A 115,343-nucleotide genomic window follows, 5' to 3' on the forward strand; every position below is an offset into this window, starting at 1 on the left:
AGCGACAATATTATATGTTTTAGAATATGTTTTTTTGCGTATCATCTTTTCTATTATCAGAACAATGTCTTCATAATGAACGTGATTGACGATTTGATCAGGGGTTGAGGTTTGGTAGTTGCTGAACATCCTGTCTCCTCCCATTAATCCTCCTAGTCGCAGAATATTCACTTGTGAGAATTTGCTTTTTATTAATTGCTCTACCGCTAAAATACTTGGATTAAGGAGCTGTTCATGCAGTGTCTCTTCACCAATTTCCATTTGCAGTTGTGGATAAATCCCGATGGAGCTCATCAAAAAAAGTTGTTTATCGAAACCATCAATAAATAAGCTGATATTTTCAAATCGATTCTGGAGTAGTTTTATATTCGCTCGTTTTGAAAAGGGTACACTAATTATAATGATATCCAAATGCTCTAAAGCTTTCCAAGATTTATACTGTTGTAATATTTCGTCATCTGAAAATTGGATAGCAATGGAATCGTATCCCATTGCGATTAGTTCTGCTTTTTTTTGTTGTGAAGTTGTGGTTGTATAGATTTTATGTTTTGGAAACAAATGTTTAGCAATATGTAATCCTAACCAACCACAACCGATTATGCCTATTTTCTTCATGCAGTTATTAAATACAAGATGGATTCGTTTTCCATATGGAAGTTAACTTGATCTTTACAAATGTTGCGCCAGATACTAATCTGTTGGATATGTCTTTGAGGAGGTTTATTTTATTGCCGTTGTCTTCCAGAAAGTGCAGAACTAAGAAAAGAGTTGCTGCACTATATTTTTTTCTTATATCAAGGTCGGTTACTAGACCTTCAATCAAGTCTACGTTATGATAACGCTGAAGTTTTTCCTCCGCCTGTTTAATCATTTCTGGCGAAGGGTCTACACCTGTAATCTCCCTATGTTCATCTGCTTGGACAAGTTTTTCTATTTCGTTGCCTGTGCCACAACCTACAACCAATAAGTCTCTTTTTGTTTCACGTAATAGTTTAGGTAAACAGTCTAAAAAATAGTGATAACCGGGTATCCACATGTCGACAAATTGATTATATCCTGTGGCTCTTTCATTTTCAAATATTTCTACTTTGTTCATTCGTGCTGTATTCAGTAAATACTTTCTTTGCTCAAAGTCCTTGTCCTTATTTGCCTTCTACTCAATAGGACTCCGTTTGGATCTGATCTGTTTGTTGATTTCGTTATCTATCTGTCATAGATCACATGTTATCAAATCGTAAATATACATTATTACGAATAAATAGGTTTTATAAATATATCAGAACAAAGAGACAATCTCGTTGTTGTAATAAATAATATACAAATGTTACGATATGAGTACAGAAAACCTTTATAATCAAGAAGCAATAGAAAAGCTAAAGAAAATTATCGATCAGACGGATATTGGTATACTCACCACTTATCCAAGAGACAGCGATTATATACATGCTGTTCCAATGAGCCGCCAGGAGGTTGATGAAGAAGGGAATATTTATCTATAGTAGTCGGTGCGATAGAGCTACTCGAAATGATGAAGAAAATTGTTGTCTTGACAGGAGCGGGAATGAGCGCGGAAAGTGGCATTTCCACATTCCGGGATGCTAACGGCCTATGGGAAAACCACGACATCATGGATGTGGCTACACCTGAGGGATGGAGAAAGAATCCCAAATTGGTGCTGGATTTTTATAATCATCGCAGGCGTCAATTGAAAACCGTAGAACCCAATGCGGCGCATTTCTATCTAAAGAGATTGGAAGAGGAATATGAAGTAAGTATCATCACCCAAAATGTCGATAATTTGCATGAAAGAGCAGGATCATCCCGTGTCATTCACCTGCACGGCGAACTAAATAAGGTGCGTAGTGAAAAGAATGAACAGCTAATCTATGATTGGTCTGAAGATTTGGTTTTAGGAGACATCGGAGCGGACGGTGCACAGCTCCGGCCCCACATTGTGTGGTTTGGAGAAATGGTGCCGATGATGGAAAAAGCTGTCGTGGAAGCATTGACGGCTGATATCATGCTGGTCATTGGTACGTCATTACAGGTTTATCCGGCTGCTTCCTTGATTGACTATGTGCCCACGGCGACTCCCGTTTATGTGATTGACCCTCATGAAGTTTCTATCTCTCATAATCCGTATATACACCTGATTCCCAAGAGCGCTACGGAGGGAGTGATGGATCTTGATAGCTATCTGAAAAAAGATAATCCTCTTAGCGAACCTAGGTATACGCAAGAAGGTAAAAAGAAGTAGTCGTTTTGTAGTCGTTATTACGTTGTTTGTATACACGTTGTATCTCTCTTTCTTAACGTTATTTAGCATAATAGCCTTAATTTTGTATTAGTTACGCCTCTTATTAGGGGAAGATAAATTATACCTGGATGAAAAATGAAGCACTTTATAGAAAATTATGTACAATTGTATCTGTGATTTTAATGTGTTCGTGTAGCCAGATTCAGCAAAGTTTCATTGATACATTCGAGCGTGAATCAAGCGGCAGGTCAAATGACAGTTTAACTAATCAGGATGCCACATCAAATAAGAATTTGAAGAAAATACCAGAGCAAGAAGACATCACTCCCGTAGAAGAACCCGAAGAAATAAACTTTCTGTCCGATAGTGCAGGACTGAGAAATGCACAACTTCAACTGACGGAACTGCCCAAGTTCAAGGGTAAGGAAATCATGTTTCATTCAGATATTCATTTTTATGACGACGGTAGAATAAACCTGCAGGTGCAGGATCCGGATACACCTGAATATTTAGACAGTTATAGCTTTCGCGATGGGAAATGGGGAAAACCTAAACCTGTGCGTACGCACGGAAGAGCAGCGTTCGAAAGTGAACTTTTTCCTTTGTCTGATTTAGATTTCATGGCTGTGAGCCGTATTTTTAACGAGATGACCGCCTATGCACAGCGTATCGAAGGAGCTGAGACCGTAACGCATATCTATTTCTTACGTATGAGGAATAGGGGAGGATGGCGTGCCTCAGTGTCGGGAAGCCGTGAAGGTTATAGTGTGACAGCAGACATAACGGGGAAGCAAGTTAAGTTTGAAAGAAATTAAAATATACTGATGAATAGATTTTGGACAGGATACATCTTGTTTTTCATTTTCATCTTCCCGATGATATTTGAATATTTACCCTGGGTCTTTTCAGGAAATTATGGTTTCGGCACCAGAACGTCACCTTGGATGGCGATCGCTTATCTGGCTGTGGGTACGATTGCATGGATCTGTTTTATATTTTGGAGCTACAGAAGCTTTATTAGGCCTGCAAGCAAGCAATACAATGATGCAAAGTCTATTGTAAAGGAGGGAATACCGGTTGTGGCACATGTGGAAAAGAAAAGTATAAAGAAGGAGACGGATGACTATCAGGTTTTGGATCTTGAAATCAGCCTACAGAACTTATCGGGAACATTGGTTCGTATTCCATATGAAATTAGTGACACTCGATCCGAAAAGAAACGATTTGAGGTAGGGGAGTTCATTAAGATGCGTATGGATCCGAAATTACGACCACCTATTATTGTGCCCGAAGATGTGCAAGTAAAGAAAAACAATAATATTATACGTCGCCGTTACGGAGCTTTCGTAGGCCTAATTGCGTTTGCTGTAGGCTACTTGATCTTTTCATATTGGCTGCAAAACGGGGGAAACGGCTGGCGCTTTCTACATTTTTGGCATCCTTGGGTAACCATTCCATTTTGGGGATTGTTTTTTGGTGTGCTCATTGTTAATGTAGTGATGGGAGGGTTATTAGGCAGTTTTTTTGGCGGGACAAACAATGAAATGGAATTGGTTTTTAAAGGTAAACCGGCCCATGCTAGCGTAATCGATGCGAGTCAAACCGGCACATATATCAATGAACAACCACAGATAAAGTTTAAAGTGGAGTTTTTGGACGACAGTGGACAGCTCCGGACGGCAAGTTTTAAGAAAATTGTCAGCTTAATGGATTTGCACAAAATTGACAGAGAAGAAAGGATAATCTTATATCTACCTGAAAATCCGAGTGAGGTAATATTTGCTGAAGAATACGTCTAAGTTTGATATTTTTCAATTAGACGTTCATACAGCTTTGCCAGTTCAGATTAATAACAGTCGTGGAGAAATAACCGCTATCTATTCAGTAGTTGACCCTGATAAGATAAGCTTGAAAAACTAAACGATTAAAACGGTTAATCAAAACGTTCGTTTCAGTGTAAGTACGGTTATTTCAGGCCATACGCCGATTCTACCCTTCAGACCATGGTATCCAAAACCTCTATTCACATAAAGATATTTTCCCTCCCGGTTGTAGAGTCCTGCCCATTGCTTGTACATATACTGAATTGGACTCCATTTAAAACCAAAAAGCTCTATACCAAACTGCATACCGTGTGTATGTCCCGCCAACGTTAAATGGATATGATGGCCACGATCCAACGTCACTTCGTCCCAATGCGATGGGTCGTGCGACATGAGTATCTTAAATGATTCGGAGGCGACATTTGCGGCTGCTTTCTTTAGATCACCGTATTTGTGAAAACCACCTTTCCCCCAATTTTCTACTCCTATTAAAGCGATACTCTGCCCATTTTTATTTATGGTGATAGCGTCGTTTAATAGGAGTTTAAAGCCCATTTCAGCATGTATCTCCTTTAATCGTTGCATGTTTTTTTCTTTTGCTACTCTATTTTCCCATCGGACATAATCCCCGTAATCATGGTTGCCGAGCACGGAATACTTACCATACGGAGCGCTTAGCTTTGTGAATCCATCCACCCAGGGTTCCATCTCCGTCGCGACATTATTAACAAGATCCCCAGTGAACAGAAGTAAGTCGCTTTGTTGGGCATTAGCGAGATCAATACCTTTCTGCACACCTTTAATATTTGTGAGGCTTCCGGAATGGATATCAGAAAGCTGTGTAATTGTGAAGCCATCGAATGCTTCTGGTAAGTCGGGAAAGTGAAGCGTTTCCTTCCGTAATCTATAAAAATGCTTCCCCCGTGTCAGTCCAAACATGACGATTATAAAAATTAGAGATGCTACGACAATGGTGATTTCACTTACATAAAAATTACGCGGCGGGAAACCTCGCCACAAACGGGTAATATCTTCCGCAAGAAGAATAGGAAAGGAAAATAATTTTGGAATGAATACGAGCAGTACAGCCGTGATTAAGATTTGTATAAAACGTTGCGTATCGCTACGTACTCTGCGGACAAAAATCAGCGATATCAACCCTATAAACAATAAGAAATCTACCAGCCAGTAACCGACTCGAAATAGTGTATTCGAAGTTAAAGTTGCGACAGCTTGATAAAAGTAAACATCGCTTACCAAGAATAATATTAAAATTAGAATCAGCCTTTTTACCATATTTTATAAAAGAACACATATCACACCGAATAGGTTTTTATTAAAATTACACCAGATTATCTATCACTCCTTATTTCTGTTTAGTCAGGAGAATTATTCATGATCCTTACAGGTGTAGATTATATTGTTGATGGAGGTAGTTTACCAGTTGTAAATTAATATATAATCAAAATAAACAACGAGAACCGTCAGCAGCCAAAAAGGGGATGCGTACAATGTGCCATCTCCTATACCCGTTGGGTAGATCGTGGCATCTTGGTGCCGCGGATTATGGGAAGGCGTCATTTCTATACCGAAGATAATCTGGGCCGGGCTTTCAAAGAAAGCAAGCGCAAAGTAAAACGTTAATATAATACGGACTTTGCGCGCCGTACTGACGCAAGGGGAGGTATGGGTAAGATCGTACTTCCCCTTTATTTTGCCGTCCGCCGACGTCTTGGCGGCGCACGACTTGAACGATGCGCCGGACAAGGATACGGTTCTTTTGTACGGGAAACGGACTTCGGCATACGCCGGCACGATGAAGATGGGCTTCTTGTTCATCTCTCCATGCGGGGAAGCCAATATGCCGTGCGCCAAGATGATACTGTTGCTCTCCGGAACTAATTTTCCGCCTTTCTACATAATCTCTTTGCCCGGCGAAAATAAGCTCCTGCGCATCAAAATAACTTTGGCATACGACAATACGTTTGTCTTGGGCAAGGGAATGATCGTCCCGTACGCCGACGCAAAGAAGATGGCCGGAAGTTTCATCAGGTAGGGTAACAAAATGATTTCGGCGGACGTCGACGTTACCCTCCTGCCCAACGACATGACATTTCCGTCCGCCGAAACGACACTTCCGTCCGGGTTGCTGACGCCATTGTCGTCGTTATTAGTGCCTTTTTGTGCCATTTGTGCCCTTCTGTAGTCGTTTTCCGTTAAAATTTCCTGCGCAGACCACTTTTGTTTCACAGCGAGGGAATGGGCCCTGTTGCTAAAACAATATGTGATGAACATAAAACAACAAGCATTGGGTGGTTTCACCAAGGACAACGATGAAACTGTACTGGTAAAAGGCGAAGGCGATAACAAAAACACCCGGAGCGTGGGCTTCGGGTGTTTATCATGATAAGCAATTATGGAAGCATCAATCGAATTATTCCAACGAAAATTGGCGTACATCAACGTTGATTTTACCCGTAGCTTAATGGAAAATATTAAAATCCTCGGCTTGTAAAGCTTCGATTTGCCATTTAATTTGATCTATAGATATGGGATACGCTACTTGGTTACGTAGGTTCTCATAGATAGCATCAAATAGAAGATTATAATTTCCTTTTCGTGCAGGAAGTAACGATGTCTGTTTTTCTCCTGTTTTATCAATGACTACTAGCTTTCCTTCACTTCCTTTTGGTTCAATTCCATATCCTGACGCGTTTGGCAGCATCCCATCAATTAATTGCCGTTCTTGGACATCGACCATTTTTTTAGTAAAAGTTCCTTGGGATCCGTGAACTACAAAGGCTGGCTGTGGGTCGGCCACCAGGAGATTTCCAGTCAAAAATACTTGCAGATTATCTGGGTAGAGCAAATGAAAATTAAAGAAATCAGGTACTTGTGACCCTGGTCTGTTGATAGCAGTTGTTTTAATAATTTTAGTAGGTTTTCCGAAAATGGAAAAGGCTTGATCAAGAACATGGGGGCCTAAATCATACGCGACGCCACTTGAAGCATATTGACTGTTTTCTTTAAATTCCTTGGGGCCTAATTCCATATTGTAACGATCAAACCGTATGTGTGTCTCGATGATTTTTCCAAGCTGACCACTTTCAATAATCTCTTTTACTTGCATAAAATGACTGTCATAGCGTCTATTTTGATAAAAAAAGATTCTTTTACCTGTCTTTTCGCTCATTTCGGATAACTTCTTGAGTTGATCAAGATTGTCTACAGCAGGCTTTTCTAACAGAACATGTTTTCCGGCTTCTAGGGCTTCTTTTGCAAATTCGAAATGGGTATAATTTGGTGTATTAACTATAACAAGTTCTATATGCTCATCCGCCAACAGATCGGTAACACTGTCGTAACTTTTCACATCGGGATAGATGTCCTTTGCTGCTTTTTTTGTTCTTTCAACGACTGCTGTGAAATTAAAATGATCATTGGTATAGATAAAAGGAGCGTGGAAAACGCGTCCTGACATTCCAAAGCTTAGTATACCTGTATTGATTCTCTGTTTTTCCATGGTATTTTCTAATTGTCAGTGTATTCGTAAAACTATTTTTTCTTATTCTTCATTGTAATTTTGGCTTTTACCCCACCGCCATAGTTGTAGGTTTTGCTATTACTTTCTTTCTTTTTATGAAAAGCTCCACCTTGTGATTCGTCCATTTCATTCTTTTCTTTGGGATTATTGGACGGACGGTAGATAATAAGATCCTCTGGAAGAGGCATGACAGGGATTTTCTCTCCCAAAAATTGTTCTATTTTTTTGAGTTCCGGAAGTTCAATGTCGGTCGCAAATGTAATAGCAATAACGTCATTATTTGAAGTTTTTACGACATGTTGCACAAAAACATCTCTATTTTCTGGTATTTCAAAATGAAATATAAAAGGAATCCCACTTAAATCAATATCATTTGTACCTTCATTTGCAATAATGAGTATTCGACATTCAGGAATTTGCTTAAAATCGTGGATATCATCAATACCTACATCATCATGAAACAAAGGGTGTAATACAGCAACTTCTCCTTTTTTAGCATGTAGGTTTTGACTTAGTTTTTGTGCAGTAAGTCGACTATTCACAAATACGACAACTTTATCAAATACATCATCGTCTCTCATCAAAAGATTCAGTAAATTGATTTTCGTAGTAAAATTAGGAACTTGATATAACATGAGTTCATGTGTTTCAGCTTTTTTCTCACCGAGCTCTTCCACCTCGACCAGTGTAGCAAAGGGCATAAAATCATCAATCATCAAATGCAATTTTTCATGTTCGACTGTACTAAATGCTAGATACTGGACTTTTCCGCAGCTCTGCGCTAGTTCCCTTACAGTAGTCTGCATTCCTTGCTTAACTATTTCTTCTGCATCATCGATTATGAATGTCTGAATACGATTTAAATTAAGTCCCAATTTTAAATACACAGCACGAGCACGATTAGGAGTTGCTACAACAATATCCACACCACGAACCAGATCTTCGATCTCTTCTTCCATACTTCCGCTCGTTTTAAGTCCCATGATATGGAGGTTCTTATTGTTACTAATAGTTAGAAAGCGATCTATGATCTCGGCAATTCTTTCTTCATTAGGTGCTAAAATTAAGACTTTGGGAGCCTCGTCTTGCGTATATTTTAAGCGCATCAGTACCCCAAGGACATACGTAGTTGTTTTTCCAGCTCCTTCAGGTGCAACGCCAATAATATTATGCCCACCGATGATTCGGGAAAGTGATTTCAACTGGAATTCTTTTGCTGTAAAATAACCCAAATCATTCATGGATGCATGAAGACGTTTACTAAGCTTTAATTTATCTAAAGACACTGCTGAATAATTAAATGAAAATGAAAGGACAAAGTTAGCTAAAATATAATTGGTGTTGTGACTAACAACGTTGTGTATTGACCAAAATCGGAAAGATTTTTGTAAATTGTGCGCATTATTATCCATGAAGTATGCGTACAAAAACACAATTGATTGCCACCATGATGTTATTTTCTACGACGGTTGCCGTTAGTCAGATGAAAGTTCGGGAAGAACTACCGGAAAAATATAAATGGAACCTGTCCGATCTCTATGCTACAGATGAGACTTGGAAAGAAGAAAAGAAAAGGGTGCAACAAGAAATGCAGCAAGTAGTTTCGTACAAAGGTAAGCTTACACAATCTGCTACCGTACTTTTGGAAGCACTGGAGTTGAATAGTACGCTGCGGAAAGAGATGGTAAGGCTTTCATCTTATGCATCGATGAAATCTGATCAAGATACCAGAGTGACGAAATACGCTGGCATGAAGCAGGAGCTGCAACAGCTGTTTTCAGCATATGGTGCATTGACATCCTTCATGGAGCCAGAATTGTTAACCCTACAGGAAGGTCAGCTCGACGCTTTTTTTGCAAAGGAGAAAGAACTGACAACATACAAATTTTACCTTATGGATTTACTTCGGAAGCGAGCACATAGAGGTTCCGAAGAAGTCGAGAAAGTAATGGCCTATTCTTCTTTAATGTCTGGCAATGCCGCAAATATCTTCAGTACATTTTTTAATGCGGAGTTTCCGCATCCAGAGATTGAATTGAACGGCGAGCGTGTAAAGCTTAATACCGCCAATTTTGCACTGTACAGAGCGAGTGATAACAGAGAAATTAGGAGCAAGGTGTTTGAAACTTATTTTGGTAAGTTGAATGAATTTCAACGAACTTTTGGGGCTCAGCTTTACGGAAATATTAATGCTGCTTTGTTTGCAACAAAAGCCAGAAATTACGAGAGCACATTAAACCGGGCGCTGGATGGTGATAATATCCCCACAGATGTTTTTCATAATCTTATCGAAAATGTGAATGGAAACTTGGAAACCTTTCACCGCTATTTAAATCTCCGGAAGCGCATGATGGGGGTGGACACGCTACATTATTATGATTTGTATGCTCCGTTGGTTGACAAAGTAGATTTAGCATATACCGTAGAAGAAGCGGTTGAAAATATTTTACAATCCTTGCAACCGTTGGGCACTGATTATATAGAGGTGTCAAAAAGAGCATTCAATGAAAGATGGGTTGATATGTATCCAAACGAAGGAAAAAGATCTGGTGCATATTCTAACGGATCAGCTTACGATGTACATCCGTATATACTCATGAACTATAATGGGAAGTATAATGATATGTCGACGTTGACCCACGAATTAGGGCATACTATGCACAGCTATTTGACCAATAAGAAGCAACATTTCGCAAACGCAAACTATTCTATTTTCGTCGCTGAGGTCGCGTCCACGTTAAATGAAGAATTGCTGAACGATTATATGCTGCAGCAGATCAAAGACGATAAGATACGGCTCGCTATCCTTGGAAACTATCTCGAAGGCGCCAAAGGAACATTATTCCGACAGACGCAGTTTGCCGAATTCGAATCGATGATCCATGAAAAGGTCGCAAAGGGCGAAGCACTCACTGGTGAAGATTTTGATGAAATGTATCTTGATCTGACGAAGCGGTACTACGGTCATGATAAAAATGTTTGTATAGTCGATGACTATGTTAAATCCGAATGGTCTTACATTCCACATTTTTATTATAATTTTTATGTCTATCAATATGCGACGTCGTTCACTGCTTCGACGGCACTCTCGGAAAAAGTGTTAAAGGGGACAGATGCAGATCGTAAAAAATACCTTGATTTTTTATCTTCAGGAAGTACAAAGTATCCTGTAGAGTTACTTGTAGATGCTGGTGTGGATATGAATACCTCGGAACCTTTTGATCTAACTATTGCTAAGATTAATAACGTCATGGCAGAAATGGAAACCATTCTGACGAGAATGGGAAAATAGTAATCGATGCGATAATGTTTGTTTTTCGTATGCAAAGATTTTGGTTATATATGCAAATTTGATACAGAAAGTCGGAGATTTACGTTACTACATTTGTAGTCTGTTATAAATCGTTATCAAAAAAATATCGTATGAGCTCAAATAAGTTGACCAATCTGTGGTGGTTCCGCATGATGGCTATCGCATTATTTCTTTTTAATAGCTTGTTAAATGCGCAGACCCGACCGGAAAAGATGGTGAAGCATCAAGCGGGTATCATTTTAGAAGAATTTCTGTTTATGGAAGCTGATTTTCCATCGTGCCACTCCGCGACAATCGTAGAACTGCCTAACAAGGAATTACTTTGTACTTATTTTGGCGGGACATATGAGCGGCACCCGGATGTAGAAATTCGTCTACAACGTAAGAAATTGGATGGTACTTGGACGTCTCCTATATCTGTTGCAGATGGTGTGCAGCCAGATGGGGAGAGATTTCCAACATGGAATCCTGTGTTGTTTCAACCGCGGGGTGAGGATCTCGTACTGTATTTTAAGGTTGGGCCTAGTCCGAAGGAATGGTGGGGTGAATTTATAACATCTAACGATAATGGACATACCTGGAGCAAGCCGCAGCGGTTGGAAGGTGAGCTTCTGGGACCAATCAAAAACAAACCGATTCAGTTGTTGGACGGTACCATTCTATCGGGATCTAGCAATGAGAATGGTGGATGGAAAGCGCATTTGGAACGTAGTACCGATGGTGGGAGAAGTTGGTCTTTTATTGGGCCGCTGAATGATGGGAAGAAAATGGCTGCAATACAACCCACCTTGCTTACGCACACTGATGGGAGCATTCAGATGCTTAGTCGGACGAACACAAATGGTGCAGAACGGATTACGGAAACCTGGTCTAAGGATGGAGGCTTAACTTGGTCGGAGATGACTTGGACAACCTTGCCAAATAACAATTCTGGATTGGATGGGGTTACGTTGAAAGATGGAAGACATCTGTTGGTGTATAATCATTCGACGCGCGAACAGGAAGGAATGGGGCATAAAGGAAGAGGAGTACTCAACCTCGCTATCAGTAAGGATGGTAAGAAATGGGATGCTGCGTTGATGTTGGACTATATTGATGAGCCTGAGAAACAATATTCGTATCCTTCAATCATACAGACATCGGATGGGTTAGTACATATCGTATATACTTGGCATCGAGAGCGGATTAAACATGTGGTGGTAGATCCCGATCAACTGATAACCTTTCCCATTGTTGATGGGCAATGGCCATTCAAAGACATCCCCTTGGTAACCAGTACGGAACAATAGTTAGTTAAGGTTCGTCAACATGTTACTATGTAACGTTTTAATCGAGATGAATCAATCCTGTTAATCTTTTGGAAGCTAAGTGATTACTCCCGAATGGTGAGCTGATGATCAAGTATGTGGCGTTGGAGTTAGGCAATCGTCGATGAACAAATCGGACTTCACGATTCAGCTTGCGTTAGACCATAATAAAGGGGTCGAAACCCCTCTTTGAAGAATAAGACGTATGTGAGCTGTGCTGTTGCCCTCGCAAGGTTGGATAAATCCTGACACAGGAAGCGCTGATAGAGAAACTATCCTATCCGCCCCACCAAGCGTCCAACATCGATCTATTTTGCTGTATCCATTTTTTTGCTGTTTCTTTTTGGTTTTTGCTGGCCTCCATTTTCGTTAGGAGATCAGCCATTATTTCCTCATCAAAAAAAGCATGTTGGAAGAAACGGTAAACCTCCGGAAAATCTTGATCGAAATCTTGACGTACGAACGTTTCGATATGCTCCACCTCTCCATATATTTTCTTTGGATCTTCCAAAAACTTCAAGTTGAATCTTCCAAACAACCAATGCGGTTGCCAAGCCGTCACAACAATCCACCTGTTTTCATTTATGGCCTTGTTCAGTTCGGCAGCCATCGCCACCATAGACGAGTTGAGTTGGCGGAAATTTAAGTCATAGGCGAGGATAACGCTATCGGTATAGATCGCCATGCCGGTACCTCTTTCAATGCCCATAATCTTTCCATCGAATCTATCGATATTAGCGTTTAGTTCTTCAATGGAATTTATTTCCACGTAGTCTGGCACCACGAGTCCCAATAGTGCCCCTTCGTAATTCGTTGCTACACTTTGAATGTTATGAAAGGGAGCAATCTTGTCTCCATGGGTTTTTGGTAACCATACGTTCATAAATATATCGGTATCCCCGTTATCCATGGATGCCAATAACAGATTCGGTGCCGCTTTGTGAATAACAATATGGTATCCTTTTTCTTTCAAATACTCCTGTGCGACTGTTGTCATGGCATTTCCTTCGGCCCAGCCCTCCACCATGCCCATGCTGATACGCTTAGTAAGATGATCTCCGCAGCCGAACAGGCAAAAACATGTAACGATCATCAATGTCCACTTCATTCCTTTCATACCTGATTACTTATTTAGATAATCTTTTATTGCCAAAAGCCTGCGTGATACGATCGAGTATAATAGCTAAAATCACAACGGACAATCCGCTTTCAAACCCTAGGCCAATGTCCAGATTATTGATCCCTTCGAGTACCTTTTCGCCCAATCCACCGGCCGCAATCATTCCTGCAATAACAACCATAGACAAGGAAAGCAGAATCGTTTGGTTAATCCCCGTCAAGATTGTTTTCATGGCCAGGGGTAATTCGACTTTAAAAAGGATTTGTTTTGAAGTGGCACCTAAGGAGTGGGCCGCTTCCAGAACGTCTTTCGGCACCTGTTCAATACCCAAGGTTGTCAGTCGCACGGCCGGTGGCATCGCAAAAATGATAGTCGCAAATGCTCCGGGGAGTTTTCCAATACTAAAAAACAGTACAGCAGGGATTAAGTATACAAAAGCTGGCATCGTCTGCATAAGATCCAGCAGTGGACGGATAATACCGTTGGCGGTCTGGTTCTTCGCCGCCCATATACCAAGCGGTACGGCAAAGACTAGGGCAATCAATGTAGAAGCAAGAATAAGCGCTAAAGTTTGCATGGTCTCCTCCCAGAAGCCCATCAGATAAATGAGTGTAAGCCCCAGTACGGTAAATAGTGCGATGCTCTTTCCAGCTTGTTTCCAGGCAATGAACGTAAACAATGCAATTATGATATAAAATGGAGTTTGTACAAAAACCCACTCTAGGCTTTCTATCCCGGTATTTCCTGTAACCTTAATAAAATCAAAAAAAGGCCTTAAATTATCGGTAAGCCATTTGACAGCAACAGCTACATATTGTCCTATATCTATCGTTTTTTCCATCTTTTTAACTATTGTTTGCTTGTTCCTTTAAATCTTGGATATCCTGTGCGTCAAATCGCGTCGCTTCGATGATCAGGGAATTCTGGGTTACAATTCCGAGTAACCTTTTCTCATCTCCATTTACAACTGCAATCGGCGAGCGTGTTGCAGAAATCAAGGGCAACATTTCCTCTACAGTTACCTCTGTCGTTACAGCAGGAACATCCGAAAGTAAAATTTTGTGTATCGTTTTTTCTTTCTCCTTAGCACACTGTACAGCGTCTTTCACCCATACAAAACCCATAAATGCCTGCTGATCGTTCACGACGGGCAATACATCCAGCCCCGTTGCACGCATTTTCCGCAAGGTTCCTTCTGGGCCATCCTTTCCCAGCCGTACAACGGTCGGTTTGGCATGCATCAAGGTGCCAGCCGTAATGATCGTCTTGCGGTCCACTTTTTTTACAAATGCTTCCACGTACTCAGTTGCCGGATTAGTCAAAATCTCTTCAGCCGATCCGATCTGTTCAATAACGCCATCTTTCATAATAGCAATCCGATCACCTAACTTAATGGCCTCGTCCAGATCATGCGTAATAAATACAATTGTTTTTTTTAGCTTTTCCTGCAGAGCAAGTAATTCATCCTGCATCTCCGTCTTAATCAGCGGATCGAGCGCAGAGAAAGCTTCGTCCATTAGTAATACCTCCGGAGAGTTGGTCAATGCTCGAGCTAACCCTACACGCTGTTGCATACCACCGGAAAGCTGTGAGGGATACTGATTTTCTAACCCACGTAAACCGACAGTGTCCAGCGCGTTTTGTGCCTTTTCTTTCCGCGTTTCTGCATCTTCTCCACGAATTTCTAGACCGAAGGCAACGTTTTCTATAATTGTGCGGTGCGGTAGCAATCCGAATTTCTGAAAGACCATACTCATTTCTGTACGCCGCACGTCCAAAAGTTCCTTATGCGTTTTTCGGGTAATGTCATCGTCATTAATATAGATGCTTCCCGCGGTGGGTTCTATCAACCGGTTTAAACAACGGAGCAACGTGGATTTACCACTTCCCGATAAACCCATAATTACAAAAAATTCATTTTCGAAAATTTCAAAACTGGCGCCGTTCACCCCTACGGAGCACTGTGTAGCTTCTAGAATTTCTTTCTTATTTTTACCTTGCTTCAGTATCTGAAGAGCCTTTTCTTTCTTTTTGCCAAAAATCAATACTAGATCTTTGATTTTTATTTTTACGGGTCTATTTTCGTCCATGTATATTCTATTTTTTTACTTTCTCCTATATACGTTTTACAACAAATAAAAAAAGATGGGTTTATTCTAAAACTGGGGTATATCAAAGGGAATAAGCCCTATGAGCTAAACGAAAAGTACGGTGACTTTCAATGCGTTTTATATTGACTGGATTATACGCTTGGAGGGGGAGACAGCTTCACTGTTCCGAGCGTTCTCAGATGAAGTAAAAAAAAGAGAAATCTTGTTGTAAGTTGCTTTCTGTTTTCCTTCATTCTAGCAAATATACAAAAAAATAACTTATTGGAATTTCTCAAAACTTATATAAAGTGGAGATACATCTTTACTTTTCTAGTGTTACAACCTCAATTTTTCTTTGATTTTTGCCTTTCTTTTTCTTGATTTTAGTTTTTGTTAAAATCAATTGTTTTCCATCGAGTGAAATATGGTAAGGCTCTTTATTTCTTTCGGCTTTTCCTATAAACAATCGATCATCAATTATTTTTACGGGTAATCTCTTTTTGTGTTTTCCGAACCCTTCCGTTATAGTTAAAGTATTGCCGGCGAAATGATAGGTTTTCTCACCTTTTTCGTACATATCTTCATCAAGATCAATTACTGTGTCGTCTTCTGCTTCTGTCTCTGTTTTTGAAATTACATGCCATGTACCGTCAAGTTTGTGATCAACATTCTGTGCACAGGCTGTACCCATAAAAAGAAATAAAACGGCTGCTATAATATTGAATTTCATATTCTATAATCCCCCATTTTATTAGTTTGAACTCATACTATCTTCATACGTAGGCCCGTATAGCCCCGGTACCTTATTACCCGTCGCGCGTAGATACACGATCATTTCTCCGCGATGATGATAGATGTGGTTGAAAAGAAAACTTCTAGCGACTATTTCCCGCGGCAGGGGTCCGAGAACAACTTTGCTTCCTACTTTCATCGTCCATTCGTCTGAAAGCTCCTCTTCCGTCAGGGATGCTAATGCCGCCCGTGCTTTTTTTACGTTATTTTCGAATAGTGTTAAGGTCTCTTTTATATCGTTTGGACTCCCTCTTTCCAGGTGGTCAGCCGCGATATCATAAACGTCTTGTGTGAGTGTCCCAACATACCAATAGTATATGGTAGCTATGTGTTGTGCCAGTTCGCCCATCGTCCATGAGATATCTGATGGACGATAACTGAGATCCTTTTGTGGTACCGACTGGAGCAGTTTACGTGTGTTATTCGACTCCTGTTCAAACTCTTGAAGCCAATGTTTTAGTATCATACGCTGAATTGATAAATTTACTATCATGAAAACAAAATTGATTTTAGAAAGTTTTGATTGTCTTGAAATCTGGAGAAATTACTTTTTGAAAAACACTTTGTGGAAGGTTATAGTGACACGTAGCGATAAAAAATGAAAATTTGTACTTTTAACAACAGGTGCCTATCGACCGACATTTTAACTGTAATCAGGTTGATATAGATCAAATTGATTTCCGTAAAGGTCCTCAAAACCTACACCTCTGCCTCCGGGCACCGTTGTTGGTGCTCCGTGAAAGACAATCCCTTTTTCTTTCATCGTTATATAATCGCCGTCGATATTGTTAGATTGAAACATGACAAGAATTTGCCCTCCTGATTGATTGCCAACTAGTTTTTGTTGTTCTGGAGTTTCAGCTTTAACAAGTTCAAATACCGTGGCATTATCTTTTTGAGGAGCAACCGCCAGGTATCGCCAATCTAGAGAAAACATTTGGTCGACACATACAGTAAAGCCCAATTTTTCGGTGTAAAATTTTTTCGATTCTTCTAAATCCTTGACTAGAATCGTTATTTGAATTGCTTTCGTTATCATACGCTGTTTATTTTGCGTTACAAGTTTATGTATATTCATTTTTAATCGGCTTCGCATAAGACAGGAAATTGAAGTTACTAAAGTCAATATGCCATCTAACTAACGGGGTTATGCATCTACGGAACTGCTTAAACAACTTCCCACTAATCCTTAACACACAATGTGCTCTATGAAAACCCATTTCTTGACATAGGGCAAGCTGATAAAACTTGAAAGATAATAACTTGCCAAAAACTTATGTGGTTTGCTATTTGGCAGTTTAAAAAGGAAATAAAATTAAAATAAAGAGAAATATGAATCCCAAATTTGAAGCAGGCATCAACATTGCCATCAAAATACCTAAAATCAAATACGAAAAAACGGTTGCCTTTTACAGGAATATTCTGAAACTGGACGTGGAGGAAAAACCAATAGACAATCCAACCGTTTCCAGAACGCACGAAGTGAAATTTGGTAATAATATTATTTGGCTGGATTGCGTGGACAACTACACCCATTCAGAAACTTGGTTGCAACTTACAATTCCTGACGTAGAAGAAGCAACAAACTATTTACATTTGAATGGTGTAGAAACTTGTGATGAATTGGAAGAACTCCCTGAAAATATGCATTGGATTACTGATCCCGCAGGTACGGTATTTAATCTACAACAAAGAGAAACAAAGTAATACTAAATTTTAAGAAGCTACAACATGAGAACAAAACCGTTATTAATATTCATAATTAAACATTAAAATAAAATGGCAAAACAAGTTTTTATCAATTTAGCAATAAAAGATTTACAAAATTCAATGGACTTTTATACTGCATTGGGATTTACAAACAACCCTCAATTTTCGGACGCAAGTGGAAAGTGTATGGTGTGGAGTGACCATATTTTTGTTATGCTTTTGACACACGAAAAGTTTGCAACATTTACTACTAAACCTATTGCAGACACAAAGAATAACGTTGCGGGGCTTTTTTCATTATCGGTAGACAGTATTGACGAGGTGAATAATATCGTGACAAATGGATTGAATGCTGGGGGAACTGAGCCTAGCGAGATGAAAGATTATGGTTTTATGCAACAGCGTACCATTGAAGACTTTGACGGACACACCTGGGAGATTTTTTATATGGATATGTCAAAGATTCCGACCGAATAATCAGACGGGCAATAACAATGAAACACATGCAAGAACCCAACGACAGAAGTGTAGTCAGGGCCGAAATAAATTCTCGTGGGAGCAAAAATGGGACGAGTCTAAGAAGAAGGCTTGTCCCATTTTTGCTTTGTACTTTACTGATATCTTATAATATATATTAGTGGCTAATTCGACCAACCTCCACCGAGCGACCGATATAAATCCACAACAGCGACAAGTTCCGCCTTACGGATTTGTATCAATTCCAGTTCACTCTGTAGTGCGTTGCTTTGGGCAGTGATGACTTCCAAATACGTGGCGCTACCCGTTTCGAAAAGTAAATCAGCATGCTTAACTGCCGTTTTTAATCGATTTGTTTTGTCTTGTACGATCTCCTGCCTCTCTTTTAGTTTTTGGATGGAGATCAAAGCGTCCGACACTTCACCTACTGCATTGACGACAGACTGCCGGAACTGAATGACACTTTTTTCATATTCAACGCGTGCGATTTCGTATCGGGTCTTTAACTCTTTTCGTTGAAAAACGGGCTGGGTCACACTCCCCGCTACAGCCCCAAAAAGAGACGCCGGAATATTAAACCAGTTACTGACTTTAAACGCATTGACACCAGCTTGCGCGGTGATGGATAAAGAAGGATACATCTGTGCTTTAGCGACTTGGTGATAAGCTTGCGACGTCGTTACCGATAATTCAGCTTGTTTAACATCAGGACGCTTGCTCAATAAATCCGCGGGTACACCTACAGCAAGGTCCGTGGGAAGATTGACAGCATCCAGTGTAGTTGCGGTATGTATTTCTTTTGGAAATTCGCCGCTGAGTGAGCGTAAAGCGTTTTCCTGAAGTAGGACTTGTTGTTGAAAGTCGGGAATTAACGCAGCCGCTGTCTGCCGTTGTGCAGCAACCTGTTCTAAGGCCAATAGGTTGATCTCGCCGACGTCATACTGGTGCTGTAGTACTTGAAGTGTACTGTCGCTCAATCGTAAATTCTGTTGGGCGATTTCCTGGAGCCGATAAAGCATGAGCAGTTGGTAATATCCTTTCGCCACTTGATTAACCAGTTGTGTCTGAATCGCTTTTCTAGCCTCTTCCGTTTGTAAATACGACGCAAGTGCAGCCGCCTTTTTGCTCTTAATCTTTCCCCATATATCAGCCTCCCATGATAGACCTAAGCCGACCGTATAATCTTCAATATGGTTCTGTCCCAAAAACTCACCTAAGCTCAATCCGTTTAGACTATTGTTGGAAGGATTGGTACTATTTGTCTGCACATGCAGTTGTAAACTAGGTAGATGTTCTGCTTTAGCCTGAGCAAACATCAACTGTGCAGATTCGATATTCTTGAGTGCGAGTTGCATATCCATATTCTGTTGTAGCGCGGTATCGATCAGTTGTTGTAATACCGGATCTTGAAAGAATTCCCACCAGGGAACATTGCCTATACTGCTATCTGCATCCACTAACTGCTCGCTACGGAAAGATGCGGGAGGAGAGAGCGTGATGTCATTGCTGAGCTTCTTGGTTTGGCACGCCCACAACGAGGCGGAAATAGCCAAGGAGAAGAGAAAACCGTTTTTTATTTTCATTTCTATTATATTGTTATGTATGTACAGAGGTCGTATCTACTAATACTTGTTCTTCGGTATGGGAGGGCAATAGATGATTATTCGCTTTGACGCTGCTGACACGCTCCTGAAGGTATTGGAATACGACAAATAATATTGGAATAATGAAAAGCCCTAGTACCACGCCAGACAGCATGCCTCCCGCTGCGGCTATGCTTATCGCATGATTTCCCTGCGCCGAAGGTCCTACGGCACTCATCATGGGAATCATACCCACGATAAAAGCAAGCGAAGTCATGATAATGGGACGAAGGCGCAATTTAGCGGCTTTTAAGGCAGCTTTGACGATAGGTAATCCCCGTTTTCTCCCCTGAAGAGCAAATTCGACAATGAGAATGGCATTTTTTGCCAATAATCCGATAAGCATCACGAGGGCTACCTGTACGTATATATTATTGGATATGCCAGTTAATCCAATAGCTGCGAACACACCGAATATACCTGTAGGGATAGATAAAATGACGGCTAACGGGATAATATAGCTTTCATATTGTGCGGCGAGCAAAAAGTAAACAAATACAAGACATAGGATAAAAATGATTGTAGATTGCCCTCCTGAAACCAATTCCTCTTTGGTCATTCCTGAAAATTCATAAGAATAGCCTGTAGGTAATTGCTCGCGAGCGACTTCCTCCACGGCTCGTATGGCGTCGCCAGAACTGTAGCCGGGATTCGGAATCGCGTTAATGCCAATAGAATTAAAAAGGTTGTATCGAGATGCCGTTTCTGGGCCGTATACCCGTTGCAATTGAACCAGTGTATTAATGGGTACCATATCGCCATTTTGGTTTTTAACGAATATACCGTCCATTGCAGAAGGTTCTATACGGTTCGTGAAATCAGCCTGTACCATGACACGATAGTATTTGCCAAAACGATTGAAATCGGAGGCTTGCGTACTACCGAAATAGGCCTGCATCGTATGAAGGATATCCCTTGTCCGAACACCCAATTGTTCTGCCTTTATGTCATCAACCAATAATTCGTATTGTGGATAATCCGCTCTAAAAGTCGTAAAAGCCATTGCAATTTCCGGACGTTGCATCAGTTGTCCGATGAACCCTTGTCCTATGTCACTGAACTTCTGTAGCTCGCCTCCGGTACGGTCTTGCAACACCATATCCAAACCATCAACATTACTGAACCCGGGTACAGTAGGGAAGGTGAATACAAAGAAATTTGCGCCTTTAATGCTGGACAATTTTTGATTAACGTCATCCATAATAGCATTGATGTTTTTGATTTCACCGCGCTCCTCGTGTGGCTTAAGCAGGATAAAGGCTACACCAGCTGAAGGACTTGTGGATTGTGTTAAGATATTAAATCCTGCCAGCACATTGAGTGTTTTGGTAAAGGAAGCTTGCTGAAGCTGTTGCTCCGCTTCTTTTAAAGCCTGGGATGTTCTGTCCAATGATGCTCCTGCAGGCATTGATAAGGAGATCGCAATAAAACCCTGATCTTCCGAAGGAATAAAACTTGTCGGTGTTCTCTGTGCCATAAAAACAATCAATAGGATTAATAAACCTAATCCCGAAAGACCCACCCATTTGCGACGAAGCAAAAAGCGCAGACTCCCTAAGTAATTCCGTGTTAACTTCTCAAAACCTACGTTGAACCCAGCGAAGAACTTATCCTTAAAACCGAGCCGTTTACCGTTTGCATTGCCATGATGTACAGGTTTTAGAAACAGCGCACAAAGTGCAGGACTTAGTGTCAATGCATTGACAGCGGAAATGACAATAGCGATGGCTAATGTAAAGGCAAATTGTCGATAAAATACACCCGTAGATCCTTCCATAAAACCGATAGGAAGGAATACAGCCGACATCACCAGTGTAATGGATATAATGGCACCTGTTATTTCTCCCATCGCGGATGTGGTGGCTAATTTAGGAGGCAAATGTGTATGCTCCATTTTACTATGCACGGCTTCGACAACAACAATGGCATCATCGACGACAATACCGATAGCTAATACAAGTGCAAACAGCGTGAGCAAATTGATGGAAAAACCGAAAAGCTGCATGAAAAAGAACGTTCCGATAATAGCTACTGGAACGGCTATTGCCGGAATTAGGGTGGATCGAAAATCTTGTAAGAACAAGAACACAACTAGAAAAACCAAAATAAATGCTTCTATTAATGTGTGTTTTACCTGATCAATAGATTGATCAAGGGCATCTTTCGTATTATAAAGTACAAGGTGCTTTACGCCATTGGGAAAGTGGAGTGATGCTTTGTCCATAAACTCCTGTATGGCAATTTGGATTTCATTGGCGTTCGAACCTGCCAACTGCATAATGCCGATATTCAAACCGGCCTTGCCATCAATGCGTGTGTGGCTGGCGTAAGTATACGATCCCAATTCAACGCGTGCAATATCCTTTAGTCGTAATACAGATCCGTCCGTATTAGAACGGATAATAATATTTTCGTATTCAGCGGGTTGATCGAGTTTTCCCTTGTATTTAATGACAAACTCAAATGCCTCTTTACTATTTTCACCAAACTTACCCGGAGCAGCTTCCATATTTTTATCTTGTATGGCTGCCATTACTTCTCCCGGTGTTAACTTGTATGTTGCCATTCGATTGGGATCTAACCAAACGCGCATCGAATAATCTTTACTACCGCCAAAGGCAATCGCTTGCCCAACTCCCGGAATTCGTTTGAGTTCTGGAATGATATTAATCTGGGCATAATTTGTAATAAATGTTTGATCATATTTTGTTTCGTCTTCGGTATAGAGATCCAACACCATGATTAAGCTATTTTGCTGCTTTGCAGTCGTGATACCTGCCTGGACGACTTCCGTAGGTAACTGGCTGGTTGCTTGGGAAACACGGTTTTGTACATTAACGGCGGCTTGATCGGGATCGGTGCCTAATTCGAAATATACCGTGATCATCAGAGAACCATCATTGCTAGCGGTTGAACTCATGTAACTCATGTTTTCTACACCGTTGATGGATTCCTCTAATGATGGAGCTACCGCACGCAACACAGTTTCAGCGTTCGCTCCTGGGTATAATGCTGTAACTTGTACCGCGGGCGGAGCAATATCGGGGAACTGCTGTAATGGAAGTTTCAGGATACCTATAATTCCTAAAATGACAAGTATGATGGATATAACCGTAGCGAGGACGGGGCGTTCTATAAATTTTTTGAACATGTTGTGTTAGCGTTAACGAGATTAATAAATACTTTCTTTAGTTGTGTTTTGAGGTGTGATAACTTGTCCGTCCTGTAGTAGATCGATGCCTTTATAGACAATGCGATCTCCTGCCTTTATCCCTTTTTCGACTAGGTAATTTTCGCCGTTCTTCCCAACGATCGTAATGGATTGTTGGCTTACCTTATTATCGTCGTTCACCTTGTATACGAAGATTTTATCCTGAATTTCTATCGTTGCTAATTGCGGAATAAGTACTGCCTCTAGATAATGTTTCTCCAAACGAATTTTCCCGGTATTGCCATTCCGTAGAATGCCCTCAGGATTAGGGAATGTAGCGCGAAGCGTAATCGCTCCAGTGTTCTTATCAAATTGCCCATCTATCATGTCTATTTTCCCGGTATGCTCATATATACTTTGATTAGACAGCAATAGGGTTACGGGAGGCACCTGTTGTAATTTTTGTTCTAAAGTTTCTCCCTTTGTATCACTTTTAAAGGCGATAAAGTCGTTCTCTCCGAGGGAAAAATAAACATGCAATGTCCGTACATCAGATAGTTGTGTAAGAGGTTCGCTGTCTACCGGACTGACTAAGCTGCCCTGCTTCTTTAATAACCGACCTATGTAACCATCCGTAGTAGCTCTAATCTCTGTGTAACCTACGTTGATTATTGCTGCTTCGACAACTGATTTTGCCTGTTGTACGCTTGCCTTCGCAACTTGATGGGCGCTAACTGCGGCCTTCAATTGAAAATCAGTAAGTACTTTGTTGGCAACAAGACGTTTCTTTTTTTCAACTTCTAGTGCCGTATTTTCTAACGCCGCTTCAGCTGCCTGTAAATTTGCTTTGGCTTGATTGAGTTGTTCCTGATAAAGACGGTCATTTATCTTGAACAAAAGTTGATTTTTCTGTACTTGAGCACCCTCATCTACATAAATGCGATCGAGTGTCCCCTCTACTTGTGGTCGAACTTCGATCATAGAAGCTCCTTCGATAGACGCCGGATATTCTTGATAAATGATCTGGTCTTCACTGTCTAAAGTAACTACTGGCAGTGCAGGCGGAGCTGATATAACAGGTTGGCTAGTACCCGTAGTACAGCTGTACAAAAAAAATACGCTTAAAATATATAGGCTTTTTACGATATTAAATTGTCTAACATTGTTAAGTAATAGAGCCTTCAAGTACTGAGGATAGGTCGATAGTTGCTTTTTCATTTATAAATATTATTTTTTAAATTGTATGAGCTAGATGGGTAGTAACGATCCCAGATTTACATTTCTTATAACGGACCATTAGATTATCTTTTTAAGATTTTATTATGTTTACTTGTGTTTAACAGTGTTAAACTGTCTAACGTTGTATGTTTTTGTGCAAAAAAAATTAATCGTTCAGGGAACGAGTAATGCCATAGACAGCATCTTTGAGTACCTGTTGATTGGTTGTATCTCCATTTCCTTTATTAACCAAATTAATAGAAATCAAACCATGGATCACAGACCAGTAGGTGAAATACTTTCGACAAATCAAGTCTTCCGACGGTTGCTGCTCGATCATAATTTCACGAATCACATCGGCGATAAGGTCGCCAAAAGATGGGCGCCCTTTTTCGCTTTTGTCCGCACCACAGCATGCTGTTCCTACGCCAAACATCAATTGGTAGAGTTCCCGTTCTTCAAAGGCAAAGTCCCAATAACTAAACCACATAGCTTCCAGTTGTTTTTCCAACGTACTCTCGTTAGCATGGGCTTGTTTGACTCTTTTTGCCAACAAAAGATGTCCTTGCTTTGCCAATTCATTTAAAATGGCTTCTTTATTTGCAAAGTATTCATAAATCATGGGAGCGGTATACTCAATAATTTCCGCAATTTTGCGCATACTAAGAGCTTGCCATCCTTCTTCTTTAACAATCTGAAGGGATGCTTCCAGGATGGAGTTCCGGTTTTCATCTTTAAGACGTTGAATGCGCTCTTTGCTACCCATTTTTTAATTGTATAAAACCATTTAACACTGTTAGGCAAAGTTGCATATTTTTATTTTCCACAGTGACATACGAATGTCATTAAATAAAAGATAATTGAACTCCCGATTGACGCAGTTCAACAACGATCCTGTATCATATTTTAGAAAACTCTCCAAAATGCAAGAGTATACCAGAGGGATCATGTAAAAAGCACTCTCGACCCCAAGATTCTATACGGATTGGTACTAATTTTACACCACTATATTTTTCAGGGAGATGAAGAGATACCAATTCTTCCCAAATAAGGTTTATATCTTCTACTTGAAAGAAGATCATGGTATTGTCTACCCAATCTTTGACATAGGCTTTCTGCAAATAGAAGCCCAATTCTTGCAACGTAAATAAAGATAACACAGGGCTTAGCACTGTTTCCTGAAAACCTATTTCACTATAAAACTTTCTCGACATATCGAAATCTTTTGCGCCAATGAATGGTCGAATGGAGGTTACCTTGTGTTTCATCTAGATTTACTTAATGTCTAATTATATGTGGTATAAAACGGCTTTTATCTGTTGTAATCGGCATATCCGACTCTCTGAAAGATATACCGCAAGCTTCCTGTCCAATAATCCAGCTACCGATAATCGAAAAACCAGTTTCTTCACGATGTAAGTTTGCTAGCTCTTGGTAGATGTAACCTTCTTCTCCATATTCACCTTCGGTATGATAAATCAATTGCCTATCGTAGTACATTTCTATATTTGCACCTTCTCGCGATAGGATAGGCTTTTTAACAAAATGTTTCAGGTGAGTCGGTTTCTTAAAATAGGCGGCTAAGAGGTAGGGATGATTAGGGAACAATTCCCACAGAATAGGAAGTATCGCTTTGTTGGATAGCAACATTTTCCACGACGGTTCTATCCATTGCCCTTGATTTGGATCATTGATGATATGCACTGCAAACTCTTCACTTGCCATCCATTCCCAAGGATATAATTTGAAAATAGATAGAATAGGCTCGCCTTCCAGATCTACAAAGCCATTGCCGGTCCAACCGATATCGTCGATGTAGATCAGCTTGGTTTCGATACCCGCCTGTACTGCTGTGTCCCGTAGGTATTCAACATTCGTCAGATCCTCTAAGGTTTCTTTAGAACAGGAAAAATGTAAAATACTTCCCTTTAGATAAGGTTTTAATCTGACCCAGCTTTGGATCAGCTGTTCATGGATACTATTGAATTGGTCGGTAAGCTCAGGAAAGTAATGATTTTTCCAATACCACTGTACGATACCGGTCTCAAAAAGTGAAGTCGGGGTATCCGCATTGAATTCCAGCAATTTTAATTCGCCTCCTGTTGAGTCGTATGCAAAATCAAAACGTCCATATATCGCTGGGTCATCATTCTCCCACGTTCGCTCAATATGAGGAATTAAAAAAGGCGGTATATGAAAATGCTGATACTGTTTGTTCTTGATGATGTACTCAACAGCGTCCAGACACATCTGCCACAATTCTTTGGTCGCGTTATAGATCAAATCGGCATCCCGACTGCGGATTTCATAATAATAATCGTCGATCCAGTATGGGATACCGTCGAGTGTATGGTAGCCATATCCAATAGATTCCAAACGAGATTGCCATTGCGGATCGATACGTAATTTTTTGATTTGCATCAGGAACCGTAAGAAGATCGGGTAGTAGAAGCTGCATTACGTCCAAAACCTCCACGCTGGGCTTGATACGCCGCAGCCTTTGCAGCATTGGTGCCAGCTACCGACTGTGGATGTAAACTGTTATTAGCGTAACCGAAGCCACCTCCTAGGTGTCTAAAAGCCATAAACCAAAGTAAAGCGGAGCCCATACCGCCTCCAGAATGGCCTTGTGTATAGTTGTCTGTTACTTCTGTATAGGCTGCTGTACTGTCCGCGCGCATGAACACACGTTGCCTGTTCTCTGTGTCTGATTTTTCGTTAGGCTGTGCGCAGGACGCTAATACTGAAGTGATCAAAACCAATTTGATACTTTTTGTTGCTGTTTTTCTCATTATTGTACAGTTACATATATAGGTACTTTGCTCAATGTAGCAGATGAATCCGTGGTATTCCAAGTGCCAGGTGCCACAGCTGTTAAGATGGTATCACTTCGGGAAGTGATCTGTTCGCCATTGAACCAAATATGCTGCGTGGTGATATGGAGTACCGAGTCTCCCTTAGTAACCGTTTTTAAAGTGACTTCTCGTGCTGATTTTTTATCCAATTGCTCCAATGCTTGTTCACTCTGCCTATTTTGGCAAGACGTTATACTGATGAAGCAAAGTACCGATAGTAAGTATTTCATATGCTGATTTATCCGCAAATTTAACTAAAATAGATGTAAAGAACGGTACGCAGATAAATCAATGTTATTAATCTTTTCGGTTTCCCAAAATGAAGAATGTTTGTTCGTGTTGTGCATAGTACAATAATCATTTTCTTTCAGAACAACGCCATCTAGCCAACAAGCCAATTCAGAAATAAAACGCCAAATAAACCAATAACAGAAACCAATGTTTCCATAATGGACCACGATAGGAAAGTATCCCGCATACTCAACCCAAAGTATTCTTTGAACATCCAGAAACCGGTATCATTTACATGCGAAAACATAAGGCTTCCTGCTCCGGTTGCCAGCACCGCGAGTTCGGGGCTGCTGTTTGACGACTCTAGGATCGGTAGCATAATTCCGGCGGTCGTAAGCCCAGCCACAGTGGCTGATCCAACAGCTAAACGTATAATAGCGGCAATTGCCCAGGCCAAAACTAATGGTGACAGTGTAAGGTCAGCAGTAATTTCGGTGATATATAGGGCCAGGCCACTGTCTACAAGCACCTGCTTAAACACACCGGATGCCCCAATGATAAATAGTATCGTAGTTACACCCCGTAAGGCATCTTCAATGCTCTCAGCCTGCTGCCTCAGACTCTTGCCTCGTCTTATACCCATCGTATACATGGCCAATAGAGCCGCTAAAAGTAAAGCAAATACTGGATCACCCAGGAACTGTACCACGCCTAAAATACGAGAATTTTCGGGGAGAAACAGCGATCCAAATGATCCCAACGCGATGAGAAAAACAGGAAATAGTCCAGTGAAAATACTTACAGAAAATCCCGGTGAAGCTGTCTGGACTTTGGATTGAGGTGCAAATAATTCTTCAGGTGGATTGGTAGGTATAGATTTTAAGAAGCGTCCAAAAAGGGGACCACTTATAATGATAGCCGGTACCGCGACAATCATTCCATAGATCATCGTTAACCCAATATCTGCCTGAAATATGATTGCAATAGCTGTGGCTCCAGGATGCGGTGGCAGGTAGCCATGCGTGACAGAAAGCGCTGCAAGCAGAGGTATAGCAACGTAAAGCAAGGGAAGTTTGTTCGATCGACATACCATGAAAACAAACGGGACCAACACGATAAATCCTACGTTATAAAAAAGGGGGATTCCAACGAGGAATCCTGTTAATACCATTGCCCACGGGAGATTTCGGACGCCGAACACCCTCGTCAGAACATCAGTTATTTTCTGTGCTGCTCCGCCATCAGCGAGCAGCCTTCCTAAAATTGCCCCAAAGGCAAGTATCAGAGCCAGTTGGCCCATTGTGCTACTCACGCCGTCTTCGACAGATTTCATAATGGATGTCCCGTCCATTCCCATAGCGAAACCAACCGCCATCGACGTAATCAGCAAAGAAATTATGGAATTGAGCTTTACTACCGTTACTAATAGTAATAGTAAAATTATTCCACCAAAAACAATTACTAAAGGCATAATACAATTATTAGCTGTTTAAAATTCTTCCTTCAACTTCAGGTAGAGACGTTCAAATTTCCGAAAGTTCTCCATGTAAACCCAATGGTTATTCTCGTTCGGAAGATATTGTGTATTGTGTGTATCAACTGTATGAGTCGATTGGTATGTCCCAGTTATGCCAAGTGCTTCCATTCCTATGATAGCCGCTCCCCATGCCGAACTCTCTACATTCTCTTTTACAAACACGGGTTTGTTGAATACGTCGGCTAGCATTTGAACCCAGAGCACGGAACGTGCCAGGCCGCCACTTGCATAAATTGTTTCTATAGGTTGTGTCGTTTCTTCCAGTGCAATCCCTACGCTATACAATGCAAATAGCATCCCTTCAATCATCGCGCGCGCAAAGTGTGCCCTACGATGCTGAAGCTGTATTCCAAAATAAACACCTTTTGCGTTTGCGTCCCAATAAGGAGCGCGTTCCCCTGTAAGATAAGGTAGAAAGATTAATCCGTCCGAACCGGGAGCCACAGATATGACTTCATCATCAAATAAAGCAGCGGAATTCATACATAGAGATGGTTCGGAAAGTTCCGACATAAACTGATCTTTAAACCAGTTTCGGACGACTCCGGCATTGTTGATGGCACCTCCCACCACAAATTCACCGGGACGAAGGACATAACTGAAAACACGTTCTTTAGTGTCCGTATTGGATCGATCCGTTACTACCCGTATAGCGCCACTGGTTCCTACTGTCAGGGAGGCTATGCCGGGCTTGGTTGCGCCTACACCCAAATTAGCGAGACATCCGTCGCTGGCACCAATCACGAAGTGTGTGCCTACGGGAATTTTCCACTGTTGCGCTATCGCCTCATCCTCCACTTTTATTACATGATCAATAGAAACTAAAGAAGATAGATGTTTATCTGTTATTCCGGCCTTCGATAGCGCTAGTCCACTCCAGTGCAGCTTATGGATATCCAATAACCCCGTAGCGGATGCGATAGAATAGTCTACGACATATGTACGGAACAGTCGGAAAAATAGGTATTCTTTTATGCCTATGAACTTATGTGTCTTTTTAAAGATAGTGGGCATATGCTTATTCATCCAAATTAGTTTGCACAGTGGAGACATTGGATGTATGGGCGTACCTGTTTGTCGGAATAGGTTCTGGCCTGCGGGTGTTCCTTTTAACTTATCCGCAACATCTTGACTACGCGTATCCGCCCAAATAATACAATTGGTAAGATGATTGCCTTTCTCACCCATGGCAATAAGCCCATGCATGGCACTACTCACGGCTATACCTTCTAAACGATGCTCCTGTTTACAATTTTTCAAAGCATCCATCACTTCCGAAACGGAGCGTACGCAAGCCTCGTAAATATGTAAGGGATCTTGTTCATAATAACCAGTTTGCGGGGATAACATAGGATATGTTACGCTACATTGCGTTATGATTGTACCCGCATGGTCAAATGCTATTGCTTTTGTTGATGATGTACCAATATCTAAACCAATTATCATATTTTATTTATACTTAAAAAAGACCTTTATAATGTACGAACGTGTATGCCATTTATAACCTGCACTTCAAATATAACGAAGAATTCGCCATCCCTATTAAATATTTGGTCTACGAACCAAATATTCGCCTTAAAGAGGATACTGTGGATAATATTGAAGAATACGATTTGGATGGATAGGATTGGATCTCTGACATCAAGAAGATGTTAATCGTGTGCCGACAAGCTGAAATCCCGTTGTAATTCGTAAATTCGCATTTCTATTAGATAATAATCGACCTATTTTTTTAGAATAAATGCAACACCTAAAGATAAGAGAAGCGAAAAAAGAAGATTGCCCACGCATATTGGAATTGATTAAAGAGCTTGCGTTGTACGAAAAGGCACCAGAAAAAGTGACCATCACGTTAGCAGAGATGGTAGCGTGTGGATTTGGAGCGAAACCGATTTGGGGTGGGCTGGTAGCAGAGACAAATGGAATAATCGTCGGTATCGCTTTGTATTATGACCGCTATTCAACCTGGAAGGGCCGCCGTCTATATCTAGAAGATCTAATAGTAACCGAAGCTATGCGCGGAGCAGGAATTGGGAAAAAGCTATTGGATGAATTAATTGCGTATGGCAAAGCCAAAAAATACAACGGGATCGTATGGCAAGTATTGGATTGGAATGAATCTGCAATCGACTTCTACAAAAAATATAATGCGGACTTTGACCCAGAATGGATCAATGTATCTATTGATTTTGAGATTGAAAGATAGGAAAGGGTAGCGCGTGCTGACCACCCAGATGTCCAATTGGTATTTGGACGGATAAGAGATACCAAATATGATAGTTGATTTTTTTTTGATGTTCTTCACCAAACCAACTTAAAATAAGAAATGGAGTACAACGAAACGAGACCTTCCAAAGAATTAGCCGCTTTTATTCACTTCTATTGGGAACTGAAAGGAAGTGAATTCGACAGAAAATGGGAACGGGTTTTTCCCGATGGCTGTGCCGGCATACTAATAAATTTGGGAAATACTTGTATGACAGACAATGGCTCTGTTTTAATGGAGTATGGGAAAACGTATGTAGTTGGTGCAATGACTTCGTTTAAAGATAGCTTTATTGATACTGATACACATTTAATAGGAGTGTGTTTAAAGCCTGCAACTTTTGCAAATTTCTACAACTATGCCTCACAAAATGAGTTAACCAACGAGACTGTAGAATTTGAAAAATCCAATTCATTCAATATTGATAAAACAGTTACCAATCCCACCGATTATTTTAACCAATTTTACTCCGAGAGAATGAGGAGTAAACACATTTATCTACGGTCAGTTATTAATGATATACATGCTTCAAATGGTCAAATAAGCATTTACGAGCTATCAAAACGAAACTTCACAACGGTTAGGCAATTGGAGCGAAATTTCAAGAAACTCATTGGGCTATCACCCAAAGAATATTCAAATATTATTCGTTTTCAGAATGCTTTACGTCTAATTAAAAATTCAAATCATAACCGGGGCTTGTTAGATATTGCATTCGAATGTGGCTATTATGACCACTCACATCTTAGCAATGAAATCAGACGAAATACCGGATTTGCACCCTCACTGCTCTAATTTGTCGCATTTTTACAAAGTGTAAACCGTCATCGAAGAGTAACTTTGCCAAAACATTAAAATGAGTACAGATGCGAAAAATATCACTTTTCATTGCAACAAGTTTAGATGGCTACATTGCAAAACCTAATGACGACCTCAGTTTTTTGAAACACGTTGAAAAGGAAGGCGAAGATTATGGTTATGCAGAATTTGTAGCCACAATTGACACATTAATTATTGGCAGAAAAACCTATGATTATGTGCTTGAAGAAATTGGCTCATCTCATTATGATAACGGAGATCGGGATGTTTATGTCATAACAAGAACTGAAAGACCGCAAGTAGGTAGAACGATTTTCTATACAGGGGACATAACCGCATTGGTAAAACGGCTGAAATCTGAAGAAGGTAAAAACATTTACTGTGACGGTGGCGCGGAAGTAATCAATGAGCTATTGAGCCACGACTTAATAGATGACATAATAATTTCGGTTGTCCCTGTTTTATTAGGTAATGGTACAAGATTATTTAAAGACGGACGACCCGAACACATTCTTGAATTTGTCGAAGTCAGGACATTTGAAACGGGATTGACACAACTGCATTACAAGCGAAAAAAATAGAAAATGAATATTATCTAACTATAACTTGTTGCTACACTAATTTATAAATCTAACTAACCATATTCTGAACACTTCTAGGTAAGCAGTTTTCTCAACGGTCTCTTTGAAGGGGAGAAGATCATCAAAGATCAGGAATACCGTCCGGTTGAGCACCACGACGCACATTAAGGAAGGTGTCTTGTCCTAAATAGTTTTTAAGTAAAAGTTCTAACATAGTTACTTTCCGATAGGGGATGGCTTGTTTGCTTTTGGGGATCTGAGACGGAAGCCGGGTGGCCTAGAGCGATTGATGGGACGGCGCTGCCTTTTGAAATGGAGGTTGATTATGTTAAAATGTATCAACACAACGCGCAAATAAACATTAATTTAGTCTCTATATTTGTTTTTTAGAAATGGACGCATTTGATTAATTAACTGAAACAATATGATTAGAAAAAAAAGAATATTTTTTTTGACGTGTTCCCTATGGTGTTTAGGAATCCTATGGGGTTTTGCCCAAAAAAAACCAAATATCGTGATTATTATTTCGGACGATCATTCCTATCAAACCATTGGTGCTTATGGAGGGATAGGACATACGCCCAATATTGATAAAATTGCAAGAAACGGAGCCACTTTTCATAAAGCGTATGTCAACAATTCTATCTGTGGACCTGCTAGGGCCGCCTTGTTAACAGGTAAATACAGTCACAAAAATGGCTTTAAGGATAATGGGACATCGGACTTCGATTTTGGACAGAATCTTTTCGTAAAAGAATTGCAAAAAACAGGCTATAAAACAGCTTGGGTTGGGAAGATACATTTAGGACATCAATTGCAGGGATTTGATTATTTTGATATTCTAGATGACCAAGGACACTATTTTAATCCGGATTTTATCTCCGCAAAAGGTAAAACGCGTGTGGAGGGGTATGTTTCGGATATCGTAACGGACAAGGCGGTTACTTGGCTAGATGATATATCCAGAGAAGAACCATTCTGTCTGGTAATTGGACACAAAGCCACACACCGCACCTGGATGCCCCATCCCCAGGATTTTGGGAAATATGATCAGGATCATTTCCCACTTCCGTCAACATTCTGGGATCGTTATGAGGGGCGCGAAGCCGCGCAATTGCAAGAAATGTCTATCGAGAAAGATATGCGGATGGGCTATGATCTAAAAATGTTCGAATCTACCGAAGAAATGTTTAAAGATGGTAATTTCAAACGAATGAATGCCACACAGAAAAAGCAATACCTGGATTATTACAGACCTATTTATGAGGAACTAAAAAAGCGTAATTTGTCGGTGAAGGAGCTTGCGGAATGGAAATACCGGAGATATATGATCGATTATTTAAATACGGCAGCATCGATGGACCGCAATATCGGGAGAGTATTGGATTATCTCCATGACAATAAGCTGGAAGACAATACGATGGTGATTTATCTTTCCGATCAAGGGTTTTACATGGGTGAGCACGGTTGGTTCGATAAGCGATTTATGTACGAGGAATCGTTCCGGACGCCATTAATCATTAGTATGCCTGGTGTTACGCCGGTAAATGCGCAAGTAAATGCACAGGTTATAAACGTAGATATCGCACCGACATTACTGGAGCTTGCTGGAATAGATGTTCCGGAAGATATGCAAGGAGAGTCCTTTCTGGATGTACTTCGCCATCCGAATCATTCCCATCGAAAAACGTTGTATTATCATTATTATGAGAATGGTGAACACGCTGTTTCTCCGCACTTTGGTGTGAGTGACGGCCGATATAAGCTGATTCGTTTTTATAAGCGTGTTGATGCTTGGGAACTGTATGATCTAAAAAAAGACCCACAAGAAATGGAAAATCTATATTCAAAAAAACGGTATCGGAAAATAGTAGACAAGATGAAGAAAAAACTCGAACGGGAAATAGAAAAGTTTGACGATCAAGAAGCAAAAGAAATATTTCAACACGCGGAAACGTGAATTTCTGGACAATGCGGACCATTTCTATCCTCATAAGAATTGAAGCTTCCTGCATGCGTGAAATCCGTAATTATGACGGCCTTTTTCTTTGGCTTAAAACTGTATTTTAAGAATGCATATTTCAGCGGGTACGATTCTTATAATTCCGTGCCGTCTAAATAGGTAATGTCTACTTTTATCCAATCGCCTAACAAAGTCGCATCTTGCTGCGCTCTTAAATCCGAGGACTATAAAGCAAACTAAAAATAATAAACATTAAGTGGATCGGCTGATCTTTAGTTTTAAAAAACGTTTAATGATCTGGTCAAACTTTCCTTTTTTGACGTAAATCTGGAGGAGGATGAATTACCCCTAAAATTCGGGAATGGCGGAAGCGTGCGTATAATTACCTTTTAAGGTCCATTTTTTGCTGACGATTCACATAATTGAATGGAATTCTTTAGTTTTGACTACAGCTAATTAGGAGAAGATTACAATATTATCTCCTCGGCGAAGGAACGTTTGGAAAAATTCAGAAATACGGACGAACAATGATATTGAAAGAAAGCATCGGCTATAACTACCTGAAATACCTGCTTACCGGGGTGTTTTCAACCTTGCTGATTATGGGATATGCACAGGAAAAGCAAACGACAGTTATGGATTCCATTGATGTCGTGCGTGATTACCGGCCAATGCTGGCTGACGCCGTAAAGGCCCGTCGTAGCCCGGATATGCGTATCAACCGGGAAGCGATTGAGAATGAGTTGCAGCAGATTGCCGCTGCGACATATTTTTCAAGAAATGGTTTTAAACAAGCTTATAACGATGAGTTGTTGAAACGGAACCCCAACGCTTCCCGTAATAATATTGACAATTACCGCATTAGTTATTTGGCGTACCGTGCAGGGGAGTACCCAAGAGCGACCTCTATTTTAGAGACTTTGGAAACTTCGGATGCCTACTATCAGGGCGCTATAATTACTTTAGGCAATATTGCTATAGAGACCGGCGATAAAGAACGCGCACGGAGTACTTTTCTTAAAGCGTCAAGAATGGATCTCGATCCGGAATTGAAAATGATTGCGTTGTATAACTATGCCAAAGTATTACACGAAATGGACTCTGCTCAAGTCGCCCTAGAAGTACTTCAAGGCTATATCGCGAAGAAACATGCGGATAGCGATCGTGATGGCGAGAAAGCGGAGAGTGTGGAAACATTATCCGTAGATGTTTTGTTGGGTACGAGTAATTTTCATGCGGGAGTAAGTATGCTGGAATCGTTAAACAAAACGAGCCGCGAAGCCGATGTAACCTATCAAAAAGCAACGTATTACCGAGCGTTGGAGTTCTATAATGAGCGTGCCTTCGAAAATAGTATATCTATGTTTATGAGATCGGAAAAATTCCCGATCGATACAGAAATGGCGGCGTTGGCGACGTATTGGAAAGCGGAGGCAATGTATGAAGTGCGTAAGTACAAGGAGGCGGTGGAAAACTTTTCCCGATTTCTACGATTGCCCACTGCACGAAAAACTGCCGTTTACAATTATGCGAACTATGGCTTGGCATATGCGGCGTTTCGCAATAACAGCTTTGCGATAGCAGCTGATTACTTTGAGCGTTTTTTGGCTACCGATGGAAGTTTGATAGAGGAAAATGTACGTCATGACGTGATTGCGCGTCTGGGTGATTCATATTTGTCCGTTCGCGATTACGGCCGCGCCAACAAATACTATGACCAGCTGATTAATAGCAAAGCTCCCAATCAAGACTACGCGTTGTTCCAGCGCGGCATTATCTATGGATTGCAGGGCAACAATGAAACCAAGATCAGCACGTTGTGGTCCGTTGTGGAGCAATTCCCTAGTTCAAACTATGCGGATGACGTAGCCTTTGAGGTCCCGTACACATATTTCACTACGGGAGATTACGATACGGCCATCGAAGGGCTGCAAAAGATGGTCGAAAAATACCCCCGAAGCAGCTATGTTCCCCGGGCGTTGATTACCATCGGGCTTGTCCAGTACGATAAAGGTGAGACCGAAGCGGCGAAGGCCTCCTTCCAGAAGGTGGTGGAGCAACATGCTACAACAGATGAAGCAGGACAAGCATTGCGTTCCATTGAAAACATCTACCTAGATCAGGGAGATGCTTCCGGTTATATTCATTACGCAACCAACACCAATATCAGTAATCTGACTTCCGCAGAACAGGATAATTTCACTTTCGGAGTAGCCCACTCTTTGTTTAACAAAGGGGCGTATGAAGGAGCTGTGGAAGCGATCAATGCATACTTTGATAAATTTCCGAAGCCCATACAGGGAAAACATGCCCGTTATATCCGCGGGGTAAGTTTGTACCGAACCGGACACCCCAAAGAAGCGTTACACGACTTGAACATCATCCTGAACGACTGGACGAGCAAGTATACGGAGAGCACCTTGCTGACGGTGGCTGCGTTATACCTAGAGTTGGAGAAATACAACGAGGCCATCGTGCATCTCAAAAAACTGGAGCTTAATTCAGAATTTAAAGAAAACTATAACTACGCTGTAACTAACCTAATGATTTGTTATTTCCAAATAGGTGACTTGGAGCAGGTGGATAAGTATGCAAAGTTGATAAAGAATTACGACCGGTCATCTGAGGAAGACATTGCCAAAGCACACCTGTACAGTGCGCGGGCGATGTTGCAGGAAGGAAATGTATCTTCTGCTACGAAGGAGCTGAATCTGGCGGCGCTCAAGAGCCAGACGGCAGTCGGCGCAGAGGCACGGTACCGCACCGGGCAATTGCAGTATGAAAATAAGGAATACGACAAAGCCCAGGAAACAGCCTTTGATGTGATCAACAATATGGGGGCGTATGATTACTGGGTAGCCAAGAGCTTCCTTCTACTTGCAGATACCTATTCTGTTAAAGGCAATAATCTCCAGGCGAAGAGTACATTGCAAAGTGTGATTGAAAATTATGAAGAAGATGATGATGTCATTCCTTCAGCAAAAGAACGTTTACAGAAATTGAAAAAATAAGTAATCGTGATTTTTTTGCTACGATGTATGAATATTTAAGCCCGTTTACAATACATGGCCACATAGAATTTGAAGGGACATGCCCGAAGCTATCAATATGCGAGAGCAGGGATTGATACAGATGGCATTCAGTTTGGACTGGCAGCAAACTTTGATCAGTACGCACGTTTTGCTGAAAATTATAGTAACTTCGGACTTTTTTTGAGAAAGGAATTTTGATGAAATGCATCATAAAATGTTCGACGACAATAGCAAAATTAAATGGCTACAATAAGGAAAATGAAAACTTTATGGAAATAAACATTGGAATATGGACAAAATAAAAATTAATAGAGAAGATGTTGTTGAAGCAGAAAACAAACTTTTTTCGGCTCAACTTGTAAGCAATGTGGACGTTCTCAACCAACTATTGCACGATGACTTAATTGCAATTGCACCGACAGGACAAATTTTAACTAAAGAAATGGACTTGAATTCTCATAAAGCGAAAACAATAATTATTGAAGATGCTTCAACAGAAATTGACGACATTAAAATAACAGGTGATACAGCACTTTCAATCGTAACCATGACAGTGAAAGGAAAAATAAAGGAGACACCGTTAGAAGGAAAATTTCGTTATTTTAGAGTTTGGAAACGCTTTGACGATACATTGAAAATCATTGGTGCTAGCTTTATGCAACTACCATAGAATTTTCTATTTTTCTTGGTTTCACTTGTAGGAATTTTGTATATATAATTAAAAATGATGTAGATGGTTTGTGAAGCTGAATAGGATACGCATTTGCCCATTTCTTCTTTGTTTTGTTCTAAACAAAATTATAAGATTATGACACCGAAAGTTCAATCAACTATAAGCTATCTGGGCATTTTATGGCTAGTAGCATTTTTTAGTTGCTTTTTTTTACCCACGTTGTTGGCGCAGGGAATTCCTGCACAGCAAAAATTTGTGGTAAAGAAAACTCGGATTATTGATAATGAAAATATTTTCACCTCAAAGGAAATACAGCAATTAGACAGTATTGTTACTCATTGCTGGGACGAAGGAATTGCAGAGATCGTTATTGTAACACTCGACGACCGCCATACCAATAAAGAAAATTTTGACAGTTACGTATTCAATAATCTCACTTCTTATGCATTAGGCGAATATGGGAAAAACAATGGTATAGTGATTGCCATCTCTAAAAAACTGCGTCAAATGCGTATAGAAAACGGATATGGGGTAGAACAGGTTTTGAGTAATACAGCAACCAAAAAAATCATCGATGAACAGTTTATCCCAAAATTTAAAGATGGTCAATATTTCGAAGGTACGCTAAATGGACTGCACACGATCATCAGTGATATGGCAAAAGCAATGAAAGAAGAAGATTTTACCCTTGTGTCTTCTATCTTTACGCCTTCCATTTTTAAAAAGATAAGAGCTTTTGTATTGGAAAACGGCTCGCCGCAAACATTCCGTAACCTGGATAGTGATAATCCTTCGTACAACTTCACATCGCTGGATGTATTCCTCGGGCCTTCAAGAAAGAATTCCTTTGTGTTGAAAAATTTTCAGGAAGATGATTATTATGAAATGACCATTCGGGATAATGATGGCAATCTATATCAGTTTGTATATTTTGAAAAATCTACACCCGAACAAACATTCATTCACCGAAAAATGAAGTCTGAAAAAGTGTACTGGTGGTATCCCGGCGACAAATATCTTTCGTCAGACGTATGGCCTTTACTTGCACAGATAGAAGACGAAATAGTTCAGAAATCAGCGGTAAAATGAAGTGCGATGTTGTTAAATGCTTTTCCAATTGATTGTACCCTTGATACTTCCGTTCGGATTTGCTATTTTCAACGGCGAAATCCTTAACAATATATACATTGACTACGTTTCCGCAAGACATTCTATTCAAATATCCTTGGCGAAAATATCAACAACGTGTGCTTGATGAGCTGCGTTCACATCTTACCGACAGGCATCTTCACATTGTAGCTCCACCGGGATCAGGAAAAACAGTGTTAGGCTTGGAGGTCGCTATTCGGATCAACCAACCCACTTTAATTCTCGCTCCGACCTTAGCCATTCACAATCAATGGATCCAGCGGTTTTGCGAATTATTCCTCCAAACATCCGAAGTTCCCGAGTGGATTTCCAGAGATATACGACAACCTAAGTTCTTAACTATCGTAACATATCAGGGCCTTCATAGCGCCTGCAATCATGTAGAGACTTCAGGAAATGAAGTAGACGCCGAAGATAACGAAGTCGAAGAAGAAACCCCCACCGTACTTCGGCGCAGCCGTAACCATAACCGAAACATCAATCAAATTATTAAAGGCTTGAAACAGGTTGGTGTAAAGACCATCGTGGTGGACGAAGCACACCATCTAAAGAATGAGTGGTGGCAAACCTTAATTCGTTTAAAAGATAAGTTAAATCCCGTGATCGTCGGATTAACCGCCACACCTCCCTATGATGTCACTCCTTTGGAATGGCATCGTTATATCACCTTAAACGGGCCCGTTGATACAGAGATTTCGGTTCCTGAACTCGTGGTCGAAGGGGACTTATGCCCCCATCAGGATTATATCTATCTCACGACGCCTTCCAGTGCGGAAAATATCATCATCCATGACTTCAGAGAAAATGCCCAACGCTTTTTTAATGAACTCAGAGAAGATGAAACGCTGCTTACAGCCATCGAATCCCATCCTGTCTGGTTGAATCCAACACAGCATTTAGAAGTTATTTATGAAGATATCTCTTTGTATTCGGCTAGTCTCATCTTTCTGCATAGCAATAGCCGTTCTATTCCCGAAGATCATCTAAAAATTATTGGTGCCAGCGAATTCGATATTCCTCATTTGGACTACGAATGGATGGCATGTCTGCTGGAATTCTATCTGTTTAAGGAGAAAGTACATTTCAATCCTTATACGGAACATCGTACCACTTTAGAGAACCGGCTCCGTCGCAATGGTTTGATTGCTGGTAGAAGGGTCAGTTTTAGTAAGAGTAAACGGGTAACCACGCATTTAACATCCAGCATTAGTAAACTGGAAGGAATAAAAGAAATCGTATCGTTCGAATATGAAAAACTAAACAAGGACCTTCGAATGGTCATCTTGTCGGATTATATCCGAAAGGAGTATTTTCCCAATTCGTTCACTAACACGATTGAAATCAAGAAAATGGGTGTTATTCCTATTTTTGAAATGCTTCGAAGAGAGCAGATTAGCGATCTGAAATTAGGGGTTATGACCGGCTCACTTATTATCATCCCACAACAAGCTTTAGCTATTTTTGAGGAGAAAGCCAAGAGGTATGGACATCAGCAACCTGCCTGTTCCCCAGTCCCCTTTGATGACAGGTACGTGGTCATTCAACAAAATGAGCAGTTGAAACACGATATTACTCATATTATCACCCAAATTTTTCAACGTGGGGATATTGAAGTACTGATCGGTACAAAATTTCTGCTCGGGGAAGGTTGGGACGCCCCAGCGATCAATTCACTCATTCTGGCAAGTTTTGTCGGTTCGTTTGTGTCCTCCAATCAGATGCGGGGTCGTGCTATTCGAACACAAAAAGGGAATCCAGCCAAAACCGGAAATATCTGGCATTTAGCCTGCATAGACCAAACGATCGCTAATGGTGGTGACGATTTTCAACTATTACAGAGACGTTTTCGAAGTTTTGTCGGTGTTTCGAACGACGAACCAGCCGCGCGGAAGAATGCTATCTGTTAGGGGAAACCACACGATTCGGTTCATTGAGAAGGTGAACGGACGTTCTGTCATCCGCACCTATGTTGACGACAAAGAGTCAGAAGAATATAATCGGACAGAACGGCCGAGATGGATCCTAGCTGAAAAGTTTATTTATTGAAATTAACAACTTTATAAATATAGATTAATTATGATAGGCTAATGGAAAACTTTTTCAAACCATATTAACACATCCCGTTTTCGATATCCTCAATGCATCTTGCTAGGAGCTTTTTGACTTCCGTTAGTTGGTGGATCTTGGCATCGACCTCGTTGATTTTGCTATTTACGACCGCTATTTTCTTTTCTACCGATAATTGCTCACTATGCCAGTTTTCCAACAGATCTTTTATTTCAGCCAATGTAAATCCAACCTCCTTGGCACCTTTGATGATTTCTATTTTCTCCACTACAAGTTCGTCATAATGTTTATAGTTGTTTGTTCTTACGTTTTCATCAGATACACCTTTGAACATTCCGTAATTCTCGTAATATCGCAACGTAGCTATCGATACGCCTGTTCTTTTTGATAATTCATTGATTAACATATTCTTATGTTTTTGTGGGTAAAAAATATAAAGTATAAACTATACTATATGGTTGTTAGTTGTAAATCTACAAAGTATATTTGCACAATCAAAGTGCAATGAGGCAAAAGTATGAGAAGGGAGAAGCTTTTTAAAATATTGAAAAATGTAATGATAGGGATACTCATTTTTATAGGTATATCGACTTTAGCTGTCCTTGCCTATATGCAACATCCTAAATTCGGGAAAGCACCAAGTGGAAAAAGATTGGAACGGATAAAACAATCGCCCCAGTACAGAGACGGGAAATTTCAAAACACACACTATACGCCTATGGTTAGCGAGGGATATTCGATGACCAAAGTGACCTTTGATTTTATTTTCCGAAAATTTCCTCGGACCAAACCGATAGACGAAATCCCATCTTTAAAGACCGATTTGAAAAGCTTGCCGCTCAGCGACAATGTATTGATCTGGTTCGGTCATTCGTCCTACTTCATCCAGCTCAACGGTACGCGATTCCTGGTAGACCCTGTTTTCAGCGGCAATGCTTCGCCTATTCCAGGTTCAAATAAATCATTCATCGGAACAGATATTTATTCGGCTGAAGACATGCCTGATATTGACTATCTCCTCATCACGCACGATCATTACGACCACCTCGATTACGAAACCATTATAAAATTAAAACCCAAAATAAAGCAGGTTATATGTGGTCTGGGAGTGGGCGAGCATTTTGAATATTGGAAGTTTGATCCTGCGCAAATAATCGAAAAAGATTGGAACGAACGTATTTCGATCAGAGATGATCTTACAGTACACACTGCGCCAGCACGGCATTTTTCCGGCAGAGGCATGAAGAGCAATAGTACGCTTTGGCTTTCTTACATTTTGCAGACACCAGATTTGAAATTGTATCTAGGTGGTGATAGCGGCTACGATACGCATTTTGCCGAGATTGGGAAACAGTTTGGTGGATTCGATCTAGCCCTTTTAGACAACGGTCAGTACAACCCAGCCTGGAGGGAGATCCATTTATTGCCAGATGAAGTATTGAAAGCCGCAAAGGACTTACAGACAAAGCGATTGTTGCCGATACATTCATCCAAATTCAAATTGGGCTACCACCCTTGGGACGAACCTTTGACAAGTGTTACTGCGTTAAATGAAGAAGCGCATAAAACAACATTGATCACGCCCAGAATAGGCGACATCGTATACTTGAACGACACGGAACAAACGTTTACCAAATGGTGGGAAAGCCTCGATTGATGTTTTGTTTTACTTTTTAAAATGAACAGCTACGGTGTAGCAGCTAAAACAGCTTTTGAGTTACGTTTTCCCAAATGACAAAAAACAATTACATAATCAATACAAGGAGTTAGCAAAACCAAAACTATTCCAAGCGTTATTATTGGTGTTGTCGGAAAAACGCTTATCATGTGGCTGTTATTCCAGTTCAGCCCGACAAAAACGCAGAAAATTTCTGTGTAAGCATACTTTAGATGAAATCCAAAGGTAGAAAAATATTTTTTACGTAAATTTGGTTTATTGATTTACGTTATTTCACATGACCCTAACATTTGCATTAAGTTATAGACAATTACTTTTTCTCATTGCTATAACCTTTTTATTTCTTGGTAGCTGTTCGAAGAAATCTTTAGATCCAGAAGTTGACGAAGACGAAACCGTTCTTCCTCACGAATATGAAATAGAAAGTTTAACGTATCGCTTGGCGGACGATGACAAAATTGATACTGTAAAAATCAAATGGGGCACAGAGGAGTTTACTAATCCCGGGAATACCCTCATGGAAGTACAGCACGTCGAAACGTTTAATGATCTTGTCAAAACTTCCTTGTTTGAGATAAATCTGGAAGAGGATGAATTACCCTTAGATTTAAACATTACCGAATTTAAGATTAATGTGCCTGCTGTATATTACGAAGACGGGACATTTTCCTATTATCCCGAACCCTTTACAATAAGCGACAGTGAGCAACGGGAGCAGTACAAAAATAACAGTACATTTACCTTAGACCTGAAAGTGCCTGCACGATCAACACTAATCTTAGGAAAATCTATTGATCGGCATGATATAATCTGTTCATTTAAGCTGGTCATACGTAATAAAACCACCGGTGACAAATATACCGTGGACGGAAAATGGCACGGCGTACTTCGTTATTTTAACGAAAGCTTTTCGGTCGATGAAGAAATTCTAAATTGAAAGCACTATTATGGCCACGATAAAAACATCTACTTTTCAGAATATATGCAGGATCTTTGTGGGCGGATTTATGTTATATGCGGGCATAAGTCATTTAACCTTTCTTCGGGAAGAATTTTTGGCTCAGGTACCTAGGTGGTTGCCAGACAATCCAGCTTTCATGGATTTTGTGGTTGTATCCTCCGGAATTGTTGAAATAGCACTTGGATTGGCCATGATATTCTTAAGCAGATATAAAGTTACGGTAGGTGTTATATTAGCCATATTTTACGTGCTCGTTTTTCCCGGTAACATCTCGCAGTACACCAATCAGATTGATGCCTTTGGTCTCGATACAGATCAAAAAAGACTTATGCGGTTGTTCTTTCAACCGGTTTTAATTCTATTGGCACTCTGGTCAACGGGCGCAATTAAGGCATACGTACAAAAAATGTTCAACAAGTCTTAGTCGGAATTCGTCAAGCTTAAGTCCATCCAGTTCCGGACGGTTAATATTAGTCCAATTTACGCGAGAATCTCTTTGATTTTCCCAAGCATCCCAATCGGCATCCAAGTATTCTATCGTTTCAAGTTTTGTTATCTTATCAGCGTTAAGTGATATCCTAAATTTGCATGTAAGCGGGATACCCGCATGATCTGTATGTTGACCTGAATCGCCAGTTTACTGTTCAATGCGGATGACAGCAGGAGTACAACTTTGATAGATGCTCTTTACATATTTTACTTGTAACAAATATTGACTAAATTTGTTACAGATTACACGAATTCATAAATGCCGGAAACAGCTAAAAATAAGATAGAAGCAGCTTATATTTAGAAATCCAGAGACCCGGTACGGACGCATATAGATGAAAAAATTAATAAACCTTTTTGTCGCTGTAGTTTTCTCGACTGCGCTTTTCGGTCAAAAGAAGAACCACGCTGATGAGATAAAAGAAAAAGAAGCATTGGAATGGATTCATGCTGAATTGGCGAAAGCACAAAACCCTAAGGTTTTGGCATCATATGGTGGCGACGACTTTTTTAGGAAGGATTCTGTACGTATTGTAGGTTATATTAAGGGCTACGACATCGGATTGGGCTTTTCAAGCGGTATGGTCTATTATTCTGACATTTTCACACAAGAGGACATTCCAGCCACCGCCAGGGTATATGAAAACGGCACTTTTGAAGTTTCGTTTGAGGTATTATACCCACAGATCTCATATCTTTATTTGGACGATTATACCATTGAGTTTTACGCCGAACCGGGGCATACCATAGGATTGCTACTGGATTGGGAAGATTTTTTGGAAGGTGATCGGTATCGAAACAGAAGTTATACTTGGCAACATACGCAGTATTTGGGCGATTTGGGAAAGTTTAATGAAAATTTATTCGCAATAGATACCCGTAGGCCGGATTACAAAAAATTACTTGATAGTCAGAAAAAGACAGCACCGGATGAATTTAAGAATACTTGGCTAGAACAGTGGCAATCCGAATCTCTACATTTCGATTCGGTCTTGTCGGCATCCAATGTAAACGCCAAGCTTTCATCACTGATCAAGGCACAGATAGATATGGTTTATGCCACTTATTTTTTTGAATACGCTCGCGATAGAGATTATTACAGCAAGCAGGATACAGCAAATCAGGTACTAAAGATGCCGCTCCCTGCCGATTACTATGATTTTATCACCGCGATAGACTTTAATAATCAAGCCTATTTGGCCTCTTACGATTTTTCAGTTTTTATCAATCACTACGAGCGTACAGAGCCATTTCGTATCCGCCCTTCCTTTACGGATTCCACATTGACGCAGCCTGAGACAGCCAAGAGCGGTCTGATAAACGACATTGCTTTGGGCCGACATATCGCCGTCAATTTAAATCAACACCCCATTTTCGGGGAAAAGCTTGTACAAAATAAACTTATCGAACACCCCGTTGTCGCTAAAAACATAAAGGAATACGCCAATTATTTGGAAACCAAGAGAGGAGGTTATGAATTGCCCGATACTGGTGGTGCGAAAGTCTTTAAAAATATGGTTGATAAATATAAAGGAAAGGTGTTGATCGTGGACTTTTGGGCAGAATGGTGTGCACCCTGTCGGGCCGGTATAGAGGCCCATTTGGCCGATCGTGAAAAATATGCAGATCACCCGGATTTTGCTTTTCTTTTTGTAACGGACGAGAGCTCCAGTGAAAAATTTTACCAGGAGTATACAGAAAAGCAAAAGATGATCAATTCCTACCAAGTCCGTAACGGCGAATATCTGGCATTGCGCGAATTGTTCCGTTTCAACGGTATTCCTCACTATATTCTAGTCGGCGCAGATGGTAAAATATTGGATGACCGCTATTCGATGTCCAATTGGAAACACGATTTTGTCAAACGTTTCCCAGATAAATTTAAAAGGGAGGACTTTTTCGACAGTATATCTGCGCAAGAATTGCGTCAGAATTGAGTAGTCCGTTTCTTTCTTAAACCCGAGGATAGGAAAGGACCCTCTTAGCGTTGAAGACATTCCGGATGTAGTAATCTACAGACGTGACGAGCAGCACCAAAAACAAAGCGAAATGGAATGCATTAAGAATGACCTCGTTTTACAGCTTTGAACCATTAAATGAAATTAAAGATAAAACTATTGAATTTGAACAGTCTGTGTCGCCCGACTTTGATAAGATAGAACAGCACGCTTTCTCTTATCTTGATGAATTTTTCTTAAAAAGGTTGACAAAAGAGGAAAATAATCTATTCAAAGTAGTTAGAGACATTGAAATAACCAATGGTCTAATTAGTATGGACATATTGGCAAAGCAGAATAATACAACAAGAAGGCAGCTACATTTATACATCTTCCTTATGAAACAAAAACATTCAGATAACTTTGACTTACTCAGATATTTAACATCTCAAAAAAATGATGGCCGTATGGCGCCTTATTATTTGGCATCAAAAGCGTGTCTGGAAGACTTGAAAATCACCCATCCCTTTAAAAATTACTTTTATACTATCGGTCTGTATTATGGTGAAGGAACTTGCATCAGAATAGGCACTGCCGATTATAATTTAACACGTGGGAGTCTATTGACGATTGGCCCCGGAATGACTTGTCAATGGCTCAATACCACATTCCCTTCAAATGACACGCTCTTTTTTTATGATGACATTTTTGTAAATAATTTCAGCCGGTCATTTTTTTATTCCCTCGAATTTTTTTGCCCCGATGAAAAGAGTGTAATCCAACTCTCCGACAGGCAATTTGAAGAAATGCAACAGCTTTTCAGCACACTTCGGGCAATCGCTGATAAGCCCGAAGCAGTATCGGGAATACTATATTCAATCCTGATTATTTCACAGAAATATTTCTGGAAACTGCACCGAGGCAATAAAAAGGAACTCAACGGTAAAGAACATACCGTTGTAAAGTTTAGAGAGTTAGTTTCAAAGAATTTCTCTGCGTATAAAGAAGTTGCTTTTTATGCAGAACAGTTGCATATATCGCCAAAATATCTGAGCGAAATATTAGTTGAATACACTGGGCTTTCAGCAAAAAAATGGATTGAGTTTCATATCATGCAGGAGGCAAAGTACCTGTTGAGCTTTTGGAATATGTCTGTTAAGGAGGTGTCGTTCCAGCTTGGCTACACAGATACGTCTCATTTTTCCCGTGCATTCAGAAGCTACGACGGTCAGCTCCCCACCGAGTTTAAAAATACGATTGAAAACCCTACGTAATCGCGGGTTCTAAATCAAAAACAGAAAAAACTACATTTTTTACCGCCATACTTACGGTATTGACGGACAGGCTTCTTCATATCTTCGTATGGTGTTATAAAAAACGTACAACGAACTTTAGCTACAATGTTCTATCGGAATGGTAAATGCTATCACAAATGCCCGTTTCGCAACATATCAGTGTGTCTTTGGTTACGAAAAGACAGGACGAATCACCTACGGGAGAAATATACCCTAAATAGATTGTCACGTTTTTAGCACCTACTGTGTCCATATATTGAACAGTGGTTGGCTGTAGCTATGTTCCGGTACAGCTTAAAAGAAAAAATGAAATCTGAAGGGAACGATGAAAGAAACAAAGATAATAAAACACTTGTTGGCCTGTTTGTTTTTCAGCATGTGGCACTTGCATGGCCGGGCGCAGATACCTGTTGAGATCAGTGCAGGACATGCCGGGTACTATTATCAGCATTCGTTTGCCACAAGATTCCATCCGGAAAAATCCCTCGGTTTCTTTCACACCTCGTCAGTTCTTATACCTTATGATAAAAAACGTGGAAATGAAATTATGAGCCAGTCTTACCTTTCCTACACGATGAGCCAACGATGGACATCAGGAGTTGGTACTATCTTCACTCCCTTCAACCGGGTAAGACCATCTGTATTTTTCCAGTATTTCCATAAAGGGAAAACAACATCTGTGCTGGTTTACCCGAGAATGGATATATGGTCTGACCCCAACCTCGAACTTATGGGCTTTATTGAATATCAGGGAGCCGAAAACAGACCTGTAAACCTATACGCCCGATTTCAATATATGACCACATGGAACCTAGACGGACATAGCCGGAGCTATCAATATGCAAGAGCAGGAATAGATACCGGAGGCATACAGTTTGGACTGGCCGCAAATTTTGACCAGTACGGACGTTTTGCCACAAACTACAGCAACTTTGGACTTTTCGTGAGAAAAGTATTTTGAATAATTGTATCATCAAATAATGAACGAAATCATGAAACAGAAAATTTTTAGTACACACAATGATTATACAGGTTTAATTATTCGCCTCACAATAGGTATCGTTATGTTTCCACACGGAGCGCAGGCTATGCTGGGCTGGTTTGGCGGCTTTGGGTTTGCCCAAACTTTGGAGGGTTTGCAACAGATGGGCCACCCAGGGCTTGTGGGGTTATTAGCTATCTTAATAGAGTTCTTTGCACCCATTTTTATAATAACAGGCTTTGCCTCCCGTTTTTGGGCAATTGCAATGGGAAGTCTTTTTATTGGGATAATTTTATTTGCAGGACATCTTGAGCATGGCTTTTTTATGAACTGGTTTGGCGATAAAGAGGGCGAGGGATTCGAATATCACTTGCTGATGATTGGCTTATGCCTGGCACTATTCATTCAGGGCAGCGGAAAATATTCACTGGACAATTTGATATCAAAAAATGGTTGATTTTTTGGTAGTAAAAATGGTGCTTTCAAAATCTAAGTAACGAAAAAGAAATAAATATGGAAAAGAGAATTGACATACGGGAGGTGATGCAAAAAGCGGCACTTAATATGCCCGCCTTTCTAGAGCAGCATGGTATTACGATTGAAAGAGATATCTATCAGCCAGTCGAGGAGTAAGCCGTATAGATTTTAAACCGGAATCAATAAATTACCTGGAACAAGAAGTTCGTGAACACAAATAATGACTACGAAATGATAACAAAGGATGAAATTTTAAATCTCGAAAACACACTTTACGAAGCCATCAAAAATAGTGATACGGAAGTACTCGACAACCTATTGCATGCTGATTTGCTTTTTGTAGTTCCCAGCGGTCAGACAATAACTAAGGAAATGGATTTGCAAACCTATCGTGAGGGAAATTTAAAAGTAAAAGAACTTACTCCCAAAGTAGAAGAACTAAACATCATAGCGGATTTGGCTGTCGTTACATTGCAGATGAAGTTAAAAGGAGATTATAATAATGAGCCTTTTGAAGCTAAATATAGATATATCCGTTTTTGGAAAGAGTTTCCCGAAGGTATAAAAGTAGTTGGTGGAAGCGGCATAGCTATTTAACCAAAGAATTCAAAACTAATGCAGAAGCACTATAATAAACTCCTGACCTATGCCTATAACATCGTTGGTTCTTACGAAGATGCTAGAGATTTGGTACAGGATGTACTTGAAAAATACATTACATTAGATAAATCAAGTATCCGCCACGAATCAAACTTTTTGATTAAAAGCACGATTAATCATGCCATAAATTTTAAAACCCGCCAAAGTAAACAAGAAGTTTTCGGCGAATGGCTTCCTGAACCTGTTTCGTTTGAAAGTGCTGATACAAAACTTCTTAGAGACGAAACTGCAAGCTATACCATGCTTGTTCTGTTCGAGCATCTGAACGCAAAAGAAAGAGCGGCTTTCATATTGAAAGAGGGCTTCAATTATTCACATGCAGAGATAGCCGAACTGCTTGAAATAAGCACAGAAAATTCGCGTCAGCTATTAAGCAGGGCCAACAAGCAATTAAAAGACAGTAAATACACAAACTATAATCCCCACTCGGGTACTTCATTTGAGATTGTAAGCAAGTACCAGAAAGCATTGGCTCATGCTGACATCGGGGAATTGGAAGACTTATTGGTAAGCGATATAAAACTAAGTGCTGACGGGGGCACAAAAGTACGGGTAGTAAGCAGTTCGGACATAGGAAAAACAGCTACAGCCACTTTATTGGTTTATGTACAGCAACATTTTCTGATGGGAAAAACATTTACCTTTCAATTTTTCAATCATCAACCTGCTGTTTGTTTTTGGGAGAATGAAAAGCTCCATAACTGTCATATTCTCCAATTAAGCACAGATGGATTAATACAGGAAATATATTCCATTGTAGACCCGGATAAGTTAAAAAATCTTACCAAGCTGTCACATATTTAATACGCAAACTGTCTTCCTCATAAAGAATAAAAAAGATGAAGACATTATTGAGAATTGATAGCAGCTTACGTTTAAAAAACTCCTATTCGCGCAATGCAGGAGACAATTTTGTACGGGCATGGAAAGAACTGAATCCTGGTGGGGGCATCAGCATACGGGAAGTCGGCACCTCCCACATTCCCCATCTTGAGCAGGACGTACTTGATAAATTCTATACCGCCGGGGATACTTCAGACCGCTTAAAATTGTCTGACCAGTTGATAGCAGAACTATTCGGGTGTGATGAAATCCTTATCACCGTGCCTATGTATAATTTTGGCATTCCCTCTTCGCTGAAAGCGTATTTTGACCTGGTGTTGCGCACAGGTAAAACCTTCAGATACGACGACGACAAAGCGATCGGGCTGCTGCAAAATAAAAAAACATACATTCTCTCCGCTATGGGAGAATTTAAATCAGATATGCCTAATCTGGTGGAAATGCATCTGCAGCAGATTTTAAACTTTATTGGCATTAGGGAGATTTACTATTATTCATTGGACGGAACGGATGATAAAGAATCCGTCAAACAACAACTAAACCATCAAAACGAATTATTTATGAACATCTTAAACAAATAAAAATGGAACAAGCAGAAAAAACAATCGAAGCATTTGTAAAAGCTGGCGACAATCGTGATGTAGCCGCATTGGGAAGTATTTTACATTCCGGCTTTCAGAATATACAGGATGGGTTTTTCGATAGATAGTTACAAAATAACATCATCTACACCTTTAAGACAACACCTCGCTCCGTTGCACTCTGGTGTGGGCTTTCTGCCTCTATCGCTCAGGCAAAGCGAAACGGCAGGAAATATTTTGTATATTTGTTCAACAGATAGATGAATTATAAGGCATTTTAACCCAATAACGTGCTAACGATAAATAGTGAACTTTACGACAGAAATAAGAAGTCTATACAAACCTGTTCAACCGACTGTCAGACAATCGGCTGATAATGTAATATACACTGAATTTCTGCCCGACATCAAACTTCAACCATTCCTTTATTGCTATTGGCAACTCAAAACCACACAAGAATTATCCGAACAATTTAATTATCGTGTTGTAGCCGATGGTTGCATTGATATTTATTTTGAACTGAACAACCCGCAGGAAAATTATGTAATGGGTTTCTGCAAAAAGTTTACAGAATTTCCGATTGGTCATACGTTCAACTATGTTGGTCTTCGTTTTTTGCCAACAATGTTTCCGCAACTTTTCAGAATTAACGCAATGGAATTAAGCAACCGATATGAATATTTGCAATTGGTTGTTCCGTATCTGTCCAATTTTATTTCAAATAATTTTCATGAAAAACAAAAGCAGGAAGAAATCAAAGTCTTGCTTGACAATTATTTTCTCGAACTGATTAAAAAAATAGAATTTGATAACGATAACCGATTATACAATGCAATAGACATCATTTTACAAAACTTCGGCGTGCTTGATGTAGAGAAAGACTTAAACACAGGTATCAGTCAAAGACAACTTCGCAGAATTTTTGAGTTTTATGTCGGAGATACTGCCAAGACATTTAGCAAAGTTATCCGTTTTCAAAATATTTTAAGAGCAAAGCCCTCAAAGCAAAGTTTGGGACAGAATAAATTATTCTTTGACGCAGGCTACTATGACCAATCACATTTTATAAAGGAGTTCAAAAATTTTTACGGTGTTACGCCAAGCAAGGCGTTTGGCAGATAAGGTTGTCCGATTTTTACTATTCTATCAACCTCACTTGTTTGAACTTTGTATCGTTAATCAAATTCAAAAACAATGAAATGGATAGTTTTAATCATTGCCACATTTTGCTTAACTGCAAATGTATTTTCTCAATCAAGTTCAACAACTAAAAAACAAATTAAGATGAAATTAAACGCAGGTATCGTAACACCGAAATTAGCAGAAACAAAAGAGTTTTACACCAAAATATTGGGTTTTGGTGTAACATTTGAAAATGAATTTTACCTTTTGTTGCACACACCCAATCACGAAGCGGAAATAAGCTTTTTACTTCCAAACCACCCAAGTCAGCAATCGCTTTTTCAATCGCCTTTTCAAAATAAGGGAGTTTATCTAACCATTGAAGTAGACGACGTTGATAAGATCTACAACGAACTGAAACAAAAAGGAATTGAAATCAAAATAGACATTCGCAACGAACCGTGGGGAGATAGGCATTTTGCTATACAAGACCCCAACGGAGTTGGTATTGACATTGTAAAATATTCACCACCGCAGGAATAGCGGTCATTGGCGAAGACCAACCGAATAGATAAAACTGAAATAAAAATGAATACGAAATGAAAATAATTGAAATCACTTTTGACGACTTTACAATTACGACAGATAAATCAAAAATGGATATTGTTGCAATCCACGACTTTCTATCAAAACATTCAGGTTGGAGTGACAATATTCCCTTTGAAAGAGTAAAGACTTCAATTGACAATTCTTTAAACTTCGGACTATTTCATAACGGCAAACAAATTGGGTTTGCAAGAATCATATCGGATTTTTCAACTATTGCTTACTTGGGAGACATTTATGTTTTGGATATTTATCGAGGACAAGGACTTTCAAAAAAACTAATGGACGCTGTAATTAAACATCCAAATTTACAAGGATTAAGACGGTGGATTTTATTGACATCCACAGCAGATTGGCTTTATGAAAAGTATGGCTTTAGTAAATTGCCCAAACCAGAATTATATATGGAGCTATTCGACCCAAATGTTTATAAAACAGACACAGAAAAAATTGACAAATAAATTAGTAAGAAAAGTGAACGACAAAACTGCGACATTACGTTCTAACGAAGAATAAGGTTAAGAGAAGAACTATTAGAAGAATTAAGAGAAGCTTAAAGAAGGTTATATCGGTCGGGTGATGGCAGGATTCTGCTGACCTTGGACCAAACAGGCCGATAGTTAGGTATCGGACGACATGCTGAACCCCGCGTCTACCGGACGTGGGGTTTATTATACCCAAACAGAGCCGATCAAATCCTCTTCCCTGATGTTCTGTAAGGCATCATCGATCACTAGAAAGTGCTGCTTATGTGCTGGTCTGCTTATCCTTTCCAGCATTTCGTTATCCAAATCAAATAGCTCTCCAAGGTCAACTTTGACCGGTACCCACGTTGGATTGTCGTTTACCAACAGGGATGGCGAGTGAAGCGCGGTATATCCCTGTGCTTTCAGTTCGCTCAAAACCTCATGTGTAAGCTGAACAAATCTCATTTTTTTACAATCTTATTCCTCGTTTGCTGTGTTAAGAGCCATAATATTTTCATTTTGATACACTTACACAACACACAGATTTGTCAAATTGTTTAAGTTGTACTTATTTATTAATAAGCGCTAAATAAAAAAGATATGCATACTGAAATTCCCCGCCTTCGGCAATATCCAAACCGTTGCTAAGCAATCCGCTGCGCGGACAGCTTACAACAAACGGCTTTGCAAAATAGCTGCGCTTTCGTATCTTCGATACGAGCTTCGCCACTTCGCAAAGCCGCCCGGACGTAAAGCAACTATTATGGAACTACCGCAAAAAATAAGAAACTTCATTGAAGAAAAGACAGCAATGACCAATATGGCTTTGTCTTGGAATTATCCAAGCATTGACAAATTTAACGATTTTCAAGCTGGATATAGATTTAACGCAAATACACTTAAAAGTTTAACTGGACAAAAAGGAGAATTTGACAAAAACTGGTTTGTTATATGTACCAACTATTTTGACGACCCATTTTTTATAGATATTTCAGAAACTAAAAGTGATTTCCCTGTATATTATGCTCAACACGGAGCTGGAAGTTGGACACAAGTAAAAATTGCTGAAAATATAACTGAATTTACAAACCAATTAAAAGAATTAAAAAAAATAGAAAATAACAAGGACTTACTTTTGAGTAAATTGAAAAATGAATTTAACTTAGAAAATGAATTGTGGAATGAAGTTTATGAAAGTATCCTTGAAGAGGAAGACGACGAAGAATAGCTGCTGCTAAAAGAGTTTTGCTCCAGGTGGGGTGAAATGCAAAACTCAACAGCAGTTTTTCAATTGAACCGACTGAATCCCGAGCCAAGTTATCTTGTGGAGGGATCGGATTTTTCCGCAATATTAAATTATTCACTATCTTTGCAGTCATTCTTGATTTATTCATCTTTTAAATATCAAGGAATCATGACTGAGCAAATTTACATATCATCCCTTTCGCTCATTGCCTAACAAGGCAGTCAGACCCCCGTTTTTTTATAATTAAGCGATTGTGTAATTAACTTATGCAATGTTTGCCTGCCCGAAATTTTATTAGATTTTCCTGAGCGCTCCTAAAAGGGTATATCCTTCTACAAGGACGAACTGGAATCAGAAATCAAATTCAACAAAAATTACAAACATTTCCAGATACAGCCCCAATCAGGCTTTTCTGGGGTTAAATACATGTACCCACATGGGCAATTTAAGAACAAAGGATTTAAGTAAAATAGGTTATCATAATGATCAGCTACGAAGCTTGGTTATTAGTATAGTCTCCAAAAATTTCAAACACCACAGTAAGCAACAAATACTTGACCTATTGGTGGATATTAAGAACGATCCAGAAGCATTTTTGGATAATGAATTGACAAGTAAAATAGCCGAGAAAATAATTGGTAAGGTAGAAGGAGCATCGTTTAAAGCTTACATGTTACGCGATGAACCGGTATTTTTTAAAACATATGGCGGTAAGGGCATTGAACCATCAGCCAAAAAACAAATGGAATTTGCTAGTCTGTTGCCAGTAAGCATACAAGGCGCTTTAATGGCGGATGCACATATGGGATTTGGCTTACCTATCGGTGGTGTGTTGGCTACAGATAACGCTGTGATCCCATACGCGGTGGGTATGGATATCGGTTGCCGAATGGCACTTTCTATTATCGATGAAAGCGATAGTTTTATAAAAAGGTTTGCATACCAAATCAAGCAGGCATTAAAAAACCATACTCATTTTGGAATGGAAGGCGGGTTGGACATCAGGCAGGAGCATGAAGTTTTAGATAGTCCGGTGTTTAACGCGATACCTTTTTTGAAACCTCTAAGAGGTAAAGCCGTAAGGCAATTGGGTACATCAGGAAAAGGCAATCACTTTGTGGAGTTTGGTGAAATAGAGATGCTGGCCAATAATGCCCTAGGATTACCGGCCAGAAGGTATCTGGCATTATTAACACATTCGGGAAGTCGCGGTTTAGGTGCTGCCATTGCTAAGCACTACACAAAACTCGCTATGGACAGTTGCAAGTTGCCCCGGCATGCACAGCAACTGGCTTGGCTGGATATGAATAGCGAAGCGGGGCAGGAGTACTGGCTTGCTATGACATTGGCTGGCGATTATGCTAAAGCCTGTCATGACCGTATCCATTCGAACCTACTAAAAGCTTTAGGGCTAAAAGCAATCTGTGTAGTGGAAAACCATCACAACTTTGCCTGGGAAGGAAAATTGTCCGATGGCAAAGAAGTGATCATACACCGTAAAGGCGCAACACCAGCGCATAAAGGTGAGCTGGGTATTATCCCCGGCAGCATGACAACACCAGCTTACCTCGTGTCCGGCAAAGGAAACCACGATGCGCTGTATTCCGCATCGCACGGTGCAGGCCGCGCTATGAGCAGGCAAAAAGCTAAGGATAGTATGACGGTATCCGCCATGAAAAAGATGCTTATCAATGCCGATGTTACTTTAATCGGCGGGACGGTTGAAGAAAACCCGTTGGCATATAAAGACATTGGCGCTGTCATGACCGCACAACGCGGTCTAGTTGATATCCAAGGTAAATTCTATCCACGTATTGTTAGAATGAATAAAGAGTAATGATGAAAAAAATGATGATACAAATTACATCAGGTAAGGGCCCCGCAGAATGCTGCCGGGTTGTAGCCTGTGTGCAAAGTTTAATGATTAAACAGGCCAAACAACAAGGTTGCCAAATGCAGGTACTTGAAAATAAGGCTGGCGAATTAAAAGGAACACTATTGTCTTCCACGATGATGCTTATAGGCAATAATCTGGATGACTTTTTAAAAGAATGGGTAGGAACGATACAATGGATCGCGCAAAGCCCGTATCGTAGATATCACAAGCGTAAAAATTGGTTTGTGGGTGTTGCCGCCTTCGATGTGAAGACACGAATGCAATGGAATCCCAAAGATGTTAAGCTGGAAACCTGCCGTTCATCAGGTCCCGGTGGGCAAAACGTAAATAAAGTGGAAACAGCCGTTCGCGGAACACACCTGCCATCGGGTCTGCAAGTACTGGTTATGGACACACGTTCCCAGTTGGAAAACAAAAAGCTTTGTTTATCCAGATTGCAGGAAAAAGTATTGGTCTAGCAGGCAGAGCAACTAATGGAGCAACAGCAAAACCAATGGCAGAATCATTATGAGTTGGCGCGAGGCAATGCCGTCAAAGTAATTAGACGCGATTTGTTTTGATGGGAGCATTAAATGACATTTCTCTTTTATCGTTAAGTCCGCATATGATGATAGCCTACCATTTCAATTAACTTGTCAGGTCGTCCTTTCTTCGAACATTACTTAAACAGTATTCGCACCTTGTTCGCCCATTCAACGGGGATTTACCGAGTGTTTACAACGGTCGGGGACACCAAGTATTGCGACATGTTTTGTCGCAATACTTGGTATCGCGACAAAATCCGAACTGTTATACTGAATATTGTTTTGCAGATGATGAATAAAGACCAGGTATCGGTATTCTTCATCGACGATTATCAAGCCGTGCGGAGAGGCGAGATCGACTCATCGAGTTTAATCCGTTGCAGGCCGAGTCCGTTTCTTTCTTAAAATCGAGGATAGGAAAGGACCCTCTTAGCGTTGAAGATATTCCTTAGGTATCGGATGTTTTTTCAAGAAGTCAACTGCCTCCTCGTTTTTCTTTTTAAAGAAGTAGGAGTTGTTATAGATACTTTGACGTTCTTGAGCTGTCAACTCATCATTTTTCTTGTTCTTTTTATCTCTGTTGGTACTCATAATCTTAAACCTCCTGATACAAAGTTCGTTATTATTTTTTAAATATAAAAAAAGCATCGTAGTTTTTACCTTTTCGAAAAGATTCCCAGCTATCCTTGTAGAAGCCTTTGACTTCAAACATTTCTTTGATCTCATCCCAGAATTCGGATATACCCATTTGATAGAGACGTGTTCTAGCTTGGGTACTACCTTTTGCCATCACGATAGCATTAGGGTGCAAGGTCATGAAGTCTATCACTGCCCTCGCTACAGTTGATAACACCTTTTTGGTATCGAGATTGTTTGTGGTAATCAGATCACTTATTTCCTGTGTCTCTGGACAGAAGTCTCCAAATCCAAGATTGTAGATGTTCTCTTCCAAGTTTATCTGTTGAAATTGAATGACCTTTCTTATACTACCCTTAGGGCCGATACTCGAAAACTCATAATAGTGAATATCTGGTGTCTTTTCGAAATCATAATATTCTTCATTATTCATGATATTTAGATTTTATAAAAAGATAGTCGTTAAGTATCATTAATACTTTCTTCCCCCAAATATATCAAAAAAAAATAGTAAAACTAAAAATATTAGTATTTTTGTTGTTCAGATTCTGAACAAAGTGTTATTAACGTCTGAACATGATACGCAGCAGATTTAACGAATGACAGCAGCATTGCAAGCTATGATCGAAAGACTGCCCGGCCTGCCGGGTGTCTATTTCTTCTACACCCAACACGACGATCTCGTCTACATCGGCAAGAGCATACACATCCGTAAGCGTGTGCAGCAACATTTTCAGGGCAAAGACAATAAATCGCGCAAAATACAACGCACAGTGACGCGTATCGCCTACGAGCCGATGGGAAGCGAACTCATCGCCCTGCTTTATGAGTCCGACCTGATCAAGCGCCACCAGCCGCTTTATAACTGTACACAGCGGCGTACTATGAACCCGTTGGGATTATATATACAATACGAAAACGGCTATAAGGCACTGCGCATTGCGAATAACCAGGAGCGGGGAGACGAGATCATCACCTTTGCCGGGATGACGGAGGCGAAAAACACCCTTTATCGGCTCACGGAAAAATATAAGCTCTGTCCGAAAATAAACGGGCTGTACAAAACACGATCCGCCTGTTTTCATTACCAGATCAAGAGCTGCTATGGTGCCTGCATTGATCAGGAATCTCTCGAAAGCTATAACCAGCGTGTCGATACCTTCTTGCACGCCCATCGTTTCGAAGGGTTTACCAAACTATTTGAGGTAGAAGGCAGAAGTTCGGCAGAAATGGGACTGGCCTATATCGAGCGCGGTATCTACAGAGGGTTTGGCTTCTGTGCCCGGGAAACCCCCGAGGACCAGCTGCTAAAGCACATCGCCTATAGAGCCGATAATAAGGATGTGCGCCGTATTTTGATGCGGTATTTGATAAGTGGGTAAGTTTGATACTTTATTATTTGTGGATTATTCTCGTTATAGTCCTTTTTTATTACTTTAGTTCTGTATGACACCAAGACAGAACTCGATATTGAAGTGGACTGGAATAGCATTCGTTTCCGTCCCAACTTTGGTTCTTTTTGATAATTAATTGATTAACATGGTCTTATTTTTTTGTGAAGACAAGACAGTTATGAAGTGAAAACTAAATGCCGCTAATAAGTTTGAGCTCACGTTCAAATTTTAAATCATCATATCGAGCCAAAGCTAATCCCCGATTCTTTTTCGTAGCATCACCATATCCTTTAGCTGCACACCGTGCTCGTATATTGGTTGGGCATAGTTAACGATAAAAAAATCTTTCCTGATTGCGAAGCGCTCAAAGCCCGCTTTTTGATAAAATTTGATCTGCTTTGCTGCGATATCAGGTGTACCTACTATGATTTCCTGGAATCCCATGTCTTTTGCCCGATTTTCTGCATCAGCCAGCATAAATTTTCCGATGCCTTGGCTTTGGTGTGTGTCTTCCACAGCGATGTTTTTCAACTCAATCGTGTCGTGACTGAGGGAATAGAGCACATATATCCCAATAATGCTATTTTCCGTCTCCACGACATAACTATCGCCGTCGTGGATGTATTTATCGATTGCAGCGATCGTCTCATCCGCGAGTAACAATAGGTCATATGGGATATCCTCAGATCGGAGGAGCTCCCTTGTCTTTATATCCTTTCTCTCGGTCATTTGTTGAAAATTGCAGGTATAGCCCCAAATGTAGCTAATTTACTTAATATCCCTTGTAGCGGTTTATCCACCATGACCTTTATCATTTAGGGCAGTTGGGTAATACCATTAAGTTATTGCAATTAGCAAAGTAAAGTAATGGTAAATTAAATTATATTTGTGCCATGAAGCTCTCAGACTAGCACATAACAAATACTCTTTAACGAACAGTAACCCCTGTTCTGAATTTTTATTTGTTAATTTTTAAACACGCTAAAATGAGTAATTTTTTCGAAAGTCCTTTCAAGGGCAAAATAATCAAAGACCATATCACAAATCCCAATATTATCGCGGGTAAATATTCTTACTATTCAGGATATTATCATGGGCACTCGTTTGACGATTGTGCACGCTATTTATTTCCGGATAGGGATAATGTTGACAAACTTATTATCGGATCGTACTGTTCTATCGGAAGTGGTACCAGTTTTATCATGGCGGGTAATCAAGGGCATCGGCACGATTGGATTTCAAGTTTTCCTTTTTTCTATATGATGACAGAAGTTGAAACATTTAAAGGAGCCCTCGATGGATATTCAGGAGCCAGAAATACAATTATAGGCAACGATGTGTGGATAGGAAGCGAGGCTATGATTATGCCAGGAGTAATAATTGGTGATGGAGCTGTCATCGGCAGTCGGTCTTTAGTAACCAAAGATGTTGAGCCGTACACCATCATTGGTGGAAACCCTTCGAAACCCATAAAAAAGAGGTTTGAAGAAGATGAGATCAAAAAGCTCTTGGAAATGAAGTGGTGGGAATGGGATGAAAGATATCTGTTTGATGCGATTCCCATTCTTTGCTCTAACAATATTGACTTGCTATATGCGTATTTTAAGAAAATGAAATAAGAAGAATTAAACCCAATTAGTTCAGTTGTCGCAAAATTTGCGACAACTGACTCAACCATTGTTCTTTTAACGCTGCTATCTCCCTTATTATTTCTAGTGGGGTTTATCATTTAACAATTAAGGAACAGCGCTCCATTAATTTACCGCAATAGTATCAACCGACAGTATTTTTTCACCTCTTGTTTGAAAGAAAATAGAACAATTTGGCAACCATTTTCTCAAATTTTCTTTATCATGTTCAGTTAAAAAATCGTCGTCCAATCGCAAACTCCTTAAGTGGGTCAACGTCGCTATTTTAGGTGAGATATATGTAATAGGATTATTCCATATCTCCAACTTTTCAAGATTTTTTAAATCAGCTATATTATCAGGAATACTGTCAATCTCGTTGTCAAAGATCAGTAACTCCCTGACGTTTCCCAGAAACTTTGTTTCCCGAGTCAAACTTTTGATAACATTGCTATATAAATATAATGTTTCCAGCTTTTGCAAGCGCTCGTCAATGAAGGTGATGTCTGCTAGTTTATTATTCTACAACGAAAGCCATTTTAGACTAGGAATTGTTTTGATCTTCTCTGGAAACGTAATCAAATCGTTTCTAGATAGATCAAAATGTGCCAAACTATCCATCTGCGATAGGTCGCACGGGATCTTCGTTATACCCGTTTCTGCGAAAGTCTACCGATTCGTGTTACAAACCTATAGTTCTGCGCGAAGAAGAACTTCTAGATTTCAAGGTGATGGGTGTTTCAAAAGCCAGCTGTCGCAACCGTGATTGTACTGCGGATTCGGAATAAGGGACAACTTAGTCATCTTATGGATCGTCAAAGTAGGGAAGTGGTAATCCACCTCCAAAGTGCCGAGCAGTAAGTAAGTCATGCCTCCGGATTAGGAAACGACGTACCTTGTAATATGTTGATATTCTTGACCCGGAAGTAGGATAGGAGAAGGAAAGCACGTATGGTTAGGTGCATTAGGAAAGTGTTGTGTTTCCAGGCATATTCCGCCATTGTTGACGTAAAGCTGTAACCCAGGCATAGTTGTGTAGACCTTCAATGTTCTTCCACTGGAATGATGAGAGAGAGTTGCTGCTAAAGCTAACTTTTCTGACAAATTTTTCTGTATTACGTAGTTAACATTATAAACTTCGACCTTATCAATAGGAGCTTTTATAGGTCGGTGTTCTCTAAAATCGTAAGGAGTATTGTGGACATCAGATAGCTCGCCAGTTGGGATTTTCCTATCTGTTGGCGTGTATGTATTTGCTAAAACCGTCAAGGAATGCTCAAGCATTGCGTCTTTATTAGCAACTAAATTAAAATAAGTGTGGTTCGTTAAACTCAATACGGTAGGCTTATCCGTTTGTGCCCTATATTTAATTGATAATGAGTTGTCATCTCCCAAACTATATGTTACCCAAACTTTCACATTACCAGGATATCCCTCGTCTCCGTCGAGGCTTATATGATAAAGAGTGATAGAAGCTCTAGAACGATCTAGCAGCTGTAGTTGCCATATCTTTTTATCAAAGCCACAGTTGCCACCATGCAAATGGTGATTCTCATAATTTTTACTTAAACTATATTTTTGGCCATCTAACAAAAACTCCGCATTGGCTATAAAGTTGGAATATCGACCGATTATTGCACCTGGATAAAATGTGCAGTTCAAATAATCTTTTATATTATCGAATCCAACGACAATAGACGACCACTTTCCATATCGATCCGGCACATGCCAGTTCGTAATGGTTGCTCCATAATTAGTAATAGATACTGTGTGCCCATTCTTATTAAAAAGTGTATATAGATTTATTTTTTGACCACGAATACGGCCAAATGCTGATATTTTCACGTCTGTCATCATATTATTTTTTCCGTAAAGAAGAATCCCGAATTAAAAGTTTGCCTATCACGGTTTTCGTTTTTGTTGCGGCTCTGTCTCCCGAAATGACTTGATCAAAGAACAACTCCACTGCCGATTGACCTATTTTGAACGCATAGGGGTCATAAGAAGTGAGTGCTGGTTCAATTATTTCTCCAGTATAATCGTTTCCAAAACCAGCCACACAAATCTCTTGCGGAACCTTAATATTTTTCTTTTTTAGATACATCATTGTAATAATCGCACTGTTGTCTGAGATGCAAAAAATAGCGTCAGGAGGATTTTCTGACGAAAGCCAGAGATCTACCGTTTGCAAAATGGATACTTTACTGAAGTCAGTGTAAGCAATGAGTGAGGGAGTAGCCGGAATATTATTTTTTTGAAGTGATTTAAAATAGCCCTCCAGACGTTTTTTTGTGATATACAAGTGTTTCGGTCCTGCAAGCACCGCAATATTAAGGCATCCTTGATCGATGAGATGGTCTGTAATTTGTTCTGCTCCATTTTCATTGTCGAGTAGTACTCTCGACGTGTCGATTTCCTCACATATCCGATCAAAATGGATGATAGGGATTCCCTTGTTAAGTTGTAATTTGATGTGTTCAAAAGATTCTGTCTCCTTGGTATGGCACACCAGTATTCCATCGAGCCAATTTTGCATCATTGTTTGCAAATTAGCCACCTCTGTTTTGTGTGATTCATTGGATTGGCAAATCATTACTTTATAACCGGCTGTCGAAGCCGCATGTTGGATACCACTGAGTACTTTTGCGAAAAAAGGGTTCTCCAGATCCGGTATTATAATTCCAATGGTTTGCGTCTCTCGGCTGTACAGGCTGCGTGCGAGTGGATTAGGTTGATAATCCATTTCGATAGAAACTTGCTTAATTAAACTCTTTGTAGCCTCACTGATATCACCGTGATTCTTCAATGCTCGAGACACCGTTGAAGCAGACACACCGACTGCTTTTGCGATATCTAGAATAGTTGTTTGGTGTTTTCGAAAGGCAGAGACGTTGTTTTTTTGCCTTTTCTTGACCAGTGTAAAGTGAAAATTACAAAACTTGCATACATAGCGTTGTAAACCTCGGACAAAACCAGATCTCAATACGGTCTCATCTCTATTGCATTTTGGACATTTTACTCTAGGCATATTATTCTTCCAATTATTGTTTATACATGGTGTGGGTTTTACATGCACAAAAATAGTAAAATAATATTTTTATAGATATATATCGCAAACGTTTCCGCAAACGATTTCGATAGAAAAAATGATTTTATAAGCTTTTTTATGTTGTATAATAGCTTAATTATTAGATATATTAGTCGAAGATTATATTCCTGTTTATTAATTGAATCTATTTCTAAAAGCGATATTATATATATAATATGACACTGCACGATTACCTTATATTGATGATATATTCCGTTGGGATGTTGGCTATTGGTTTAATCTTAAGTCGATGGAATAAAAGCGCTGCTGACATGTTTGCAGTAAGTAAGCAATCCCCTTGGTGGTTATCTGGTATTTCTTCATTTATGAGTGCTTTTTCTGCAGGAACCTTTGTTGTTTGGGGAGGTATCGCATTCAAACATGGAGCGGTTGCGATTAGTATTTTGATGTGCTTAGGTATTAGCTCTTTCATCGTCGGAAAAACATTAGCAGGACGTTGGGCGAAATTAGGGGTAACCACCATAGGAGAATATATTAATATTCGTTTCGGCAGATCAGTGGTGCAATTCTACACATGGATAGGGATGTGCCTTAAGCTCGTATCTATGAGTGTAGCTTTATATGCATTTGCGATATTATTTTGCAGCCTCGTACCTTTAGAAGAGGGGAACTTTCTTCGAGATGAAAGTACGGGTAATCTCTCTATAACCTATGCCTGTATCATATCAGGGCTATTGATGTTGGTCTATACCGTGAGTGGTGGTCTTTGGGCCGTATTAATCATCGATGCGGTACAATTTGTTATCCTTACCGTAACGGTATTATTCGTTGTCCCCCTCAGCTTTGCTTCTATTGGCGGGGTCGGAAACTTTCTTGACCAGGTGCCAGATGGCTTTTTACAAATAGCCAGTGGTAAGTTCACGTATTGGTTTCTCTTGGGCTGGATAGTCGTCCATACGTTTAAATTAGGAGGTGAATGGGTGTTTATACAGCGGTTCCTTGCCGTAAAAAGCCCCAAGGATGCAAGAAAGTCTGCATATCTTCTAGGAATCCTATACTTGGTGAGTCCCGTAATATGGATGTTGCCCGCTATGATATATCGTATTGTTGATCCCAATGCCAATCCAGAACAAGCCTATTTTTTAGCCTGTGCGGCGGTATTGCCTGCTGGGATGATGGGGCTCCTTTTGGCCTCGATGTTTTCAGCTGCAGCTAGTTATATCGATGGGGAGATAAACGTGTACGCAGGTGCGATAACGAATGATTGGTACAAGGCTTTGATAAGGCCTAGTGCAAGCGACGTAGAACTGGTAACGGTGGGGCGAATTAGTACTTTTCTCATAGGAGCGATAATTATTTGCGGAGCGGTAGCCATACCCTATGTCGGTGGTGCTGAAAATGTAATCCTCACCATTACCTCTTTGCTCGTGGTACCGATGGTTTTACCAACTTTATGGGGACTCCTTTTTAAGAAAACGACGCAGCAAGCCGTATGGATTACTACTGGATTAAGTTTTTTAGCGGCTGCTTTAGTGAAAATTTTCATTAAAGAAAACTCGGGAAATTCGTTTATAGATTGGTTGCTAGAGAACTCCTTGGTTTTAGAGGCCAGCGTAGGCATACTTGTGCCATTATTAACACTGTCGTTGTTTGAACTATCCGCGAAAAATACTGCTCTGGGATTTATTGAGGTGCAATCAAAATCAATCGATTATACAGTTACAGACACTCCGATAGCAATTGCAGAATACCCTGCAAGATTATTGGCGTATAGTATCGGTTGCCTCGCATTTATCATGTTTATCTTATCTATTGTAGTGGACGATAAACAGATTATGATTGCGGCATTTGCGGTAGTTCTCATGACAATATGTATGATCATATTATGGGGTCTGAGGAAGTTTAAGAAAATTAATAAAGAATGTTGAAATATGGTTAAAAATGTGTCTTACGATGTTGTGGTGGTTGGTGGAGGCCTCGCTGGCCTGTGCGCTGCGGTTGCATCAGCAAGAAATGGTAAAAGCACTTGTCTCGTTCACAATCGACCGGTATTAGGAGGAAACAGTTCCTCTGAAATAAGGGTAACGCCTCACGGTGCAGCTGCTTTCCACGCTTACGCCCGTGAAACAGGTATAATTTCTGAATTATTGATTCAAGAGCGGGCCCAAAATCACGAAGAGATTTTTGAGAACGGGTGGACGAATTCAATTTGGGATGTGGTGCAATATGATCTTGTTCAGCAAACTGAAAATCTTACACTTTATTTAAATACGGATTTTCAAAAAGTGATCATGCGTAATGAACGAAATATCAAGGCAATTGAAGCCACTGTACAGAGTGCCGAAATCGAATTACAAATAGCGGGAGAAATTTTTGTGGATTGTACGGGGGATGGCATAGTAGCGCATAGTGCCGGTTGTGAGTCGCGAATGGGTAGCGAGGGTAGAGACGAGTTTAATGAGCCGCATGCCCCGGAGGTTCCCAGTGGAGACGTTATGGGGAGCTCTATTCATTTTAAGACGAAACGTTTAGATTACTCAGTTCCCTTTGAAGCCCCCGAATGGGCCATTCATTATGAAGATGCTAGTTTTTTCTACGAGAACGGACGGCCTCCCAAAGAAGAGCGCGGCGGATATTGGTGGTTAGAAATTGGAGTGCCTTTTCATACTATTCATGAAAACGAAGAGATTAGACATGAACTGACTCGTCATGCTCTGGGCGTATGGGATTGGATGAAGAATAGAGATCCAAAAATGAAAGAATTGACTAAAAACTATGCATTAGATTGGATAGGTCAAGTTCCTGGTAAAAGAGAAAGTCGCCGAATCATGGGACACTATTTAATGACAGAACACGATCCGCAACAGTGTACTGTATTCGAGGACGAAGTTGGATTTGGAGGATGGTTTATCGATTTGCACACACCAGGGGGCCTACTCGCACAACATAGTGAACCGGCTAGCGGAGAAGACTATAATACGTTTACAGAATATGCAGTTAAGAGTTATGCAGGCCCATATGGTGTTCCCTTACGCTGTTTGATTGCAAAAGACGTCGATAACCTGATGATGGCTGGACGTAATGTAAGTGTCACTCACGCCGCATTAGGCACAGTAAGAGTAATGGGAACAACCGCTTTACTTGGGCAAGCCGTAGGAACAGCTGCCGCAATCGCCTTGCGTCAAAATATCCTCATTTCTAATTTACCGCAAAATGTTGTCCACACGATTCAGCAACAACTGCTCCGAGATGGATGCTTTTTGCTAAACAGCAAAAATGAAGATCCAGAAGACTTGGCATTACAAGCTCGTGTTACCTCTAGTAGTGATGCGTTAGAATACGGAGCAGGTCCAAATGATCTAGGGTTTCATCAAGGGCTGTCTATTTGGAAAGATCAACCCCAATATACAGCTATTGAACTGAAAACTCGTAGAGGACAGCTTATAGCCGTCGGTGCAGATCAGATCGATACAATTACCCTGTGTTTGAGTAACCATACAGCATCTATTCAACAGCTTGATATCGAATTGCTGGGCGTAAGAGATATTTGGGATTATCGAATAGAAGAATTGCCTGTAATATTGAAGACAAGAGTAGATGTTCCGATAGGCGAGCAGCAATGGGTGGATATCCCCGTCAATCTTCATGGTTTAAATGTTGGAACGTTCATGCGTTTAGATGTATTGCCTAATCCCCAGGTTAGCTGGCCCATTGCTGGGAAAATCATCACCGGTCATATGGCATCCTATCAGATCGGAGAAAACAAAATGAGAAGATTTGGGAGTGGACATACGCTAAGCTATAAAATTATGCCTGGGCAACCTTGTTATCCCGCCCAAAATATCACAAATGGAGTTACACGTCCTGCAGGCTTTACGAATCTTTGGAAATCAGAATCCACACAGGGGCTACCGCAATGGATAACTTTATCCTGGGATCAAGAGGTCGAGATCGAGACCATTGAACTAACATTTCCCGGCCATCTTATTCGTGAACTTCATGCGTATAGTCCGTTTTATCGTGATCCGCAATGTCCAAAGGATTACAATTTGGAAGCTTGGATCGACGGAACATGGGAAGTGCTTCTAGAAATATCGGGCAATTACCAACGTCGTAGAAGCCATCGTCTACCCACCGCTGTACTGACAGATCGCTTACGTGTTATGGTTACAGCAACAAACGGGGATCCATCCGCCCAAATCTATGAGATAAGATGCTATGGCAATGAATAGTTGAGAAATCGTTTATCATTATAAATCTTTAAATTATGTTACAAGAAAAATATGAGCCCAAAAAGCACCAACTAAGTAGAGTACGGAATATGATTGAAGGACGTTTCCATATCGTTCGTAACATGGTGTTCATCTGTTTATTCGCAGTTATCGCGAATGTATCATTTTCCCAAACACCTTTCCAGTCCGGCAGCTTGGTCGTATTACGCGTTGGTGACGGTTCTGTCTCTCGGAGTCATGCTGCTATGCCCGTATTCATCGATGAGTATTCGACCACTGGAAAGCTGATTCGAAGTATTTCCGTGCCAACAACAGATACGGGTGATAACCATCCTTTGACGTTGTCCGGAAACAACGCCTATGAAGGTCTTCTTTCTCTTTCCGAAGATGCCCAAATGTTAAGTTTTGCCGGGTACAATGCAGCTGTAGGTATGCCTAAGGTAAGCACAGCGACAAACGAATGGGTTATCGGGCTTATCGATGCGAGCGGCCGTGTTAACACATCTACAGGATTATCTATGAACAATAAAGGTTCAGTAACTGCAGCCGTTGCTGATGGCACTAATGTCTGGGTAGCAGGTGTTGCACCAAATCTTTACCATGTAACGATTGGTGCGACTAAAGCAAAACCTGTACTAGCGGGAACGATAAGAGGCATAAGAGGATTAGCTATTTACGATCAACACTTGTATGCTTCTCAGTCGTCATTAAAAGGACGGAGTCCTGTTGTTCAGGTTGGAGAGGGCCTGCCTTTAGTCGGAAAGCAGAAACTGGTAACCTTGCCTGGTATGCCAATCAACGGAGCTTTAGCATCCGGTCGTCAGTTCGTCTTCGCAGATCTGGATGCAGGAATTCTTGGCAATGATGTGCTATACGTTGCAAACGATGGGCAATCCGACGGTATTACAAAATATACATTGATCAACGGAAACTGGATGTCGAATGGTACTATATCCGGTCAATTCATTGGTCTGACAGGCGTTGTATCTGGAGACCAGGTTATGTTATATACTGTAAAATACGGTGGAGGAGGCGCTGTATCGAAGATATATAGTATTCAGGACGATACAGGCTATAATGGAGATTTTTCTGGATCTAGGTTGAAACCTTTGGCCGTTGCTCCGAGCAAAACGATGTTTCGGGGACTTGCTTTATCTCCTCAGACCTCTGAGACGAAATAACTTGTAAAATCAATTGAAACTAGGGTATAATGAACCCCATGTACACCAAAATTTAGACCAAAACAAGATGAGAAATAAAATATCAATAATAGCGCTATTCAGTTTGTGGCTATTTTGCATCGGTGAGGTGAATGCGCAGAACCAATCAGCTGCTTCAGTCGTTCGCGGAAAGATAAGTGATAGAGAAGGAAACTCTTTGAGCGGTGTTCGTGTCGTCGTAAAGGGGAGCAAGATTGTATCTGTTTCCGATAAGGATGGCAACTACAACATTACGCTGGTACAGTCACCTAGTACATTGCTGTTTTCAATGATGGGTTTTGTAGAACAAGAAAAAACGGCAGAAGCTGGAACGGTAGTCGATATCGTACTGCGAGAATCGATCAACAATCTGGAGGAGGTTGTCGTTATCGGTTATGGAGAACAGACGCGAGCGGACGTTACCGGAGCCTTGACAGGAATCAAAGCAGAAGATATCGAACGGTCCGCCAATCCAGATCTTCTAGGTGCTTTACAAGGTAAGACACCGGGAGCTCGTATTAATTCGGAATCAGGAGAACCTGGCGCCGCAATGAACATACAAATACGGGGTGCCAATTCGTTGTACGGAGCTTCGACGCCACTTTTTGTCATTGATGGTGTGCCTTTTGACGTGAGTTCGGACGAAGTAGCCACAGCTTCGGAGTCAAATATGTCGAGCTCAGCTAATCCACTATCGTCACTCAATCCAGCTGATATCGAATCAATCGAAATCTTGAAAGACGCGTCCGCAACGGCGATATATGGATCACGTGGCGCTAATGGGGTGGTTATCGTTACGACCAAATCGGGTAAACAAGGAAAAGCAGATATTTCTTACCATGGATATGCGAGTTTCGCGCAAGCTTCACGCAAACTTGATCTCTTAAATGGTGACGAATGGATAGATTTTCAACGCGAAACCAGACCGAACTCCCCACTGTTTTACGAGATCAAGGATGGGCTGGTGGACACTAACTCACCCGTTGACCCATACCGTTACCAGCAGCATGATTGGCAAGATGAAGCCTTTCGATGGGCACCTACGCAGAATCATTACCTGTCCTTTACAGGTGGGAGCGATAAAACAATTGTAGCAGGCGGAGTCGGATACTTAAAACAAGAGGGTATTATACGCAGTAACGGGATGGATCGCTATAATGTCCGACTGCGTATGGATCATAATCAGAATGAAAAATTAAAAATCGGACTCAATATCATCGGATCTTATCAGGAACTTTATGGTGCAACGAACTCAGGCTTGGTTAATTCGGCTAATGGGATTGTCCAGCGCATCATTATGACACGTCCAATATCGTACTATGATCCATCAACAGATGACGATGTAACGCAATATATTACACCGCTATCCATGTTGGATGACGCCTATAAAAACACAGGTACCATGCGCGCACAAGCAAGTACTTATCTGGAGTATAAATTTTCTAAAGACTGGAAGTTGCATTCTATGGTGAGCGGCACGCTTTCCAGTTCAAAAGGAAAAGAATTTTATAGCAAGTATACCACAATGGGAAATCTGAGTAATGGTATCGCTGTACTTCAGGAGAGAAGAACACATTCCTGGAACAGCACCACCAGGCTTCATTACCTCAAAACGTTTAATCGTATTCACCGACTTGATTTGATGGGTGCTTTCGAAGCCAGCCGGTATAATTATGAATCCCAGCGTATGCGTAGTCTGGATTTTATTGATGAATCAACCGGGGTAAACGACATCAGCAAGGGTGCACAGGTATCGGGAATATACTCTAGCCGTTGGGCAAATAACCGCGTGTCGTGGTTGAGTCGAGCAAACTATTCTGTCGCCTGGAAGTATCTCTTTACAGCCAGTTTTCGTGTAGATGGCTCTGATAAATTCGGCGCCGGAAATCGTTATGGGTACTTTCCGTCGGCAGCATTTGCCTGGCAGGCGCATAAGGAGAATTTTATTAAATCGCTCAATACCTTTGATCAGCTGAAATTTCGGTTGAGCTATGGCGAAACAGGTAATGAACGTATTCCGGCTTACCGCTATTATTCGGAAATGAGTAATGCCTATTATGCATCTGCCGGAAGCAATATCTTCGGCATGGCCCCAAGTTCACCGGCGAATCCGAACCTTCAATGGGAAACCACCGCGCAGTATAACGCTGGCTTGGACGTTGGCCTGTTTAAGAATAGGCTGACATTTACAGCCGATTACTACATCAAGCAAACGAAGGATATGCTCTTGCCCGCTTATGTACCATCAGAGTTGGGGTATACAACGCAGTGGAAGAACATGGGGAGGATCGATAATAAAGGGGTGGAGTTTCAAATAACCTCCGTTAACATAGATAAGGCTTTCCGATGGGTGACGAGCTTCAATATTAGTGCGAATCGAAATACGATAAAAAGCTTGGGAGATATTGATTTTATACCGGTTATTATGGCGAACGGAACAATCTCAAATCTCGGTAGAGTAGAAGTTGGGAACTCTTTGGGAACTGCCTACGGATTCCGAACGGATGGCGTCTATCAGATAGATGATTTCACTTGGCAAAATAACAGTGATCCGGGGATCAGTCACGGTTCGCGTCAATATGTGTTAAAAGAAGGTGTTGTTTCAGTAGGCGGCGCAACCGTAAATCCGGGATCGCTTAAATTTAGAGATCTGAACGGCGACAATATTGTGGATGAGGAAAACGACCGAACCTTTATTTCACGCAGTCTGCCGAAACATTATGGCGGGTTGGATAATACATTTTCGTACAAAAATCTGGAATGTAATATTTTTTTAGAGTGGTCGTCTGGAGGTGAGGTCGTGAATTTGGGTACGCGACTGATTCAGGGCCCCAGCGGGGTATGGAATTTGTCAAGAGAATTTTGGAACAACCACTGGACCCCGGAGAACCCGACAAACGAATATCCAGATGTGATTTCTGAAAATGCAACGGCATCGATGATGTCTGATTACTATGTGGAAGATGCTTCTTATCTCCGGTTGCGGAATGTATCCTTGTCGTACAAGCTTCCGCAGAAGACTGTTAACAGCCTTGGATTTAAGGCGCTTAGCATCTACGCGACTGCAACGAATCTGCATGTTTGGACCAACTACTCCAGTTTTGACCCCGATGTGAGTTATAGCAACCCGTTATTGCCGGGTCTGGAACGACTGGCGTACCCTAGATCTCGATCGTTTTTGCTGGGTATCAAAGCCTCTTTATAACCCTTAGAATAATTTAGGATAAACCACTTCCACTTAATCTGGAATGAAAAATGAGAAGAATATGAATAAGTATAAAAATAAAATAGGAATTGGCCTGTTGATGGCAGCCGTTGGTTTTGGCGCAGTGGGCTGTGATAAGTTTCTGGGGTCGGAGCCCTATTCCTTTACCTCCACCGAGAATTTTTACAAAACGGCGGATGAAGCTGAGATTGCCTTAGCAGGATGTTACGAAGCCTTACATGGCGGGAATAACCTCTTTGGTAGAAACCTGCTTTTTATCTTAAATGGTGGAACCGACGAATGTATTACGCGCGCAGGTATCTCGAACAATGTGACCCCTTTTGGATTAGCGGCAGTGTCCAGCTCGGCGGCACCACTAAAGGCCGTGTGGGAAGGATTTTATGCGGGTATTAATCGAACAAACCATTTGATTGCAAAAATAGATGCCATTGAAATGGGAGAATCACGTAAAGAACAAATTAAGGCAGAAGCACGGTTTTTGAGAGGTCTTTACCATTATTATTTAACGATGATGTTTGGGGCTATTCCAATTAAAACCGAGCCAGATCCGGAAGCCGGACCTCGTCAATCAGTCCAAGAAGTTTACGAGCAGATTATTTCTGACTTTCAACACGCGTATGAAATCTTACCCGATCGTGCTCGGATACAGGGTGCAGCTAATAAATGGTCGGCAGCAGGATATCTGGCAAAAGTGGGTGCATACTTGGGAAGTGCAAAGGTTTCGGGTATGGGAAATGAACTAAATTTCGAGCTGAATAGTTTCGGATGGGTGGATGCCGAGGAGGCGTATCAACTCGTGGTCGACATGACGACGGCCATCATCCAAGAAGGGGGGTATGATTTGACAGAGCGTTATGATTTCCTATTTCGGGAAACGACCCGCGATGCCCAATACGAGGAGTGTCTGTTTACCATCGAGGCAAGCAGCGCAACGGCAAACGGAACCTATAACCGATATAGCGACTGGGTGCCGTTCGGACCGGCAAGCATAGGCGGTGGGACAACCAGATGGATGTGTCCATTGGCCGAAACCTTTGATCGATATCATGCCAATGACGTCAGACGTGCGCATAACATGGCGAGAAACATCACAGTGAATTCAGCCGTGGAAGAAATAGGCGGCTATCGGTATTATCAACCGACGGTAGCTACCACCCCTGACCAAGGTTATTTATCAGCGACGAAGTACCGTCAACGTGATGCTGCACAGAAACCAATTCCACAGTGGGCAAGCGACGGTTTGATGCCGCTGCTACGCTACGCGGATATTTTATTGTTACGTGCGGAGGCGCTTTACTATTTCGACGACGAGCCCGAGGCACGAAATTTATTGGCCGAGGTTAGAGTGCGTGCCGTAAGAGAGGGAAGCATGGTAGAGACCTTGAATACCTCCTACCATCGGGTAGATTTCATGGAAGAATTATTAGACGAGCGCTCCCGGGAACTGTGTTTTGAATCCCACCGTCGGTTCGATCTGGCCCGTTTTAATAAATACACGGAAGCAATTACTTCCTTACAAAGTACCCGAGGATTGCACAACGTGGCAGTACCCGATTTACAAGCAAACTGGCACCCCTATCGTATCTGGTTTCCTATTCCGTTGGCAGAAATGGATCTTAACGCTGAACTAAAGCCGCAGAACCCGGGATACGGGGCAGAATAAATAACATAAAACTGCAGAACAATGAAATCATTCTTATTAACATGTTTCGGTTTGTTCATCGCTATCACCAGTCAGGCCTGGCCTGTTTATGTTCATCTTGATCTTGGAGAAACACAGGAGATCATGATAGGCGGCGAAACCCATCAAATCAAACTACATAAAATTTTGTACGTTAGTGAACCCAATAATCGAAAGCCTGCTTCCATTGGAAGTGAGACATTGATAGAGGCGCGTGTCCTTATATCTGTCGATGGGGAGGAGACTACGCTAGTACAACGGCCATATCAAATGCCCGTGACTTTTAAAGGATTAAGACTATACGTGGAGAATACTCAAGATTGGGCGAAAAAGGCCACGTATTCCGCTATCGAGCATTTTCCAAAGGCAGCAAAATTAGCCGTTGTTCGCAAAGGCGAATCCTGGGGGCCGCACGATATGCACTTTCCGTTGCTGAACTACCGATGGAGATCCTCCATGTATAACAATACCTGGAACTCCTTAGTGCCTGGACCGGGTATATACTATCATCATGGGGAAGATTATGGATTGATGTATGATAAATTTGATATACAGGCTCCCTTAGCAGGTATCGTCATCGAAAGTCCTTTGCCGCATGGAGATGGAAAAAGCAACGGTGTAACCATTGCGTATGATGAACATTTTAGCTATCGGATTTCGCACATGAATATCGGGACCATACGCCCGGGAGTGAAGAAAGGAGCAGCTGTAAAAAATGGACAGGTACTCGCAAAATCAGGACATACTTACCTCGGCAAAGAAAAGATGGGCGATCCACATTTACATATTAATTTTATCCATGATGGTGAGCTTGTAAGCACCTATCCGTTTCTTGTCGAAGCCTATTTACGCGATTACGCGGACAACATACTTGCCGTAGCCGGTGGATATGCTCGAATAATGGCAGGCGAAGAAATCGAACTGGATGCTACCCGAACTGTGGTTCGTGAGGGATACAAGGTAGCGGAATATACTTGGACGTTACCGGACGGACAAAAAATCAATAAAGCGAAAACGAAGGTTCGTTTCGATAAACCCGGCAATTACACGGCCGAACTGCATGTAAAATCGGACAAAGACGACGAAGATAAAGATTTCTTGAAGATCTACGTATACAATCAGCAGAAAGAAAATAACGATTATCTCGGTATGTTCTATCATTTTCCGGTTAGGGATATTCAGGCAGGAGAGGAGGTGACTATTTGGAAGACATCAGGTTTCAAAAAGCCCGTTACTATTGATTTTGGAGATGGTTCAAGGCCCGTTCACGCCAAAGTAAAGACGTCACATGTTTACAAAAAGCCGGGTATATATACCGTTACTTTTAGTGGAATCAATCCCTCCCAGCGCCCTACGATGGAGAAAATAAAAATAGTAGTTGACAAAAATTGAAAAGATTATGTTTATTAAAGAAATTATCAAATATAAGAGCCTGTTGTTTTTCGCCTTTGTATTAATAATGGTCACAACGATTTCATGTAGTAGAGAAGAACTCGGTTTCATGGCTGAAAGTAATACTAATGAAGATGAACTGGAGGAGTATACCGGTTTGTTAGGTGTGTTTCGTTTTACCTCGGGAGGAGGTAGAGCGAGGCCGTCAGAAGTCAAATCCGGGATCACCATTTCCAGTATCGCGATAGGAAATTTACAATCTGCGTACGCGAACGACGCATTAGCACTCAGCGATTGGGTGGCGCTAAATGTCGGTGCAGGCAAGTGGGTCGGTTTTGAAATCAATAGCACCAACGGCTATGAATACGAAGTAGACAGCGTCGTGGTGGTCATGCGGCGCTTGGACGACAGTCCTGACAAAATTCGACTTAGCTATGGCAATGACAAGCAGAATAGTACCCAACATTTAGGTGTTGTTGCTCAAGTAGGGTCTTCCGTTTATGAAAAGTATCACCTTGGGCTTAACCTTGATCAAAAACCGGATCAAACCACACCCTATTACGCCATAGGTGTACAAGCGAACAGTAGAGAAACAGTCGTAGAGTTCGACGAAATAGCAATTTATGGTAAAGTTCAGGAGATATTATTACCTAATTCCGGTGATTATACGATCCATTTCAATCAGCCAAAACAAATTATCGAAGGATTAGGTGTGGAATTACAAAGCGATCGAATGGGGCCTAATTATGTGAATAGCGATCCGATAAATGGTATTCCTTACGAATTGACAAGTGCTGAAAAGGAGCGTTTGGCAGAAAAGATGACCGGATTCCGATATATACGTCTTGCCATGGGGCTGTGGTTTCGTGGAACGACGGCTGATGAGAAAAATATTGTGGAGCGATACCCAGGCCAGCTGCAATCCATCAAAGACCTAATTACTGATGCCGATATAGAGGGAATTTCTATGGAATATTGGTCGCCAGCTCCCTATTGGAAATCTACCGACAGTTACCTGCTAGGTTCCTTAAAGAGCTTTGATACCACATTTCTCTCGGATTTTGGAGATGCAGTAGTAGGAGATATTAATTATCTGACGAGCAACGGACTGACTATTTCTACCTGGGGGCTACAGAATGAGCCTTTTAATGATGGTCTTGGGTACCCTCAGTGTAATTATATCGATGGTGAAAGTTATTACAAAGCGTTCAAAGCCGTGGCGCCGAAAGTGCGGGCAGCCTTACCCGATGCAGAGATTATTGTCGATAGTCACAATGGAAATATTAGTCGATCCTCCTCCTATATAAGGGCTGATGGACAAACATTGAATTTAGTAGACTCGTGGGTGTATCATCGAGGTGGGGCTTCTTCTGACCTTCAGATAGAAGGACAATCACGGTTTTTACAGAATAGTATGGGAAAACCGATCTATCAAAATGAGTATTCCTATCACGCAGAACATGTTGAACAGCGGTCAAAAGAATGGAGGATGGTCAATATCGCCCAGTCGATAATGAATTGGATGACTTTCTTAGACTCTCCAAAATGGTACTGGCTCCATATTCTAAAACCTACCAATGACCCGAACCGGGAAGGCTTTGGGCTTGGTGTATATCGGCCATTGAACGATAATAATTTTAATAATCATCCCAACGTAGCTCACGGTACCTTTGAACTCAGCCAACACTATAACGGAATTGCTGGATTTTTGGCGTATATGCCCTGGGATTCTCAACGTTTTGAAGTAGAAGAGGATGAGGTGTTATACAACCAACGAATAATGGCATGGAAAAGACCCGATGGTAAATTTGTCTTTGCGCTCACTAACCGTAGTAATCGACCATTCGAGTTCAATATTACCATGGACAAAGTACGGAGTTTCACGGGACACCGATACGACGAAGACGAATTGGACATAACACTTCCCTCGCAATCCGGAAGTAATCACAGCATTACACTGGAACCGTGGAGTATTGAATTTTGGGTAGAAGATTGATAACAATCGACAGATTAAAAATAAATAAATATGAAAAGGATTATAGCATGCGGTAGGTATATCTACATCGGTCTCTTGGCTGCACTTATCGTGATCGGCTTTTCTTCCTGTGAGAAGGAAGAACGAACCAGTGAACGGCTGGAACAATCTATGGGACTTTACACGACGTCAGCGTCGCTACTTATAGGAGAGGAAATTACCATAGAGCCAAAGTTTGCTCCCGGTGTTACGCCCAAACGTACTTACGAATGGACGGCAGATAACCCGGAGATCATTACGATGGAAATGAATGAAAACTATGCACTTACTATTACTGCGCTGTCCGAAGGGACGACAAATCTCACCATCGCATCGACAGACGGGGTGCTGAGTGTACGTTGTCCTGTTCAGGTCATCGACGGAACAGTCGATGTGAATATTAATTTTGGATCCGGAACGAATGCGTCCTTCACAGACGGGTGGAATTTGCTTTCGGTGTTTTTGGATGGTGGAGAGATCCCGGATCTTCTGACTAAAAAGGGTTATAGTACAAATATTTCTATGACTGTAACACAGCGGTTTAACACTTCGGGCAACAGCGGCGAAGCGGAAACCGATACGGAGCTTGACATGCCGTCGAGTGTGTCTGCAAGTTTTTTCTACGGGAACTCCGGGACGACAATGAATGGTTTGACCACAGGACAGAGTGTCCTCACATTAGCAGGATTTGACACGAGTAAGGCCTATGATTTTTATTTTTTTGGATCATCTACTTTTGCCGGGACTAGATCGGCGCGGTATACGGTAGCGGGAGTAAACGAGGAATCTACCGAACTTAATGCATCGCTGAATACATCCAATGTAGCGTATATCCCAGGCATACAGCCGGATGAAAATGGAGAGATCATAATTACAGTTGCGGCAGCCGAGGGAAACGCTACTGCGCAGAAACTTTATTATATCAATGCGATGCGTTTTACAGCCGTGGAGTAGAAAATTAAATGCGTTAACAATAGAAAAGAAATGATGAAGAAAAGACACTATTTATTGATTTTGCTGACAGGCGTCGGATTTTCGCTGCAAGCGCAGCATACCAAATATCCGATGGAACGTCCGGAACGTACTATTCCTACAGCGGCTGAAGGCGTATACGATATCTATCCCCAGCAGTTAAAACAGGTGGTTAAAGGGGTAGGCGTAGAAATATATTCTGATCAATTAAATAATAACAGCGATGGCATGAACATGAAGGAGAAAGGCATGTTGCATGATATCACCCCGGACGAACGGGAACGTTTGTATAAAGAGATGTTGACCGGATTCCGGTACGCCCGTCTGGCGGGCGGACTGTATCTGCGGGGAATGGATGCAGAAAAAAAGCAATTGCGGGGTAGGTGGCCTTCACAAATGACGGAGCTCAAGGAAATGGTAAGGGGTTCTGGTATGGAAGGCGTATCCTTCGAATATTTTTCGCCCTTGCCCTATTGGAAAGCTAATCAGAAACTAACGGGAAAAGATGGCAGTGATAATGTACTGCGTTGTTTTGGAAAGGATTTTAAGAACGACCCCGTATACAAGGGAGACACTACTCGATTTCTAAATGACTTTGCGGAAGCTGTTGTCAACGATATCCAGTTTTTAAAAAATAATGGCCTGCCGATTTCCTTTTTTGGCTTGCAAAATGAGCCAATGTCCGATACGCGGTATTCTTCGTGTGTGTATAAGAATCTGCCTATTGATAAATACGGGATGGCCTATGTGGCTGTAGCGAAAAAAATACGGGAGATGGACCCCGATATACGTATCATCGGTGATTCGCAAGGGCTTCGTTTAATCAGGCCTGTGGTGGCAAATTCGGAAACGAGCGATTTGGTAGATTATATGGTGATGCATCATGGTGGTGTCGATTCCAAACAAGTACAACCGATAGAACCCTATCATGGCAAAGCTTTATTTCAAAACGAATATTCGTATTCGGGAGGTGGTGTGGCTTCTCCGGCTCGGTGTATCAATACCGTTCAGCACATTATGAACTGGTTTCAGCGAAGGGAAGCACCTTCTTGGTTTTGGCTGCACGCCATGATGCCCTACGATATGAAGATGTCCAGTGGACGAGCGTTGGGCCTGTACCGACCAAAATATGACACCGATGATTCCAAATATCCGGAGGACTTAAAACCGGGGCATTGGGTATGGAATCCGCATAACTGGCATGCACTAGCCAGTTTTATTAAACACATGCCCTGGGACTCGCAGGTAGTAGGCGTAAAAGAACGCGATGTCGACGAAGATTTACGGATTCTTGCCTTTAAGAAACCAAATGGAAAATTGGTTATTATGTTGTCAAATCGTAGTTTTGGTACACACCGCTTTGTATTACAAACGCGAACCGATGCGGTATACAAAGGCTATCGATACACCGCTGACGAGGCCGGAACTGATTTCATGGGTGTGGAACTCGGTGCGTTGAGCGGAAAAACTATCCGTCCGGAAGTGCCGGATATGGCCTGGGAATTTTGGGAAGAACAATAGCCAACAGAATAAATACTCATTTTAAAATTTTATAAACGACATTATATATGAAATTCGTAGAAATAGCTGCTTTATCTCTGTTGATATGTGCCGTGGGCAACAGCTGTAAATCGCCGGAAGTTGAAAAGCCGGTGTTCAGTGGAATCTATCCCCATCTGGCATATTACAACGAGGAGGGGGAATGCGGTACGGGGGCAGTCGTACCATGGGCAGATCGTCTCTGGGTCATTACCTACGCTCCGCATAAACCTGGTCCATCCTCGGACAAACTGTATGAAATTACACCGGAACTTGAGCAAATTGTAAGGGAAGAAAGTGTGGGAGGCACACCCGCCAATAGACTCATCCACGCCGAAAGCAACCAGCTGTTTATAGGGCCCTATGCCATTGACGGTGATCGGAATGTGCAAGTCATATCATACGATGCTGCACCTGGTCGGTATACGGGGGCAGCACGTCACCTTACTGATCCCGCAAACAAAATCTATGTTGGGACTATGGAAGAAGGGTTCTACGATGTCGATGTGCACTCCTTGCAAACAACCATGCTTTTTGAGGACGGAAACTCGCTACAAAAACGGGATGCTACGGATGCGTATAGCAAGTTGTTGCCCGGAGATCATGGTAAAGGGTTGTATTCAGGACAAGGTGTACTTGTATATTCGAACAATGGCGAAAAAACAGATGCGGCCAAAGAGCAATTCGACGTCGAATCTGGTGTGTTGGCAGAATGGAATGAGAAAGATTGGACAGTGATACGCAGAAACCAATTTACGGAAATCACCGGTCCAGGAGGAATCCGTGGAAACAGCAATCCAAAAACAGATCCGATCTGGGCAACAGGTTGGGATAATAAATCGGTTTTGTTAGGCATTCGTTCTCCAGAACAAGGTTGGACATTTTATCGTCTACCTAAAGCAAGTCATACTTATGACGGCGCGCATGGTTGGAATACGGAATGGCCTAGGATACGCGACGTCGGCACGGCTAGCAATCCAGATTATTTAATGACCATGCATGGTTTGTTTTGGAAGGTACCGGCGACACTTTCTGTTGGACGAACTGCCGGAATACGCCCGCGTTCCGCTTATCTCAAAGTAATAGGAGACTACACAAGATGGCAAGATCGACTGGTATTTGGATGTGACGACTCAGCACAGAAAGAATTTTTGAATACCCGAGGCATCAAAGGCGGCATAGAAGGACCGGGGCAATCCAACTCGAATTTGTGGTTTACCTCGCTTGATCAGCCAGACAATTTGGGACCGAATACGGCCGAAGGGGCAGTCTGGTTGTCGGAGGAGATCATGGCGAATGAGATTTCAGAACCTTTTTTGTTTGCAGGTTGGAAAAACAGAGCTGTCTGGATTAAAAATGAAGGAAAGCAGGCTGTTTCTTTTCTGCTGGAAGTAGATGTCAAAGGAAACGGACAGTGGACAAGCTTGAAAACGATTGACGTACAACCGGGAGAAACAGTTAACTGTATGTTTGAAGAGCAGGATAAAGGTGAATGGATTAGAGTGAAAAGCAAGGCACAGACAAGGGCTACCGTACATTTTACATATACTGATCATTCTCGCTACCCGCAAGAGCATACAAACCTATTTCGTGGTATGGCAACAGCCATCGACGACGAAACGTACACAGGAGGTCTACTATACGGTTTGGGGGATAATAGGAGAGCATTGGGTATGTTGGCAGGAAAGATAGAAGGCAATAGATTCATAGAGAAGGGATATTATGAACTGGATGGCAATATGAAGTTGGTCAAGAAAGACGACCCGGAAACGGCAAACTTTATAAGAAAAAAATATGCTATTCCAAAAAATGTGGTGACCATTGATCAAGCCTCTGCGCTCGTTGTTGATGATAAAGGACGTAGGTGGCGCTTACCCTTAGGTTCAGAAGCGTTGTCCGATTATACACGAAACAACCTGTTGCGGATATGTCGAGAGGTTGCTACCGAACGGGACCTGCTGAGTCTATTAGGCACCTTTTATGAGTTGCCGGCTGAAAATGCGGATGGTTTTGCCAAAATACGCCCAATTTCTTCACATCAACTTACAGTCCACGATTATGCTTCTTATCGTGGTCTGCTGGTCATGTCAGGAATTGGGAAAGAGGTGGATAATAAGCATATTATTCGATCGGAAGATGGGCAGGCACGGGTATGGGTTGGGGCGATAGACGATCTGTGGAAACTCGGGAAACCTGTTGGACGAGGAGGCCCATGGAAAAATACGGATGTACAAAAACACATACCTTCAGACCCCTATCTCATTGGCTTTTACGACAAAAAGAAACTGGAGCTTTCACACGAAAGCGACGCGTCAATCACTTTTAAAATTCAGGTAGAACCAGTGGGACACGGACCTTGGATGACATATAAAGAGGTGGAGGTAAAGCCAGGAGAAACGTATAGCCACATTTTTCCCGAATCCTTTCAATCTCGCTGGATAAGATTTGAATCCGATCAGGATTGTCAGGCAACGGCATGGTTGACTTATAACTAAACAATAGGAGAAGAAGGTGAAAGAAAATCGTTATGATGCCATTGTTATAGGTTCCGGGATAAGCGGCGGTTGGGCAGCCAAAGAGCTGACCGAAAAGGGACTCAAAACAATCATGCTGGAGCGTGGTCGCAATGTAGAACACGTCAAGGATTATTTGAGTGCAACGAAGCATCCCTGGGAGTTTCCACATAGGGGTGGGCGTACTAAACAAATGATCGAAGATTACCCCGTTTTGAAACGTGATTATCCTTTAAATGAAAAGAATCTCGATTTCTGGGTGAACGAAAAGGAAAATCCCTATACGGAGGTTCAGCGTTTTGACTGGTACCGCGGTTATCAAGTTGGAGGACGGTCGCTGATGTGGGGTCGACATAGCTATCGATTGAGTGATATAGATTTTGAGGCAAATATACGCGATGGGCATGGCATTGATTGGCCTATCCGTTATAAAGATATGGATCCTTGGTACAGCTACGTAGAACGTTGGGCAGGTATAAGTGGAAATCGTGACGGGATTGCCGTATTGCCTGACGGGGATTATCTACCACCTATGGAGATGAATGTCGTCGAAAAAGACGTAGCTGACAGAATTAAAGAACACTACAACGGGAAACGTCAATTTATTATTGGTCGCACAGCCAACATTACCGCACCACACCATGGTCGGGTGAATTGTCAGTATCAAAAGCAATGTGCATTGGGGTGTAATTTTGGAGCATATTTCAGTACACAGTCGTCCACGTTGCCTGCTGCAGTAGCTACAGGAAATCTCACCCTACGTCCATTCTCTATCGTGACACGTATACTGTATGATAAGGATACGAAATTGGCCACAGGCGTTGAGGTTCTTGATGCGGAAACCCATCAAACGTATGAATACTTTGCTGATGTTGTATTTGTTTGTGCTTCGGCGCTGAATTCAGCATGGATACTGATGAATTCAGCAACAGATATTTGGGAAGATGGACTAGGAAGTAGTTCCGGCGAATTAGGACACAATGTAATGGATCATCATTTCAAATGTGGAGCACGAGGAACTATTGAGGGATATGAGGATCGCTATTATTTTGGCCGTCGTCCCACAGGTGTTTATATTCCCCGTTTTCGAAATTTAAATGGTGAGCAACGAGACTATGTACGTGGATTTGGTTATCAGGGAGGTGCTAACCGACACCGGTGGGATGGTGAGGTTGCCGAGATGAGTGTTGGTGGAGATTGGAAAGACGCAATTTGTGAACCGGGACCGTGGCAGATTGGATTTACTGCTTTTGGAGAAACCTTACCCTATCATGATAATCGTATTTTTCTCGATCCTGACCGAAAAGATAAATGGGGCTTGCCAACCTTGGCAATGGACTGTTCTATTCTCGATAATGAGGAGAAAATGCGGATAGATATGATGAATGATTGTAGAGAAATGCTGGAAGTAGCAGGTGTTAAAAATGTGAAGACATTTGATCAAGGATACGGATTTGGTCAGTCGATTCATGAAATGGGAACTGCGCGTATGGGGAATGATCCAAAGACATCGGTCTTAAATAAGCATAATCAAATTTGGGATGCTAAGAATGTATTTGTCACCGATGGCGCATCCATGACGTCCGCTTCCTGTGTTAACCCTTCTCTTACCTATATGGCAATGACAGCCAGAGCGGTGGATTTCGCAGTGCGTGAATTAAAAAGAAGGAACCTTTAGGTAAAGAATAAAAAGGAGAAAGAATGAAGAAACAAGATTATTTCATTTTATTGGCGTTTTTTGCTGCCATCTTCCTCGTACACGAGGGGTTTGCCCAAGAGAAAAATACGTATGTATATAAAACCGTTGACGAGAAAGAATTGAAGCTGGATGTATATCTGCCAGATGTCCCTGATCTACAGGTTAGACCGGTTATTGTTTTCTTCCACGGAGGCGGATTCATTATCGGTTCCCGAAGCCTGCATAAATACCAGTGTACCTACTTTGCCCAACGAGGCATGGTGGCCGTTTCTGCGGACTATCGGTTATTGTCTCGTGGAGCAGATCCAAAAACGGAGGTGCCTAAATGTATAATGGATGCGAAAAGCGCGGTTCGTTGGGTAAAGCAGCACGCGGAAAAATTTAATATTGATACGAATAAGCTGTTTCTGGCAGGTGCCTCCGCGGGCGGATTCTTAGCTACTGCGGCGACGCTTGTTCAGGACGTAAATGAAAATACCGATGATTTGCGCATCTCAATAGATGCGACTGCACTTGTACTCTTCAACCCTGCCTATACACCCGAAACGAGATATACACCCTCCATGCCTTCCATGGTCTCGAAAGAGAGTCCACCAGCTATTCTGTTCTATGGCGACCAAGATAGGTTCAAACTTGGTGGAGACAAATTTTTTAATTCGCTGCGACAGGAAAAGATCTCAGCGAGTCTATGGGTGGCACCAGGTGAAGATCATTCATTTTATAAATTAGAAGGTTGGAACGAAGCCACCTGTAATATGGCTTATAATTTTTTACTGGAGAACGAATTTGTAACCGGGCACCTGGAAAATGATGTGCCTAGATTTGAATTGAAACGACAAGAAGAATGAATAAAAGATATATTTCGGTTGTACGATGGAGATTTTATATGAATCAATATTTAGCGATTTTGATCTGTATGTGTGCTGCTCATCTGGGGCAAGCACAACCGGAACAACGACCCCATATTTTGTGGATTACTATCGAAGACACTTCGCCCCATTTTATTGGCTGCTACGGTAACGAGCAGGCGCGTACGCCGAATATGGATCGTTTGATGAAAGAAGGAGTGCGTTTTACAAATGCGTTTTCTACAAATACCGTTTGCTCGCCCAGCCGTACAACGCTGATTACAGGCGTTCGTACTTCTGAGGCAGGTACGGGGCATCATCGAAGTAAATACCCCGTGCCGGACTTTATGCATGGATTTCCATACTATTTGCAGGGAGCTGGTTATTACACAAGCAATAACTTTAAAACAGATTATAACGTAGCCGGAGATAAATCGTATGTTGAAGATGCATGGAATGAAAGCAGTCAAGAAGCCGGGTGGTGGAATAGGAAACCGGGGCAGCCTTTCTTTGCTGTATTCAACTATATGGACAGTCATCAGTCTCGAACAATGACGAGCAGCTATGAAAAATATACTAAGGACGTATTGAATGAACTACCTGCCGATCAGCAAATCAACGATACCGATTTTCCGATGCCTCCGTTTATGCGGGATAGCCCGGAAATGCGTAAGCAGTTTGCTAGGGTATATAACTCCCTGAAGCTAACGGATAATAAAATTGGTGATCTGTTAAGACACTTGGAAGACGACGGTTTGATGGATAGCACCATTATCTTCCTATTTAGCGATCATGGGGAAGGAATCCCAAAAGGAAAGACCAACGGCATGAACTTGGGATACCGTGTGCCCTTTTCGATATGGTTTCCCCCCATGTACGAACATCTTTCCCCGTGGGGAACCGGAGTGGTAACAGATGAGCTGATCAGTTTCGAAGATCTAGCACCCACTGTTATTGCCCTGGCATCGGGAATTGTTCCTGCCTATATGAAGGGACGTAAGCTCGTCGGCGAGCAGCGTACGGAACCCGTGTCTTTTCTTGAACTATCATCTGATAGGTCTGATAACGGTATAGATCTGGTTCGCAGCATTACTGACGGAAAATACGTATATTCTCGAAATTATATGCCATTCATGCCGCAATTGAGATATATTAATTATATGGAAATCAGTGAAATCAAACAGCAGATGCGAGGAGATTTAACCGCTGGAAAACTGAATAAACTACAACGGGAGCTATTCGAACCCCGGCCGGCAGAGTTCCTCTTTGATACGCATGAGGATCCATGGGAACTACATAATTTAGCGGATGATCCACGATATCAAGACCAGCTGATAAAGATGCGGACGACATTGGAACAGGCGATATTGAAGTCGAAGGACGTTATGTTTCTGCCGGAGTACGAATTAGCAGAAATATCGAAATCGGGTACGGCGTACGAATATCGTTTGGACGCTTCGCGTTATCCAATCGATATGATTTACGACGCGGCTAAATTTTCAGGCATGCGGGGACAGGATATCCTGGCTAAACAGGTCGAATTGCTGAGCCACGAGAATAAGATTGTTCGTTATTGGGCAGTGCTTGGATTACGGTCTCAGGAACAGCATCTGTTACACGCCTTTAGACCACAGTTAATGGAATGTATGCAAGATGAATACCCTCCGGTTAAAGTTACAGCTGCTGCAATAGCTTATGACGTATTTGCTGACGGAACAGCAGCAGACATTCTCATAGAGGCGGCTTCGTCGACTAATCCGTATCTGGCATTAATGGCTTTTAATTATCTGTTGTACATAGCCGATCCACAGCCTTTTGTTGAATCGGTACAAATGATAAGCACGATGCCCGACCTTAATGAAAGCGTAGTCTGGGCATGCGAGGACTTTCTGACACGAATAAAAAATATGAACTGATATGAAGAAGATAATTGCGATGCTATTGCTTGCGACAGGAAATATTGGTCTGCTATGGGGGCAAGAAAAGCAGGTAGCCAAACCGAATATTATTTTTATCCTGATGGACGACATGGGATACGGCGATCTCGGTGTTTTCTTCCAGAAAATCAGGCAACAGCGAGCGGCCCGCAACGAGCCGTGGTTAGTCACACCAAATCTGGACAGAATGGCCGCCGAGGGAGCGATATTACCACAACACTATGCGGCAGCTCCAGTTTGTGCTCCCTCAAGAGCATCCATACTAACGGGCTTGAGTCAGGGACGGGCGAATGTTCGAGATAACCAGTTTGACAAAGCGTTGGAAGACAATTATACCTTAGGTAATGTGCTTCAACAGGCTGGTTATCATACTGCAGCGATAGGGAAATGGGGTCTTCAGGGAGTAGGAGAAGCGCCCAATTGGCCTGCTCATCCCCTTAAACGAGGGTTTGATTACTACTTTGGTTACATGGCACATGTCGACGGACATGAACATTATCCCAAGGAAGGGGTGTACAAAGGACCCAAAAAAGTATGGGAAAACTACCGAGAAATCAGTGACGATCTCGATAAATGCTATACCGGAGACCTTTTTACAGCCGTCGCCAAACGTTATATTACAACGCATCAGCAAGAACAGCCCGATCAGCCATTTTTCATGTACCTAGCTTATGATACCCCCCATGCGGTACTTGAGCTTCCCACACAGGCGTATCCGGAGGGAAAAGGCCTGAAGGGCGGGGTGCAGTGGATGGGAACCCCGGGGAATATGATCAATACAGCTTCGGGAAAGGTAGACTCTTATCTGTACCCGCAGTATGCCCAAGAAACCTACGACCATGACAGCGACGCCACCACGCCGGAGGTGCCGTGGCCGGATGTCTATAAGCGATATGCCTCCATTAACTATAGGATTGATGAGCAAATAGCCGATATCCTGCAATTGTTAACAGATCTTGAAATTGATGAACAGACATTGGTGGTATTTACATCGGACAATGGAACATCGATCGAATCTTATCTGGACGAACGATACGAAGCCGATTTCTTTCAAGGTTTCGGGCCGTTTGACGGGATTAAGCGGGATTTATATGAGGGAGGGCTCCGCGTCCCCACTATCGTCAGATGGCCTGGTAGCGTTGCTCCGAATACGGTGATAAATTCAGCTAGTATTTCCTACGATTGGCTGCCCACCTTTACGGATATTGCCGGTTTGCCGGCGCCCGTGCGTAGCGACGGTGTTTCTCTATTGCCTTCGCTAACACAACAAGGGGAACAAAAAGAAAGTTTGGTATATGCCGAATATTTTCACCCGGGTGTGATGCCTACTTATTCTTTATTTGCTCCTCAACACCGTGGCAAGCGACGTAATCAAATGCAGATGATACAAGTTGACGACTTGATCGGTGTACGGTATGATGTACAATCGGCAACCGATGATTTTGAAATATACGATGTCATCAATGATCCCCGTCAAACAAAAAATCTTGCACTTCAGAAAGCGGATATACAACAACGAATGAAAGATCGTGTATTGCAGTTGCGGGTATCAGATACGTCTGCCGCAAGACCATACGACGATGTTTTTATACCAGGGCTCCAAGGAATCGAAAGTAGGGTTAGTGAAACTCTGGACGTTAAGTTTTACGCTTTAAACACGACTTGGCTGCCACAAGTTGGCGGAATCGAGCCGACGGCTGTCACCTCCGTCAACAGATTGGATTTGGTACCTCAAGATACAGGTTTGGTGGTCGTCAGGGGCTATATATATGCGCCGACAGACGGAGCATACACCTTTTATTTGTCTGGAGCTTCTCAAACTTTTGCGCGTATCCATGAGAGAACCTTGATTGACGCGGATTACCATACATCTGGTGAAGAAATGAAATCAACGTTGAAATTGGCGTCGGGTTATCATCCAATCGAGATTTATTATCGAAACGTACGTGGAAATAGTCAGAAATTACAATTTGAATGGCGATACGAGGACGGCCCGCGAGAAAGTTGGAAATAATTATAATAGACGATGAACAAAACTGTGTATATACTGTGTGTTAGCTTGTTAACGATGTTGAAGTCGTATGCGCAAAATGAACCCATAGAATTGGTGTATAAAGAAGTGGATACGGTGAGTTTGGCCATGAAGCTGTACTACCCCGAGGATTATGTAGAAGGAGAGCGTCGGCCGGCAATAATTTTATTTTTTGGTGGAGGGTGGAATAAAGGGAGTATCAATCAGTTCCGAATGCAGGCCAAGTACTTTGCATCCAAAGGTATGTTGGCTGTAACGGCAGATTACCGGGTACGGACGCGACATGGGACGACACCCTTTGAATGTGTTAAAGACGCTCGCTCAGCTATTCGATACCTCCGTGAGCACGCGGATGAATTGGGCATAGATACTTCTCGCATTGCAGCGGGAGGCGGATCAGCGGGAGGTCATATTGCGGCAGCTGCAGACTTGACGTTTATTGATGAGATATCCGACAACCTGTCTGTTGATCCACGACCTAATGCACTCGTGCTGTTTAACCCGGTATTCAATAATGGTCCTGATAACTATGGATATGATCGACTAAACGAACGATACATAGAGATTTCGCCCTTTCACCTTATTAGAAAGGGCGCCGCACCTGCTGTTGTCTTTCTCGGTACAGATGATAAGCTGATACCGATTAAGACAGCAAAAGAGTACCAAACTAAAATGCTCGAAGTTGGAAGCCGTTGTGATCTATTTCTGTACGAGGGGCAAGGGCACGGCTTTTTTAACTATAGTCCTAAAAAGAATTCGAAATATTATCAGCAGACTTTAGATGAATCGGTTAAATTTTTACTGTCCCTAGGCTTTATTAAACACGACTAAGAATATGGGTGCGTGAAATAATGGTCGAGAAGGACCCTAAGGTCGTCAAAGAGCTCGAGCTGATTTTCAAGCTAGAGAAAGCAAAAAGCTGCTATTGACTTGAACTTCGACAGTGAAGATCAAACACATAATCAGAACAGCCCCAGACCATTTTTCACTACTCCGAAAAAGAAAATCTCCACGGTGGGTAAAGCCGCAATCGATGAATCATACGGGGGATATATCGGATATATCTCTGATCCTGATGGCCATTTATGGGAACTTGTGTATCCGCCACAACAAGCATAACCTTCCAAAAATGTTCTGCGTTAGGTTCAGTAAAAAAAATTGCGGAAGCACTATGATGTTGCGATAAAAACCACGAACTGCTAACAGCCGTGACGGTAAACTGAAAAATAAATCAGACATGAAACTTTCAATGAAAAAGGAGGAGCTGGGTATAATAACCCTTTATTTTGAAGTCTATTTAAACAGAATTTTTGTATTCGGTTAAATTGACACCCGACTGCTTTTTGAAAAATTTGTTCAGGTGGCTTCCATCGTTGAAATTAAATTCATCGGCAACTTCGTTTATCCGCATGTCACTATATTTCAATCTGTTCCTGATAAGTCTTATTTTATATTTCGAAATGTAGTCCTGTAAAGTTTCACCGCATTGAGCTTTAAAGAAGCGTCCTAAATAGCTTTCCGAAATGTTGAACTGCTTACTGATCGTTATTGTCCTTAATCTTTCAGGCGTATAAATATTATCGTGAATATAATTGACAATATTTACGAAACGCTTGTCGAAGTTCTCTTGCAAGTCCGTTAACTGATAACAAGAAATACTTCTTGCCACAACGACTAACAGGGCGTTGATCAAGTAGTTTTTTAATTCTTCATTGAACAGGTCAGATTTATCTATGCTCTGCAAAATTGTCTCTATCAACGATTTGACAATCACTTTATCTGATCGAACAGTAAGTATATTTCCATTTATGTGTGTTGCATTGTTGAGGAGACATTCAAGATGGTTCAAGTTTTTCCAATCGTATTCGTTCAGATAGGAACGATTAAAGCGTATCAGCAGAAATTCAGTGGTCGTAACCACGTCAAACGTATGTATATCTTCGGGAGTTAAAAGAAATAGATCATCTGCTTGGTAACTGTTCCTATTTCCGTTAAATGTTTGGTATCCATTTCCAGAGATAACAAAAACTAACTGAAAGAAGCTGTAAACCCTATCCCGTATCGGACATTCGTTTACTTTTTCATAAATGATCTCTACGGGAGTTTCTATATTTTCTTTTCTCATTGGTACAAAAATACACAATAATAGAAAATATATACCGAACATATTACTGTTTTCAGGTTTAAATTTGCATAAAAATAATTTGATAATGAAAGCAATCGTATTAGAAAAGTTTGGCGGGGTTGAAAATCTCGAAGTACAGGAAGTCGCGAAACCAACGATCTCAAAAGATGAGATATTGGTAAAAGTAAAAGCGTTCAGTATTAATCCCGTTGATGTTAAGACAAGAAGCGGAGAAGCACTTGCCGATATCTTGAAAGGCGATACGCCAATTATTTTAGGTTGGGATATTTCGGGGACGATCGTAGAAGTTGGTAAAGAGGTTGATTTATTCCGTGTCAATGATGAAGTATTCGGAATGGTCAACTTTGTAGGGCACGGAAAGGCTTATGCGGAATACGTTGCTGTGCCTGCCGAGCAACTAACACGGAAACCCGACAACATCTCGCATGTAGAAGCTTCGGCAAGTCCATTGGTTGCGTTGACGGCTTGGCAGGCATTTACACATTTTGGAAAGTTAAGGCAAAACGACAAAATCCTTATTCACGGAGCTTCGGGCGGTGTAGGGCATTTGGCTATACAGATAGCAAAGTATCTTGGAGCATACGTCATCGGCACTTCGTCTGCTAAGAACAGAGAATTTGTATTGGAGCTCGGTGCAGACGAACATATTGATTATAAAACGGAACCGTTTGAAAAACGATTGAGCAATATTGATTTTGTTTTAGAAACCATAGGCTATGACAATTTCAAAAAATCGGTTAGCGTGCTTCGGGAAGACGGCACGATTATCAATCTACCATCGGGTCTGACTGAAGAATATGAAAGAGAAGCAGAACGAAAAAACTTAAATGCCTGTTACTTTATGGCGGTGTATTCAAGTGGAAGTGATATGAAAATCATTGCAGATCTATTGGAAAAAGGGATAATTAAACCACATATTTACAAAGTATATGATTTTAACCAAATTCGGGAAGCCCATCTGCAAGTCGAAACAGGAAGCACTAAAGGAAAAGTCGTGGTGGTGGTTTCTTAGTTTATTTTGTGTTCTGCAAGAACGCTTTATGGGTAGTCCTATATGTGATTAATATAAGTTTTTCGATTACTGATAGTTCATAATGATATAACTGTTGTGGGTGATTATATCCGGTCTTGGAATGCGGACGAGAATATCAAAGGTATGCGCCATGGTATTCCCAAATCACAATACTCGCACGATGGACAGGTGAAGGGAAGTGAAAATTTTGTACAGCTGGTGAAGAATACGTACAGGGTATTACTCGGTCGCTGAATGAAAGGCTTATTTTAGGGACTAGAAGACGGCGTCATATTTTCCCCCGCATATTTGTCAATAATGTGTTCTGTAGCCGCTTTCAGTGATCTACCATATTCTACCGGGTGATGTCCCGGATGGGTGAAAAACTCCACTTCATTATTGATTTTAGAGTACCAAACCTTTCCGACATCCTCATGGTTTAACGTGTCTGTATGCATAATTTTCTGAAAATGGAGTAACTTATTTTTGTCCAAACCAATAATCTGATAAGGTTGATCTTTATCCTGACAATCGATCTCCACATACCGTTCCCCATTCCAGCACATACAATCCGCAGGCGTAAATATATTATAAACAACAAACAACACCGTCACGATAGCCAAACCGGCTCCCGCGTACAACAGATTATTGTTTTTCGATCTTCCTTTGATTTCTATCGATTTTAGTGTGTCCTCTTTATATCCCTTATCTTCAACTTTTGCCTGTTCAATAACATTTGGTGTATGGTCTTCCTCCTCTGCACCATCTGTTGTGGGCGACTCTGCAAATGAATCTTCCGAGTCCGAACCTGACACCAAAGAATTTTCTTCACCGTCATTCAAACGATCCGTGTATACACGTTCGGCCCAGTGCGAAGCCTTAAAGGGGCGAGGTTTGAAGTCAATCAAAACTGCCAGCAACTTCACGATATTTTCGTCTGGTCTTTTTTGCGTATCACCATTTATAAAATTCCGTAGCGGACGCAGCTTGTCTAGATCAAAACTTTCAATAAGGTTGGCCAGATCCTTTGTGGCCCTTTCCCTATTAAAAAAATCCATAAAGACTTTTTCGTCGTCATGATTGAGATTTTCTAGGTAACGTTCCAAACACCAGGATCTAAGTTTTCCTGGAGAAGGAGATTCTCTACCGAAATGCAGTCGGTCTTCATTCTTTAAATCTAGGTAGGCGCTTCTCACCGCCGTTTGGAATTTTTCAAACATTCTTACAAAAATATAGTAATTGGACTATCGGAAATTACGGAAATCCGTAAACATAGCAAACCTAAAACCAGTCTCTACCAATTGGAAATTCCAGCAATATGATGGAATAATCGGAATGATTCCGGAAATATCGGAAACATCGTAAAATGTTGTTTTGCAGGGTGTTGTTAGTCATAAATTTGCTTTCGGAATCAGTTAAAACACCGATTAGTTCTTTCCAGGAAAGATACGAAAGAGATTCCAAAAAGAGAAGAAATCGCGGTAGGCATTAGCCGGTTTGGGAAGCAGTTACTGTCTCCCGCGATCGAAGCTCCCACTTTCCAAAAATTCAGAAGGCCTTCTGAAAACAACCGTAGCAATCCCGTGCATGGAGCACGTGGACCTACCAAGTTTTTGACTTTTAAATTTTTGAAAAATGTGGTATTTAATTTTAGCCCTATTATTTGGACAAGGTGGTGACTCAGCTCACAATGGTAATAAATGTGGACAGCAAACCGTTCAAGCGACCGGTCATCACGGAGGAGAGACGGATGCACCCCGCCCTCCACGCCCCCCGCGTCCAAACAATCCATAATTATTTTTATTAGAAAGGTAGCGAAAGCTGCCTTTTTTGTTTTGCCAATTATTCTCTCTAATTTAGAGAAAACAAACCTTAGTGAAGTCACTACCTATATATATCGCTGTTCTCGTTTTTGTTGCTTGTTCAGAAGACGATAATAATCAAAGTGTTGTAATACAGAATCCTGATATCGATAAAGCATATGAATACCTAGACCGAGGAGTTGGTGACAGTGCATTTTTTGCTTTTAATAAAGCGAAAGATATTTATATTGAAGCAAATGACAGTTTGAATGCAGCGAACTGCCTAATCAACATGGCCATTACACAGCAGGATCAAGGAGACTATTTTGGCGCACAGGAGACAGGTCTTCAAGCAACAGATTATTTGGATAAAAGTGATTCCTCACATCATATATATATCAGTACAAATTATAATAATCTTGGAATAGCCACAGGGAAACTGAGCGATTTCGAGAAAGCATTAACATTTTATGAATTAGCACTTCAATTTTCCACAGATTCGCTATATACCTCGATCTATCAAAATAATATGGCTATTTGTTATCAGGAACTTAAGCGATACGATAAAGCCATACAGATTTATGCAGATATCTACGATAGCGTTAAGCATAATAGAAAACAGTTTGCCCGCGTCCTGTCAAACTTAGCAAGAACAAAATGGCTCGCTGCCCCCACATACCCAGCCGCGGATGAATTGCTGACATCACTGGCTATCCGGCAAGAAGAAAACGACAAATGGGGATTGCATGCCAGTTACGTCCACCTGACAGACTACTACGCCAATATACGTCTTGATTCCGCGCTATGGTATGCAAGAAAAATGTACGACACAGCCACGGAGATAAAAAGTCCCGACGACCAAGTCTATGCCTTAAGTAAGCTTATTGAATTGAGCCCGGAAGGAAAGGCAAAGGAATATTTCCGTACGTACCAGTCGCTGACTGATAGCTTGCATCAAGCTAGAACCGCTGCTAAAAATCAATTCGCCCTTATACGGTATGAAGTAGAGAAAAACAAAGCCGATAACCTGCGATTGCAGAACGAAAACGCAGAAAAAATCAATAGGCTGACTCGGCAACGATTTTTTATCGGAAGCCTTGTATTCCTACTGATACTGTTTGTTGCAGGAGGACGGTTTTGGTATAAAAAGCGTAAACAACGGCTGGAGCTCGAAGCACAGCATAAAATCAAAGCCAGCCAACTTAAAACCTCCCGCAAAGTTCATGATGTAGTGGCCAATGGTATCTATCGGGTGATGAGTGAAATAGAAAACAAAGAGGATATCGACCGCGAAGGAATTTTGGATAAGCTGGAAGGCGTTTATCATAAATCCCGTGATATATCGTATGAAGCCGAAGAGTCTTTACCCGCCGAGCTGTCCTATGCACAACAGGTAACCGAATTATTGACATCATTTGCCACAGCGGACCAAAAAGTGCTCATCGTGGGAAATGAGAGTCAACTCTGGGATCATGTCAACGAAAATATAAAAACCGAAATCAAGCATGTGTTGCAGGAACTTATGGTCAATATGCGAAAGCATAGCCATACAGACCAGGTCGTGATCCGTTTCGGAGAAAACGAAGGAAAACTCAAAATTTATTACAAAGACAATGGCGTGGGAACGAAAAATGTGCATGCTCAAGGAAATGGGTTGAAGAATACGGGTTCCCGTATTAAAAATCTAGATGGCGAAATTATCTTTGTCAGCGAACCGGGAAACGGGTTGAAAATAGAGATCGCAATTCCTATTTCCTAAAAGAAGAGATGTATGTTTAAAAAAATATTGATTGCTGAAGACCACGAAATAGCCAATATTTCCGTTCAGAAAACGCTGCATGATTTAGGTATTCAAGACGCGAAATATGTTTACTATTGTGACGACGCATTAAATTGGATAAAAAAAGCGTTGCACGAGGGCGAACCTTATGATCTATTGATTACCGATCTGATTTTTGAAGATGACCATACTCCACAACAGATTAAACATGGTGCAGAACTTGTCCGAGCAGTTAAACAAATTCAGCCGGATTTAAAAGTAATCGTACTTTCAGCAGAAGCGCGCTCCAGTATCATAGACGAGCTATTTAAAAATGATGCTGTCGATGGCTACGTCCGTAAAGCACGCCGCGATGCGCAATACCTTAAAGAAGCTTTGCAAGCAGTTTATAACAACAGAACCTACTATTCACCAGAGGTTAAAGAATCTCTACGGGAAAAACATAGCCATGAATTCACGGCGTTTGATGTTTATATTATTTCCTTATTGGCGGAGGGCGTTCCACAGAAGAATATCCCTTTCTATTTACAAGAGAAGAATATGAAGCCATCGGGTCTCAGTAGTGTCGAGAAAAGATTAGGCCTTATACGCACTGTGCTAGGTTTCTCAAAGAATGAACAACTCGTCGCCTATTGTAAAGATGTTGGCATTATTTAGCAAATTGGAATCTATCTTTGCACGATGAAGAATCGTTACATTTTTACCATTTTATCGGTGTTGTTATGCTATGTGTCCATAGCCTGTCAGAGTCAGTCAGATTATATTTATAGCGTAAGAGGAGGCGCCGATCAAGTGCTCCATGAAAACGAACCTTCGCGTGCGGAAAAAGAAAAACGCTGGAAAGAGGGGTTTGCCTATGTAACTAAAGTTATCGACGGTGACACATTCTGGGTGGATAACGGTACAGAATCTTTCAAAGTACGCTTCATCGGTATTGATGCTCCGGAAACACGGAACTCCCGTTGGAAGAAGAAAGGTTACTATGCATCCGAATCTAAAAAATTTGTTCAGACTCAGACGGAACACCAATGGGTACGTTTGGAGTTCGATATACAATCTATGGATAAGTATAAACGTAGGCTGGCATATATTTATCTGGAGGACGGAACATTTCTCAATGCCTCTTTGGTGGAACAGGGATACGCGGTAGTCGATACCTATCCGCCCAATGTAAAGTATGTGGAGCAGTTTATCGATCTGCAAAAACAGGCACGAGAGACGAAACAAGGCTTGTGGGGAGAATTGCCTGAATAATATTCCCAATTATTAATTCTAACCTGGAGACTGCTGAAATCGGCAGTCTCTTTTTTTATACAAAATCGTCGCGTTACGGGAAGCCGTAAAATCAAAACCATTGGAGGCCATACATTTGTATCATTAACAATCACCAGATGACTAAATATGAATGATCATGGCATGGAAATTTAGACGACGTGTAAAGATTATCCCCGGAGTTCACTTGAACTTTAGTAAAAGCGGGATTTCTACATCCATTGGAATAAAAGGAGCAAGTGTGACTTTGGGATCTTCAGGAGCCTACCTAAACACCAGTATACCCGGACTAGGAATTTATAACAGACAACAACTATCTAATGGCGTAAAAAAACCAATGTTGCCACCAGCTTTGCCACAGAATAATAGTTATCCATTTGAATCCCGAGGCAATATCTTTAGTGCGGATATACATGAGATTACGAGTCAAGATATGCAGGGTATCAAAGAGGTGATTTTACTCGCCCGTCAGCAACGGGCAACCTTACATAGCGATTTGTTAGGAATACAAAATGCACTCCGTACAACCAAGCTAAAAAAGACATTAAGCTATCTACTGTTGTACGGCCTGATTAAAAAATCAATTCCTGAGCGTCTTTCAAACGATATGGAGGCACAACAAGAAGCCATAGTGCAGACAAAGGAACAGATTGATGCATCTTTTGTAAAGTTGAAAGCTCATTTTGATCCTGATATTGAAGAAAAATACAAATCACTTGTCACGGCTTTTACGACGTTATCCCGTAGTTCCAAAATATGGGATTTAACCAGCAGTCATTATGAAGATCGAGTGGTTACCCGCTCGTCAGCAGGCACTGTCGTCACAAGGAGAAAAGTTAGTTTAGGGCTTAAATCTATATCCGAGTTTAAATCGGAAGTGCATGGTCTGTATTTTCAGAATGCTAACGGAGCAGACCTCTATATTTATCCCAGTTTCATAATCATGTATTCCAATAAATCAGATTTTGCCATTATAGGATTAGATGAGGTGGATTTTCAATATAGTTATGTCCGGTTTGTAGAGACCGAGAATGTACCTGTGGATTCAAAGGTTATCGACAGGACCTGGGCAAAAGTTAATAAAAATGGTACTCCAGACAGACGGTTCAAAGGCAATTATCAAATCCCCGTTGTTCGATATGGAGAGATACGGCTGAAAACAAAGACAGGATTACACGAAGTGTATAAATTCAGCAACTATGAATCGACAGAAGCTTTTGGTAGAGCTTTTAAGGATTACCAGAAATTAATCTGTCAGTCAACTTCATCTTCTTAATCAGTGAAAACATTTGTGGTATCTACCCCTACATACAATTATTTATAATACACACCGATGAAAATAAATTTTAAAAACCCATTTACCAAAACACTCACTCAAGAAAGAGTGTTTGAATTAGACCAACGTGTCATCAATGATAATGAGGCGATCCATGCGGCGATTGTATCGGGCCTTTCTGCTGCTTCTGAAGAAATTCTAATAGCGGCAGCATGGTTTACGGATGAAGATCTATTTGGTGTACTGGAAAAGAAAATCGGAGAAGGAGTGAAGATTGAGATTATAATGTCCGAGAACCAGGAAAATTATAGGTTGCCGTTTGATCGCTTAACTAGTTCCGGAGCTGTAGTACTCCGTATCAAAAATGCAGGTTATGGCGTCATGAATCAGAAGTTTTGTGTAATCGATCGTTCCTTCGTGCTACACGGATCATACAACTGGAGCGTGAACGCGCGAAAAAACAACAATGAGAGTATTATTGCAACCAATCATCAACCGACAATAGATAGTTTGGTGGCCAGTTTTTACAAGATTAAAGCAAAAGTAGAAGAGCAAACTGAACAGTTGGAGGAGGAAAAAAGCGATTCCATCGATAAAACGGTGATAAAAGAGATAAGGCATAACAAATCCAAAGAAGCTGAAGAGGTAAGTTACGCCAATGTCCTCGATTCGATGATCGCAGCAGAGGTGTCCAATTTCGACAGAAGTCTACTTAGACAGCAGGGATTCGATCGAGCTAAGGCCAATAACGGGGATCACCAAGTGATCTACAAAGTGTTAGACACCGTCTATTCCGTATTCATTAATGATATCGATGTTATCGAAGATAAAAAGCGTCGTCTTTTAGGCAAAGTTGAAGAACAGAAATTGCATGCTATAGACACCTTAAAGCGACAAACTGATCTATCCCTTAGTCATACGCAAGCAGATATTGATCTGCGGAAGAAAAATTTAGAAGCGACTATCGCTACCAGTAATTCGACTATTGCAGTAAATGACGAAAACATCACGAATATTGAAGACAAGATCAAACGCGAAGAAAGTAGAATTGCGAAATATGAGGAAGAAATCAAAGAGGAGAAACTGGCTTTTGTAAAACCTGCTCATCGACTATTCGAACTGATACCTCTTATAGCTTTTGGGACTTTGCTTCTCATCTATTTATTTATTTTTTATTCGTCAGCAGCTTATATTATGATATATAGTGCCTCCGATGCAGAAATGAATCAGTTGGAAGGTTATCTTCAGGTGCCAGAGGTATTCAATCCTGATGCACTTTCCGATGCATGGAATAAAGGAGTAGTAGCCTTCTTTTTTGTGATGACCTTTGTATTGGTTCCAATTGTTTTAGCTGTTTTGCCTAAAGTAGGGCGATTCAATTTTTTGGGACACACGTTGACGTGGGTTGGTATTATAGTGGTCGATGCCGTTATTGCTTATCAGGTCGCTTCTGTCGTACATCAAGTTCATAAGCTACGTGGTGATACGACGTTACCGTGGAAATTCACAAATATCTTTAGCGATAGTAATTTTTATCTTGTATTTATTTTGGGAGCCCTAGGGCTTGTTGTTTTCAAATTTGTTTATACTATATTAATCGGGTACTATGAAAAGCGAAATCTGGATCACGCAGCTATGAAAAGCAAGGCACTTATTAAAGAGCATGAAAGGGAGATTCAGAAGGGTGTTAGCAACATTCATGGTTTTAGAACAGAATCTAGTGCGATAGCACAGCGTAACATTATTTTGCGCGCCGAGAACCAGTTGGCTTTGGCAGAAATTGAGCAAGGTCCAGCTATTTATAACCGTGAAAAAGAACGGGTATTAATGGTGCTTAATCAAAAATCCCAATATATTCAGCAAACTTCGGACCTGTACGTTAGTCATATCGAAAATGACAATCTCCCGATTTCATTGGATTCGTTGAAAGACCGTATTAATATCTTTCTCGAAGGATGGAACGACTTTTTGCATCAGGAGTATTCTGTCGCTAAGGCTACTGAGATGTCCTTTATGGCATCCGATAGTGTCAATCAGTGGCAAGAACAAAAATTAACCACTCAAAAAATCGATCGCCGTGTCAAGCTTTAGTATTATGTGCAATTGTATTCTATATGCAGTTGTTTTCAATATATGTTGGGGTTGTGCCTCTCAAGTTGAGGAGCCCAAAAACGTAGACGTTATTCATTATAATATAACTATTGCCCCAGATTTATCCAATCGTGTTAATGGACAGTTGTATCCCAAACCTGTACATGATGCTGACATAGTGGATGCAGTAGTCGATAGCTTCTATTCGGATATTGTCACCTATAATCTTGCCCACCATACTTCGAAGACGCGTAAAACGGGACAACGGGATATTCTGAGAGTAGATTTTATCAATCAAAAATTGATAAGTCAATATGGTGTCAATGTGTTGGATATGCAGTTCGACCTCAAGCGCTTTGGAAGAAACCAGGAAGACCGTATTAGATACCTCATGAATCAATCTAATCAAAACCTCGCAACGGATAAAGGAAAGTTTAAAAACGCATACAACGAAATGTCTGTTGCTTCTGAGGCAGCTCCGGCGGGTGCCGATATCTGGTCTTATTTGAAAGAAGGTGTCAAACATGGTATTGTCGACAAATCTGTTGATACGACAATACTGAAGAACAATTTGTTAAAACGGGATTACAGCTGTAATGTCCTATTGCTTTTTACAGACGGATATATTGAAGCTGGGCTCCATGGGGAAGCTCATTGTAAGGGAAACAAATGCTATTTTTTGAGTTCTAAGACTGTCGAGGATTTTCGCAAAGGTTTCAAAGCGTCGGGATCAACAAGTATACAAGCATTTTTTGAAGAGAATGGTTATGGCATCATACCGGTAGAAAATCCTTTGCTGCGTGACCTGCACATTTTGGTTTTGGAGATGTATGACCGCTCAAAAGGTAATAATGGAAGCGCCTCTGTACATCCAACAGATTGGGATATATTGAAGCTTTTTTGGTCGGATTGGCTCACACAGTCTGGTGTAAAGTCATTTGAACTTTTACCCACGGCTAATTCTAAGACCGAAGCGTTTTCAGCTATCAAATCTTTTTTAGAGAGCAGATAATCGCCCAGTCTAAAAAGCGAAATAGGAAATAATCAGGAACTTATTATCAACTAATTATAGATTACATAATGGACTTTAAAGAAGAAATCCGGCAATTTGCCAAGCGTGTGGACAGGTTGTTGCCACAAATTAAGACAGAAGAAGCGACTAAGACTTCTTTGATTATGCCTTTCTTGAAAATTTTAGGATATGACGTGTTCGATCCTTTTGAAGTACAACCAGAATTCATTGCAGACATCGGCATCAAGAAAGGGGAGAAGGTGGACTATGCTATTCTTCGTGAAGATAAACCCGTTATTCTTATCGAATGTAAACACTACGCGGATGGCCTGGATCCGCATAATTCGCAGTTGTTCCGTTATTTCCATACAACCGAAGCGAAGTTTAGCCTATTAACCAACGGCTTGGAATATCGTTTTTATACTGATTTGGTTACACCCAATAAGATGGACGAAAAACCTTTCTTTGAGTTTAAGATTACAGATATCAAGGATAATGAAATTGCCGAGCTTCGGAAGTTTCATAAAACAGTATTTGACCTCGATAGTATTTCTTCGGCTGCCAGTGATCTTAAGTTTTTCAATGAGCTTCAAATCTTAGTTACAGGCGAGATGCAAACTCCGAGTGAGGAATTTGTCCGATATTTCGCCCGGCAGGTTTATCCTAGCGTTGTAACCGCAAAAGTACTGGAGCAATTCACGCCTTTAGTTAAGCGCGTGTTTACGCAGATTGTTAATGATCAGATCAGCGAGCGCCTGAAAAGTGCATTAAAAAAGGAAACAGAAAACGAGCAGGAAAACAATACCACTTCAGCAGAACCCGAATCATTGGTTGTGACTACGCAAGACGAGATAGACGGTTATCTCATTGTAAAATCTATCTTGCGGAAAGAGATCGAGGTTGGCCGAGTCTTTATGAGAGACAACCAGTCTTATTGCGGGATATTATTAGATGATAACAACCGGAAGCCAATCTGTCGTTTCTATTTTAATTCCAACCGCTTGCGTATAGGCCTTTTCGACAAAGAGAAAAAGGAGACGAAATATGATTTAAACGAGCTCGATGATATATATCATTATTCAGAACATATTTTGGAAATGATAAACGTTTATAGCTAAGCTTTTTAAATCACGTAGATAGATAATCCAACTAATATTTTTAACGATTAATTATAATTATATGCATCAAGAAAGAGCACATGGACATGCAGAGACATTCTCCAAGAAATCCGGAACGTTAATGAGTACGCAGTTTATTGAAATTGGTTATGTAAAAACTGCGAAAATTCAAGTAGTACTTTATCGTGATTTAATAAGCGAACAGAATGAGCTAGCTATTCGTTTCGAAAATGAATATTACGATGGGTACTCTGATTATCCTGATACGAAAATAGGTATGTTAGATAAAGATGAAGTAGAGGGTTTAATAAAATCCATCAATATAATTAGAAATCATGTTTTTTCGTCTTATCCAGAACATTATACTGAAGTCAACTTTATTAGTAGAACAGGTTTTAAAGCCGGTTGTTTTTCTGGTAAGGACGGTTGGAGTTTTTATCTAAAACTTGATCAGTATGATGATAGGTCTTTTGTGTGGCTGAAAAAAGAAGATTCAGCTACAATTTTGGAACTTTTAACAAAATCTAGAGATAAAGTTGAACTTTTGTCTAATAATATTTAAATGTCTGGTTACGTTCAAATGTGACAATATTTTACATTCAGTTGTATAATATACAGATTCAGTATACTGAATCTGTATAGCATTCTTTTAATAGAATCTTTATTCATTTAAGATTATCGGAAGTATTTCTAGAATTGCTTATAAAAATCTATACCTAAACTCTCTGCTTCATCAACGTTTAATTTGGGGCAGTTAACGCCGACAGAGTTCCTGTTGAAATATGGAAAACTCTCTGAGTTTCCCACATTCCAACAGGATAACAATTGCAATTCTGATTGGAATTCTTTAGTTTTGGGTGTAGCTAGCTAGGGTAAGATTACAATGTGACACAGTTCGCTTTACACTCCCAATCCTGGGTCTCACCAAAATGAATTGGATTAATATGGTTGGCTGTTACTGCCTATCAAGCCCCTCTTTTTCTCGATTCTTTTTTATTTCCTTTTCGGATATATATGGAAGTTTGAAGCGATCGTAATGGTAATACCACTCGTGCCATTCCCAGAATCTCCATGGATCTAGCGTGAATGTTCGGTAAAGTTGTTTATTCTTTATACCGGGGTACTTTCCTAAAAATATTCTATACCCCTCGTCTCTATTATTATAGCCTATCCCCTTTAGTCTATACTCGTTATGTCTAAACGTTCCATTATAGTTACTATAGGTGTAATTTCGTTTAAGAAAATATCCTACGGCAGTAAAATTTGTCAACCAGACCGCAAATACGAATGTCAAGCTAACTAAGATAATATTGATGTGTTTTTGTTTCATATTGTTAAATTTTAACAAGGGCCTTTACTGGTGGCTACAGGAGCATTATTGGCAGTTTTGATTCTATTACCACCTTCTGATTTGCGCATACGCATTTCCTGCGCCATACCTGCAGGAGTATATGCAGAAACAGTTGCCACTCCAGGCGTTGGTCCGGGCATGTCAATGGTAGAAATCGAAACTAATGCATCTTAACATAAACTACCTATTTCATTAATTCCTCAATTTCCGTGAAAAACTCTTCCGTTGCACCTACAAATCTTTTAACTATCTTCAAATTTTTATCGATCACGATCTTCGTAGGGTATGTACCGATACCGTACATTACGGCGACATCATTTTTATCGGAATTTATTAATTGAGGCCATTCCAGACCGTAGTTTTTTATAGCTGCATTCCACTCATCTTTTTCTTCATTACATGCAATCCCTATTAAAACGATATCTTTTTTGTTATTTTCATAAAACGACTTCAATTTAGGAATTTCATCTAAACAAGGTGAACACCAGGTTCCCCAAAAATCCAATACTATTAATTCTCCTTCGAAGTCCGACAGCGATACGACTTTGTCATTATTATCTTTTAATTCGAAATGTGGCGCATCCTTCCCCGTGGTTAAGGTTTGCTCCGCCAATTTTACTGCGCTAAATTCTTGATAGTTTTTATACGAGTGTTCAAGGATGTCATGGAACATACCGTTCCGAATGTCTTCTGTTAGTTTTGGATAGTACGTAGCAAACTTCTCAAGGGAAAACCTTGAAATAAGGTATGCCGATAAATCTTGATCAAAATTATTGTTTACATATTCTGTTTTGGCTTGGGCAATTTCGCCAAAGTACTGCCCTCTGGTATGGAATAGCTCGTTGATTTGATCCTGGGTTCCACCATTTTCTCTTATAGAATCCATTTTAAGCTCAATTTTGACTGCTTCTATAGCAGGGGACTTATACGATGTACGCAACTGCCCCAGTGCTCGACTAACCATATTTCCGGAAATCTGATAATCAAGATAGTAATCTTCGAGTTCACCTTCAATATTGATCTGTTCATCTGGAAGACTAAAAAGTTCGATAAATTTTGTTTGAGCAATATAAAAACCGCCATCACTTCTTGTATATACTGCTTTGTGGGGAATTATGGCATAAGCTGTAGGCTCCTCAGGTATCTGGTACGTGAACATATTGTTGTTAGCAATCAATGTATCTTTGCGCATGTCCTCTATATTCGCTAAAGGATATTGCCAAACATACACTGTATCACTGTCAAGACCTTTTATCGTCGCTGTAATTTGTGCTTTTGATGACATAAAAGAAGCCATCATCAAAATAGGGAGCAGGGTAACCACTAAAATTTTCATCATTAAGGATTTAAATAAAAAGATAATTAAAACAGAACTAAAAAATCAATTAAAAGTAAGCGGCTGTTTATATTTGTCTAATATTAATTAGGGGAGTATAGGTCATCCGTCGGTAAATGTTGAAAAATGATCGGTGAAAGGCGCTTTTATAGTAAATGGATATGATTTTCAAATTGAACTAATATGACAACAGCAATTGCAATAATTTTAATCATAATTTTTCTGTTGCTATCAGGTCTTCATATGTATTGGGGGGTTGGCGGACAATGGGGAAATGGTGCGGTAATCCCAACAAAAGACGACAATGTAAAAGGGACGATGCCAGGAGCTATTCTGACATTCATTGTTGCTCTTGGACTCTTAAGTTTTGGACTTGTTGTATTTCTAAATGTTGTTGAATTAAATTTTAAAAGCTCATTATGGCTTGACCTAATTCAAAAATACGGACTTTGGATAATTGCAGGTATCTTCATTATAAGAGCCATCGGAGAATTTAACTACGTTGGTTTTTTCAAGAAATACAAACAGACAAAATTTGGACAGAGAGATACAAAATATTATTCGCCATTATGCTTGCTCATTGGACTATTAACAATAGTTTTAGAATTCACCAAATAATCGAGATGTAAACCCAAATTCCTTATGAAAAAAGAAAATCTGATTGCCACTTTGTATTTTAGCTGTATTTTCTATTGTATAGGTGCGCTGGTTATTGAAAATGACGTAAACTACCCAACTTGGTATTATATTAGTGAAGATCAGTTTAGTAAATTGTTGGCTTCTTAATAAATTCCTTCATCCAAGACAGGGATCAGAGTCTCATAAGCATGCAAGAAACTGAAATATTTTATCCAAGAGGCCTATCAGCATGGAGAAAGTGGTTATCCCAAAACCATCTTTCCAAACAGTCTGTATGGCTTGTTTTTTATTCTAAAAAATCAAATAAGGAATCGTTAACTTGGAGTGAAGCCGTAGATGTGGCTTTGTGTTACGGTTGGATTGACAGTAAAAAGATAAAAATCGATGAAGAGCAATCTCATCAGTTTTTCTCCAAGCGTAAACCCAATAGCACTTGGTCCAAAATTAACAAAGAAAAAATAAAGCGACTCATTAATGAGGGGTTGATGACCCAAGCAGGCTTAGACAGTATCGAAAGAGCCAAAAAGAATGGCTCTTGGCACATTTTAGACGAAGTGGAAGCATTAATTATCCCTGAAGATTTGGAAATGACTTTTGCAAAGCATAAAGGCTCGAAAGACTATTTTCTAAGTTTAAGCAAGTCGGTCAGAAAGATGATGCTGTCGTGGATCGTGCTTGCTAAACGCCCTGAAACACGACAAAAACGCATTGACGAAATAGCAGAACACGCAAGACAAAAAACAAAGCCTAAGCAGTTTTGAGGTGAAAATTTACGTATATATTTACCAATCCAAGTACGATTGTGTTGTCGGTGTATTCCATAATCAAAGACCATATCACAAATCCCAATATTATCGCCGGTAAATATTCTTATTATTCAGGATATTATCATGGGCACTCTTTTGACGATTGTGCACGCTATTTATTTCCGGATAGGGACTCATCCCACAATTCGGATATACCCATTTTATAGAGACGTGTTCTAGCTGGGGTACTTCCTTTTGCCATGACGATAGCGTTAGAGTGCGAGATCATGAAGTATATCACTGCCCTCGCTACAGTTCATAGTACATGATAAGAAATTTTACATGACAACGTTGTCATGTAAAGAAAAAAGGATTATCTTTACATGATGATAGGCTCATGTATAAAAACTTTACACGATGAAACTAAATGTTGAAACACCATATAACACGCTCCCTCCATTACCTGTAGCACAATCAAAAATTGAGACAATACGTGTTTTGCGACAAGTAGTAAAATCATCTATTGCCTTGGCAGAGTTGAAAGGTATAGCTCATACATTGCCTAATCCCTCCATTTTATTGAATGCAGTTATTCTAAAAGAAGCCCGTGCAAGCTCGGAGATTGAGAATGTAATTACTACGCATGACAAACTTTATCAAGCATTATCAGCAAAAGGGATAGAAATAGATTCGGCGACAAAGGAAGTACTTCGCTACCGCGAAGCAATTTTAGAAGGATACAGCGTTGTAAAAAAACGAGGGTTTTTAAACACAAATACAATTGTTGCTATTCAAGAAGTATTGGAAGAGAATAACGCAGGCTTGCGAAGACTGCCCGGTACTGCGTTGAAAAATGCCGTTACAGGCGAAGTGATCTATACACCTCCTGACGATAAAGATACGATACTCAGGTTGATGAAAAATCTTGAAGATTATATCAATAAAACCGACGATGAAGTAGTTCCGTTGATCAAATTAGCGATACAGCATTATCAATTTGAAAGTATTCACCCGTTTTATGATGGTAACGGAAGAACCGGTCGCATACTGAATGTACTGTATCTCATTATGCACGGGCTACTCGATAGCCCAGTGCTCTATTTAAGTGATTACATTATTAAAAATAAAGCAGATTACTATCGCCTGCTACAAGAAGTAAGGATAAACGATAAATGGGAGGATTGGATTCTTTTCATGCTGAACGCAGTTGAAGAAACATCGCGGCAGACCATTCATCAGATAGATGCCATCAAGACCTTATTCGCACAAACGCAGGATAAGATGAAAACCGAAGCGCCAAAACTCTATAATAAAGAATTGCTGGAGCTTATTTTTGAACAGCCTTACAGCAAAATTGAATTCGTCGTCGAAAGAATGGGGGTCTCCAGAATAACTGCATCTAAATACTTAAAAGGCCTGGAACAACTAGGTATTGTGATTCCTAAAAGAGTTTGGAAGGAAACCCTCTACATTAATCAAGCATTGTTTGAGATATTGAAGCAATAACCGATGGTGACGATGACAATAATTCTATAGTTCAACTATCATTTAAGGAGTCTGTTTATTTTTTCTCATATCATTACCTGTCTGGTTCACACGTTTATATATGTGTGTATCCAGTCCTGTACCGACCGGAATAGGAAACAGGACTATGAACCCACCTCCCTTGTATTCGTAGGACAAAATCAAGTCTTTATTTTTGTCTAAAGCCAGGGCAGAGGTCTGTATTAAAAGTGTATTTAGCAAAAAATAAAATTTGAAATCCGTATGCGTTATTGAAACAAATGGTGCTATCTCCGATTTCCTTTTTTTTGTCTTCTTACCGATTACAGAACCAGATTCATCTAGCAACTTAAAAAGTACTTTTCTTTTGCCTTTTAGCTCTACTGAAACATTATATCTATAGAAGAGACTATCATTTTTATCTCTTTTACCATCAATAAAGTTCCATAAACAATCAGATACGTTTTCCGCGGTCTTTTGAGGAGGTTGTTTGCCAAGATTACTTACACTGCTGGGAAAATTCTCAAAAACGTATGTCTGCTCTTCGTTTATCCTTTCCGCTCCAGCATCAATCGATACGTTATGTAGATATTTAGGAGAAATTGACCCGCAGGAAAAAATAGTTGCAGAAATTATGCATGATAACATGATTATCCCAAATTGGCGTGTGCATTTCATTATATTCATAATTATAGATTAATGTAAATATCATCTTTATCATTGCCATCAAATATGATTTTTTTCAAGATGTAATGAGAAAGATAGAAAAATTAATCCAGAATTTCTATTTTTACAGTCTGTTAAGCTATATCTAACATATTATCTGCGTCTTCACTAGAAAAGACGGACTCGACCCCGAGTAGTTCCTGCGTAGAAACCTGTTGGTTTTTAACGCACAGATAATCATATCCATTTATTTCACAAATCTTCAACAAACAATTGACCATAGGATCTATGGCCTTAGCCTGTTGCATGTATGCGATCTACAACAGGATGAGGGAAACACAAAGAATGTAATGAACAATAAACAGCTAATAAGTAGAGATATAGAGCTATTCTATAATAAAGCATCCGAAGAAACCCGACTCGAAAAAGGAATGGGGGTATTTGAGTTCGAAAGAATTAAATGCCTCGTAGAGAAATATATCTCTGTTTCACCTTTCAAAATAATTGATGTTGGTGGTGGTACAGGTAAATATTCGGAATGGCTTGCTAAAAAAGGACATCAGGTTCATTTGGTGGAGCCGATTTCAAAACATATCAAAATAGCCCAAGGCAGAGCCAATAAATTGAAGCACAAATTTTCTGTGCATCTAGGAGAATCTCGCAAATTGCCGTTTCCCAATAACTATGCAGACCTCGTTATACTGCACGGACCACTTTACCATCTTCAAAACAGGGAAGATCGAGATCTAACCATCTGTGAAGCTAAACGAGTTTTGAAAAGCGGAGGCATTATATTGGGGTTTGCCATTAATTATACGGCATCGACGTTGGTCGGTCTTCTAAGCGGCCTCATCCACAAAAGATCATTTTTTGAAATGTGCAAAGAAGAATTAACGACTGGCAAGCATAATCCACCTGATGATTTCCCTTGGCTTTTAGCCGAAGCATTTTACCACCGGCCTGAACAGTTAAAAGATGAATTTATACATCAGGGATTAACTCATCTCGATACTTATGCGGTTGAAGGTATGATATGGTTGGACAAGGACTTTTTTGCCAATATATCAGATCATAAAAAGAGAAACACATTGTTGGCGCTTATTCAACTTACGGAAAATGACGATAGCCTTCTATCCTTTAGCCCACACCTGATGATAGCGGTTCAAAAAATATATGACTATGGAAAATAAAGAAAGATATCACAGCGCATTAGTGGAAAATGATAGTCAACTAAATGAAATTGACCTCGGAGAAAAAATGGGGTTGAGCGAAGAGGAAACAACCCGAATAATTGCCCAGCTTCTTTCTGAATATAAAATTGAGTATGTAGAAAACAGAGCATGCAATTACAGATCGGCGAAAAAATTAACGAGGTAAAGTTAGACTGTAAATTGGAATAAGTCTGGGTTATTTTTATGATTTTTGTGTATGACGAATAACAACTTAGAACAGGATAAATCTGCACTGCTAATTATATAGAAACATTGAACAATGGATTTAAGATACCCAATCGGACAGTTTGAGAAGCCCAACCTTATCAATAAACAGGAACTTTCGGGCTGGATAAGGATAATAGCCGGATTCCCGAGAGAAATAGCCAGCGAGGTTTTATTATTAACGGATGAACAGCTCGATACTCCCTACAGGGATGGCGGCTGGACGGTACGACAAGTTGTCCATCATTGTGCAGACAGCCATATGAATGCTTTTATACGTTTTAAGTTGGCGCTTACAGAAAGTGATCCCATTATCAAGCCTTATTATGAAGCATTATGGGCAGAATTGCCGGACAGCAAAATTCACTTGGAGCCGTCGTTAAACCTTTTAAAAGGGTTGCATGAGAGGTGGAGTAAATTACTTGAAAGCCTTGACGACGAAGACCTGAAAAGGACGTACGTTCATCCTGAACACGGGCGGCCAATTCGTTTGGATGAAGTTATTGGCATGTATGCATGGCATTGCAACCACCATTTGGCTCATATTACGGTGTTAAAGAGAAACCAAAATTGGATATAGTTTTTACAAAGCTTTATGGGCAAGGTCTCCCAGCAATTTAAGATCCCGTTCCAATCGCTCATTCCATAATAAACCGTAGTTTAATCGAAGGCAATTTTCGTATTGATCTTGCAACGTGAAAATTCTGCCCGGCGCAAAGCCGATTTTATGCCGCAGGCATTGTTCGTATAATGCAATGGTGTCAATGGTTTTAGGTAATTCAACCCAAATAACAAACCCGCCCTGTGGCCTGCTTGCCATTGTTCCATCAGGAAAATAATCTGAAATGGCCCTTGAAAATTTGAGTAGATTGCCATGGAGCGTATGCCTTAGTTTACGCAGGTGGTTCTCATATCGGCCCGTTTCGAGGAACCCGGCAATAACTTCCTGCGTGATCGAAGTCGATGAAATATTGTGGTAGAGCTTCATGCGCCGTACCTCATCTTTGAACTTTCCCGGAGCAACCCACCCAACCCGATAGCCGGGAGCGAGCGTTTTGGATACCGAACCGCACCACAATACCAAACCGCTTTCATCATAGGTCTTGCAGGATTTCGGGCGTTGCTGACCAAAATATACGTCACCATTGAGGTCTTTCTCAATAAGCGGAACGTTATATTTTTCCAAGAGACGTACCGTCTGTTTCTTGTTTTCGTCGGGCATGCAACTGCCCAGCGGATTGCTGAAATTGCTGATAAAGAGACATACATTTATTTTGTTTTTTCTTAGTGCATCTTCCAATGCGTTCAGGTCAACACCATGCTGAGGATCAGAGGGCAATTCCAATACTTTGACACCTAATACCTGAGCGAGTTGCAACATGCCGAACGAAATAGGACTTTCCATAGCTACCGTATCTCCTTTTTTTGTCAACGCCATCATACAATATGACAGCGCGTTCAGGCAACCGCTCGTGGTGATGATTTCATCATGCTTCAAATTACACTCCATTGCGAACGACCAGCGTGCAATCTGACGGCGTAATCGCTCATTTCCCTCCGTTTTGTCGTACATGACACCACTGCCTTTCAACTCCCTTGTCGCCATCACAAGACCTTTGTTGAGCTTTGCTATGGGTAATAACTCATTTGCCGGAGCACCCAGCGCAAGCGGTAAATGCCCATCTTCCCCCAAGCCATCATAAATTTTACGTACCAATAATTCACTGTCGGCATAATTTGCTTCCGATTCCGGGGTGGTAAGCTTAGGTAGCGCAGGAATTTTCGTTTTTGAATACCGAACATAATATCCGGACTGAGGTCGGGTCTCAATCAACATTTTACTCTCTAAATAATAGTATGCACTTAATGCCGTATTTTGACTTACACCATATTCACGGCATATAGTTCGTAGCGATGGGAGGTTTTCTCCGGTACGTAACGTCTCGTTCAGGATTTGTTGTTCAATAATTTTAGCGATACGCATATAAGCGAACTCCGACTTGTTTTGTGTTTTCTTCATTCTTATATTCTAACTGCTACCAACAAAAATAATAAAACTGCATCTGCTATCATAAAAGTATATTACCGAAATTTGTTTGACAAGATGAACTTAAGGAAGAAACTATGAGATTAGAACAGGATTCCAAAGAACTATAAAAGCCAGGGAATGGACTATTACAAACATATGTTTATCATATGCTGAATTAATAAGGATAGCGGAACAGATACATCAGAAGGATGCCGTTAGGGAGACAAGGTTATTAGGCGAACTCATAAAAATAAAATCTGAGCTATCACTTAATTTGTTGTTAGAGCGTAAAATACTGATATAGAATTTAAGAACAATAAAGATACATAATGAAAACAATGATAATAACAGGCGCCAGCCGAGGAATAGGTGCAGCAACAGCACTTCTTGCCGCGAAAAATGGTTATGCAGTAGCAGTAAATTATAAAAAGAGCAAAGCAGCAGCCGACGATGTGGTTAATCGCATTGTATCACAAGGAGGAAAAGCCGTCGCCATTCAAGCAGATGTTTCCAGGCAAGATGAGATTGTTCGTTTATTTTCCGAGGTGGATAGGCATTTTGGAAAGCTCCATTGCCTCATCAACAACGCCGGAATACTCGAGCATCAGAAGAAATTCGTTGATCTTGACTATGAAAGATTGCAACGGATGTTTAATACCAATGTAATGGGGCCGTTTCTGTGCTGCCAAGAAGCCATCAAACGCATGTCGTCAACGTATGGTGGTGAAGGCGGAACCATTGTCAATGTTTCATCCATTGCTTCCAGGACCGGGGCACCTTTTGAATACACCGATTATGCTGCCACAAAAGGAGCGTTAGATACCTTAACGATCGGGTTATCGAAAGAATTAGCGGACGAGCATATCCGGGTAAATGCTGTTCGTCCCGCATTCATCCATACCGACATCCATGCCGATGGCGGTGAGCCCGACAGGATCGATCGGATAAAAAGTACTATTCCACTTAAACGCGGTGGTTTGGCGGATGAGGTTGCAGAAGCTGTTTTGTGGCTCGCATCGGATAAATCATCCTATTCGACGGGAATTTTCATTGATGTGACAGGTGGACGTTAACTTTTTCGAATCAAGAAGTAAATAAAAAATTGCATGAAAAATAGAGTCGTAAATATTCCAAAACCGTTATGGAAGTTACATGGAAAGCAAACTTACAAACAGGATTTAGTAATGACTTACCTCATTGCCGTAATAGTAATGCTGGTGAACTTAAAAGCAAGCAATGAATTGGTATTATGGAAAGTGATCGTTGTGGCTATTTTGTCAATGGATATCGGTGGCGGAGTAGTCAGTAATTTCACGAGAGGTACGATAAATTACTATCGGGAATCGAAACTTTCTCCTTATCTTTTTGTATGGTTTCATTTATTACAAGCATTTGCTTTAGCATTTATTTATCAGGTTTCTTCTTTTCCAATTTCATTAACCATGATAACAGCTATGATTGGCGCAAGTGTCGCGATAGCATTCCATAAAAGAGCTATGCAACGACAAATCAGTGTGTTTTTCTTTGCTTTAGTTGTGTTAATGTTAAGCCTCTTTCCCGAAGTCCCTATCCCGGCTAAAACTTTGACTTTGTTGATGTCATTCAAATTGCTGGCGGGATTTTCAGCGCACTACGGTAAACCAATTGAGTAATAATTATATAAATAATATCAAATAAACGAACTGGTTATACAACGAGTACGTTAAATGATTAATAATCAAAAATGTAAATGGAAACAAATTATATAAACAGTGTCATCAAGCAATTCGGATATTACAAGATGCTTGGGGAAAAGGCCATGCAACAGCTGGACGACGAAAGTCTGTTTTGGCAATATAATGAAGAGAGCAACAGTATCGCTATTATCGTAAATCACGTTTCGGGAAATATGCAATCCCGCTTTACCGACTTTCTGACATCAGACGGAGAAAAAACGTGGAGAAACAGAGATGCCGAATTTGATAACAGATTTCATGACAGGCCGTCACTTATCGCACATTGGGAAAAGGGATGGGAATGCCTATTCAATGCCTTAAGCAGTTTGCGCACAGTTGATCTGGAAAGCATCGTCTATATCCGCAACGATGGACATACCGTTATAGAAGCTATAAACAGACAGTTGGCACATTATCCCTACCACATAGGACAAATCGTGTATATAGCGAAAATGATAAAAAACGAGGGTTGGCAAACGCTCTCCATCGCCCGGAACAAGTCTGCACAATACAATGAACGAAAGTTTGAACAAGATAAAGAAAGAAGGCACTTCACCGACGATCTTTAGAATATAACAATAAGATATGATTAAGATTCAGGAAAAACAAGCAATTGTAAAGTTGGCACAATCGGGGAAGGAATTTATCTCCCTGCTTGACGTAAGCAATCTTTCAGTCGAAATTTACAAACCCCACCTTGTGGATAAGCAAAAGCCACACGACCGGGATGAATTTTATGTTATCATCTCCGGCTCAGGTATTTTTGAATTGGATGGCGAAACTACTCCTTTTCAACAAGGAGACTTCTTGTTTGTCCCGGCATTCGTATCACATCGATTTGTCGAGTTTTCCGCAGACTTTATAACCTGGGTCTTTTTTATAAAGTAGTTATGCTTTGATTAAATTGTAAAAAGTTTTAATCTAGCACTGTAGTGGTTGTTCGGAATTTCCGAACAACTGGGATAATGCAATGACCCTTGACAATAAATCTATTGCCAAAATAAATGACAATAGATTTGTTGTCAAATCAGATTCGTGT

110 protein-coding genes (1 of these 110 only partly in view) are annotated in these 115,343 nt (G+C 40.8%); 72 read left to right on the forward strand and 38 right to left on the reverse strand.

Annotation, left to right across the window (positions count from 1 at the left end):
* Positions 1–615, reverse strand: the 5' portion of a protein-coding gene (locus FXV77_RS11710) for an NAD(P)-binding domain-containing protein (RefSeq protein WP_148919410.1). The gene continues 156 nt to the left of window position 1, outside the view; the window shows 615 of its 771 coding nt (coding positions 1–615); the start codon lies at positions 613–615; its stop codon lies off the left edge, out of view.
* A gap of 7 nt (positions 616–622) precedes the next feature.
* Entirely contained in the window at positions 623–1,096 is a 474-nt protein-coding gene (locus FXV77_RS11715) for a class I SAM-dependent methyltransferase (protein WP_148919411.1), read from the reverse strand.
* Between the two features lie 235 nt (positions 1,097–1,331).
* On the opposite strand from FXV77_RS11715, the gene FXV77_RS22135 reads away from it, so the two are divergent.
* The 4 genes from FXV77_RS22135 to FXV77_RS11730 all read left to right on the forward strand — a co-directional run bounded on the left by FXV77_RS22135 (position 1,332) and on the right by FXV77_RS11730 (position 4,056).
* Entirely contained in the window at positions 1,332–1,499 is a 168-nt protein-coding gene (locus FXV77_RS22135; RefSeq protein WP_187444104.1) for a pyridoxamine 5'-phosphate oxidase family protein, read from the forward strand.
* 26 nt (positions 1,500–1,525) lie between these two features.
* Complete coding sequence (locus FXV77_RS11720) at positions 1,526–2,257, forward strand: SIR2 family NAD-dependent protein deacylase (protein WP_148919412.1); 732 nt, start codon at positions 1,526–1,528, stop codon at positions 2,255–2,257.
* 293 nt (positions 2,258–2,550) lie between these two features.
* A complete protein-coding gene (locus FXV77_RS11725) occupies positions 2,551–3,072 on the forward strand; it encodes a hypothetical protein (protein ID WP_148919413.1) in 522 nt (173 codons plus the stop codon).
* Between the two features lie 9 nt (positions 3,073–3,081).
* Positions 3,082–4,056, forward strand: coding sequence for a hypothetical protein (locus FXV77_RS11730; RefSeq protein WP_148919414.1), 975 nt, complete (start codon positions 3,082–3,084; stop codon positions 4,054–4,056).
* 138 nt (positions 4,057–4,194) lie between these two features.
* On the opposite strand, the gene FXV77_RS11735 is transcribed toward FXV77_RS11730, so the two are convergent.
* From FXV77_RS11735 to FXV77_RS11755, 5 genes are all read right to left on the reverse strand, one after another.
* Positions 4,195–5,376: a metallophosphoesterase gene (locus FXV77_RS11735; RefSeq protein WP_148919415.1), complete on the reverse strand. Its 1,182-nt coding sequence runs from the start codon at positions 5,374–5,376 to the stop codon at positions 4,195–4,197.
* Positions 5,377–5,517: 141 nt separating this feature from the next.
* Positions 5,518–5,919, reverse strand: coding sequence for a hypothetical protein (locus tag FXV77_RS11740; protein ID WP_222867778.1), 402 nt, complete (start codon positions 5,917–5,919; stop codon positions 5,518–5,520).
* A 75-nt stretch (positions 5,920–5,994) separates the two neighbouring features.
* On the reverse strand, positions 5,995–6,330 hold the full coding sequence (locus tag FXV77_RS11745) for a hypothetical protein (RefSeq protein WP_148919417.1): 336 nt from the start codon (positions 6,328–6,330) through the stop codon (positions 5,995–5,997).
* Positions 6,331–6,562: 232 nt separating this feature from the next.
* Entirely contained in the window at positions 6,563–7,603 is a 1,041-nt protein-coding gene (locus FXV77_RS11750) for a Gfo/Idh/MocA family oxidoreductase (protein WP_148919418.1), read from the reverse strand.
* A 32-nt stretch (positions 7,604–7,635) separates the two neighbouring features.
* Positions 7,636–9,036, reverse strand: coding sequence for a DEAD/DEAH box helicase (locus tag FXV77_RS11755; RefSeq protein ID WP_246162446.1), 1,401 nt, complete (start codon positions 9,034–9,036; stop codon positions 7,636–7,638).
* Between the two features lie 5 nt (positions 9,037–9,041).
* Between FXV77_RS11755 and pepF the strand changes: the two genes are divergently transcribed.
* Both pepF and FXV77_RS11765 read left to right on the forward strand, forming a co-directional pair.
* Positions 9,042–10,916: an oligoendopeptidase F gene (pepF, locus tag FXV77_RS11760; protein WP_148919419.1), complete on the forward strand. Its 1,875-nt coding sequence runs from the start codon at positions 9,042–9,044 to the stop codon at positions 10,914–10,916.
* 131 nt (positions 10,917–11,047) lie between these two features.
* Entirely contained in the window at positions 11,048–12,226 is a 1,179-nt protein-coding gene (locus tag FXV77_RS11765) for a sialidase family protein (protein ID WP_148919420.1), read from the forward strand.
* A 295-nt stretch (positions 12,227–12,521) separates the two neighbouring features.
* Here the strand turns inward: FXV77_RS11765 and FXV77_RS11770 are convergent, their stop codons facing one another.
* The 6 genes from FXV77_RS11770 to FXV77_RS11795 all read right to left on the reverse strand — a co-directional run bounded on the left by FXV77_RS11770 (position 12,522) and on the right by FXV77_RS11795 (position 17,285).
* Positions 12,522–13,361 carry a glycine betaine ABC transporter substrate-binding protein gene (locus FXV77_RS11770; RefSeq protein WP_246162447.1) on the reverse strand — a complete coding sequence of 280 codons (840 nt, stop codon included), beginning with the start codon at positions 13,359–13,361 and terminating at the stop codon, positions 12,522–12,524.
* Positions 13,362–13,371: 10 nt separating this feature from the next.
* The gene (locus FXV77_RS11775) at positions 13,372–14,205 is read right to left on the reverse strand and encodes an ABC transporter permease (RefSeq protein WP_148919421.1); all 834 of its coding nucleotides are present in this window, start codon (positions 14,203–14,205) and stop codon (positions 13,372–13,374) included.
* A gap of 4 nt (positions 14,206–14,209) precedes the next feature.
* On the reverse strand, positions 14,210–15,454 hold the full coding sequence (locus FXV77_RS11780; RefSeq protein ID WP_148919422.1) for a quaternary amine ABC transporter ATP-binding protein: 1,245 nt from the start codon (positions 15,452–15,454) through the stop codon (positions 14,210–14,212).
* Between the two features lie 322 nt (positions 15,455–15,776).
* Positions 15,777–16,184 (reverse strand): hypothetical protein, encoded by a 408-nt coding sequence (locus tag FXV77_RS11785; RefSeq protein WP_148919423.1) that lies wholly within the window; start codon positions 16,182–16,184, stop codon positions 15,777–15,779.
* Positions 16,185–16,205: 21 nt separating this feature from the next.
* Complete coding sequence (locus FXV77_RS11790) at positions 16,206–16,712, reverse strand: DinB family protein (protein ID WP_148919424.1); 507 nt, start codon at positions 16,710–16,712, stop codon at positions 16,206–16,208.
* 177 nt (positions 16,713–16,889) lie between these two features.
* Positions 16,890–17,285, reverse strand: a complete 396-nt coding sequence (locus FXV77_RS11795) for a VOC family protein (protein ID WP_148919425.1) — start codon at positions 17,283–17,285, stop codon at positions 16,890–16,892.
* Between the two features lie 293 nt (positions 17,286–17,578).
* Here FXV77_RS11795 and FXV77_RS11800 point away from each other — a divergent pair, with 293 nt between their 5' ends.
* Together FXV77_RS11800 and FXV77_RS11805 are read left to right on the forward strand one after the other, a co-directional pair.
* Complete coding sequence (locus FXV77_RS11800) at positions 17,579–17,953, forward strand: VOC family protein (RefSeq protein ID WP_148919426.1); 375 nt, start codon at positions 17,579–17,581, stop codon at positions 17,951–17,953.
* A 72-nt stretch (positions 17,954–18,025) separates the two neighbouring features.
* A complete protein-coding gene (locus FXV77_RS11805) occupies positions 18,026–18,433 on the forward strand; it encodes a VOC family protein (RefSeq protein ID WP_148919427.1) in 408 nt (135 codons plus the stop codon).
* A 164-nt stretch (positions 18,434–18,597) separates the two neighbouring features.
* Here the strand turns inward: FXV77_RS11805 and FXV77_RS11810 are convergent, their stop codons facing one another.
* The 10 genes from FXV77_RS11810 to FXV77_RS11855 form a co-directional block, all read right to left on the reverse strand.
* On the reverse strand, positions 18,598–20,016 hold the full coding sequence (locus FXV77_RS11810) for an efflux transporter outer membrane subunit (protein ID WP_148919428.1): 1,419 nt from the start codon (positions 20,014–20,016) through the stop codon (positions 18,598–18,600).
* 13 nt (positions 20,017–20,029) lie between these two features.
* Positions 20,030–23,227 (reverse strand): efflux RND transporter permease subunit, encoded by a 3,198-nt coding sequence (locus FXV77_RS11815; RefSeq protein WP_148919429.1) that lies wholly within the window; start codon positions 23,225–23,227, stop codon positions 20,030–20,032.
* 21 nt (positions 23,228–23,248) lie between these two features.
* Complete coding sequence (locus FXV77_RS11820) at positions 23,249–24,445, reverse strand: efflux RND transporter periplasmic adaptor subunit (RefSeq protein WP_148919430.1); 1,197 nt, start codon at positions 24,443–24,445, stop codon at positions 23,249–23,251.
* A 166-nt stretch (positions 24,446–24,611) separates the two neighbouring features.
* A complete protein-coding gene (locus tag FXV77_RS11825; RefSeq protein ID WP_148919431.1) occupies positions 24,612–25,211 on the reverse strand; it encodes a TetR/AcrR family transcriptional regulator in 600 nt (199 codons plus the stop codon).
* Between the two features lie 133 nt (positions 25,212–25,344).
* Positions 25,345–25,713, reverse strand: coding sequence for a VOC family protein (locus tag FXV77_RS11830; protein WP_148919432.1), 369 nt, complete (start codon positions 25,711–25,713; stop codon positions 25,345–25,347).
* A gap of 10 nt (positions 25,714–25,723) precedes the next feature.
* A complete protein-coding gene (locus FXV77_RS11835) occupies positions 25,724–26,866 on the reverse strand; it encodes a glutathionylspermidine synthase family protein (protein WP_148919433.1) in 1,143 nt (380 codons plus the stop codon).
* A complete protein-coding gene (locus FXV77_RS11840; RefSeq protein ID WP_148919434.1) occupies positions 26,866–27,237 on the reverse strand; it encodes a hypothetical protein in 372 nt (123 codons plus the stop codon). Before FXV77_RS11840 ends, FXV77_RS11835 begins: the two co-directional genes overlap by 1 nt.
* Positions 27,237–27,530 (reverse strand): hypothetical protein, encoded by a 294-nt coding sequence (locus tag FXV77_RS11845; protein ID WP_148919435.1) that lies wholly within the window; start codon positions 27,528–27,530, stop codon positions 27,237–27,239. The genes FXV77_RS11840 and FXV77_RS11845 overlap by 1 nt, the downstream gene beginning before the upstream one ends.
* A gap of 152 nt (positions 27,531–27,682) precedes the next feature.
* On the reverse strand, positions 27,683–29,002 hold the full coding sequence (locus tag FXV77_RS11850) for a gluconate:H+ symporter (protein WP_148919436.1): 1,320 nt from the start codon (positions 29,000–29,002) through the stop codon (positions 27,683–27,685).
* Between the two features lie 18 nt (positions 29,003–29,020).
* Positions 29,021–30,514 carry a gluconokinase gene (locus FXV77_RS11855; protein WP_148919437.1) on the reverse strand — a complete coding sequence of 498 codons (1,494 nt, stop codon included), beginning with the start codon at positions 30,512–30,514 and terminating at the stop codon, positions 29,021–29,023.
* A gap of 295 nt (positions 30,515–30,809) precedes the next feature.
* On the opposite strand from FXV77_RS11855, the gene FXV77_RS11860 reads away from it, so the two are divergent.
* The 8 genes from FXV77_RS11860 (at position 30,810) to FXV77_RS11895 (ending at position 41,458) form a co-directional block, all read left to right on the forward strand.
* Complete coding sequence (locus FXV77_RS11860) at positions 30,810–31,274, forward strand: GNAT family N-acetyltransferase (RefSeq protein ID WP_148919438.1); 465 nt, start codon at positions 30,810–30,812, stop codon at positions 31,272–31,274.
* A gap of 120 nt (positions 31,275–31,394) precedes the next feature.
* Complete coding sequence (locus tag FXV77_RS11865) at positions 31,395–32,129, forward strand: helix-turn-helix domain-containing protein (RefSeq protein ID WP_148919439.1); 735 nt, start codon at positions 31,395–31,397, stop codon at positions 32,127–32,129.
* Positions 32,130–32,200: 71 nt separating this feature from the next.
* The gene (locus FXV77_RS11870) at positions 32,201–32,734 is read left to right on the forward strand and encodes a dihydrofolate reductase family protein (RefSeq protein WP_148919440.1); all 534 of its coding nucleotides are present in this window, start codon (positions 32,201–32,203) and stop codon (positions 32,732–32,734) included.
* Between the two features lie 514 nt (positions 32,735–33,248).
* Positions 33,249–34,694, forward strand: coding sequence for a sulfatase family protein (locus FXV77_RS11875; RefSeq protein ID WP_246162448.1), 1,446 nt, complete (start codon positions 33,249–33,251; stop codon positions 34,692–34,694).
* A gap of 530 nt (positions 34,695–35,224) precedes the next feature.
* Positions 35,225–37,708: a tetratricopeptide repeat protein gene (locus FXV77_RS11880; protein ID WP_148919442.1), complete on the forward strand. Its 2,484-nt coding sequence runs from the start codon at positions 35,225–35,227 to the stop codon at positions 37,706–37,708.
* Positions 37,709–38,018: 310 nt separating this feature from the next.
* A complete protein-coding gene (locus FXV77_RS11885; protein ID WP_148919443.1) occupies positions 38,019–38,399 on the forward strand; it encodes a nuclear transport factor 2 family protein in 381 nt (126 codons plus the stop codon).
* A 138-nt stretch (positions 38,400–38,537) separates the two neighbouring features.
* Entirely contained in the window at positions 38,538–39,491 is a 954-nt protein-coding gene (locus FXV77_RS11890) for a TPM domain-containing protein (protein WP_148919444.1), read from the forward strand.
* A 98-nt stretch (positions 39,492–39,589) separates the two neighbouring features.
* Entirely contained in the window at positions 39,590–41,458 is a 1,869-nt protein-coding gene (locus FXV77_RS11895) for a DEAD/DEAH box helicase family protein (protein WP_187444106.1), read from the forward strand.
* 203 nt (positions 41,459–41,661) lie between these two features.
* Here FXV77_RS11895 and FXV77_RS11900 read toward each other — a convergent pair whose 3' ends face one another.
* Positions 41,662–42,024 carry a MerR family transcriptional regulator gene (locus FXV77_RS11900; protein ID WP_148919446.1) on the reverse strand — a complete coding sequence of 121 codons (363 nt, stop codon included), beginning with the start codon at positions 42,022–42,024 and terminating at the stop codon, positions 41,662–41,664.
* Between the two features lie 111 nt (positions 42,025–42,135).
* Between FXV77_RS11900 and FXV77_RS11905 the strand changes: the two genes are divergently transcribed.
* The 14 genes from FXV77_RS11905 (at position 42,136) to FXV77_RS11970 (ending at position 53,710) form a co-directional block, all read left to right on the forward strand.
* On the forward strand, positions 42,136–43,275 hold the full coding sequence (locus tag FXV77_RS11905; protein ID WP_246162449.1) for an MBL fold metallo-hydrolase: 1,140 nt from the start codon (positions 42,136–42,138) through the stop codon (positions 43,273–43,275).
* A 298-nt stretch (positions 43,276–43,573) separates the two neighbouring features.
* Positions 43,574–44,233, forward strand: coding sequence for a hypothetical protein (locus FXV77_RS11915; protein ID WP_148919448.1), 660 nt, complete (start codon positions 43,574–43,576; stop codon positions 44,231–44,233).
* A gap of 10 nt (positions 44,234–44,243) precedes the next feature.
* Entirely contained in the window at positions 44,244–44,681 is a 438-nt protein-coding gene (locus FXV77_RS11920; protein ID WP_222867779.1) for a DoxX family protein, read from the forward strand.
* Between the two features lie 400 nt (positions 44,682–45,081).
* Positions 45,082–46,683, forward strand: coding sequence for a TlpA family protein disulfide reductase (locus tag FXV77_RS11925; protein WP_148919449.1), 1,602 nt, complete (start codon positions 45,082–45,084; stop codon positions 46,681–46,683).
* Positions 46,684–46,811: 128 nt separating this feature from the next.
* On the forward strand, positions 46,812–47,957 hold the full coding sequence (locus FXV77_RS11930; protein ID WP_148919450.1) for a helix-turn-helix domain-containing protein: 1,146 nt from the start codon (positions 46,812–46,814) through the stop codon (positions 47,955–47,957).
* 346 nt (positions 47,958–48,303) lie between these two features.
* Complete coding sequence (locus tag FXV77_RS11935) at positions 48,304–48,939, forward strand: hypothetical protein (protein ID WP_148919451.1); 636 nt, start codon at positions 48,304–48,306, stop codon at positions 48,937–48,939.
* Between the two features lie 31 nt (positions 48,940–48,970).
* Entirely contained in the window at positions 48,971–49,417 is a 447-nt protein-coding gene (locus FXV77_RS11940; protein ID WP_148919452.1) for a DoxX family protein, read from the forward strand.
* Between the two features lie 251 nt (positions 49,418–49,668).
* On the forward strand, positions 49,669–50,034 hold the full coding sequence (locus FXV77_RS11945; RefSeq protein ID WP_148919453.1) for a nuclear transport factor 2 family protein: 366 nt from the start codon (positions 49,669–49,671) through the stop codon (positions 50,032–50,034).
* A gap of 18 nt (positions 50,035–50,052) precedes the next feature.
* A complete protein-coding gene (locus tag FXV77_RS11950; RefSeq protein WP_148919454.1) occupies positions 50,053–50,901 on the forward strand; it encodes a sigma-70 family RNA polymerase sigma factor in 849 nt (282 codons plus the stop codon).
* A gap of 35 nt (positions 50,902–50,936) precedes the next feature.
* The gene (locus tag FXV77_RS11955) at positions 50,937–51,521 is read left to right on the forward strand and encodes an FMN-dependent NADH-azoreductase (RefSeq protein ID WP_148919455.1); all 585 of its coding nucleotides are present in this window, start codon (positions 50,937–50,939) and stop codon (positions 51,519–51,521) included.
* A gap of 2 nt (positions 51,522–51,523) precedes the next feature.
* Positions 51,524–51,649, forward strand: coding sequence for a hypothetical protein (locus FXV77_RS22530; protein ID WP_262713623.1), 126 nt, complete (start codon positions 51,524–51,526; stop codon positions 51,647–51,649).
* A 178-nt stretch (positions 51,650–51,827) separates the two neighbouring features.
* Positions 51,828–52,643 carry an AraC family transcriptional regulator gene (locus tag FXV77_RS11960; RefSeq protein WP_148919456.1) on the forward strand — a complete coding sequence of 272 codons (816 nt, stop codon included), beginning with the start codon at positions 51,828–51,830 and terminating at the stop codon, positions 52,641–52,643.
* Between the two features lie 72 nt (positions 52,644–52,715).
* On the forward strand, positions 52,716–53,186 hold the full coding sequence (locus tag FXV77_RS11965; RefSeq protein ID WP_222867780.1) for a VOC family protein: 471 nt from the start codon (positions 52,716–52,718) through the stop codon (positions 53,184–53,186).
* Positions 53,187–53,242: 56 nt separating this feature from the next.
* On the forward strand, positions 53,243–53,710 hold the full coding sequence (locus FXV77_RS11970) for a GNAT family N-acetyltransferase (RefSeq protein ID WP_148919457.1): 468 nt from the start codon (positions 53,243–53,245) through the stop codon (positions 53,708–53,710).
* 210 nt (positions 53,711–53,920) lie between these two features.
* Here the strand turns inward: FXV77_RS11970 and FXV77_RS11975 are convergent, their stop codons facing one another.
* Positions 53,921–54,181 (reverse strand): hypothetical protein, encoded by a 261-nt coding sequence (locus FXV77_RS11975; RefSeq protein ID WP_148919458.1) that lies wholly within the window; start codon positions 54,179–54,181, stop codon positions 53,921–53,923.
* A 298-nt stretch (positions 54,182–54,479) separates the two neighbouring features.
* Here FXV77_RS11975 and FXV77_RS11980 point away from each other — a divergent pair, with 298 nt between their 5' ends.
* From FXV77_RS11980 to prfH, 3 genes are all read left to right on the forward strand, one after another.
* On the forward strand, positions 54,480–54,944 hold the full coding sequence (locus FXV77_RS11980) for an SMI1/KNR4 family protein (protein ID WP_148919459.1): 465 nt from the start codon (positions 54,480–54,482) through the stop codon (positions 54,942–54,944).
* Positions 54,945–55,398: 454 nt separating this feature from the next.
* Positions 55,399–56,799, forward strand: coding sequence for an RtcB family protein (locus tag FXV77_RS11985; RefSeq protein ID WP_148919460.1), 1,401 nt, complete (start codon positions 55,399–55,401; stop codon positions 56,797–56,799).
* An 11-nt stretch (positions 56,800–56,810) separates the two neighbouring features.
* On the forward strand, positions 56,811–57,317 hold the full coding sequence (prfH, locus tag FXV77_RS11990) for a peptide chain release factor H (RefSeq protein ID WP_222867781.1): 507 nt from the start codon (positions 56,811–56,813) through the stop codon (positions 57,315–57,317).
* Between the two features lie 495 nt (positions 57,318–57,812).
* Here the strand turns inward: prfH and FXV77_RS22145 are convergent, their stop codons facing one another.
* Complete coding sequence (locus FXV77_RS22145; protein ID WP_187444108.1) at positions 57,813–57,974, reverse strand: hypothetical protein; 162 nt, start codon at positions 57,972–57,974, stop codon at positions 57,813–57,815.
* Between the two features lie 31 nt (positions 57,975–58,005).
* Complete coding sequence (locus FXV77_RS11995; protein WP_148919461.1) at positions 58,006–58,452, reverse strand: DUF6934 family protein; 447 nt, start codon at positions 58,450–58,452, stop codon at positions 58,006–58,008.
* Positions 58,453–58,618: 166 nt separating this feature from the next.
* Between FXV77_RS11995 and FXV77_RS12000 the strand changes: the two genes are divergently transcribed.
* Positions 58,619–59,401: a GIY-YIG nuclease family protein gene (locus FXV77_RS12000; protein WP_148919462.1), complete on the forward strand. Its 783-nt coding sequence runs from the start codon at positions 58,619–58,621 to the stop codon at positions 59,399–59,401.
* Positions 59,402–59,665: 264 nt separating this feature from the next.
* On the opposite strand, the gene FXV77_RS12005 is transcribed toward FXV77_RS12000, so the two are convergent.
* Positions 59,666–60,142, reverse strand: coding sequence for a GNAT family N-acetyltransferase (locus FXV77_RS12005; RefSeq protein ID WP_148919463.1), 477 nt, complete (start codon positions 60,140–60,142; stop codon positions 59,666–59,668).
* A 257-nt stretch (positions 60,143–60,399) separates the two neighbouring features.
* Between FXV77_RS12005 and catB the strand changes: the two genes are divergently transcribed.
* Positions 60,400–61,032 carry a type B chloramphenicol O-acetyltransferase gene (catB, locus tag FXV77_RS12010; protein ID WP_148919464.1) on the forward strand — a complete coding sequence of 211 codons (633 nt, stop codon included), beginning with the start codon at positions 60,400–60,402 and terminating at the stop codon, positions 61,030–61,032.
* Between the two features lie 888 nt (positions 61,033–61,920).
* On the opposite strand, the gene FXV77_RS12015 is transcribed toward catB, so the two are convergent.
* Both FXV77_RS12015 and FXV77_RS12020 read right to left on the reverse strand, forming a co-directional pair.
* The gene (locus tag FXV77_RS12015; protein WP_148919465.1) at positions 61,921–62,898 is read right to left on the reverse strand and encodes an aldose epimerase family protein; all 978 of its coding nucleotides are present in this window, start codon (positions 62,896–62,898) and stop codon (positions 61,921–61,923) included.
* 1 nt (position 62,899) lies between these two features.
* Positions 62,900–64,069, reverse strand: a complete 1,170-nt coding sequence (locus tag FXV77_RS12020) for a LacI family DNA-binding transcriptional regulator (RefSeq protein WP_148919466.1) — start codon at positions 64,067–64,069, stop codon at positions 62,900–62,902.
* Positions 64,070–64,332: 263 nt separating this feature from the next.
* On the opposite strand from FXV77_RS12020, the gene FXV77_RS12025 reads away from it, so the two are divergent.
* From FXV77_RS12025 to FXV77_RS12100, 16 genes are all read left to right on the forward strand, one after another.
* On the forward strand, positions 64,333–66,018 hold the full coding sequence (locus FXV77_RS12025) for a sodium:solute symporter family transporter (protein WP_187444109.1): 1,686 nt from the start codon (positions 64,333–64,335) through the stop codon (positions 66,016–66,018).
* Between the two features lie 3 nt (positions 66,019–66,021).
* Positions 66,022–68,322 carry an FAD-dependent oxidoreductase gene (locus FXV77_RS12030; protein WP_148919468.1) on the forward strand — a complete coding sequence of 767 codons (2,301 nt, stop codon included), beginning with the start codon at positions 66,022–66,024 and terminating at the stop codon, positions 68,320–68,322.
* Between the two features lie 35 nt (positions 68,323–68,357).
* Positions 68,358–69,503, forward strand: a complete 1,146-nt coding sequence (locus tag FXV77_RS12035; RefSeq protein ID WP_148919469.1) for a hypothetical protein — start codon at positions 68,358–68,360, stop codon at positions 69,501–69,503.
* Positions 69,504–69,570: 67 nt separating this feature from the next.
* Entirely contained in the window at positions 69,571–72,726 is a 3,156-nt protein-coding gene (locus FXV77_RS12040) for a SusC/RagA family TonB-linked outer membrane protein (RefSeq protein ID WP_148919470.1), read from the forward strand.
* A gap of 61 nt (positions 72,727–72,787) precedes the next feature.
* Positions 72,788–74,410: a RagB/SusD family nutrient uptake outer membrane protein gene (locus FXV77_RS12045; RefSeq protein ID WP_187444110.1), complete on the forward strand. Its 1,623-nt coding sequence runs from the start codon at positions 72,788–72,790 to the stop codon at positions 74,408–74,410.
* A 21-nt stretch (positions 74,411–74,431) separates the two neighbouring features.
* Complete coding sequence (locus FXV77_RS12050) at positions 74,432–75,820, forward strand: PKD domain-containing protein (RefSeq protein WP_148919472.1); 1,389 nt, start codon at positions 74,432–74,434, stop codon at positions 75,818–75,820.
* A 109-nt stretch (positions 75,821–75,929) separates the two neighbouring features.
* Positions 75,930–77,816: a glycoside hydrolase gene (locus FXV77_RS12055; protein ID WP_148919473.1), complete on the forward strand. Its 1,887-nt coding sequence runs from the start codon at positions 75,930–75,932 to the stop codon at positions 77,814–77,816.
* A gap of 30 nt (positions 77,817–77,846) precedes the next feature.
* A complete protein-coding gene (locus FXV77_RS12060; protein WP_148919474.1) occupies positions 77,847–78,788 on the forward strand; it encodes a hypothetical protein in 942 nt (313 codons plus the stop codon).
* Positions 78,789–78,818: 30 nt separating this feature from the next.
* Positions 78,819–80,327, forward strand: coding sequence for a glycoside hydrolase (locus tag FXV77_RS12065; protein WP_148919475.1), 1,509 nt, complete (start codon positions 78,819–78,821; stop codon positions 80,325–80,327).
* A gap of 47 nt (positions 80,328–80,374) precedes the next feature.
* Positions 80,375–82,840: a hypothetical protein gene (locus tag FXV77_RS12070; protein WP_222867782.1), complete on the forward strand. Its 2,466-nt coding sequence runs from the start codon at positions 80,375–80,377 to the stop codon at positions 82,838–82,840.
* A gap of 16 nt (positions 82,841–82,856) precedes the next feature.
* Complete coding sequence (locus FXV77_RS12075; RefSeq protein WP_148919476.1) at positions 82,857–84,536, forward strand: GMC oxidoreductase; 1,680 nt, start codon at positions 82,857–82,859, stop codon at positions 84,534–84,536.
* A gap of 23 nt (positions 84,537–84,559) precedes the next feature.
* On the forward strand, positions 84,560–85,405 hold the full coding sequence (locus FXV77_RS12080; RefSeq protein WP_148919477.1) for an alpha/beta hydrolase: 846 nt from the start codon (positions 84,560–84,562) through the stop codon (positions 85,403–85,405).
* On the forward strand, positions 85,402–87,321 hold the full coding sequence (locus FXV77_RS12085) for a sulfatase family protein (RefSeq protein WP_246162450.1): 1,920 nt from the start codon (positions 85,402–85,404) through the stop codon (positions 87,319–87,321). Before FXV77_RS12080 ends, FXV77_RS12085 begins: the two co-directional genes overlap by 4 nt.
* A gap of 1 nt (position 87,322) precedes the next feature.
* A complete protein-coding gene (locus tag FXV77_RS12090; RefSeq protein ID WP_148919478.1) occupies positions 87,323–89,356 on the forward strand; it encodes a sulfatase-like hydrolase/transferase in 2,034 nt (677 codons plus the stop codon).
* 12 nt (positions 89,357–89,368) lie between these two features.
* Positions 89,369–90,205, forward strand: coding sequence for an alpha/beta hydrolase (locus tag FXV77_RS12095; protein WP_222867783.1), 837 nt, complete (start codon positions 89,369–89,371; stop codon positions 90,203–90,205).
* A 99-nt stretch (positions 90,206–90,304) separates the two neighbouring features.
* Positions 90,305–90,493: a VOC family protein gene (locus tag FXV77_RS12100; protein ID WP_148919479.1), complete on the forward strand. Its 189-nt coding sequence runs from the start codon at positions 90,305–90,307 to the stop codon at positions 90,491–90,493.
* Between the two features lie 178 nt (positions 90,494–90,671).
* Here FXV77_RS12100 and FXV77_RS12105 read toward each other — a convergent pair whose 3' ends face one another.
* Positions 90,672–91,499 carry an AraC family transcriptional regulator gene (locus FXV77_RS12105; protein ID WP_187444111.1) on the reverse strand — a complete coding sequence of 276 codons (828 nt, stop codon included), beginning with the start codon at positions 91,497–91,499 and terminating at the stop codon, positions 90,672–90,674.
* Positions 91,500–91,584: 85 nt separating this feature from the next.
* On the opposite strand from FXV77_RS12105, the gene FXV77_RS12110 reads away from it, so the two are divergent.
* Together FXV77_RS12110 and FXV77_RS22150 are read left to right on the forward strand one after the other, a co-directional pair.
* Complete coding sequence (locus FXV77_RS12110; protein ID WP_148919481.1) at positions 91,585–92,532, forward strand: NADP-dependent oxidoreductase; 948 nt, start codon at positions 91,585–91,587, stop codon at positions 92,530–92,532.
* Positions 92,533–92,628: 96 nt separating this feature from the next.
* Positions 92,629–92,787, forward strand: a complete 159-nt coding sequence (locus FXV77_RS22150) for a hypothetical protein (protein ID WP_187444112.1) — start codon at positions 92,629–92,631, stop codon at positions 92,785–92,787.
* Between the two features lie 14 nt (positions 92,788–92,801).
* Here the strand turns inward: FXV77_RS22150 and FXV77_RS12115 are convergent, their stop codons facing one another.
* The gene (locus FXV77_RS12115) at positions 92,802–93,752 is read right to left on the reverse strand and encodes a hypothetical protein (RefSeq protein ID WP_148919482.1); all 951 of its coding nucleotides are present in this window, start codon (positions 93,750–93,752) and stop codon (positions 92,802–92,804) included.
* 415 nt (positions 93,753–94,167) lie between these two features.
* Here FXV77_RS12115 and FXV77_RS22155 point away from each other — a divergent pair, with 415 nt between their 5' ends.
* From FXV77_RS22155 to FXV77_RS12155, 9 genes are all read left to right on the forward strand, one after another.
* On the forward strand, positions 94,168–94,326 hold the full coding sequence (locus FXV77_RS22155; protein ID WP_187444113.1) for a hypothetical protein: 159 nt from the start codon (positions 94,168–94,170) through the stop codon (positions 94,324–94,326).
* Positions 94,327–94,407: 81 nt separating this feature from the next.
* On the forward strand, positions 94,408–96,093 hold the full coding sequence (locus tag FXV77_RS12120; protein WP_246162451.1) for an ATP-binding protein: 1,686 nt from the start codon (positions 94,408–94,410) through the stop codon (positions 96,091–96,093).
* A 12-nt stretch (positions 96,094–96,105) separates the two neighbouring features.
* The gene (locus tag FXV77_RS12125; protein ID WP_148919483.1) at positions 96,106–96,771 is read left to right on the forward strand and encodes a response regulator; all 666 of its coding nucleotides are present in this window, start codon (positions 96,106–96,108) and stop codon (positions 96,769–96,771) included.
* A 24-nt stretch (positions 96,772–96,795) separates the two neighbouring features.
* On the forward strand, positions 96,796–97,368 hold the full coding sequence (locus tag FXV77_RS12130) for a thermonuclease family protein (protein WP_148919484.1): 573 nt from the start codon (positions 96,796–96,798) through the stop codon (positions 97,366–97,368).
* 157 nt (positions 97,369–97,525) lie between these two features.
* The gene (locus FXV77_RS12135) at positions 97,526–98,662 is read left to right on the forward strand and encodes a DUF4236 domain-containing protein (protein ID WP_148919485.1); all 1,137 of its coding nucleotides are present in this window, start codon (positions 97,526–97,528) and stop codon (positions 98,660–98,662) included.
* A gap of 57 nt (positions 98,663–98,719) precedes the next feature.
* Positions 98,720–100,753 (forward strand): phospholipase D-like domain-containing protein, encoded by a 2,034-nt coding sequence (locus FXV77_RS12140; protein WP_148919486.1) that lies wholly within the window; start codon positions 98,720–98,722, stop codon positions 100,751–100,753.
* Positions 100,754–100,757: 4 nt separating this feature from the next.
* Complete coding sequence (locus tag FXV77_RS12145) at positions 100,758–101,765, forward strand: hypothetical protein (RefSeq protein ID WP_148919487.1); 1,008 nt, start codon at positions 100,758–100,760, stop codon at positions 101,763–101,765.
* Between the two features lie 68 nt (positions 101,766–101,833).
* Positions 101,834–102,883: a type I restriction endonuclease gene (locus tag FXV77_RS12150; protein ID WP_148919488.1), complete on the forward strand. Its 1,050-nt coding sequence runs from the start codon at positions 101,834–101,836 to the stop codon at positions 102,881–102,883.
* A gap of 61 nt (positions 102,884–102,944) precedes the next feature.
* Positions 102,945–103,445 (forward strand): hypothetical protein, encoded by a 501-nt coding sequence (locus tag FXV77_RS12155; protein ID WP_148919489.1) that lies wholly within the window; start codon positions 102,945–102,947, stop codon positions 103,443–103,445.
* A gap of 393 nt (positions 103,446–103,838) precedes the next feature.
* Here the strand turns inward: FXV77_RS12155 and FXV77_RS12160 are convergent, their stop codons facing one another.
* Genes FXV77_RS12160 through FXV77_RS12165 form a run of 3 tightly spaced genes read right to left on the reverse strand, consistent with a single transcriptional unit; the run spans position 103,839 to position 105,573 of the window.
* Positions 103,839–104,213, reverse strand: a complete 375-nt coding sequence (locus FXV77_RS12160) for a hypothetical protein (protein WP_148919490.1) — start codon at positions 104,211–104,213, stop codon at positions 103,839–103,841.
* Positions 104,214–104,224: 11 nt separating this feature from the next.
* On the reverse strand, positions 104,225–104,374 hold the full coding sequence (locus FXV77_RS22160) for a hypothetical protein (protein ID WP_187444114.1): 150 nt from the start codon (positions 104,372–104,374) through the stop codon (positions 104,225–104,227).
* A 44-nt stretch (positions 104,375–104,418) separates the two neighbouring features.
* On the reverse strand, positions 104,419–105,573 hold the full coding sequence (locus FXV77_RS12165; protein ID WP_148919491.1) for a TlpA family protein disulfide reductase: 1,155 nt from the start codon (positions 105,571–105,573) through the stop codon (positions 104,419–104,421).
* Between the two features lie 180 nt (positions 105,574–105,753).
* On the opposite strand from FXV77_RS12165, the gene FXV77_RS12170 reads away from it, so the two are divergent.
* Positions 105,754–106,188, forward strand: coding sequence for a DUF3995 domain-containing protein (locus FXV77_RS12170; RefSeq protein ID WP_148919492.1), 435 nt, complete (start codon positions 105,754–105,756; stop codon positions 106,186–106,188).
* 209 nt (positions 106,189–106,397) lie between these two features.
* Positions 106,398–106,970 (forward strand): YdeI/OmpD-associated family protein, encoded by a 573-nt coding sequence (locus tag FXV77_RS12175; RefSeq protein ID WP_148919493.1) that lies wholly within the window; start codon positions 106,398–106,400, stop codon positions 106,968–106,970.
* Between the two features lie 157 nt (positions 106,971–107,127).
* On the opposite strand, the gene FXV77_RS22685 is transcribed toward FXV77_RS12175, so the two are convergent.
* Positions 107,128–107,244: a DUF6934 family protein gene (locus FXV77_RS22685; protein ID WP_394344143.1), complete on the reverse strand. Its 117-nt coding sequence runs from the start codon at positions 107,242–107,244 to the stop codon at positions 107,128–107,130.
* 128 nt (positions 107,245–107,372) lie between these two features.
* Here FXV77_RS22685 and FXV77_RS12180 point away from each other — a divergent pair, with 128 nt between their 5' ends.
* Entirely contained in the window at positions 107,373–108,461 is a 1,089-nt protein-coding gene (locus FXV77_RS12180) for a Fic family protein (protein WP_148919494.1), read from the forward strand.
* A gap of 42 nt (positions 108,462–108,503) precedes the next feature.
* On the opposite strand, the gene FXV77_RS12185 is transcribed toward FXV77_RS12180, so the two are convergent.
* Positions 108,504–109,145, reverse strand: a complete 642-nt coding sequence (locus tag FXV77_RS12185; RefSeq protein WP_148919495.1) for a hypothetical protein — start codon at positions 109,143–109,145, stop codon at positions 108,504–108,506.
* 329 nt (positions 109,146–109,474) lie between these two features.
* Here FXV77_RS12185 and FXV77_RS12190 point away from each other — a divergent pair, with 329 nt between their 5' ends.
* From FXV77_RS12190 to FXV77_RS12200, 3 genes are all read left to right on the forward strand, one after another.
* A complete protein-coding gene (locus tag FXV77_RS12190; protein WP_148919496.1) occupies positions 109,475–110,314 on the forward strand; it encodes a class I SAM-dependent methyltransferase in 840 nt (279 codons plus the stop codon).
* A complete protein-coding gene (locus FXV77_RS12195; protein ID WP_148919497.1) occupies positions 110,304–110,501 on the forward strand; it encodes a hypothetical protein in 198 nt (65 codons plus the stop codon). Before FXV77_RS12190 ends, FXV77_RS12195 begins: the two co-directional genes overlap by 11 nt.
* Positions 110,502–110,615: 114 nt before the next feature.
* On the forward strand, positions 110,616–111,140 hold the full coding sequence (locus tag FXV77_RS12200) for a YfiT family bacillithiol transferase (RefSeq protein WP_148919498.1): 525 nt from the start codon (positions 110,616–110,618) through the stop codon (positions 111,138–111,140).
* 3 nt (positions 111,141–111,143) lie between these two features.
* Here the strand turns inward: FXV77_RS12200 and FXV77_RS12205 are convergent, their stop codons facing one another.
* Positions 111,144–112,580 (reverse strand): aminotransferase-like domain-containing protein, encoded by a 1,437-nt coding sequence (locus FXV77_RS12205; protein WP_148919499.1) that lies wholly within the window; start codon positions 112,578–112,580, stop codon positions 111,144–111,146.
* A gap of 338 nt (positions 112,581–112,918) precedes the next feature.
* On the opposite strand from FXV77_RS12205, the gene FXV77_RS12210 reads away from it, so the two are divergent.
* From FXV77_RS12210 to FXV77_RS12225, 4 genes are all read left to right on the forward strand, one after another.
* A complete protein-coding gene (locus tag FXV77_RS12210) occupies positions 112,919–113,662 on the forward strand; it encodes an SDR family oxidoreductase (RefSeq protein WP_148919500.1) in 744 nt (247 codons plus the stop codon).
* A gap of 33 nt (positions 113,663–113,695) precedes the next feature.
* Positions 113,696–114,241, forward strand: a complete 546-nt coding sequence (locus FXV77_RS12215; protein ID WP_148919501.1) for a hypothetical protein — start codon at positions 113,696–113,698, stop codon at positions 114,239–114,241.
* 77 nt (positions 114,242–114,318) lie between these two features.
* Complete coding sequence (locus tag FXV77_RS12220; protein ID WP_148919502.1) at positions 114,319–114,873, forward strand: DUF1572 family protein; 555 nt, start codon at positions 114,319–114,321, stop codon at positions 114,871–114,873.
* 16 nt (positions 114,874–114,889) lie between these two features.
* A complete protein-coding gene (locus FXV77_RS12225; RefSeq protein ID WP_148919503.1) occupies positions 114,890–115,192 on the forward strand; it encodes a cupin domain-containing protein in 303 nt (100 codons plus the stop codon).
* Positions 115,193–115,343: the final 151 nt, after the last annotated feature.

The organism is Sphingobacterium phlebotomi, from assembly GCF_008180195.1.
Classification (GTDB): Bacteria; Bacteroidota; Bacteroidia; order Sphingobacteriales; family Sphingobacteriaceae; genus Sphingobacterium; species Sphingobacterium phlebotomi.

What these genes read in the sequence shown, in the direction of transcription:
- FXV77_RS12200 (WP_148919498.1), top strand. Translation starts at nt 110,616, where the DNA reads ATGGATTTAAGATACCCAATCGGACAGTTTGAGAAGCCCAACCTTATC.
- FXV77_RS11815 (WP_148919429.1), bottom strand. Translation starts at nt 23,227, where the DNA reads ATGTTCAAAAAATTTATAGAACGCCCCGTCCTCGCTACGGTTATATCC.
- FXV77_RS11980 (WP_148919459.1), top strand. Translation starts at nt 54,480, where the DNA reads ATGGAACTACCGCAAAAAATAAGAAACTTCATTGAAGAAAAGACAGCA.
- FXV77_RS11940 (WP_148919452.1), top strand. Translation starts at nt 48,971, where the DNA reads ATGAAACAGAAAATTTTTAGTACACACAATGATTATACAGGTTTAATT.
- FXV77_RS12110 (WP_148919481.1), top strand. Translation starts at nt 91,585, where the DNA reads ATGAAAGCAATCGTATTAGAAAAGTTTGGCGGGGTTGAAAATCTCGAA.
- FXV77_RS12040 (WP_148919470.1), top strand. Translation starts at nt 69,571, where the DNA reads ATGAGAAATAAAATATCAATAATAGCGCTATTCAGTTTGTGGCTATTT.
- FXV77_RS11750 (WP_148919418.1), bottom strand. Translation starts at nt 7,603, where the DNA reads ATGGAAAAACAGAGAATCAATACAGGTATACTAAGCTTTGGAATGTCA.
- FXV77_RS11985 (WP_148919460.1), top strand. Translation starts at nt 55,399, where the DNA reads ATGGGCAATTTAAGAACAAAGGATTTAAGTAAAATAGGTTATCATAAT.
- FXV77_RS12145 (WP_148919487.1), top strand. Translation starts at nt 100,758, where the DNA reads ATGTGCAATTGTATTCTATATGCAGTTGTTTTCAATATATGTTGGGGT.
- FXV77_RS11740 (WP_222867778.1), bottom strand. Translation starts at nt 5,919, where the DNA reads ATGAACAAGAAGCCCATCTTCATCGTGCCGGCGTATGCCGAAGTCCGT.
- FXV77_RS11785 (WP_148919423.1), bottom strand. Translation starts at nt 16,184, where the DNA reads ATGAAATTCAATATTATAGCAGCCGTTTTATTTCTTTTTATGGGTACA.
- FXV77_RS12185 (WP_148919495.1), bottom strand. Translation starts at nt 109,145, where the DNA reads ATGAATATAATGAAATGCACACGCCAATTTGGGATAATCATGTTATCA.
- FXV77_RS12130 (WP_148919484.1), top strand. Translation starts at nt 96,796, where the DNA reads ATGAAGAATCGTTACATTTTTACCATTTTATCGGTGTTGTTATGCTAT.
- FXV77_RS12105 (WP_187444111.1), bottom strand. Translation starts at nt 91,499, where the DNA reads ATGAGAAAAGAAAATATAGAAACTCCCGTAGAGATCATTTATGAAAAA.
- FXV77_RS11900 (WP_148919446.1), bottom strand. Translation starts at nt 42,024, where the DNA reads ATGTTAATCAATGAATTATCAAAAAGAACAGGCGTATCGATAGCTACG.
- FXV77_RS12210 (WP_148919500.1), top strand. Translation starts at nt 112,919, where the DNA reads ATGAAAACAATGATAATAACAGGCGCCAGCCGAGGAATAGGTGCAGCA.
- FXV77_RS12055 (WP_148919473.1), top strand. Translation starts at nt 75,930, where the DNA reads ATGGCTGAAAGTAATACTAATGAAGATGAACTGGAGGAGTATACCGGT.
- FXV77_RS12165 (WP_148919491.1), bottom strand. Translation starts at nt 105,573, where the DNA reads ATGATGAAAATTTTAGTGGTTACCCTGCTCCCTATTTTGATGATGGCT.
- FXV77_RS11920 (WP_222867779.1), top strand. Translation starts at nt 44,244, where the DNA reads ATGGCCACGATAAAAACATCTACTTTTCAGAATATATGCAGGATCTTT.
- FXV77_RS12180 (WP_148919494.1), top strand. Translation starts at nt 107,373, where the DNA reads ATGAAACTAAATGTTGAAACACCATATAACACGCTCCCTCCATTACCT.
- FXV77_RS12195 (WP_148919497.1), top strand. Translation starts at nt 110,304, where the DNA reads ATGGAAAATAAAGAAAGATATCACAGCGCATTAGTGGAAAATGATAGT.
- FXV77_RS11880 (WP_148919442.1), top strand. Translation starts at nt 35,225, where the DNA reads ATGATATTGAAAGAAAGCATCGGCTATAACTACCTGAAATACCTGCTT.
- FXV77_RS11965 (WP_222867780.1), top strand. Translation starts at nt 52,716, where the DNA reads ATGAAATGGATAGTTTTAATCATTGCCACATTTTGCTTAACTGCAAAT.
- FXV77_RS12170 (WP_148919492.1), top strand. Translation starts at nt 105,754, where the DNA reads ATGACAACAGCAATTGCAATAATTTTAATCATAATTTTTCTGTTGCTA.
- FXV77_RS11810 (WP_148919428.1), bottom strand. Translation starts at nt 20,016, where the DNA reads ATGAAAATAAAAAACGGTTTTCTCTTCTCCTTGGCTATTTCCGCCTCG.
- FXV77_RS11935 (WP_148919451.1), top strand. Translation starts at nt 48,304, where the DNA reads ATGAAAGAAACAAAGATAATAAAACACTTGTTGGCCTGTTTGTTTTTC.
- FXV77_RS11860 (WP_148919438.1), top strand. Translation starts at nt 30,810, where the DNA reads ATGCAACACCTAAAGATAAGAGAAGCGAAAAAAGAAGATTGCCCACGC.
- FXV77_RS22145 (WP_187444108.1), bottom strand. Translation starts at nt 57,974, where the DNA reads ATGAGTACCAACAGAGATAAAAAGAACAAGAAAAATGATGAGTTGACA.
- FXV77_RS11915 (WP_148919448.1), top strand. Translation starts at nt 43,574, where the DNA reads ATGACCCTAACATTTGCATTAAGTTATAGACAATTACTTTTTCTCATT.
- FXV77_RS11930 (WP_148919450.1), top strand. Translation starts at nt 46,812, where the DNA reads ATGACCTCGTTTTACAGCTTTGAACCATTAAATGAAATTAAAGATAAA.
- FXV77_RS11955 (WP_148919455.1), top strand. Translation starts at nt 50,937, where the DNA reads ATGAAGACATTATTGAGAATTGATAGCAGCTTACGTTTAAAAAACTCC.
- FXV77_RS11735 (WP_148919415.1), bottom strand. Translation starts at nt 5,376, where the DNA reads ATGGTAAAAAGGCTGATTCTAATTTTAATATTATTCTTGGTAAGCGAT.
- FXV77_RS12080 (WP_148919477.1), top strand. Translation starts at nt 84,560, where the DNA reads ATGAAGAAACAAGATTATTTCATTTTATTGGCGTTTTTTGCTGCCATC.
- FXV77_RS12190 (WP_148919496.1), top strand. Translation starts at nt 109,475, where the DNA reads ATGAACAATAAACAGCTAATAAGTAGAGATATAGAGCTATTCTATAAT.
- FXV77_RS12030 (WP_148919468.1), top strand. Translation starts at nt 66,022, where the DNA reads ATGGTTAAAAATGTGTCTTACGATGTTGTGGTGGTTGGTGGAGGCCTC.
- FXV77_RS11820 (WP_148919430.1), bottom strand. Translation starts at nt 24,445, where the DNA reads ATGAAAAAGCAACTATCGACCTATCCTCAGTACTTGAAGGCTCTATTA.
- FXV77_RS12090 (WP_148919478.1), top strand. Translation starts at nt 87,323, where the DNA reads ATGAAGAAGATAATTGCGATGCTATTGCTTGCGACAGGAAATATTGGT.
- FXV77_RS12005 (WP_148919463.1), bottom strand. Translation starts at nt 60,142, where the DNA reads ATGACCGAGAGAAAGGATATAAAGACAAGGGAGCTCCTCCGATCTGAG.
- FXV77_RS22135 (WP_187444104.1), top strand. Translation starts at nt 1,332, where the DNA reads ATGAGTACAGAAAACCTTTATAATCAAGAAGCAATAGAAAAGCTAAAG.
- FXV77_RS12150 (WP_148919488.1), top strand. Translation starts at nt 101,834, where the DNA reads ATGGACTTTAAAGAAGAAATCCGGCAATTTGCCAAGCGTGTGGACAGG.
- FXV77_RS12015 (WP_148919465.1), bottom strand. Translation starts at nt 62,898, where the DNA reads ATGATGACAGACGTGAAAATATCAGCATTTGGCCGTATTCGTGGTCAA.
- FXV77_RS12125 (WP_148919483.1), top strand. Translation starts at nt 96,106, where the DNA reads ATGTTTAAAAAAATATTGATTGCTGAAGACCACGAAATAGCCAATATT.
- FXV77_RS12140 (WP_148919486.1), top strand. Translation starts at nt 98,720, where the DNA reads ATGAAAATAAATTTTAAAAACCCATTTACCAAAACACTCACTCAAGAA.
- FXV77_RS11825 (WP_148919431.1), bottom strand. Translation starts at nt 25,211, where the DNA reads ATGGGTAGCAAAGAGCGCATTCAACGTCTTAAAGATGAAAACCGGAAC.
- FXV77_RS12095 (WP_222867783.1), top strand. Translation starts at nt 89,369, where the DNA reads ATGAACAAAACTGTGTATATACTGTGTGTTAGCTTGTTAACGATGTTG.
- FXV77_RS22160 (WP_187444114.1), bottom strand. Translation starts at nt 104,374, where the DNA reads ATGCCCGGACCAACGCCTGGAGTGGCAACTGTTTCTGCATATACTCCT.
- FXV77_RS12215 (WP_148919501.1), top strand. Translation starts at nt 113,696, where the DNA reads ATGAAAAATAGAGTCGTAAATATTCCAAAACCGTTATGGAAGTTACAT.
- pepF (WP_148919419.1), top strand. Translation starts at nt 9,042, where the DNA reads ATGCGTACAAAAACACAATTGATTGCCACCATGATGTTATTTTCTACG.
- FXV77_RS12045 (WP_187444110.1), top strand. Translation starts at nt 72,788, where the DNA reads ATGAATAAGTATAAAAATAAAATAGGAATTGGCCTGTTGATGGCAGCC.
- FXV77_RS11720 (WP_148919412.1), top strand. Translation starts at nt 1,526, where the DNA reads ATGATGAAGAAAATTGTTGTCTTGACAGGAGCGGGAATGAGCGCGGAA.
- FXV77_RS11950 (WP_148919454.1), top strand. Translation starts at nt 50,053, where the DNA reads ATGCAGAAGCACTATAATAAACTCCTGACCTATGCCTATAACATCGTT.
- FXV77_RS12225 (WP_148919503.1), top strand. Translation starts at nt 114,890, where the DNA reads ATGATTAAGATTCAGGAAAAACAAGCAATTGTAAAGTTGGCACAATCG.
- FXV77_RS11765 (WP_148919420.1), top strand. Translation starts at nt 11,048, where the DNA reads ATGAGCTCAAATAAGTTGACCAATCTGTGGTGGTTCCGCATGATGGCT.
- FXV77_RS11835 (WP_148919433.1), bottom strand. Translation starts at nt 26,866, where the DNA reads ATGCAAATCAAAAAATTACGTATCGATCCGCAATGGCAATCTCGTTTG.
- FXV77_RS12155 (WP_148919489.1), top strand. Translation starts at nt 102,945, where the DNA reads ATGCATCAAGAAAGAGCACATGGACATGCAGAGACATTCTCCAAGAAA.
- FXV77_RS12035 (WP_148919469.1), top strand. Translation starts at nt 68,358, where the DNA reads ATGTTACAAGAAAAATATGAGCCCAAAAAGCACCAACTAAGTAGAGTA.
- FXV77_RS22530 (WP_262713623.1), top strand. Translation starts at nt 51,524, where the DNA reads ATGGAACAAGCAGAAAAAACAATCGAAGCATTTGTAAAAGCTGGCGAC.
- FXV77_RS12175 (WP_148919493.1), top strand. Translation starts at nt 106,398, where the DNA reads ATGCAAGAAACTGAAATATTTTATCCAAGAGGCCTATCAGCATGGAGA.
- FXV77_RS11945 (WP_148919453.1), top strand. Translation starts at nt 49,669, where the DNA reads ATGATAACAAAGGATGAAATTTTAAATCTCGAAAACACACTTTACGAA.
- FXV77_RS11770 (WP_246162447.1), bottom strand. Translation starts at nt 13,361, where the DNA reads ATGAAAGGAATGAAGTGGACATTGATGATCGTTACATGTTTTTGCCTG.
- FXV77_RS12085 (WP_246162450.1), top strand. Translation starts at nt 85,402, where the DNA reads ATGAATAAAAGATATATTTCGGTTGTACGATGGAGATTTTATATGAAT.
- FXV77_RS11795 (WP_148919425.1), bottom strand. Translation starts at nt 17,285, where the DNA reads ATGATAACGAAAGCAATTCAAATAACGATTCTAGTCAAGGATTTAGAA.
- FXV77_RS11805 (WP_148919427.1), top strand. Translation starts at nt 18,026, where the DNA reads ATGGCAAAACAAGTTTTTATCAATTTAGCAATAAAAGATTTACAAAAT.
- FXV77_RS11845 (WP_148919435.1), bottom strand. Translation starts at nt 27,530, where the DNA reads ATGAAATACTTACTATCGGTACTTTGCTTCATCAGTATAACGTCTTGC.
- FXV77_RS11755 (WP_246162446.1), bottom strand. Translation starts at nt 9,036, where the DNA reads ATGGATAATAATGCGCACAATTTACAAAAATCTTTCCGATTTTGGTCA.
- catB (WP_148919464.1), top strand. Translation starts at nt 60,400, where the DNA reads ATGAGTAATTTTTTCGAAAGTCCTTTCAAGGGCAAAATAATCAAAGAC.
- FXV77_RS12205 (WP_148919499.1), bottom strand. Translation starts at nt 112,580, where the DNA reads ATGAAGAAAACACAAAACAAGTCGGAGTTCGCTTATATGCGTATCGCT.
- prfH (WP_222867781.1), top strand. Translation starts at nt 56,811, where the DNA reads ATGATGATACAAATTACATCAGGTAAGGGCCCCGCAGAATGCTGCCGG.
- FXV77_RS11890 (WP_148919444.1), top strand. Translation starts at nt 38,538, where the DNA reads ATGACACCGAAAGTTCAATCAACTATAAGCTATCTGGGCATTTTATGG.
- FXV77_RS11840 (WP_148919434.1), bottom strand. Translation starts at nt 27,237, where the DNA reads ATGAGAAAAACAGCAACAAAAAGTATCAAATTGGTTTTGATCACTTCA.
- FXV77_RS11830 (WP_148919432.1), bottom strand. Translation starts at nt 25,713, where the DNA reads ATGAAACACAAGGTAACCTCCATTCGACCATTCATTGGCGCAAAAGAT.
- FXV77_RS12065 (WP_148919475.1), top strand. Translation starts at nt 78,819, where the DNA reads ATGATGAAGAAAAGACACTATTTATTGATTTTGCTGACAGGCGTCGGA.
- FXV77_RS11865 (WP_148919439.1), top strand. Translation starts at nt 31,395, where the DNA reads ATGGAGTACAACGAAACGAGACCTTCCAAAGAATTAGCCGCTTTTATT.
- FXV77_RS11925 (WP_148919449.1), top strand. Translation starts at nt 45,082, where the DNA reads ATGAAAAAATTAATAAACCTTTTTGTCGCTGTAGTTTTCTCGACTGCG.
- FXV77_RS12050 (WP_148919472.1), top strand. Translation starts at nt 74,432, where the DNA reads ATGAAATCATTCTTATTAACATGTTTCGGTTTGTTCATCGCTATCACC.
- FXV77_RS11855 (WP_148919437.1), bottom strand. Translation starts at nt 30,514, where the DNA reads ATGATAATTGGTTTAGATATTGGTACATCATCAACAAAAGCAATAGCA.
- FXV77_RS11885 (WP_148919443.1), top strand. Translation starts at nt 38,019, where the DNA reads ATGGACAAAATAAAAATTAATAGAGAAGATGTTGTTGAAGCAGAAAAC.
- FXV77_RS22685 (WP_394344143.1), bottom strand. Translation starts at nt 107,244, where the DNA reads ATGATCTCGCACTCTAACGCTATCGTCATGGCAAAAGGAAGTACCCCA.
- FXV77_RS11800 (WP_148919426.1), top strand. Translation starts at nt 17,579, where the DNA reads ATGAATCCCAAATTTGAAGCAGGCATCAACATTGCCATCAAAATACCT.
- FXV77_RS11780 (WP_148919422.1), bottom strand. Translation starts at nt 15,454, where the DNA reads ATGGACGAAAATAGACCCGTAAAAATAAAAATCAAAGATCTAGTATTG.
- FXV77_RS12220 (WP_148919502.1), top strand. Translation starts at nt 114,319, where the DNA reads ATGGAAACAAATTATATAAACAGTGTCATCAAGCAATTCGGATATTAC.
- FXV77_RS11870 (WP_148919440.1), top strand. Translation starts at nt 32,201, where the DNA reads ATGCGAAAAATATCACTTTTCATTGCAACAAGTTTAGATGGCTACATT.
- FXV77_RS12000 (WP_148919462.1), top strand. Translation starts at nt 58,619, where the DNA reads ATGACAGCAGCATTGCAAGCTATGATCGAAAGACTGCCCGGCCTGCCG.
- FXV77_RS12020 (WP_148919466.1), bottom strand. Translation starts at nt 64,069, where the DNA reads ATGCCTAGAGTAAAATGTCCAAAATGCAATAGAGATGAGACCGTATTG.
- FXV77_RS11790 (WP_148919424.1), bottom strand. Translation starts at nt 16,712, where the DNA reads ATGATACTAAAACATTGGCTTCAAGAGTTTGAACAGGAGTCGAATAAC.
- FXV77_RS11975 (WP_148919458.1), bottom strand. Translation starts at nt 54,181, where the DNA reads ATGAGATTTGTTCAGCTTACACATGAGGTTTTGAGCGAACTGAAAGCA.
- FXV77_RS12160 (WP_148919490.1), bottom strand. Translation starts at nt 104,213, where the DNA reads ATGAAACAAAAACACATCAATATTATCTTAGTTAGCTTGACATTCGTA.
- FXV77_RS11715 (WP_148919411.1), bottom strand. Translation starts at nt 1,096, where the DNA reads ATGAACAAAGTAGAAATATTTGAAAATGAAAGAGCCACAGGATATAAT.
- FXV77_RS12135 (WP_148919485.1), top strand. Translation starts at nt 97,526, where the DNA reads ATGGCATGGAAATTTAGACGACGTGTAAAGATTATCCCCGGAGTTCAC.
- FXV77_RS12115 (WP_148919482.1), bottom strand. Translation starts at nt 93,752, where the DNA reads ATGTTTGAAAAATTCCAAACGGCGGTGAGAAGCGCCTACCTAGATTTA.
- FXV77_RS11775 (WP_148919421.1), bottom strand. Translation starts at nt 14,205, where the DNA reads ATGGAAAAAACGATAGATATAGGACAATATGTAGCTGTTGCTGTCAAA.
- FXV77_RS11905 (WP_246162449.1), top strand. Translation starts at nt 42,136, where the DNA reads ATGAGAAGGGAGAAGCTTTTTAAAATATTGAAAAATGTAATGATAGGG.
- FXV77_RS12025 (WP_187444109.1), top strand. Translation starts at nt 64,333, where the DNA reads ATGATATATTCCGTTGGGATGTTGGCTATTGGTTTAATCTTAAGTCGA.
- FXV77_RS11995 (WP_148919461.1), bottom strand. Translation starts at nt 58,452, where the DNA reads ATGAATAATGAAGAATATTATGATTTCGAAAAGACACCAGATATTCAC.
- FXV77_RS11730 (WP_148919414.1), top strand. Translation starts at nt 3,082, where the DNA reads ATGAATAGATTTTGGACAGGATACATCTTGTTTTTCATTTTCATCTTC.
- FXV77_RS11970 (WP_148919457.1), top strand. Translation starts at nt 53,243, where the DNA reads ATGAAAATAATTGAAATCACTTTTGACGACTTTACAATTACGACAGAT.
- FXV77_RS22155 (WP_187444113.1), top strand. Translation starts at nt 94,168, where the DNA reads ATGTGGTATTTAATTTTAGCCCTATTATTTGGACAAGGTGGTGACTCA.
- FXV77_RS12070 (WP_222867782.1), top strand. Translation starts at nt 80,375, where the DNA reads ATGAAATTCGTAGAAATAGCTGCTTTATCTCTGTTGATATGTGCCGTG.
- FXV77_RS11850 (WP_148919436.1), bottom strand. Translation starts at nt 29,002, where the DNA reads ATGCCTTTAGTAATTGTTTTTGGTGGAATAATTTTACTATTACTATTA.
- FXV77_RS12060 (WP_148919474.1), top strand. Translation starts at nt 77,847, where the DNA reads ATGAAAAGGATTATAGCATGCGGTAGGTATATCTACATCGGTCTCTTG.